This is a genomic window from Burkholderia ubonensis (assembly GCF_902833085.1).
GTDB lineage: Bacteria > Pseudomonadota > Gammaproteobacteria > Burkholderiales > Burkholderiaceae > Burkholderia > Burkholderia ubonensis.
In genome coordinates this window covers 1-89,866 of the sequence record NZ_CADFEB010000015.1, presented here as the reverse complement: position 1 = coordinate 89,866, position 89,866 = coordinate 1, and the positions used below count along the sequence as shown (strand labels likewise).

General features: G+C 66.7%; 85 protein-coding genes and 2 pseudogenes. 36 read left to right on the top strand and 51 right to left on the bottom strand.

From position 1 onward, the window contains the following. The 5 genes from HWX31_RS33895 to HWX31_RS33875 all read left to right on the top strand — a co-directional run. The coding region (locus tag HWX31_RS33895; RefSeq protein WP_175934014.1) for a fimbria/pilus outer membrane usher protein at positions 1 to 756 on the top strand (756 nt) is incomplete at its 5' end. Between the two features lie 282 nt (positions 757 to 1,038). Further along, on the top strand, positions 1,039 to 2,013 hold the full coding sequence (locus HWX31_RS33890; protein ID WP_208456100.1) for a fimbrial protein: 975 nt from the start codon (positions 1,039 to 1,041) through the stop codon (positions 2,011 to 2,013). A 41-nt stretch (positions 2,014 to 2,054) separates the two neighbouring features. Next, the gene (locus HWX31_RS33885) at positions 2,055 to 2,303 is read left to right on the top strand and encodes a FimD/PapC C-terminal domain-containing protein (RefSeq protein WP_174964362.1); all 249 of its coding nucleotides are present in this window, start codon (positions 2,055 to 2,057) and stop codon (positions 2,301 to 2,303) included. Between the two features lie 100 nt (positions 2,304 to 2,403). After that, positions 2,404 to 3,495, top strand: a complete 1,092-nt coding sequence (locus tag HWX31_RS33880) for a fimbrial protein (protein WP_174964361.1) — start codon at positions 2,404 to 2,406, stop codon at positions 3,493 to 3,495. Between the two features lie 50 nt (positions 3,496 to 3,545). Continuing rightward, complete coding sequence (locus HWX31_RS33875) at positions 3,546 to 4,286, top strand: fimbrial protein (protein ID WP_174964360.1); 741 nt, start codon at positions 3,546 to 3,548, stop codon at positions 4,284 to 4,286. A 67-nt stretch (positions 4,287 to 4,353) separates the two neighbouring features. Here the strand turns inward: HWX31_RS33875 and HWX31_RS33870 are convergent, their stop codons facing one another. The 5 genes from HWX31_RS33870 to HWX31_RS35450 form a co-directional block, all read right to left on the bottom strand. Beyond that, entirely contained in the window at positions 4,354 to 7,431 is a 3,078-nt protein-coding gene (locus tag HWX31_RS33870) for an ATP-binding protein (RefSeq protein ID WP_174964359.1), read from the bottom strand. Positions 7,432 to 7,600: 169 nt separating this feature from the next. Next, entirely contained in the window at positions 7,601 to 8,269 is a 669-nt protein-coding gene (locus tag HWX31_RS33865; RefSeq protein WP_059612308.1) for a response regulator, read from the bottom strand. Positions 8,270 to 8,597: 328 nt separating this feature from the next. Then, a complete protein-coding gene (locus tag HWX31_RS33860) occupies positions 8,598 to 8,795 on the bottom strand; it encodes a hypothetical protein (RefSeq protein WP_059709215.1) in 198 nt (65 codons plus the stop codon). A gap of 104 nt (positions 8,796 to 8,899) precedes the next feature. Then, positions 8,900 to 12,004: an ATP-binding protein gene (locus HWX31_RS33855; protein WP_174964358.1), complete on the bottom strand. Its 3,105-nt coding sequence runs from the start codon at positions 12,002 to 12,004 to the stop codon at positions 8,900 to 8,902. 488 nt (positions 12,005 to 12,492) lie between these two features. Continuing rightward, on the bottom strand, positions 12,493 to 12,759 hold the full coding sequence (locus HWX31_RS35450) for a hypothetical protein (RefSeq protein ID WP_174964357.1): 267 nt from the start codon (positions 12,757 to 12,759) through the stop codon (positions 12,493 to 12,495). A 293-nt stretch (positions 12,760 to 13,052) separates the two neighbouring features. Between HWX31_RS35450 and HWX31_RS33845 the strand changes: the two genes are divergently transcribed. From HWX31_RS33845 to HWX31_RS33825, 5 genes are all read left to right on the top strand, one after another. Next, on the top strand, positions 13,053 to 13,934 hold the full coding sequence (locus HWX31_RS33845) for a response regulator (protein WP_174964356.1): 882 nt from the start codon (positions 13,053 to 13,055) through the stop codon (positions 13,932 to 13,934). A 45-nt stretch (positions 13,935 to 13,979) separates the two neighbouring features. Then, positions 13,980 to 14,480, top strand: coding sequence for a putative pterin-binding protein (locus HWX31_RS33840; RefSeq protein ID WP_174964355.1), 501 nt, complete (start codon positions 13,980 to 13,982; stop codon positions 14,478 to 14,480). Continuing rightward, positions 14,477 to 16,288 (top strand): hybrid sensor histidine kinase/response regulator AtsR, encoded by a 1,812-nt coding sequence (atsR, locus tag HWX31_RS33835; protein ID WP_174964354.1) that lies wholly within the window; start codon positions 14,477 to 14,479, stop codon positions 16,286 to 16,288. The genes HWX31_RS33840 and atsR overlap by 4 nt, the downstream gene beginning before the upstream one ends. A 78-nt stretch (positions 16,289 to 16,366) precedes the next feature. After that, complete coding sequence (locus HWX31_RS33830) at positions 16,367 to 17,068, top strand: flavin reductase family protein (protein ID WP_174964353.1); 702 nt, start codon at positions 16,367 to 16,369, stop codon at positions 17,066 to 17,068. Positions 17,069 to 17,113: 45 nt separating this feature from the next. Then, a complete protein-coding gene (locus tag HWX31_RS33825; protein ID WP_174964352.1) occupies positions 17,114 to 17,446 on the top strand; it encodes a DUF2322 family protein in 333 nt (110 codons plus the stop codon). A 114-nt stretch (positions 17,447 to 17,560) separates the two neighbouring features. Here HWX31_RS33825 and HWX31_RS33820 read toward each other — a convergent pair whose 3' ends face one another. The 4 genes from HWX31_RS33820 to HWX31_RS33805 all read right to left on the bottom strand — a co-directional run bounded on the left by HWX31_RS33820 (position 17,561) and on the right by HWX31_RS33805 (position 21,801). Beyond that, positions 17,561 to 18,070 carry a P-loop NTPase family protein gene (locus HWX31_RS33820; RefSeq protein ID WP_174964351.1) on the bottom strand — a complete coding sequence of 170 codons (510 nt, stop codon included), beginning with the start codon at positions 18,068 to 18,070 and terminating at the stop codon, positions 17,561 to 17,563. Between the two features lie 116 nt (positions 18,071 to 18,186). Beyond that, positions 18,187 to 19,158 (bottom strand): PDR/VanB family oxidoreductase, encoded by a 972-nt coding sequence (locus tag HWX31_RS33815; RefSeq protein ID WP_174964350.1) that lies wholly within the window; start codon positions 19,156 to 19,158, stop codon positions 18,187 to 18,189. Between the two features lie 22 nt (positions 19,159 to 19,180). Beyond that, positions 19,181 to 20,578 (bottom strand): SLC13 family permease, encoded by a 1,398-nt coding sequence (locus tag HWX31_RS33810; RefSeq protein WP_080497654.1) that lies wholly within the window; start codon positions 20,576 to 20,578, stop codon positions 19,181 to 19,183. After that, positions 20,575 to 21,801, bottom strand: coding sequence for an aromatic ring-hydroxylating dioxygenase subunit alpha (locus HWX31_RS33805; protein ID WP_174964349.1), 1,227 nt, complete (start codon positions 21,799 to 21,801; stop codon positions 20,575 to 20,577). Before HWX31_RS33805 ends, HWX31_RS33810 begins: the two co-directional genes overlap by 4 nt. 274 nt (positions 21,802 to 22,075) lie before the next feature. On the opposite strand from HWX31_RS33805, the gene HWX31_RS33800 reads away from it, so the two are divergent. Continuing rightward, the gene (locus HWX31_RS33800; RefSeq protein ID WP_174964348.1) at positions 22,076 to 22,636 is read left to right on the top strand and encodes an SLOG cluster 4 domain-containing protein; all 561 of its coding nucleotides are present in this window, start codon (positions 22,076 to 22,078) and stop codon (positions 22,634 to 22,636) included. 45 nt (positions 22,637 to 22,681) lie between these two features. On the opposite strand, the gene HWX31_RS33795 is transcribed toward HWX31_RS33800, so the two are convergent. The 6 genes from HWX31_RS33795 to HWX31_RS33770 form a co-directional block, all read right to left on the bottom strand. Beyond that, on the bottom strand, positions 22,682 to 24,013 hold the full coding sequence (locus HWX31_RS33795; RefSeq protein WP_060306220.1) for a hydantoinase/carbamoylase family amidase: 1,332 nt from the start codon (positions 24,011 to 24,013) through the stop codon (positions 22,682 to 22,684). Next, positions 24,010 to 24,990: a dihydroorotate dehydrogenase gene (locus tag HWX31_RS33790; RefSeq protein ID WP_174964347.1), complete on the bottom strand. Its 981-nt coding sequence runs from the start codon at positions 24,988 to 24,990 to the stop codon at positions 24,010 to 24,012. The genes HWX31_RS33795 and HWX31_RS33790 overlap by 4 nt, the downstream gene beginning before the upstream one ends. After that, positions 24,983 to 25,843: a dihydroorotate dehydrogenase electron transfer subunit gene (locus tag HWX31_RS33785; protein WP_174964346.1), complete on the bottom strand. Its 861-nt coding sequence runs from the start codon at positions 25,841 to 25,843 to the stop codon at positions 24,983 to 24,985. The genes HWX31_RS33790 and HWX31_RS33785 overlap by 8 nt, the downstream gene beginning before the upstream one ends. A gap of 39 nt (positions 25,844 to 25,882) precedes the next feature. Beyond that, positions 25,883 to 27,130 (bottom strand): MFS transporter, encoded by a 1,248-nt coding sequence (locus HWX31_RS33780; protein ID WP_174964345.1) that lies wholly within the window; start codon positions 27,128 to 27,130, stop codon positions 25,883 to 25,885. Between the two features lie 109 nt (positions 27,131 to 27,239). Continuing rightward, the gene (locus HWX31_RS33775) at positions 27,240 to 27,563 is read right to left on the bottom strand and encodes a hypothetical protein (protein ID WP_174964344.1); all 324 of its coding nucleotides are present in this window, start codon (positions 27,561 to 27,563) and stop codon (positions 27,240 to 27,242) included. A gap of 127 nt (positions 27,564 to 27,690) precedes the next feature. Beyond that, positions 27,691 to 28,773, bottom strand: coding sequence for a porin (locus tag HWX31_RS33770; RefSeq protein WP_174964343.1), 1,083 nt, complete (start codon positions 28,771 to 28,773; stop codon positions 27,691 to 27,693). A 286-nt stretch (positions 28,774 to 29,059) separates the two neighbouring features. Here HWX31_RS33770 and HWX31_RS33765 point away from each other — a divergent pair, with 286 nt between their 5' ends. After that, positions 29,060 to 29,974 carry a helix-turn-helix domain-containing protein gene (locus tag HWX31_RS33765; RefSeq protein ID WP_059538197.1) on the top strand — a complete coding sequence of 305 codons (915 nt, stop codon included), beginning with the start codon at positions 29,060 to 29,062 and terminating at the stop codon, positions 29,972 to 29,974. A 100-nt stretch (positions 29,975 to 30,074) separates the two neighbouring features. Next, positions 30,075 to 30,707 (top strand): LysE family translocator, encoded by a 633-nt coding sequence (locus HWX31_RS33760; protein WP_059613842.1) that lies wholly within the window; start codon positions 30,075 to 30,077, stop codon positions 30,705 to 30,707. 52 nt (positions 30,708 to 30,759) lie between these two features. On the opposite strand, the gene HWX31_RS33755 is transcribed toward HWX31_RS33760, so the two are convergent. Continuing rightward, complete coding sequence (locus tag HWX31_RS33755; RefSeq protein ID WP_174964342.1) at positions 30,760 to 31,329, bottom strand: hypothetical protein; 570 nt, start codon at positions 31,327 to 31,329, stop codon at positions 30,760 to 30,762. A 104-nt stretch (positions 31,330 to 31,433) separates the two neighbouring features. Then, positions 31,434 to 31,892, bottom strand: coding sequence for an Lrp/AsnC family transcriptional regulator (locus tag HWX31_RS33750; protein ID WP_039322714.1), 459 nt, complete (start codon positions 31,890 to 31,892; stop codon positions 31,434 to 31,436). Between the two features lie 125 nt (positions 31,893 to 32,017). Between HWX31_RS33750 and HWX31_RS33745 the strand changes: the two genes are divergently transcribed. After that, entirely contained in the window at positions 32,018 to 32,755 is a 738-nt protein-coding gene (locus HWX31_RS33745) for an AzlC family ABC transporter permease (protein ID WP_059612286.1), read from the top strand. Beyond that, positions 32,748 to 33,047: an AzlD family protein gene (locus tag HWX31_RS33740; RefSeq protein ID WP_010097871.1), complete on the top strand. Its 300-nt coding sequence runs from the start codon at positions 32,748 to 32,750 to the stop codon at positions 33,045 to 33,047. The genes HWX31_RS33745 and HWX31_RS33740 overlap by 8 nt, the downstream gene beginning before the upstream one ends. 50 nt (positions 33,048 to 33,097) lie before the next feature. On the opposite strand, the gene HWX31_RS33735 is transcribed toward HWX31_RS33740, so the two are convergent. Then, the gene (locus HWX31_RS33735) at positions 33,098 to 33,841 is read right to left on the bottom strand and encodes an SDR family NAD(P)-dependent oxidoreductase (protein ID WP_244143922.1); all 744 of its coding nucleotides are present in this window, start codon (positions 33,839 to 33,841) and stop codon (positions 33,098 to 33,100) included. Between the two features lie 13 nt (positions 33,842 to 33,854). After that, complete coding sequence (locus HWX31_RS33730; protein ID WP_174964340.1) at positions 33,855 to 34,328, bottom strand: cupin domain-containing protein; 474 nt, start codon at positions 34,326 to 34,328, stop codon at positions 33,855 to 33,857. Positions 34,329 to 34,647: 319 nt separating this feature from the next. Between HWX31_RS33730 and HWX31_RS33725 the strand changes: the two genes are divergently transcribed. Continuing rightward, complete coding sequence (locus tag HWX31_RS33725; RefSeq protein WP_174964339.1) at positions 34,648 to 34,980, top strand: type II toxin-antitoxin system RelE/ParE family toxin; 333 nt, start codon at positions 34,648 to 34,650, stop codon at positions 34,978 to 34,980. Further along, positions 34,973 to 35,305: a helix-turn-helix domain-containing protein gene (locus HWX31_RS33720; protein WP_174964338.1), complete on the top strand. Its 333-nt coding sequence runs from the start codon at positions 34,973 to 34,975 to the stop codon at positions 35,303 to 35,305. The genes HWX31_RS33725 and HWX31_RS33720 overlap by 8 nt, the downstream gene beginning before the upstream one ends. A 108-nt stretch (positions 35,306 to 35,413) precedes the next feature. Here the strand turns inward: HWX31_RS33720 and HWX31_RS33715 are convergent, their stop codons facing one another. Further along, positions 35,414 to 36,766 carry a pyridoxal phosphate-dependent decarboxylase family protein gene (locus HWX31_RS33715; RefSeq protein WP_174964337.1) on the bottom strand — a complete coding sequence of 451 codons (1,353 nt, stop codon included), beginning with the start codon at positions 36,764 to 36,766 and terminating at the stop codon, positions 35,414 to 35,416. A gap of 10 nt (positions 36,767 to 36,776) precedes the next feature. Further along, positions 36,777 to 37,076 carry an ArsR/SmtB family transcription factor gene (locus HWX31_RS33710; RefSeq protein ID WP_010100493.1) on the bottom strand — a complete coding sequence of 100 codons (300 nt, stop codon included), beginning with the start codon at positions 37,074 to 37,076 and terminating at the stop codon, positions 36,777 to 36,779. A 294-nt stretch (positions 37,077 to 37,370) separates the two neighbouring features. On the opposite strand from HWX31_RS33710, the gene HWX31_RS33705 reads away from it, so the two are divergent. Then, positions 37,371 to 37,793, top strand: a complete 423-nt coding sequence (locus HWX31_RS33705; RefSeq protein WP_174964336.1) for an NUDIX hydrolase — start codon at positions 37,371 to 37,373, stop codon at positions 37,791 to 37,793. Positions 37,794 to 37,863: 70 nt separating this feature from the next. On the opposite strand, the gene pdxR is transcribed toward HWX31_RS33705, so the two are convergent. Further along, entirely contained in the window at positions 37,864 to 39,339 is a 1,476-nt protein-coding gene (gene pdxR / locus HWX31_RS33700) for a MocR-like pyridoxine biosynthesis transcription factor PdxR (RefSeq protein ID WP_174964335.1), read from the bottom strand. A 130-nt stretch (positions 39,340 to 39,469) separates the two neighbouring features. Between pdxR and HWX31_RS33695 the strand changes: the two genes are divergently transcribed. After that, entirely contained in the window at positions 39,470 to 39,946 is a 477-nt protein-coding gene (locus tag HWX31_RS33695) for a GNAT family N-acetyltransferase (RefSeq protein ID WP_174964376.1), read from the top strand. 16 nt (positions 39,947 to 39,962) lie between these two features. On the opposite strand, the gene HWX31_RS33690 is transcribed toward HWX31_RS33695, so the two are convergent. The 3 genes from HWX31_RS33690 to HWX31_RS33680 all read right to left on the bottom strand — a co-directional run bounded on the left by HWX31_RS33690 (position 39,963) and on the right by HWX31_RS33680 (position 43,323). Continuing rightward, a complete protein-coding gene (locus HWX31_RS33690; RefSeq protein ID WP_174964334.1) occupies positions 39,963 to 41,096 on the bottom strand; it encodes a branched-chain amino acid ABC transporter substrate-binding protein in 1,134 nt (377 codons plus the stop codon). A 42-nt stretch (positions 41,097 to 41,138) separates the two neighbouring features. After that, the gene (locus tag HWX31_RS33685; RefSeq protein WP_174964333.1) at positions 41,139 to 42,215 is read right to left on the bottom strand and encodes an ornithine cyclodeaminase; all 1,077 of its coding nucleotides are present in this window, start codon (positions 42,213 to 42,215) and stop codon (positions 41,139 to 41,141) included. Between the two features lie 64 nt (positions 42,216 to 42,279). Then, entirely contained in the window at positions 42,280 to 43,323 is a 1,044-nt protein-coding gene (locus tag HWX31_RS33680; protein WP_174964332.1) for a histone deacetylase family protein, read from the bottom strand. 116 nt (positions 43,324 to 43,439) lie between these two features. Here HWX31_RS33680 and HWX31_RS33675 point away from each other — a divergent pair, with 116 nt between their 5' ends. From HWX31_RS33675 to dbpA, 8 genes are all read left to right on the top strand, one after another. Next, positions 43,440 to 43,928, top strand: a complete 489-nt coding sequence (locus tag HWX31_RS33675; protein ID WP_010089756.1) for an Lrp/AsnC family transcriptional regulator — start codon at positions 43,440 to 43,442, stop codon at positions 43,926 to 43,928. Positions 43,929 to 43,974: 46 nt separating this feature from the next. Beyond that, complete coding sequence (locus tag HWX31_RS33670; RefSeq protein WP_174964331.1) at positions 43,975 to 44,244, top strand: hypothetical protein; 270 nt, start codon at positions 43,975 to 43,977, stop codon at positions 44,242 to 44,244. 427 nt (positions 44,245 to 44,671) lie between these two features. Next, entirely contained in the window at positions 44,672 to 48,547 is a 3,876-nt protein-coding gene (locus tag HWX31_RS33665; RefSeq protein WP_175934015.1) for a type VI secretion system Vgr family protein, read from the top strand. 1 nt (position 48,548) lies between these two features. Continuing rightward, entirely contained in the window at positions 48,549 to 49,418 is an 870-nt protein-coding gene (locus HWX31_RS33660) for a hypothetical protein (protein WP_174965517.1), read from the top strand. 155 nt (positions 49,419 to 49,573) lie between these two features. Beyond that, positions 49,574 to 50,386, top strand: a complete 813-nt coding sequence (locus HWX31_RS33655; protein ID WP_174965516.1) for a hypothetical protein — start codon at positions 49,574 to 49,576, stop codon at positions 50,384 to 50,386. 503 nt (positions 50,387 to 50,889) lie between these two features. Continuing rightward, positions 50,890 to 52,512, top strand: coding sequence for a malate dehydrogenase (quinone) (gene mqo / locus HWX31_RS33650; RefSeq protein ID WP_176727266.1), 1,623 nt, complete (start codon positions 50,890 to 50,892; stop codon positions 52,510 to 52,512). A 307-nt stretch (positions 52,513 to 52,819) separates the two neighbouring features. Then, positions 52,820 to 53,017, top strand: coding sequence for a hypothetical protein (locus HWX31_RS33645; protein WP_010089753.1), 198 nt, complete (start codon positions 52,820 to 52,822; stop codon positions 53,015 to 53,017). A gap of 1 nt (position 53,018) precedes the next feature. Next, positions 53,019 to 54,416: an ATP-dependent RNA helicase DbpA gene (dbpA, locus tag HWX31_RS33640; RefSeq protein ID WP_174965514.1), complete on the top strand. Its 1,398-nt coding sequence runs from the start codon at positions 53,019 to 53,021 to the stop codon at positions 54,414 to 54,416. A gap of 81 nt (positions 54,417 to 54,497) precedes the next feature. Here dbpA and HWX31_RS33635 read toward each other — a convergent pair whose 3' ends face one another. Further along, a complete protein-coding gene (locus HWX31_RS33635; protein WP_174965513.1) occupies positions 54,498 to 55,322 on the bottom strand; it encodes a phosphate/phosphite/phosphonate ABC transporter substrate-binding protein in 825 nt (274 codons plus the stop codon). A 97-nt stretch (positions 55,323 to 55,419) separates the two neighbouring features. Between HWX31_RS33635 and HWX31_RS33630 the strand changes: the two genes are divergently transcribed. Beyond that, on the top strand, positions 55,420 to 56,442 hold the full coding sequence (locus HWX31_RS33630; protein WP_174965512.1) for a fatty acid desaturase: 1,023 nt from the start codon (positions 55,420 to 55,422) through the stop codon (positions 56,440 to 56,442). Positions 56,443 to 56,461: 19 nt separating this feature from the next. On the opposite strand, the gene HWX31_RS33625 is transcribed toward HWX31_RS33630, so the two are convergent. Further along, positions 56,462 to 57,346, bottom strand: a complete 885-nt coding sequence (locus tag HWX31_RS33625) for an NmrA family NAD(P)-binding protein (protein WP_174965511.1) — start codon at positions 57,344 to 57,346, stop codon at positions 56,462 to 56,464. 185 nt (positions 57,347 to 57,531) lie between these two features. Here HWX31_RS33625 and HWX31_RS33620 point away from each other — a divergent pair, with 185 nt between their 5' ends. Beyond that, positions 57,532 to 58,740 carry an MFS transporter gene (locus tag HWX31_RS33620; protein WP_174965510.1) on the top strand — a complete coding sequence of 403 codons (1,209 nt, stop codon included), beginning with the start codon at positions 57,532 to 57,534 and terminating at the stop codon, positions 58,738 to 58,740. A 220-nt stretch (positions 58,741 to 58,960) separates the two neighbouring features. Here the strand turns inward: HWX31_RS33620 and HWX31_RS33615 are convergent, their stop codons facing one another. From HWX31_RS33615 to HWX31_RS33605, 3 genes are read right to left on the bottom strand one after another with little or no spacing between them, the layout of a single operon-like run. Beyond that, positions 58,961 to 59,884, bottom strand: coding sequence for an AraC family transcriptional regulator (locus HWX31_RS33615; RefSeq protein ID WP_174965509.1), 924 nt, complete (start codon positions 59,882 to 59,884; stop codon positions 58,961 to 58,963). Further along, entirely contained in the window at positions 59,881 to 60,276 is a 396-nt protein-coding gene (locus HWX31_RS33610) for a hypothetical protein (RefSeq protein WP_174965508.1), read from the bottom strand. The genes HWX31_RS33615 and HWX31_RS33610 overlap by 4 nt, the downstream gene beginning before the upstream one ends. Before the next feature lie 28 nt (positions 60,277 to 60,304). Next, complete coding sequence (locus HWX31_RS33605; protein WP_174965507.1) at positions 60,305 to 61,330, bottom strand: GlxA family transcriptional regulator; 1,026 nt, start codon at positions 61,328 to 61,330, stop codon at positions 60,305 to 60,307. Positions 61,331 to 61,432: 102 nt separating this feature from the next. On the opposite strand from HWX31_RS33605, the gene HWX31_RS33600 reads away from it, so the two are divergent. After that, positions 61,433 to 61,957 carry a tautomerase family protein gene (locus HWX31_RS33600; RefSeq protein WP_174965506.1) on the top strand — a complete coding sequence of 175 codons (525 nt, stop codon included), beginning with the start codon at positions 61,433 to 61,435 and terminating at the stop codon, positions 61,955 to 61,957. Between the two features lie 131 nt (positions 61,958 to 62,088). Here HWX31_RS33600 and HWX31_RS33595 read toward each other — a convergent pair whose 3' ends face one another. Continuing rightward, positions 62,089 to 62,565: a MerR family transcriptional regulator gene (locus HWX31_RS33595; RefSeq protein ID WP_174965505.1), complete on the bottom strand. Its 477-nt coding sequence runs from the start codon at positions 62,563 to 62,565 to the stop codon at positions 62,089 to 62,091. A gap of 70 nt (positions 62,566 to 62,635) precedes the next feature. On the opposite strand from HWX31_RS33595, the gene HWX31_RS33590 reads away from it, so the two are divergent. Beyond that, positions 62,636 to 63,871, top strand: a complete 1,236-nt coding sequence (locus HWX31_RS33590) for an NADH:flavin oxidoreductase/NADH oxidase family protein (RefSeq protein WP_174965504.1) — start codon at positions 62,636 to 62,638, stop codon at positions 63,869 to 63,871. Between the two features lie 12 nt (positions 63,872 to 63,883). On the opposite strand, the gene HWX31_RS33585 is transcribed toward HWX31_RS33590, so the two are convergent. From HWX31_RS33585 to HWX31_RS33575, 3 genes are all read right to left on the bottom strand, one after another. Then, on the bottom strand, positions 63,884 to 64,807 hold the full coding sequence (locus tag HWX31_RS33585) for a LysR family transcriptional regulator (protein WP_174965503.1): 924 nt from the start codon (positions 64,805 to 64,807) through the stop codon (positions 63,884 to 63,886). A 55-nt stretch (positions 64,808 to 64,862) separates the two neighbouring features. Next, positions 64,863 to 66,122 (bottom strand): MFS transporter, encoded by a 1,260-nt coding sequence (locus HWX31_RS33580; protein WP_059711843.1) that lies wholly within the window; start codon positions 66,120 to 66,122, stop codon positions 64,863 to 64,865. A gap of 112 nt (positions 66,123 to 66,234) precedes the next feature. Beyond that, positions 66,235 to 67,188 carry a LysR family transcriptional regulator gene (locus HWX31_RS33575; RefSeq protein ID WP_010099380.1) on the bottom strand — a complete coding sequence of 318 codons (954 nt, stop codon included), beginning with the start codon at positions 67,186 to 67,188 and terminating at the stop codon, positions 66,235 to 66,237. 100 nt (positions 67,189 to 67,288) lie between these two features. Between HWX31_RS33575 and HWX31_RS33570 the strand changes: the two genes are divergently transcribed. Together HWX31_RS33570 and HWX31_RS33565 are read left to right on the top strand one after the other, a co-directional pair. After that, positions 67,289 to 68,647, top strand: a complete 1,359-nt coding sequence (locus HWX31_RS33570) for an NAD(P)/FAD-dependent oxidoreductase (RefSeq protein WP_174965502.1) — start codon at positions 67,289 to 67,291, stop codon at positions 68,645 to 68,647. Between the two features lie 280 nt (positions 68,648 to 68,927). Next, positions 68,928 to 69,362, top strand: a complete 435-nt coding sequence (locus tag HWX31_RS33565; protein ID WP_174965520.1) for a phosphatase — start codon at positions 68,928 to 68,930, stop codon at positions 69,360 to 69,362. Positions 69,363 to 69,387: 25 nt separating this feature from the next. Here HWX31_RS33565 and HWX31_RS33560 read toward each other — a convergent pair whose 3' ends face one another. After that, positions 69,388 to 70,419, bottom strand: a complete 1,032-nt coding sequence (locus HWX31_RS33560; protein ID WP_232427384.1) for an NAD(P)H-quinone oxidoreductase — start codon at positions 70,417 to 70,419, stop codon at positions 69,388 to 69,390. Between the two features lie 165 nt (positions 70,420 to 70,584). Here HWX31_RS33560 and HWX31_RS33555 point away from each other — a divergent pair, with 165 nt between their 5' ends. Beyond that, positions 70,585 to 71,451 (top strand): LysR family transcriptional regulator, encoded by an 867-nt coding sequence (locus HWX31_RS33555; protein WP_174965501.1) that lies wholly within the window; start codon positions 70,585 to 70,587, stop codon positions 71,449 to 71,451. 13 nt (positions 71,452 to 71,464) lie between these two features. Here the strand turns inward: HWX31_RS33555 and HWX31_RS33550 are convergent, their stop codons facing one another. The 8 genes from HWX31_RS33550 to HWX31_RS33515 form a co-directional block, all read right to left on the bottom strand. Continuing rightward, positions 71,465 to 71,848 carry a DUF4377 domain-containing protein gene (locus HWX31_RS33550; protein ID WP_174965500.1) on the bottom strand — a complete coding sequence of 128 codons (384 nt, stop codon included), beginning with the start codon at positions 71,846 to 71,848 and terminating at the stop codon, positions 71,465 to 71,467. Between the two features lie 100 nt (positions 71,849 to 71,948). Next, positions 71,949 to 73,334 carry an NCS2 family permease gene (locus HWX31_RS33545; RefSeq protein WP_244143918.1) on the bottom strand — a complete coding sequence of 462 codons (1,386 nt, stop codon included), beginning with the start codon at positions 73,332 to 73,334 and terminating at the stop codon, positions 71,949 to 71,951. A gap of 345 nt (positions 73,335 to 73,679) precedes the next feature. Next, on the bottom strand, positions 73,680 to 75,098 hold the full coding sequence (locus HWX31_RS33540) for a UbiD family decarboxylase (RefSeq protein ID WP_174965499.1): 1,419 nt from the start codon (positions 75,096 to 75,098) through the stop codon (positions 73,680 to 73,682). Between the two features lie 13 nt (positions 75,099 to 75,111). Further along, a complete protein-coding gene (locus HWX31_RS33535; protein ID WP_244143917.1) occupies positions 75,112 to 76,365 on the bottom strand; it encodes an MFS transporter in 1,254 nt (417 codons plus the stop codon). 23 nt (positions 76,366 to 76,388) lie between these two features. Further along, positions 76,389 to 77,597: a phosphoribosylanthranilate isomerase gene (trpF, locus tag HWX31_RS33530; RefSeq protein WP_174965497.1), complete on the bottom strand. Its 1,209-nt coding sequence runs from the start codon at positions 77,595 to 77,597 to the stop codon at positions 76,389 to 76,391. Further along, positions 77,594 to 78,634 (bottom strand): anthranilate phosphoribosyltransferase, encoded by a 1,041-nt coding sequence (trpD, locus tag HWX31_RS33525; RefSeq protein ID WP_174965496.1) that lies wholly within the window; start codon positions 78,632 to 78,634, stop codon positions 77,594 to 77,596. The genes trpF and trpD overlap by 4 nt, the downstream gene beginning before the upstream one ends. Then, complete coding sequence (locus tag HWX31_RS33520; protein WP_059612214.1) at positions 78,627 to 79,247, bottom strand: isochorismatase family protein; 621 nt, start codon at positions 79,245 to 79,247, stop codon at positions 78,627 to 78,629. The genes trpD and HWX31_RS33520 overlap by 8 nt, the downstream gene beginning before the upstream one ends. Before the next feature lie 17 nt (positions 79,248 to 79,264). After that, entirely contained in the window at positions 79,265 to 80,341 is a 1,077-nt protein-coding gene (locus tag HWX31_RS33515; RefSeq protein WP_059612212.1) for an LLM class flavin-dependent oxidoreductase, read from the bottom strand. Between the two features lie 416 nt (positions 80,342 to 80,757). Between HWX31_RS33515 and HWX31_RS33510 the strand changes: the two genes are divergently transcribed. Beyond that, entirely contained in the window at positions 80,758 to 83,142 is a 2,385-nt protein-coding gene (locus HWX31_RS33510) for a DNA polymerase II (RefSeq protein WP_174965495.1), read from the top strand. A gap of 59 nt (positions 83,143 to 83,201) precedes the next feature. Here HWX31_RS33510 and HWX31_RS33505 read toward each other — a convergent pair. After that, positions 83,202 to 84,301 (bottom strand): IS3 family transposase gene (locus HWX31_RS33505; protein WP_174965494.1). Its coding sequence is split into 2 segments (ribosomal slippage): positions 83,202 to 84,049 and positions 84,049 to 84,301, totalling 1,101 coding nucleotides; the frame shifts between segments, so codons are not numbered across the junction. Positions 84,302 to 84,345: 44 nt separating this feature from the next. Here HWX31_RS33505 and HWX31_RS33500 point away from each other — a divergent pair. Beyond that, positions 84,346 to 84,519: a SymE family type I addiction module toxin gene (locus HWX31_RS33500; RefSeq protein ID WP_174965493.1), complete on the top strand. Its 174-nt coding sequence runs from the start codon at positions 84,346 to 84,348 to the stop codon at positions 84,517 to 84,519. Positions 84,520 to 84,587: 68 nt separating this feature from the next. On the opposite strand, the gene HWX31_RS33495 is transcribed toward HWX31_RS33500, so the two are convergent. The 7 genes and pseudogenes from HWX31_RS33495 to HWX31_RS33470 form a co-directional block, all read right to left on the bottom strand. After that, positions 84,588 to 84,851, bottom strand: coding sequence for a DUF7660 family protein (locus HWX31_RS33495; protein ID WP_042582972.1), 264 nt, complete (start codon positions 84,849 to 84,851; stop codon positions 84,588 to 84,590). Between the two features lies 1 nt (position 84,852). After that, positions 84,853 to 85,158, bottom strand: coding sequence for a hypothetical protein (locus tag HWX31_RS34790; RefSeq protein WP_208456099.1), 306 nt, complete (start codon positions 85,156 to 85,158; stop codon positions 84,853 to 84,855). Between the two features lie 45 nt (positions 85,159 to 85,203). Further along, positions 85,204 to 85,362, bottom strand: a pseudogene (locus HWX31_RS35225) (RHS repeat-associated core domain-containing protein); the annotation flags it as partial. Between the two features lie 308 nt (positions 85,363 to 85,670). Next, positions 85,671 to 85,976, bottom strand: a complete 306-nt coding sequence (locus HWX31_RS33485; RefSeq protein ID WP_157376024.1) for a hypothetical protein — start codon at positions 85,974 to 85,976, stop codon at positions 85,671 to 85,673. Between the two features lie 359 nt (positions 85,977 to 86,335). Beyond that, positions 86,336 to 86,488: pseudogene (locus HWX31_RS35445) on the bottom strand (RHS repeat-associated core domain-containing protein); the annotation flags it as partial. A gap of 360 nt (positions 86,489 to 86,848) precedes the next feature. Further along, complete coding sequence (locus HWX31_RS33475) at positions 86,849 to 87,313, bottom strand: hypothetical protein (protein WP_174965492.1); 465 nt, start codon at positions 87,311 to 87,313, stop codon at positions 86,849 to 86,851. Between the two features lie 2 nt (positions 87,314 to 87,315). Next, positions 87,316 to 89,866: RHS repeat-associated core domain-containing protein (locus HWX31_RS33470; protein ID WP_175934013.1), on the bottom strand; the 2,551-nt coding region annotated here is incomplete at its 5' end.

The following is an 89,866-nucleotide window of genomic DNA, read 5'->3' as shown; positions in this document are numbered from 1 at the left end:
TTCAACGTGCAGACCGGCGTGTCGGGTTACCTGAACGACAGCAACACCGTCAACTACGGCGTGCAGGCGGGCTACAGCCGCGACGGCGGCGGCTCGGGCGGCGTCAGCGCGGGCTGGGATACGGCGAAGGCGAAGCTGACCGGCAACTTCACGCAGGATCGTTCGGGCCGGCACTTCGACGCGGGCGCATCGGGCTCCGTCGTCGTGCACGGCGGCGGCATCACGCTCGGCCAGCCGGTCGGCGAGACGTTCGCGGTGGTCGAGGTGCCGAAGGTGCGCGACGTGACGTTCGGCGGATCGCCGACGGTGCGCACCGACCGGCGCGGCTATGCGGTCGTGCCGTATCTGCAGCCGTATCGTCAGAACTGGCTGAACATCGACCCGTCGAGCATCGGCACGCATACGGAGATTACCGACAACGCGAAGATGGTGGTGCCGACGCGCGGGGCCATCGTGAAGACCCGCTTCGAAGCGGAGTCAGGGCGGCGCGTGCAGTTCGAGCTGAGCCAGGACGACGGCGGCAAGGTGCCGTTCGGCGCGCAGGCGTACGACGCGAAGGGCAAGCTGCTCGGCATGGTGGACAACCAGTCGCGCCTGCTGGTGTTCGGCATCGAGGACAAGGGCAGCATCGACGTGCAGTGGGGCGACAAGCAATGCACGATCGGCTATGCGCTGAAGCCGCAGAACAAGGAACTGACGTATGAGCGGCAGGCAGCGAGCTGTGTCCGCAGCGCGATGGTCACCAGCGTCAGGTGATCGTCATCCGGCGCGCGTGCTGGATTGACGCCACGTTCTTCGCGGGATAACCGTTCGTACGGGCCGCGCATCGGGCGGCTCAGGCCGTGAGCCTGATGAAAAACCGTCCGGTCTGCTGGTGTTCGGTATCGAGCATCTGGGCCATATCGATGTGCGCTGGGGGCGACGGCGCCTGCACTCGAATTGAATGGTGGGCGCGAGACACGACGCTGCCTGCGCTCGCCGCGCCCTGCCGTCGCTGAATTGCGGCGCCGCGATTCTGACAACCATGGAGCCAACGCAATGATCCTCAATACCCTGCGCAAGCTGATGCTGTTCAGCCTGGCGCTCTCCGCCAGCCTGGCGTGGACCAGTGCCTTCGCCGCCTGCACGGCCAACTCGGGCGCGCTCGAGAGAACCATCACGCTGCCGGCCAATATCTCCATCAAGGCCGCCAAGATAGGAGAAGTGCTCGCAACGAATACGTATACGCTCTGGGCTTCAAACGAATCGTATAACTGCACGGCTAACACTACGATGACGGTTGCCTTCAATGGCGGACTGGAGCTCTCTAGCTACCCGAAGGTCTACAAGACCGCCATCAAGGGGATCGGGATAAAGGTCGGTTTTCGGTTGAATCCCACCGGCACCAACGTCTACTACGCCCCCTTTAGTTGGTCCACATCCAGCGGGTACGCTCCGCAAGCCGTAGTTGTCGAACTCGTCCGCATCGATACCGGCGTGGGCTCCGGAACCTTGTCCACCAACTTCAATGTGACGCTCTCGGGCGGTGGAATGACCTACACCGTCAAATCCACTGGCAGCACAACGGTGAAAAACGATGTGATGTTCAGCGGCTGCTCGGCGGTCGATGCAGTGGTCAATGTGAAGATGGGCCAGGAGACCACCGATCGACTCAGGCTGGGCCAGGTCGCGGAGCGGCCGTTCAACTTCGACGTGCGTTGCGAAGGTCTCAAAACTACCACCCTCCCGGTGAAGGTCTATTTCGCCGGCGATTCCAGCACCGACGGGCTGCTCGCGCTTTCGGGTGCGGGAGCGTCGGGCATGGCCAGTGGCATAGGTATTTCCCTGGTCAACGACAAGGGCGTGAAGCTGCCCTTTGACAGTTCGCGCTCGATCAAGATCGATCACTTCCGGTCGGATGTGGGAGGTGAGATCTACCGCTTCTCCGGCGTAGCCAAGTACGTGCTGACAACAGGCGAAGTCAAGTCGGGCAAGGCAGATGCCACCATGACCTATGTGATCGAATACAACTAGGTCGTGCGTCCTCCGGACGGCGCGTCCAGTTCGAACCGAGCATGGATAGGGCGGCCAAGATCTCGTTCGCCACTCAAGCCTACGACGAGCAGGACAAGGTCATCAGCATGGCGAACAACCTGTCCTGCCTGCTGGTGTTCGGCATCGAGGACAGGGGCAGCATCGACGTGCAGTGGGTCGACAAAAGCTGCAAGGTGTCCTATCAATTGCCGACGCAAAACAAGGAACTGGCCTACGAGCGGCAGGTGGCGATGTGCATGCGCGCGGGCACGGTGGTCGGCGCGCGCTGAAGTGCGTTTGGGCGGCGTTTCCCGATCCGGAGAGACGGGAAACGACGTTGCTTCATCGAACCATTCCCCAAACCTGTCTGCCGTTCCGCTTCGCGCGGCCATGCTGTCGCTCACCAACCGCCGGATGACGCGCATTACACGTTTGCACGTAATGGAATCTATCGAGAGGAAAGGAATGTTCGAGAAAAAACTGCGTTGGGTGCGGGCGGCAATTGTTGCCAGCTCGTTGATCTGGTCGGGGGCCGCGTTTGGCTCCTGCTCGTATTCGGGTCCTTGGAGCCAGGACCCTTACAACGTGACATTTCCGGCAACGATGAACGTCGCGGCTGCCCCGGTGGGCGGGGTGCTGGCGCGTTCCGAGGTTCAATTCACGACGTCCAACTCCCTCAAGACCGTCGCGTGTTGGTCGCCCGATCGGATCGATTTTACGATCACGGTGCCGGATGGCCAACTGGTGCCCGGGTACAACGGTGTCTACAAAACCAATGTGGACGGCATAGGCGTGAGATTCGTGTTTGTCGCCTCAGATCAAGACTATATCCCACCGTGGTCTGTCATGGGAGGGAACCCCAACTGGGGCGCTATCCTTTATACCGCCCCATACAAGGTAAGAGTGGAACTGATCAGAACGGCAACGAACGTGGCATCCGGCGGCAGCGTGTCGCTCGCGTTCAACGCAGTCTTCGGTGCCGTCGGGCCAACAATGGCCAAGCTTTATATCAGAGGGCAAGGCACGACGCAGGTGACGAACGACATCTACTTCGGCGGTTGCAAGACCACAACGCCCGTCACCAATGTCCGGATGGGCAAGGAGCCTATCGAACGGATCAAGAGCGGCCGGACGCCGGAATATTCGTTCTCGCTGGAAGTCGCTTGCGGGACCAACAAACCGGGCAAGCCGCTTCCGGTGAAGGTGTACTTCGAAGGCGACAACGAGGCAGCGGGCTTGTTGCGTCTGTCCGGACGCGGGACGCCTGGTGTCGCCGCCGGTGTCGGCATCGCGTTGACAAGCGACAAGGGTGCCAAGCTGCCGTTCACCCAGGCCGACGCGCTGACGATGGACTGGAACCGCTCCAGCCCGGATGGCGAGGTTTACCGCTTCACGGGCAAGGCGAAGTATGCGCCCACGACAGGCGCGATCACCGCCGGCAGCGGCAATGCCACGCTGAACTTCGTCGTGCAGTACAACTGAGCCGGGGCGGCAACGCAGCGTGTGGATCAAGCCGCCTCGCATCGTCGCTGATGTTCGGCATCGAGGACAAGGGCAGCATCGACGTGCGGTGGGGCGACAAGCAATGCACGATCGGCTATGCGCTGAAGGCGCAGAACAAGGAGCTGGCCTACGAGCGGCAGACGGTGAGTTGCACGCACGCGCGCACGGTTGTCGGCGCGCGCTGGCGCGTGGAATTCATCCGCACCGGGATAGCGGTCGGAAGCGGCAGCATCACGCCGTTCGATGTCAGTACGCTCTATTACATAGCCACGGTTCCGCAGACCCGCATACCCGTCACGGGCACCCAGTTGAAGACCACGCTGGTGAACAACATCTACTTCACCAGCTGCTACAACCCGGCGTCCGCGCCCACCGTGAATCTCGGGAGGCCTGCCATCGGCGAGCTCCGGCAGGGCAATACGCTTCAGAAGGATTTCTCGCTGGACATTCGCTGCGATGGCATGAACCCGACCATCAAGCCGCCGGTGTCGATCTACTTCGAGGGCAATTCTCCGCGCGACGGCCTGTTGCTGACGGACGGGCAAGGTCAGGCCGGCATGGCGCAGGGTGTCGGCGTGACGTTGACCAATGAAAAGGGGGTAGCTCTGCCGTTCTCGAAGGCAAACGCGATGCCGATGACGTGGACGAGCAGCGGCACCAACAGCGAGTTCTACCACTTCGCCGGCAAGGCGCGCTACATCGCCAGCGGCGGCGAAATCAAGGCGGGAAAGGCGGATGCGACACTGACCTACGTGCTGCAGTACAACTGAGACGGGGCGGCGAGGCGGCATGACGCAAAGTTGCCATCCGTCTCGAACCAACGACAAACACCCCGGCCTAGTGTTCCGCCCCACCATCCTCCCGCAGCCGTTCGAGCGCCCGCCGAACAGCATCCTCGGTCGAATTCCACACGCGTTGCAATGCTTCCGGCCCGCCATCCCGCATCGCGTGCTCCGCACCAGCGCACGCATCGCGCGCGTCGACATCGCCCGCCAGCGCGAAACCGCCGCGCATTGAATGCAGTTCGATACGCAGCGTATCGGCGTCGCCGTTCGCAAGCGCGTCGCGAATCGCCGCAAGCGACTGCCGCGTCGCGTCGTGAAGCGTGCGCCGCACCTCGTCGGTCATCGCGGGCACGACGGGTGGGCGCTCGAGCGCTGGCTCGGACGACACCGCGTCGCGCCCCGCATGCCGCCGCAACGCCGCGTCGAGCGTCTCGATCGACAGCGGCTTGAGCACGACCTCCACCGTGCCGGCTTGCGCGCAGCGCCGCCGGTCCTCGTCGGTCGCGTGTGCCGTCATCGCGATCACGGGCACGCGGGCGCCCTGCTCGCGCAGGAAGTTCGCGAGCGCGAAGCCGTCGAGCTCCGGCATGCCGAGATCGGTCAGCACGACGTCGTACGGCCGCTCGAAGAACGCGCGCATCGCCTCCATGCCGTTGGAAACGATCGTGGCGTCGTAGCCCAACGCGTCGAGCTGGTCGCGCAGCAGTGCGCGGCTCGCGGGATGATCCTCGGCAACGAGCACGCGCAGCGGTTCGTCCGCGTCAACCTCCGCGTCCGCTTCGGCCTCTTCATCCGCGTCGAATCGCTCCTCCGCGTCGTACCCACGCGCGGTATCCACGAACGTCTCGGGTTCCGGCACATCGTCTCGCCAGCCGGACGGCGCTTCGGGCAGCGGCAGTTCAGCCACGAATACCGTGCCTTCGCCGAGCCGGCTGTCGACACGCAACTCGCCGCCCATCAGCGTCACGATGCGCCGGCACAGCGGCAGCCCGAGCCCCGTGCCGCCGAAGCGCCGGTAAATCGATGCGTCGGTCTGGATATAGACGTCGAACAGCGTCGACATGCTGTCTTCGGGAATGCCGATGCCCGTGTCGCTGACGGCGATTTCGACGCCACGGCCGGCCGGACCCGCAGGCGCGAGCCGCACGTCGATCGTCACGCTGCCGCGCTTCGTAAACTTGATCGCATTGCTGACGAGATTCGACACCAGTTGCCGCAACCGTGTCGAATCGCCCACGTAGCCATCGGCGAGATCCGGGGCAATGCGGCACGCAAGCACCAGGTTTTTCGCATCCGCGAGCGGACGGAAGATTGCGGCGACATCGTTCACGACGCGGCGCAGGTCGAACGGAATGCTTTCGAGCGCCATCTGGTTCGACTCGGCCTTCGACAGGTCGAGCACGTCGTTGATCACACGCAGCAGCGAATCGGACGACGACATGATCGTGCCCAGCCGGCGGCGCAGCGGCGCCGCCATCTGCGCGCGCTCCATCAGCTCCAGGTTGCCGATGATCGCGTTGAGCGGCGTGCGGATCTCGTGGCTCATCGTCGCGAGGAACGTCGATTTCGCCTTGTTCGCCAGCTCGGCGGCTTCGCGCGCCTCGCGCAGCTTCTCCTCCGCCTGCTTGCGCACCGTGATGTCGAGCAGCGTGCACAGCAGCACGTCGATCCCGCGGTACTTGGTGCGCACGATGTGCGCACCGAAATAGGCGGTGCCGTGTCCGGCGCGCTCGACGGTCAGCTCTCGCGTCACGCGCTTGCGTGCGTTGCCGGCGGGCGCACCGTCACGGTACGCTTGCCACAGCCGCTTGCCGAGCGGCTCGCCCGCCACGTCCCGCTCATACGCGATCATCGCGTCGTTGCGCACGAGCGCCTCGCCGTCGGTGAACGACAGCAGCACGAGCCCGGCCGGCGCCGTGCGGATCAGCGTCCGGTTGAGCGCCTCGCTTTCGATCAGGCGAATCGCACGCCGATTCGCCGGACGCAGCGCGCGCCTGTCGAACATCAAGATTGCGATCCACAGCAACGCGATTGCGAAGACTGCGGGCGCGACCGTCAAGCTCGCGCGCAAGGCAATGTCGCTCAGAACGGCACGCCATGAGATGGTCGCCATCACGACCTCGTCCGATCTCGGTACCCGGTCGCTGACGACGAAGGTCGTGCCCACGCGATGTGCGACCGCCCGCTCGCCGGCCGCGCTGCGCGCATGCTCGAGCGCACGCGCCACCAATGTGCTGTCGGGTTGCCCGCCGAGCAGGAGATTTCCGCCGGAATCGACGAGCGCGTATTCCCTGCCGGCGCCCGGCGAGCGCAGTATCCCCTCTATCAGCGGCAGGCTGTTGATGACGAACCAGACGACTGGCTTTCCGTTCGCGCCGCGCACCCATTGCACCATCCGCAGCACGGAGCGCCCGAGCACCGGATCGAATCGCCGCTCCAGCACGATCGCATTTCGACGAACGGCGGGCACCGTCGATACGGCCGGGTCATTCGCTGTCGGCCGCAGTTGCTGGGCCAGTGCCCTCACGTCGAACCCGGCCGGCAGCGCAAGCGCTCGCTTCACCAGCGGATGCCCCGCCGCAACGATGAAATCGCCGTTCGGATCGATCAGATATGCGGAACCGCCCGGATCGGTCGGTTGCGGCGGCGGCAGGACGCCCGTCACCTCGACCCCGTCGAGATAGCGCGCGAGGTAAGGCAAGTGACTGTTCGCCGAGGCGGCCGGCGGGATGTCGGCGAATGCGGCGATCGCAATTCGCCCTTTACGCCCGACGAACCTCTGCTCGCCGTGCTTGCCGGCCAGCAACCCGGGCAGGCCCGGCGGATTTTCAGCGACGCTGGCCCATTGCAGTTCCATGTCCTCGACATAGCGATTCCGCAGCGCACGCATGATCTCCACCTCGGCGACGAGTTCGGCCCTGCGTCCCGTGAACTCGACGCGGAAACGCTCGAGCGACTCCTGCACGTCGAGCAGCAAGACAAGCGTCATGCACACCAGAATGAACACCGAGATCGCCGCGCCGCTGCCGTACAGCAGAAACTGCTGCTGCCGCCGGACGCGCCCCGGGTCGAACGGCTTGCGAACGGCCGCCGTGGCGTGAGAAACAAGTCTTTTCAGCTTGGCTGGCATGTCGTATCGATCTCGTCGCTCCCGCCCCGGAATACCGCACCGTTCACCGATGCCGGCGCATCCGGCTCCAGGAAATCCTGTTCTTCATTCCGCTTGGCGCCCCGCTGCGCCGCTGGCGGCCGCATCCGCTCCGAAGCCGCGCCGGAGCGGCTGCGGGCCCATGCACGCGCTACGTCGACGATGTATCGCCGGCCGGCGCGCTGTCGAGCTTTTGCTCATCGGCATAGCGGATCAGGTCCGCGTCTCGAACGATCCCGAGCTTCTTCATCGCGCTCGACTTCTGCGAGCTGATGGTCTGCTTGCTGCGATGGAGCTGCGCGGCGATCTCTCCCACCGTGTAGCCCGCGCTGAATAATCGGACCACCTCGATCTCGCGCGTCGTCAGCGCGCGCGTGGCGGACTCGGATTCGGCGTCCTGCAGCAGCTGCTTGATGTGCGGCGACATGTAGTTCGCACCGACGTACGCGGCATGCACGGCGCCGATCAGGTGCGAGATCGCGTCCGACTTGCTGAGGATGCAACTCACGCCCTGCTTGTGGATCGCGCGCAGCACGCTCGGATTGTCGATCATCGTGATCGTCACGATATGCAGCGCCGGATAGCGGCGCTGCAGGAACGACAGCAGCACGAGGCCGTCGCCGTACTTGCCGCCCGGCATGACGTAGTCGAGCACGAGCACGTCGCTCTGCTGCGCGTCAAGCGCCGCGACCAGGTCCGTCGAGTTCGAAACGGTGCCCACGAGCTTGATCGTGCTATTGCCTTGCAGTGACTGCGACATGCCGAGCGCGGACGCCGGATGATCGTCGGCTACCATCACGCGCACAAAGAATTCGTCCATGTTCCTGTTTCCCCGAGGCTTTCAGTCACGCGTCCGGTCCCCGCCACGACGGGGAGCACGCTCGCGCCATCGCGCCGATGGCTGGCCGGATTCGGCGCACCGGACAAAATATGACTCGATTTTAAGATAAATCCCGGTTCGCCCGCGCAATCAGTGCCTGACCGCGCGGCGGACGATGCGTGCCAACGCCTGCGGCGCGCACGACATGTCCGCACGGCCGCACCGCGCAGACTTGCCGACGCGCGCGACGGCTCGAAGCTGTTACGGGATGCCACAACGTCGCCCGGCCGCGCTCCCGCGTATTGCGGCCGGACCGCGACACGACGCGCTATCGATGGCTCGAATCGCCGGGCAGGTCATGTGAGTTGCCATCCACCCTATTTTTCCACTCGATCAGCGCACGTCGCCGCTGAACCGGCGACATCAGCAGAAACTCGTTCATCATCGTCAGGAATTCCCTGCGAGACTTCTCAGAGAGTGCGGCAAAATCGAGCAACAGTGCGAATATTTTCCCTACATGACGCACGATGTTCCCCTCCAGTATTGATTTGAAGTCTGCCGCGCAATGTGCGTCGGCACCCTGCCTTTGTTATCTCGAATACGCGTTGAGGCGTTCGCTGTTTTTGTAGGTTATTTGTCATGCAATGCCGTTTCATGTTGGGTTGAGCCCGATGGGCAAGCGGCCCCGCATCGCGCCTTCTCCGAAGTCGCGGCACGCCGCTGCCACGCCTGCGCAAGCGCGCCGCGCAGATGCCCGAGCGTCACGGGTTTCGTCAATACGCGCCGCACACCGGCTGTCGTGCAGCGGCGCATGCCTTCGGGTGTCAAATGCGACGTCACGACCAGTACGTCGCACGCGGCATCGACGCCGCGTGCCGCCTCGGCCAGCTGATGCGCACGCATGTCGGGCAGACCGTCACCGATCAGCAGCACGTCCCAGTCGCCGCCGGCCAGCGATTCGAGCGCCGCACGCCCCGATCCAACCTTGGCTACCGTGCAGCCGAGCGCGTACAGTTGCTCGCTGAAAATCGAGCCGTTGATGGTTTCGTCGTCGGCGACGAGCACGCGCAATCCGCGACTGCCCTGCGCGGCAGTGCCGCTCGACAGTTCGGCCGTCACGCTCTCGCGAACGGGAGAACCATCGTCCCGCGGGTCTTCGCCTGATACATCACCGATCCCGCTTTTATCGCCCATCGGGCCGCCGAGCGCCAGCGCGGCGCGCAAGCCGCTGAGCGAATAACTCGACACGCGCACCGTGTCGCCCGCGCGATACGGTTCGAGCGGGCCATCGGGTATCGCGAGTATCAGCGGCGCGCAATCGCTCAGCTTGTTCAGATCCGCGTGCGACCATGCGTCGGAATCGCCGAACAGCACGACCGCGCCGCGGCGCGCGATGCCGCCCGGGAAACTCGACGGGCCGTCGTACACGCTGACGTCGAATCCCCATGCATGCAGATGCGGCAACGCAAAATCACGCCACCCGGGATGCGCGGCGATCAGCGTCAGCGTGCGTGCATGGGCCGTGCGCAGCCGGTCGAGCGCGGCGACGTCCATGCCGAGCGGCAGAAGCACCGTGAAACGGCTGCCGACGCCCGGTTCGCTCGCCACTTCGATGCGGCCGCCCATCGCCGTGACGAGCCGGTCGCACAACACGAGCCCGAGCCCCGTGCCGCCGTAACGACGTGTGATCGACGCGTCGACCTGCGAAAACGCGTTGAACAGCTTGCGCCGATGCTCGGCGGCGATGCCGATGCCCGTATCCTCGACCTCGATCGACAGTTCCGGCGCGTCGTGCCCTTCGGCGACGACGGCAACGCGCACGATCACGTGGCCCACGTCGGTAAACTTGAGCGCGTTGTTCAGCAGATTGCGGAGCACTTGCGCGAACCGCGTCGGATCGCCGCGCATCTGTTGCGTACTGCTTGCATGGATCTCGCAGAACAACTGCAACTCCTTCGCCTTCGCGATCGTCGCGAACGCGTTCAGCTCGCGTTCGACCGTCGCGATCACGTCGAACTCGATCGATTCGACCGACATCGCCCCGGCCTCGATCTTCGAGAAATCGAGAATATCGCTGACGAGCGCGAGCAAGCTCATCGCCGACGTGCGCAACGTGTGCACGCGGCCGTGCTGGATCGCGTCGAGCGCCGAACGCTCCAGCAGTTCGAGGTTGCCGAGAATCACGTTCAGCGGCGTGCGGATCTCATGGCTCATCGCCGCGAGGAACGACGATTTCGCGGCGTTGGCCGAATCGGCCGCGCGGACGGCTTCTTCGAGCTGCTGCACGAGTTGCCGCTTCACGGTCATGTCGGCGACCGCGGCAATCAATACGTCCGTGCCCTGGTAGCGTGCGCCGCATGCGAGGAATTCGAGGTGCAGCCGCGCGGCTTGCTCGCCGCCCAGCACGAGGTCGTCGTGCAGCACGCCGCCGACGTCGCCGCGCGCCTGCCATGCGTCGGCCACCTGGCTCGACAGCGCGTGATAGTCGCCGCCGATCCGCCCGACCATGTCGTTCAGCGCGGGGCTCACGAGCATGAAACGCCCGTCGTCGCGCGCGATCAGCCCGAGTCCGATCGGCGCCATCTCGATCACGCTGCGGCACAGCGCTTCGCTGTCGAACACGCGCTGCGAGTGCGCATAGAGCGGCACGAACTCCCGGCGATGAAAGCGCAGCAGCAGCCCCCACATGACCATGAGCGCGAGCAGCGTCGCGGCGCCGAGCGTACCGGCCGAACGCGCGACGCCGGCCGCGATGTCGGTCCACGACAGCGCATACGCAAGGGTCCAGCCCGTCGATTCGAGCTTGCCGTGAAACAACAGGAAACCGTCGCGGAACACGGGCGCGCCCGTCGACGCCGCGCCGCCTCGCCACGGGTTCAGGTTCAACAGGCTTTCCACGCGGCCTGCATCGCCTGCCGAAGGATCCATCGTGATGAGCCGCCCATCGGCCGTCGTGATGTAGAACGCGCCTTCGGGACGATAGTCGGCCAGCCACGACAGAAGGTAATCGGTCGGGTATTCGGTGACGAGCACCGCGAACGGCTTGCCGTTGTCGCGCGCCTCGGCCGCGAGCCGGATGCGCGGCTGCCCCGATATGGGGTCGGTGAACGGCGCCAGCCAGTGCACGTGCGGACGCGCATCGACGATGCCCGGATACTCGCGCCCGAAATCGACGCGCAGCGCCTCCAGCACGCGCGCGCGGCTGTCAAGCGAAACCAGCGCGGGATCATCGCGGCTCCGTTTGGAAATCAGCCCGAACACGCCCGTACGCGTGCTGTAATGGTAGCCTTCCAGCTTGCGCCCGCGATTGATCGAGCTCGCCGCGCAGATGCGCGACAGCAGCACCGACAACGACAGATAGCGCGCCACCTCGGCCCGGTCGCCGGTTTGCCCGGGCACGCCGACCACCAGCGACGGATATGGCCGGGTCGCGACGCGCTGGTCGTTGCGGAAAAAATCGTCGACGACCGCCGCCGACGCATCGCTCGCCTCCTGCCAGATCAACTGCGCGTTCGCGACGCCGTTGCGGAACGAGGTTTCGCTCACCTGGATTTCGTTGAGCGTCTGCTCCACGCCGTTCAGGTAGTTGCGCCGTGCCCCCTCGACATAGCCCGAGACGATCGACACCATCCCGAGACCGCAGGCGATCAGGACAAGGACGGTGACGACGATTCCGCCGCCGAACACAGAAATACTCTGGTAACGGCGAAGGGATTGAAGCGGGCTCTGCGACATGGCATGCGGCGACGATCGCGAACGCGGCTGGAACGATGCCGTTCCTGCGCCCGTGATCGTCTCGGAAAACACCTGTAAAAAAGGGATTTCCGATCATGCCAAAGGCACGCACGAGTGTCCTCATCGCGTGAACCATTTCGTACAGATCAAATTAGATGGCGAAGAATTTTCGGACTTGACTGAAACCCGACGCGGGCAAATAGCCGTCGCTCGTTTCGCATCGTGTTGTCGGCGCGTTCAACGGGCTAGCCGCTCAGGCAACGCATTTTGTTAAATTCTTTTAAATGCGCTTCCGGTCGCGCGACCAAAAGAAAGGGTTCTTCACGCCGATCCGTGAAGAACCCTTGCAAAGTACCGTTCCGGCGAACACCGAACCGGCCAACCCGTCCGGCACGCATGCCGGACGAGCGTCGGATCGAAGTCGCGACAGCGCGACATGCTCGGGAAACGAGTGCCGCTGCAGCGCGCGCCTCCCGGAACGGCGCCGATCAGTCCTGGATTTCGCGGAAATCGAGGCCCGCGAGCGGCACCGCCGCGGCGCTTCCGGTCATGCTGTTGCCGCTCATCCAGCCGAAATTCGGGCCGGCCAACCCGCCGTGGAACTGGTCGTAGCCGGCCGTGCAGGCAATACGATGGTGGTCTCCCCGCGGCTGCCCCGTTGCTTTCGGATGCGGGTCAATAGCCGTACCAGTACGTCTGCTTCCAGACGCCGCAATACGGATAGCCCGAATTCCCGTAGCCGTAATAGACGTCACGCCGTTGCGTGCGCTACTTGTAGTCTTCGTTGTTATCGCGCACCCGGTCGGGCGCGCGGCGCAGTGGATATCCACCGCGCCGGCGCTCGGCCCAAGGCTCTCTCAGGTTCCCTGCTTTACTCGTTTGTCACGTTTTGCCGCGCCCTCCAAACATGACGCAAAAAACAATAGTGACGCGGTGAGCAATAATAGCGGAGAAAAATGGCATGTCAAGCCGATTCTTATTTTGAAGTTTGCACGGCGCGTCAGCTTTGCTATGCTTCGACGCGCACACCACCGGAGACCTCACCGAGATGCCCAACAACGAGCAGGCCAACGCCGACCTCATCACCGCCACCAAGGTGCGCGACCTCCTGACCCGGAACGGCATTCCGCCGCGCAGCCACAACACGACGATCGCGAACGTGCTCGGCCTGAGCTTTTCCGTCGTCACCCGCAAGATGAAAGGCCTGATCCCGTGGAACCTGTCGCAGCTGCGGGACATCGCGACGCATTTCGGCGTGCCGCCCGCGATCCTGCTCGACGACCAGGGCGCGCACGCGGGCGCGGGCGCGGCCCCCGAGATGCTCGACGCGACGCTCGTCATCGAATCGAGGCGCCTGCGCTGCCGGGCCGCGATCTCGACGAAGGCCAGCAGCCACGCCGAAACGGATTTCGTCGCGATCCAGTCGCAAGGCGAATGGATCGTCATGGAACGCCACCACGCGCATGAAGGCCGCACCTATCCCGTCGACGTGATCGAGCTGCGCTCCGCCCGGCAGCATGCATACGCGGCGCGCATCGCCGTGGTCGACGATTCGGCGGACGTGGCCGAGACGGTATGCGAGTATTTCGTCGAGAAAGGCGTGAACGCGATCCCGTACTACGACGGCGACTCGTTCAGGAAGGCGCTGGAGCTCGAGGATTTCGACGGCTACATCCTCGACTGGATGCTCGGCGACCAGACGGCCGCCGATCTCGTGCGCAGCATCCGTTCGAGCGAAAATGGCGATGCGCCGATCTTCCTGCTGACGGGCAAGATCTCCACCGGCGAGGCAAGCGAGGACGAGATCGCGCGCGTGATGTCTCAGTTCAACGCGCGCTGCGAGGAGAAGCCGGTCCGCCTGCCGATCCTGTTCGCCGAGGTGGCGCGCGAGCTGAAGATCGCCCAGCCGTTCAACGCGCCCGCGGGCTGAACCCGGTTGGGCCCACGGCACATCGACAACACGCAAGAGGAAACCATGCGAAATCCGAGAATCTGGTTGCACGGCCTGCTGCTGGCCTGCCTGCTGGGCGCCGCCGCCGCGTCCTGGGCCGCGCCGTTCAAGTTCACCGTCGACGGCAACATCGCGAAATCGAATCAGCCCGGCAAAGCCGTGTACGTGTTCTCCGAACAGGCGCTGATGGCGCTGCCGCAGCACACGATCACGACGTCGACGAGCTGGACGCCGGTGGCGACCTTCAGCGGCCCGCGCCTCGCCGACGTGCTGAAGCTCGTCGGCGCGAAAGGCACGCAGATCGAGCTTCACTGCATCGACGAATACACGTTCACGATCCCCTTGTCGGACGCCGACAAGTACGGCGTGATCCTCGCCCGCAAGATGAACGGCAAGGTGCTCGACAACGCGAGCTACGGCCCGCTGTGGGTCATGTATCCGCGCGACCAGTTCGCGGACGAGCTGAAGACGCCGCTCGGCGAAGCGAAGTTCGCGTGGCAGGTCGTCGGCCTCACCGTGAAATGACGGCCAGGCGATGGAAAAAGCGCAAGATCATCGTCGCCCTCGGCTCGCTGTGGATCCTGGGCTTCGCCGCGTGGGCGTTCCTGCTGCATGACCTGCTCGCGACGTCGGTCAACGAAGGCGTGCTCGAAGGCCCGCGCGAAGGAGTGTTCTGGACGGCCGCGCAGTATCGCAACGCGTACAGCCGGTTCGACCGGCAACTGATCCTCTACGCGACGCGCCAGGACGACGACTTCGATCGCGTCGAGACGCAGCTCGACGCGCTGTCGGCGTCGTTCGGCTTCCTGCGGCGGCCGTCCGAAGTGTCCGAATACTGGCTGCGCATCCCGAAGGCGCGCGACGACATCGCGACGCTCGGCGCATTCATGGCCCGGCTGCAGCGCGAAGTGCCGGCGCTGCGCGAGGCACGCGGCGATGCGCGGCGCATGGCGGCCGACGTCGACGCGTACTGGCCCAAAGTGAACGCCCTCGCCAACTACTTCCGCGCGCTGGAGATGGCGCAGCGGGACTTCACGTTCCACCAGCTGAAGGAAAAGCAGCAGGCGATCCTGATCCTCGGCAGCATCCTCGGCGTCATCCTCGGCGCGCTGTTCCTGCTGCTGTTCTACACGGTGCGCACGCGCGACGACCTGCTCGAGCGGCAGCACGCGGCGCTCGTCGCGGAGAAGCAGGCATCGGACCGCGCGTTCGAGATGGTCGACGCGAAGAACGCGTTCCTCGGGATGGTCAGCCACGAGCTGCGCACGCCGCTGCAGGCGATCAGCGGGTCGATCGAGATCCTGCTCGCGCGGCCGCAGTCGGACGCGAACCTGAAGACGATCAGGCGGCTGCAGAACTCCGCATCGTCGCTCGAAGCGCTGGTGAGGGAGCTCACCGACTACATCAAGCTGCGCTCCACCCGGCGCCGCGCCGAGCCGGCAATCGTCGGCATCGCGCCGCTGCTGGCCGACACGATGGAGCCGTTTCGCGAGCGGATCTCGGCCAAGCGCATCCACGCGTCGCAGCGCGTCGAGCCGCCCGGTCTGGCCGTGTGCTCGGATCGCCAGCTGCTGCAGCAGGTGCTGTCCAACCTGATCGAGAACTCGGTCAAGTACACGAACGGCGGCACGATCGACGTGAGCGCGACGCTGCTCGACGCGCCCGCCGGCCCGAAGCTGAGGATCGCCGTGCGCGACACCGGCGCCGGCATCGCGAAGCCGCATCTGTCGAAGATCTTCGAGCCGTTCTACCGCGCGAACGACGCGCAGGGCCTGCATGTGGACGGCATCGGCATGGGCCTCGCCGTCGTGCGGCAGATCGTGACGACGCTGCGCGGGCACATCGACGTGCACAGCGCCGTCGGCGAAGGCAGCGAATTCGTCGTGACGCTGCCGGTCGAGGTGCCCGACAGCGGCGAACCGGCGGGCGACACGCCAGCATCGCCGCACGCGGCGCCGCATCGCGACCGGCGCGCGCTCGTCGTCGACGACAACGACAACGCGCGCGAAACGCTCGGCTCGATGCTGGCGGCGCTGGGCATCCACGCCGACCTGTGCGGCACCGGCAGCGAAGGCGTCGCGCGTTTCGCCGAGTACCGGTACGACATCGTGCTGCTGGATCTCGAGCTGCCCGACCTGAACGGTGTCGAGGTCGCGAAGCGGATTCGCGCGGCGATGCCGGCGGACGGCACGCGGCGCGCGGCGATCCTGGGCGTCAGCGCGTACGAATCGGCCGCGCTGGAGGCGCACAAGACCGTCTTCGACGCGTTCCTGCCGAAGCCCGTGCATCTGGGCGAGCTCGGCGCGCTGGTGGAGAAGTTGATCGCCGAATGACATCACAAGAAGCGGAGCGTCAGCCGGCGGCGGACGGATCAGCATGAAGCCTGATCCCGTCACCCGAAGGCCCCTACCATGAATGCTCCGCATCGCATCTGCGAACCGAACATCCTCTACTTCGGCACGCCCGTCGTGCTGATCGGCACACGCAACGACGACGGCACGGCCAATCTCGCGCCGATGTCGTCCGCGTTCTGGCTCGGCTGGCGCGGCGTGCTCGGCCTCGCGGCCAGCTCCCGAACCACGCAGAACCTGATACGCACCGGCGAATGCGTGCTGAACCTGCCGTCGGCCGCGCAGGCGGATGCGGTGGACCGCATCGCGCGCACGACGGGTTCCAGCCCGGTGCCGGCGTCCAAAACGGCGCGCGGCTATGTGTACGAGCCCGACAAGTTCGGCCGGGCCGGGCTCACCGAAACCGCGTCCGACACGGTGTCGGCGCCGCGCGCGCTCGAATGCCCGGTGCACCTGGAGGCCGTCGTGGCGGCCCGGCACGGGCTCGCCGAGGATTCTGCCGAAGGGCGCGGGCGCATCTGCGTGTTCGAGGTGCGGATCCAGCGCGTGCATGTCCATCCGGACCTGCTGATGGACGGCGATCCGGACCGGATCGATCCCGACAAGTGGTCGCCGCTGATCATGAGCTTTCAGAAGTTCTACGACCTCGCGCCGCGGCAGGTTCACGCGTCGCGACTCGCGGAGATTCCCGAACGCCTGTATCGCAGCCCGGACGTCGACCGCGCGCGAGCGGCCGCCGACTCGCCGCACCCGATCGGATAAGATACGGCCCGCGATGCCCTTTACCGAACCGACGGAGCGTTTCCAGTGATTCAACCGACCAGCGTATTCAAGGACAACCTCGCGCAACTGCCGTCCATCGACGGCATCGAGCGCATCGACCTCGTCAGCGGAAACGGCGACGTGGTTGCGAACATCGAGAACAAGCCGGGCAAGCAGGGCTCGCTCGCGGTGTATCACTATCTGCGGCAGACGTTCGGCACGCTGGACGCGAAGGCGGCCGAGCACGGCCTTGCCGTGTTCGCCGAACATACGGCCGATGCGCGCAACCGTCCGGGCGCGCATCCGAACGTCGACCACCTGCTCGCGATCACGGCCGGCGGCGAACCGCTGCGCATCGAGGTCATTCCGCGGGCCTGAGGAGCGCACGGACATTGCTCCGTGCCACCCGGCGCGCCCGAAACGGCGCGCGCCGACATGGCGCCGGCATCAATGATGTCGAACGGCCAGCGCCGATCGCACTCGCCGGGGCCGTCATTCCGGCAGCGCAGCCCCCAGCGACGCCGCAAACGCCGTGACTTCGTCACGGCTCGACAGGCACAAGCAATCGCGCCGAAAGTCGTTGAAGATCCGCTCATGCGCGGCGTACGAACTCGAGCCGTCACGGCTTCGATACGTCGCGGCCCATTGCAGCAGCGCGGCCAGCGACGCTTCGCTGCCGCCGCGCCGAATCCCGCGCTCCCGGATGGCGGCGACGCAGTCGGCCGGATCGACGCGCAGCCACACGAGCGCCGTCGCATCCGCGAGTATCCCTTCGACCAGCCAGCCGTAGATGCCTTCGATCACCCAGCGCTCGTGCTCGGCCGCACGCTTGACCGCGCGCATCGCGTCGTCGCGGTCGCGCGGCACGTCGTAACCGCCGGGCAGCCAGTGAATCTGGTCGAGATCCACGAGCGTCGCCGCGTGCGACCGGGCGATGCGTTGCGCCAGCCAGCTCTTTCCCGAGCCGGAATTGCCGATGACGATCGTTCTGGTCAGATCCATGGGGCGCGCGGGCGGGTTGGGCAGGAGAGCGTCAGTCTAACCGGACGGACGGGCCTAACAGCCGAACCCGCCGATTCCGCCGATTCCGCGCGTCGAAGCGGAACGGCGTCTACAGCTCACAGATCCAGCACCAACCGTTCGCCGCGGCAGCGCGACACGCACGGCATCATGCAGTCGTTGCGGGCCTTGTCCGCCGCGCTCAGGAACGCGTCCCGATGATCGGGCGTGCCGTCGAGCACGGTCGTCCGGCATGCGCCGCACACGCCCGCCTCGCATGACGTGGCGACCTCGATGCCATGGTCGTACAGCACATCGGTGATCGACTGCTCCGGCGGCACGCGCAGCGTGCGCCGCGAGCGCGCGAGTTCGATCTCGAACCCGCCGTCCTCATCCGCGGCAGTACCCGCGGCCGGCGCGGAAAAATGCTCGTGATGCAGCCGCGCATCGCCGAGCGCCGGGCGCGCGATCGCGTCGACGGCCGCCATGAACGGCGCCGGCCCGCAGAAATACAGATGCGCGCACGGGTCCATCGCGCCGACGATCGCCGCGATCGCGTCGCCGGTCGCGTCGGGCGTCAGCCCCGTGTGCACCGTCGCGACGCTCGCGAGTTGCGACGCGAGCGTCGCCCCGTACGCGGCCGCGTCGGCCGAACGCACGAAGTAGTGGAACGCGAGCGGCCGCCCCGCGCGCAACAGGCTATGCGCCATCGCGAGCAACGGCGTCACGCCGATCCCGGCGGCGAGCAGCACGGCCGGGCTGTCGTCCGGCGCGAGCGGGAAGTAATTCAGCGGCGCGCCGATCCGCAGCACGTCGCCGACCCGGATCGCGTCGTGCACGTGCGCGGAGCCGCCGCGCGACGCCGGCTCGCGCTTGATCGCAATCTCGTACACGCCGCGCTCGAACGGGTCGTTGCACAGCGAGTACTTGCGCGTGAGCCCGTCGCGCAGATGCAGGTCGATATGCGCGCCTGCGTCGAACGCGGGCAGCGCGAAATCCGGCGCGTCGCTGACGAGCCGCAGCGAAATCACGTCGCATGCGACGCGCTCGCGCGCGATCACGCGCGCGGCAATCAGGTCGTTTTCGGTCATTGGATTCCCCGTTCAGGAACACTCACAGCAGCCCGATCAGCCGCCACCACAACGCATTGACCGGGATCACGAACACCACGCCCAGCAGCGCCGTCGCGATGCAGTACCGCAGCACCGCGCCCCGGTCGAGCTGCGCGAGCGCGTTGCCGAACACGATCGGCGGCGACTGGTACGGCAGGACCGTGGTCGCATAGCCCATCACCTGCGCGAGCAGGCCGGCCTTCAGGTGCAGCCCCTGCGCGAGCAGGCGCGACACGATCGGCACGTACAGCGCAGGTTCCGCGTTCGACGTGACCGCGAAGCAGACGACGATCGACAGCGCGGTCAGCGCGAAGTACGCGAGCATCGGGCTGTCGCGCAGCGCATCGAGCGCGAGCGCGTCCGGCACGCGCACGCCGAGATGGTTGACGAGCGCGGTCAGCCCGATGATCGCCGCGATGAACCACAGCAGGTCCATCTTCAGCGTCGCGGTGAAGCGTTCGAGCTGCGCGGGCGGCGACGTGGCGAAATAGACGAGCGTGAAGCCGAGCCCGACCCAGCCGGGCGCGACGTGATGCACGGCATCGGTGAACCACAGCGCGAGCGTGATCGCGAGCAGCACGATCGCGTGCCATTCGCGGCGGCCGAGCGCGACGCGCGCCGCCGGTATCTCGACTTCGCCGACCGTATCCGCGAACAGCCAGTAGGACGCGAGCACCAGCACCGCGCCGCGCACGATCACGCCGGCCGGAAAGAACAGCAGCAGATACTCGGAGAAGCGCAGATGCAGCCCGTGCGACTGCTCGAGAATCCCCGCCATGATCACGTTCGGCAGGTTCGCTGGCAGCACCGCGGCGGCCAGCTCGTACGAGCCGACGATCACGAGCAGCAGGATGCCGCGCCGCCCGTTCGCATGCGCGCCGAGCTTCACGACGTCGCAGTAGCCGATCGCGATCGGAATCAGGATCGCGATCCGCCCGAACGTCGACGGCATCACGAGCGACAGCAGGAAGCTCAGGATCGCGAACGCGAGCAGCGCCTTCAGGTACGAGCCGCCGATCCGGCGCGCGAGCGCGATGCCGATCCGCTCGCTCAGGCCGCTCTCCTTCAGCGCGAAGCCGATCGCCGCGCCGCTGAACACGAGCCAGAACGCGCTCGACCCGAAGCCCGAGAAGATCTCGGCGGTGGGCACCGACGTGCAGGTCGCCGCGAGGAAGAAGAACAGCAGCGACACCCAGAGGCTCGCGACCGCGCCGGTCGCCCACAGCACGATGCAGGTGAACACGATCGCGATGATCCGCGCGTCGCCGGCCGCCAGCGTGCCGCGCGCGCCGAGCGCGGCGACGGTCGCGAGCCCCGCCGCGAGCAGCGCGGCCGTGACGCGCCCGCCCGTCAGCATGCCGGCCCCGCGGCCCGGCCCGCCGATCGCAGCGCCGCTCAAGCGCGCATCACCGGCGAGTTCGCCGGGATCTCGTATTCGACGTGCGACTCGTCGAAGATGTCGCCGAATTCGCGCTGCTGGCGGAACGTCGGGTCCGGCGCGCAGCTCATCGGCAGATAGCCGCCCATCCATTCGCGCAGGTCGGTCACGTCCGGCGCGCCGCCGTACGCGTTCGCGACCGGCCGCTCGCCGCGCGCGACCGCGTCGATCTGCTCCTGCAGCATCTGGCGGAACATCACGATCCCGCGATCGGACGCGCCGAGGTTCTCGCGCGAACGGTCGAAGATCGGGCCCTGCGTCTCCACCGCCATCGCATCCTGGCTCATGAACGTGTTCATCAGGTAGCGGCCCGATGCGTCGGTGCGCGCCGGCTGGCGGATGATCTTCGGCGCCGCGTCGGGTTGCGGCTGCGCGCCGTCCGCGTTCGGCGTGAACGACACCCAGACGATCCGCGTCGTCGTATCGTCGACCGGCACACGCCAGTGCATCTCGGTCATGATCCGGAGCATGTTCGGGAACACCATCAGGTTGCCCCAGCCGCGGCCCTCGCCTTCGTACTCCCAGCTCTTCACGATGCCCCAGTCGAAGCGCTGGAAGCCGAACCGCTTGAACGGCTTGCCGAACCCGGACGCGTCGCGCATGCCGAGGTGCTCGAAGTATTTCGAGTGCGTGTAGAACGTGTGCGTGACGTCGACCGCGTTTTCCTGCACCTGGAACCAGTTGCACGCGAGATCGTCCTGCACCTCGAAATGGCGCACGCCGTCGTTGCGCACGAGGATGTCCCAGTTCGGAAACGCGGGCTTGTGTTCCGCCGGCCCCATGTACGCGAAGATCAGCCCGCCGCATTCGTGCGTCGCATAGCTGTCGATCAGCTTCTTGCAGACGCGGCTCGCCTTCGCCGATTCGAACGGCCGCTCCACGCATTCGCCGGCCGCGTTGTACAGCCAGCCGTGATACGCGCAGCGGATCGTCTCCTCCTCGACGAAGCCGTACAGCAGCGACGCGCCGCGATGCGGGCAACGCTCCTGCACGAGCAGCACGCCGCCGTTGCCGGTGCGCGCGAGCACCAGATCCTCGCCGAGAATCCGCACGCGCTTCGTCTGGCCGGCTTCAGCCAGCTCCGACGAATAACCGACCGGATGCCAGTAGCGACGCAGCAAGTCGCCGCACGGCGTGCCCGGCCCCACGCGGGTCAGCACTTCGTTGGTGGCGTGGTCAAGCATGAATACACCTCTCTCTCAGGTTGTAGCGGGCTGTATCGCCCCGGAGACGTCTGCGTACCGGCCAACCTTCAGGCCGCGATGCGCTCGTCAATAAATCTATTTTTTTAGACTAAATAAAGTGAAGGAAAAATGCAAGGCGGGAAAATCCACAATTTTCAGGCCGTCATCGGCTCCTCACTCACGAAAATCGGTCGATGTGTATAATTAAAAAGACGGACGGTGCGAACGATCGCCGGGATCGGCGCGCCGCGCGTCGGCCAACCAGGAGGACAAGATGGCGATCATTGGCGTGATGGGCTCGGGCAAGAACGAATGGCCGGAGTTGGCGGCGCCGCTCGGTGCGTGGATCGCCGCGCAAGGATTCGACCTGCTGACGGGCGCCGGCCGCGGCGTGATGCTGTCGGCCGCGCGCGCGTTCGCGACGACGCCGGGGCGCCGCGGCCGCTCGATCGGCATCGTGCCGAGCGAACCGCACCCGCTGTTCGGCTTCGTGCCGATCGCCGGCTATCCGAATCCGTTCATCGACCTGCCCATCGTCACGCCGCTGCCGCGCAAGGAAGCCGACGCGCCGGACGACGCATTGAGCCGCAACTACGTGAACGTGCTGACGAGCGACGTGGTCGTCGCGCTGCCGGGAAGCAAGGGCACGCTCGACGAGATCCGCCTCGCGACGCGCTTCGCGAAACCGCTGATCTGCGTGGGGCCTGCGGGCGCGTTCGACGGCGTTGCGGCCGGTACGCGCATCGTGTCGGCGCTCGACGACGTCTACGCGTTCGTGCTCGCGCAGGTGCGGCGTGCGGACGGCGGCACAGGCGCGGACGTCCCGCCTGCGTGAGCGGCAGCGCATCGTCCACAGTCGCCTCGCCTCCTGCAGCACCGCTCAGAGCCGCGCAATCGTATCGGCGAGCACCCGCACGCCCAGCATGAAATCGTCGATCGACATCGCCTCGTGCGGGTTGTGCGACCCGTGCTCGTTGCGCACGAACAGCATCCCGCTCGGCACGCCCGCGTTCGCGAACAGCGCCGCGTCGTGGCCCGCGCCGCTCGGCAGCGTCGCGAACGGCACGTCGAGCCGCGCGCACGCGTCGGCGAGCGCGGCGCGCAGGGCGGCATCCATCCGCGCCGGCGCGCTCGACAGCCGCCGGTCGAAATCGAACCGCACGCCGCGCTCGCGCGCAATCGAATTGCATTCGGCGAGCAGCAGCTCATGGAAGACGTCGAGCGTCTCCGTGCTCTCGCTGCGCGCCTCGAAGCTGAAATGCACCTGGCCGGGAATCCGCGAGATCGAATGCTCGTCCTGGTCGGTCGACACGATGCCGGTCGTCACGACGAGATCGATGTTGCGTTCGAGCAGCCGGCGCCAGTGCTCGTCGAGCCGCGTGATCAGCTCGGCGACCGCGAAGATCGCGTCGTGCCGCAGGCTGCGCGGCACCGCGCCGGAATGGCCGGCCTCGCCGATGCAGCTGATGGAGTTGTGCCGCACGTTGCCGCGAATGCCGGACACGACCGCGACCGGCAGCCCGCGCGCGACCATCACGGGCCCCTGTTCGATGTGCAGCTCCAGATACGCATGGGCGCGCCGCACGTCGAACAGCGGCTTGCCCGCGCGCACCGCGTCGACGTCGACGCCCGCCGCCGCCATGCAGTCGGCGAGCGACCGGCCGGTGCTGCGATGCTTCATCGCGAGATCGTCCGGCTTCAGCCGGCCGAACAGCGCGCTCGATCCCATGTAGGCCTTGCCGAACCACGCGCTCTCTTCGCCGCGCAGCGCGATCACGTTCAGCGGGCGCGGCGACGCGCGTCCGGTGCGCCGTTGCGCGACGAGGCACAGCAGCCCCGCGACGATGCCCGCGAGTCCGTCGTAGTTGCCGCCGTGCGGCACCGAGTCGAGATGCGAGCCGACCCAGATCGCGCTCGCCTGCTGATCCGCATCGGGCAGGCTGAAGACCAGGTTGGCCGCGCGGTCGGTGCGCACCGCGAGGCCCTCGCGTTCCGCGTGCTCCGCGAGCCGCTGCGCGGCCGCCGTTTCGCTCGCGCCGTAGCTCTCGCGCGTGACGCCCGCGCCGTCGGCCGACAGTGCGCGGATCTCGTCGAACCACTGCCCGGCCAGCGCCGTCAGTTCGGCAAGCGGCTGCGCCGCCGCGTCGTGCGTCGCGAGCCCGAGCGCGTCGCCGTCCGCCGGCGCGCCCGGCCAGTCAGCATGCGCGTTCATCGCGCCTCCGCCGGCGTGCCGCCCGCGCGTGCCGGCGCCTCGCAAAAGCGCCGCCACCGCTCGCCGAGATCGGCGTCGAGCCTGACCTGCCCGGTCAGCGACGCGATCGCGCCGATGCCCTCGTCCGCGCAAAACCGCTCGAGCCCGTCGATGATCGTGCGCATCACGCCCGGATCGCGGAACGACGCGGTGCCCACCTGCACCGCGCTCGCGCCGGCGAGCAGAAACTCGATGGCGTCGGCGGCGCTCCGGATGCCGCCGCAGCCGATCACCGGGATCGACACGGCGCGGTAGCACTGGTGGACGAGCCGCAGCGCGATCGGCTTGATCGACGGCCCGGACAGGCCGCCCATCACGTTGCCGAGCGACGGCCGGCGCGTGCGCACGTCGATCGACATGCCGAGCACCGTGTTGCCCATCACGACCGCATCGGCGCCGGCGTCTTCGGCCGCTTTCGCGACCGTCGCGATGTTGCCCGCGTTCGGCGTCAGCTTCACCCACAGCGGATGCCCGGTGCGCCTGCGGATCGCAGCGACGACCTGCCGGGTCGTGCCCGCGTCCATCCCGAACGCCATGCCGTCGGCCTCGAGATTCGGGCACGAGATGTTCGCCTCGATCGCCGCGACGTCCGGCCGCGACAGCGCCTCGCACGCGCTCGCGAATGCATCCGCCGTATCGGCGGACACCGACGCGACGACCGGCGTGCCGTGGCCGGTGTACGCGGGCAGCACGTGCTCGACGTAGTCGTCGATGCCGCGGCTCGGAATGCCGATCGAGTTCAGCATGCCGTCACCCGCGTCGGCGACGCGCGGCGTCGGGTTGCCCGGACGGCTGACGGGCGACACGCTCTTGATCACGAGCGCGCCGAGCCCGCCCAGGTCGAGCGCATCGCGATACTCGATCGCGAAACAGCCGGACGCCGGCATCACGGGATTGCGCAGGCGCAGTTCGCCCACGCGTACGGTCAGGTCAGCCAAATTCCACCTCCGCCACCACGTCGCGAATCGCGAACACCGGGCCTTCGCGGCACACACGCCGGAACGCGCGGGTTTCGCCGTCGTCGAACATCCGCACGCACGACAGGCACACGCCCATCCCGCACGCCATCCGCTGCTCGAGCGCGACCTCGCCGCGCATCGACGGATGGTCGGCGAGCACGCGCTGCAGCAGCGCGAGCAGCCGCTGCGAGCCGCACGTATAGACCGCGTCCGGCCGATCGCGCGCGATCGCGTCGCGCAGCAGCGCGCCGACGTTCGCGACCGCCGACGTGCCGTCGCTGTCGAACACCGCATGCACGTCGGCCGGCGCGCCGCGCAGGAATTCCGCAGTCATCAGGTCGTCCGGCGTGCGCGCCGACATCACGACCGTCAGCGCGATGCCCGAGCGTGCGGCACGCTGCACGAGCGGCGCCATCGTCGCGAGCCCGACGCCGCGCGCGACGAGCAGCAGCCGCCGCGCGCCGGGGTCGAGCGTGAACGGGCGGCCGAGCGGCCCGACGATCGGCAGCCGGTCGCCCGCGCCGAGCCGCGCGAGCGCGCGCGTGCCTTCGCCGGTCACGTTGTACAGGAACTCGATTTCGCCGGCGCCGGGGCCGACGCCGTACACGCTCATCGGGCGCGGCAGGAAGGGCCGGTGCCGATCGGTGACGGGGCAGACCAGCTGATAGAACTGGCCGGCCTGCGTGACGCTCGCGAGCGGCGCGTCGGCGCGCACGCGCAGATAGCGATAGCGCCGGTTCACCGCATGATGCGCGACCACGTCGCACGCGTGCGTGGCGACGCTGGCCGCCCACGGCTGCGCGCAAGTGCGCGCCGCATCGATCACGTCCATGGTTTTCTCCTCGTTGCGATTGGCCGGACGGCGGGCGCGTCAGTCGAGCGCGCGGTCCTTCAGCTCCGGAATCAGCGTGACCGTGACGATCATGTCCAGCACGTACAGCGCGGCCAGCATCGCGATCGCGATCTGAAACGAGTAGCGCGCGGCGAGCGCGCCGACGACGAGCGGCCCGAGGCCGCCGATCGCGCGGCCGACGTTCCACAGCACGTTCTGCGCGGTCGCACGGACGGCCGTCGGGTACGCCTCGGACATCAGCGTGCCGTAGCCGCCGACCATGCCGTTCACGAACATGCCCATCAGCGCGCCGGCCCACAGCATCGTGGCCGGGTCCGTCAGCCGCGAATACGCGAACACCATCGCCACCGAGCCGACCTGGTACAGCAGGAACGTCGGTTTGCGGCCGATCCGGTCGGCCAGGTGTCCGAACACCCAGACGCCGGCCATCATCCCGAGCACGGTCGCCGCGGTCCACAGCCCGGATTTCGTCAGCGAGAAGCCGAGCTGCTTCGACAGGAACGTCGGCATCCAGATCATGATCCCGTAGTAGCCGAAGTTCTGCACCGCGCACAGCACGACGATGCCGATGCTCGTGCGGGCCGTGCGCGCATCGGCGAACAGCAGCCGGAAACGCGCGCCCGTGCGCGCCGGCTGCTTGCTGCGGACGAACACTTCCGGCTCGTGCAGCTTGTTGCGCAGCACCCAGGCGACGATCGCGGGCAGCACGCCGATCGCGAACATGCCGCGCCAGCCGACCGTCTGCAGCAGCAGCGGCGTCAGCAGCGACGCCGCGAGCACGCCGCTCTGCCAGCCGAGCGCCACGTACGACGACACGCGAGCCCGCTTGCTGGCCGGCCACGCTTCGGCCGCGAGCGCCATGCCGATGCCGAATTCGCCGCCGAGGCCGATGCCGGCGATGGTCCGGTACGCGAGCAGATCCCAGAAGCCCTGCGCGAACGCGCACAGCCCGGTGAACACCGCGAACAGCAGGATCGTCCACGTCAGCACGCGCACGCGGCCGTAGCGGTCGCTGAGCGCGCCGAAGATCACGCCGCCCGCGACCGCGCCGACCAGCGTCCACGTGACGAGCGCTCCCGCCTGCTGCGCGCCGAGCTGCAGCGACGCCGAAATCGCCGGCAGCATGAAGCCGAGGATCAGCAGGTCGAAGCCGTCCATCGCATAGCCGATGGCCGAGCCGGCCAGCACTTTCCATGCGTAGCGCGACACCCGCTCGGGCGGTGCGCCGGCGGGCGCGGCCGCGGTGGATCGAAGGTTCGCTTCCATGATTGTCCGTATCGTGAGGAGAGGAGATCGATGCCGGCGCTCCGCATCGCGGCCGCTCGTCGTTTTTTTTAGACAAACGACGCGAGCGGATCGGCGCCGGCGCCGCGCGTCAGACGACCAGTTCCTTCGACACCTGCGCGGCGAAGCCGTTGAGCGCCGAGAGCAACGCGTCGTCCGAGTGCTGGCTCGCGTCGCTCAGGCGTCGCGCGTGCTCGCGCAGCTCGGCGAGGAACGCCTGCACCGTCTCCGTGCAGACCGCCACGCCCTCCTGCCGCTCGGCGAACGTCGCGGCCGCCTGCGCGAGCAGCACCAGCGCCGCCGATTCGCGCCCGTGCGGCGCCGCCGCGTCCCGGCAGCGCGTGGCGAACCGGTGAATGTCGGAAAAGCCGACGATGTCCTGTGCCAGCCACTGCGTGGCGTCCAAAAGATTCATGCTCGCCTCCTCGTCTAAATATTTAGACTACCTGCATCAAAAATGGAATGCAAGCGTCCGATGTATCGGGGTAAACCGGGAAACTGCGCGGGAAACCGCGCGGGAAGCCTCGCATCGCGCGCCTCCGTCAGAAACGCGTGCGCAGGCCCGCGCCGTACGTGATGCCGGTCGACAGCCCGCCGACGTGATCGACCTTGATCGCCGAATAGACGTCGGTGCGCTTCGACAGCAGATAGTCGTAGCCGAGCGCGCCGGTGCTGCGATGCTGGCCGTCGGCACTCGATCCGCTCGCCCCGCTCGAATGCGTATACGCGTAGCTCGCCAGCAGCGAACCGGTGCCGATCGGCACGCTGACGCCCGCCTGCACCGTATCGCCGTGGAAGTTGCCGCGCGGCGCGCGGTTCGCGACGTTCATGTACTGCGCGAACAGCTTCACGACACGCCAGTCGTACGACGCGCCGATCTGCACCGTGCGCTGGCTCGACAGGCCGGGCGCCGCGGCGAGCGCGCCGCCGAGATCGCCGGGCGTCGCGCTGAAATTCACGTACTGGAACACCGCGGCGGCCGCGAACGCCCCGCGCGCGTAGTTCGCGTTGACGCTCCATTTCTTCGCGCCGTTGCGGCCGGCCGTATTGCCGAGGGCATACAGCAGCCCCGCATTGAATCCGCCGAACGTCGGGCTCGTATAGGCGAGCGCGTTGTTCCACGCCGAATCGCCGACCACGCCCTCGGCGCCCGCGCCTTTGAACGTATGGAAGATCATCGGCGAGAACGTGTACGAATTGAACAGCGGGTTGAACTGGATCGTCGCGAGATACAGCGGCGTCGTGATGCGGCCGACGCGAAGCTGGCCGAACCGCGTCTGCAGTCCTATGTATGCGTTGCGCGAAAACGCGCTGTCCCCGGCGTAGCGGCCGTACGCGCCGCTTTGCGGCTGAAAGTAGCTCTCGAGCACGAAGATGGCCTTGTTGCCGTTGCCGAGATCCTCGGTGCCGCCGATTCCCCAGAACGACGTCGTCATCCCGCCGCCCGACTGCACTATCGCCGTGCGGCCGCCGGGCGCCTTCACCGAGCCGACGAAGGCGTCGGCGACGCCGTACAGCGTCACGCTCGACTGCGCGTGCACGAGCGGCGCGGCGCAAAGGGCGCCTGTCGCGCCGGCCATCAGGAATCCTGCCCGAAAACGGGTCCGCGGGGCTTGCGATGTCATGCTTTCTCCTCCCGGCGCAACGGGCCGGCATGTGGGAATGGTTGGAATGCGCGATGTCTCCATCGCCGATCGTCCAAATATTTAGACGGCACGAGCGTGCGCGAACACGAGCCGATTGCCGGCCGCTCCCGCGCACAGGACGACCGCGAGCCGCGGGTGCGCGTGCATCCGCCGTCGTCTACGTTAAAATACCCGATACAAAAAAATAGACAAATACCGGTCTTCGCGGCGCCTTCGCGCAACAGGTGTTTGTCGGTTTTTTTCACCTGTCACCCAGAGGTACTTCATGCCCACAGCCGGGTCCCGAAAAACGCGCCTGCGCGGCGCGCGCTTCGATTTCAACAGCATCGGCGAGCGCTTGCGCGCGTACCGGATGGCCGCCGAGCTGCGCAGCGAGGATGTCGCCGAGCGGCTGAACATCTCGCGCGCGGCGGTCTACAAGCTCGAACGCGGCGAGATCGTGAAGATCGACACGCTCGAGCGGCTCGCCGCCCTGTTCGGCGTGTCGCTCGCAAACCTGATGGGTGTCGAGGTCGAGTATCACGATTCGGCGATCAGCTATTTCGAGCGCATGCGGCAGCTCGAGAGCCGCTCGCAGCGCATCGTCGCGCATTTCGATCCGTTCTCGTTCCTGCTGACGTCCGACGATTACGAAGGCTGGCTGCGCCAGATGCTCGAGGAAAGCATCCCGCCGTCGCTGACCGATGCCGCGTGGCGGCAGACGCTGTCGAAAGTGATGGCGATCCTCGCGGACCGCAAGGCCGCGTTCCGGCGCGCCCCGCTGAACGTGACGAGCCTGATCGGGCTGCGCCAGATCGAGCAGTTCCTGCACCACGGCCTGGTCGGCCGCCTCGGGCTGCCGCCCGGCGTGCAGCTCGAGCGCAAGCTCGCCGCGCGCCGCGAGGTGATGCGGATCGTCGGGATGCTCGAGGACGATGCCAAGGGCGTGCGGATCGGCATCGTCAGCGACAACCTGCCGAACGAGACCTTCCAGATCTTCGAGGACGACGACAGCGCGCATATCGCGGTGTCGCCGTTCCGGCTCGGCGAGCTGCCGAACATTCGCACCGGCATCGCGACGATCACCACGTCGGCCGATGCCGTCGCCATGTATCGGAAGATGATCGACCGGCTGTGGACCGATTCCACGAAAGGGGCCGACGGCGCGAAGCTGCTCGTCGACTTGCTCGACCGGGTGTAGCGCGGCGTCGCATCGCCCACGCGCCATCCCGGTTGACCGGCATCGCGCGCATTCCTACACTGTTCCTCCTTTTGCGCCGAACCGGCGCGGAGGAACGCCCATGATCGACTTCTCCACGCTCGCGCTGTTTTCCGGCGCGTGTCTCGCGCTGACCGCCACGCCCGGCCCCGACATGCTGCTGATCGCGTCGCGCAGCGTCAGCCAGGGCCGGCGCGCCGGGTTCGCCACGCTGGCGGGCATCCAGGCCGGCACCTACTGTCACGCGCTGGCCGCCGCGCTCGGCCTGTCGCAGCTGTTCCTGGCCGTGCCGATCGCGTACGACGCCGTGCGCTTCGCCGGCGCCGCTTACCTGCTCTATCTCGCGTGGAAAACGTTCCGCTCGGACGCGACGTCGCTCGCGCCGGACGCGTCGGCCCCGCGCCGCTCCACCGCGACGATCTTTCGCCAGGGCCTGACGACGAACCTCCTCAACCCGAAGATGGCGCTGTTCGTGCTGGCGCTGTTCCCGCAATTCATCCGGCCGGAGAACGGCTCGATCGCCGTGCAGATTCTCGTGCTCGCGACCGTGCTCAACCTGATCGGCCTCGTGGTCAACGGCGCGGTGATCGTGTCCGCGAGCCGGCTGAGCCGCCGGATCGGCGCGCGCCGGCGTCCGTCGAAACTGCCGCAGTACCTGCTCGGCACCGTGTTCGTCGGGCTCGCCGCGCGGCTCGCGGCCGCCGGCCGGAGCTGACGCGCGCGGCGCGTACACGTCGCGCCGGCCGCCGATTCATCGTTTCACCGGTTCACCGGTTCGCGCCCAGCGACATGCGCAGCACCTCCATCAGCCGGGTGTAGTGCGCGCGCACTTCGGCGCCGTCCACGACGTTCGCGGTCGCGAACCGCCCGTACCACGCCGGGTTCCATGCGTACGTGCCGTGCTTCGTGCGATCGCCGTTCGGCGCCTCGATGAGCGAGCGGATCCGCGCATCCTGGCCCGCGCCCGTGTGCGTCTCGAACAGCGCATGGATGTACGTGTGGTACGCGTCGTACACGTCGTCGCCGAACAGGTAGCGGTAGATGTGGAACGTGCGGTCCAGCTCGCGCTTGGCCCGGATCACGTCGTCCGGCGAAATGTCCTTCCAGTGGCCGATCCACGTGTAGAAGCACAGCAGCTGGTTGAGCAGCGGCGCGACCGCGTCGTAGAGCGCGAGCCGTTTCTCGATCAGCTTCTGGTTGGTCCACTGCACGAGCTCCAGCCGCTTCAGCCGGCGCGCGACGAGCCAGCCGAGGCAGGCCACCGACAACGGCGTCAGCACGCCGAGCACGAGCTTGACGATTTCCAGCGAATTCCACGGATTGTTGAGTGGCGGCATGAAGGGCTCGACAAGAAGTAGCGCATCTGTCCCGGCGCATGACCGGGCGCGCGGCGAAGCGGCCCGGCCCGCCAGTTTATCCGGCGATCGTGACCGGCGCGGCGCTACGTCGGCAGCGCCGACGTGAGCTTGACCTTCTGCATCGGAATGTCGGTCTTCACGCTCAGCACGCCCGGAATGCGCGTCAGGTATTCCATCTGGAAACGCCGGTAGTCGTCGATGTCGGCCGCGACGACGCGCAGCAGGAAATCGCAGTCGCCCGCCATCAGATGGCACTCGACGACTTCCGGCATCTGCTGGACGGCCTCGGCGAAGCGGTTCACGGATTCCGCGTCCTGCCCCTTCAGCCATACGCGCGTGAAGATCGTCAGCCCCTTGCCGACCTTCGCGGGGTTCAGCACGGCCACGTATTTCTCGATCACACCCGCTTCCTCGAGCAGCCGCACGCGCCGCAGGCACGGCGACGGCGACAGCCCGACTTCTTGCGCGAGCTCCACGTTCTGCATGCGGCCGTCGCGCTGGAGCGCGCTCAGGATCCGTCGGTCAATGGCATCAAGCTTCATTTGGCATCCGATTCCAAGAAATTCACGTATCGCGTATTCGATGCCAAATTCTCCGAAAGAACTGGCCACAACGCAACCCGATTCGAGTCAAAAAAGCAGACAATCCTCCTCCCGAAGGAGGTGTGATGAGCAGTAGTGTTTCAACGTCGACCGGGCTGCGCCAGCAGTCCGCGTTCTTGCTGGAGATGAGCCGCGGCCTGCGTGCGTCGCTGCCCATGATGCTGGGTTTCGTTCCGTTTGCGCTGGTGCTGGGCGCGCAGGCTGCGCAGAAGGGCTTGAGCCTGCTCGAAGTGCCGATGCTGACCGGCCTCAATTTCGGCGGCGGCTCCGAATTCGCGGCCATCCGGCTGTGGACCTCGCCGCCGCACATCGCGCTGATCGTCGCGATGTCGTTCCTGGTCAATTCGCGGCACATCCTGATGGGCGCCGCGTTCGCGCCGTATATCCGGCGCCTGCCGCGCAGGCGCGCGTTCGCGGCGCTGTTCTTCATGTGCGACGAGAGCTGGGCGATGTCGCTCGCCGACGCGCGGCAGCGCTCGGCCGACCACATTAGCGTCCCGTATTACGCGGGCGTGGCCGCCGGCCTCTACATGACGTGGCTGTCGATGACGACGCTCGGCGCCGCGCTCGGCCCGACGATCGGCGACGTCGAGCAGTACGGCTTCGACATGGCGTTCACGGCGGTTTTCCTGGTGCTGCTCCGAGGCATGTGGAAGGGCATGCGCGCGAGCCGGCCGTGGTTCGTCAGTCTCGTCGTCGCGGCCGCCACGCACCTGGCCGTTCCGGGCGCATGGTACGTCGCGGCCGGCGCGTGCGCGGGGCTGATCGCCGCCGTGCTGTGGGAGCCGCGCGATGATGCCTGATTTCCATACCGTCGCGACCATCGTGCTGATGGCGTCGACGACGTACCTGTCGCGCATCCTCGGCTACGTGATGCTGCGCAACCGCACGCTCAGCCCGCGCATGACGGCGGTGATGGAGAACGTGCCCGGCTGCGTGCTGATCTCGGTGATCGCGCCGGCCTTCGTGTCGAGCCGGCCCGCGGACCTGCTCGCGCTGGCCGTCACGCTGCTGGCCGCGACCCGCCTGTCGATCCTGCCGACCGTGGCGATCGGCATCGTGTCGGCGGGCGTGCTGCGGCATTTGCTGGGGTAGGCGGACGCGGCGCTTGGTGCCGCGCCCGCCTACCTTGCGGCATTCGATCCCTACGTCAGGTTCAGCCCGCCGTCGAGCAGCACGACTTCGCCGGTGACATAGTCCGATGCGGCCAGCATCGCGACCGTCTGCGCGACGTCGTCCGGCTGCGCCGCACGGCGCATCGGCGCGTGCTCGCGCCAGCGCTGCCGCGCATCCGTCCAGCCGGCGGTCAGCGGCGTGTCGACGAGGCCCGGCGCGACCGCATTGACGCGAATGTCCGGCGCGAGCGACAGCGCGAGCAGACGCGTCATGTGGTTGAGCGCCGCCTTCGTCGCCGCATACGGAATCGACGCGCCCTTCGGCCGCACGCCCGCATGCGAACTGACGTTCACGACGCAACCGGGCCGCCCCCGCGACGCGGCTTCGCGCAGCGCCGGCTCCGCTTCGGCGACCAGCCGGAACGGCGCGATCACGTTGACTTCATGCAGTTCCTGCCAGATCGCCGGTGTGGCCGCGGCAAGATCGTCGTGCGGAATCACGCGGCTGATCCCCGCGTTGTTGACCAGCAGGTCGAGCCTGCCCCACACGGCGAGCGCGTCGCGGACCAGCCGCACCCGCTCGGCGTCGTCGGCCAGATCGGCCTGCACGTAGGCCGCCGCGCCCAGCGCGCGTGCCATCGCCTGCCCCGTTTCGACGGAGCGTCTCGAATGCAGGATCACCGCGTAGCCGTCCGCCGACAGACGCCGCGCGATCGCGGCGCCGATGCCCGACGTGGAGCCGGTGACGAGTGCGACAGGCCGCGTGTCGTTCATGGTCATGACCCGATCATGCCTGTTCCTCGTCATCGGGCAGATCGATCATCGCCTCGCGCTTGCCGGCCACGTACAGGCGCTTGCCGCTTCTCGGGTAATCGCACACGTCGTGCTCGAGCCGCTGCCCGCCGACGAAAATCACCAGCGGCTCGTCGCCCGTGTTCACCAGCGTATGCGCGTCGCCGCCGCGCGCGAAGCCGAGGAAATCGCCCGGCCCGACTGCGTGGTCCTGCTCGCCGATCGTCGCCGTCCCGCTCCCGGACAGCACATAGACGAACTCCTCTTCGTACCAGTGCCGGTGATATTCGGCGGACGCGTGTCCGGGCATCAGCGTGATCAGGTGCACGCCGAGCTGCGTGAGCCCGGTCAGGTCGCCGATCGATTTCCGCAGGCGCACCGCGTTGCCGTTCAGCGCATGCACCGCGCGCTCCGGCTCCATGTTCGCGATATCGGCGGCCTTCAGCAGTTCATGGGGTTGTGTGGGCATGGTTGTTCTCGCAACGAGGCTTGCAACGTTTTGGGGGGCGCTGCGTGTACGGCAATGCGTCGAACAGCGGATCGTGACGGCTCAGCGTGAGCGCTATTTTGCGGTATTTCGGGATGGCCCGGCAAAGGGGTGTCGCGTGCTGGCCGAACGGAATCTTGACCCAGGCCGTCGAGGACGTCGAAATTGACGAACCGTGGTTGCGGCAATGGCATGTGAACGCCGAGGCGCAACGGATCTATCCACCGACGACTGCGATACAGGGGCCTCTGTCGCTTGAGCATGACAGGTCGGATTGCCGAAATATCGCAAATTTGCTAACATGAAACCTGATTGGACGATCGTCTACTACAACGAACGCGTGAAACGTGACGTTTTCGCGTTCCCCGCCGGGATTCTTGCGAACTACCTCCGGCTGCTGGACCTGATTCAGGAATTCGGCGCAGATCTACGAATGCCGCACTCACGCGCAATGGGTAACGGGTTGTTCGAGTTGCGTCCAAACGGTAGGGAAGGTATCGGGCGAGTGTTCTATTGCACACATGTCGGGCGGCAAGTCGTTGTGCTGCACTCCTTCGTCAAGAAGACTCAGGAGACGCCGCAGCAAGAATTGCGCATCGCCCATGCACGTTTGAGAGAGGTGCGTAATGGCTAAGGGAGCAACGAAGCGTAGTCGCGCTGACGGATTCAATCCGGTTTCGCATACGGCTAACGATACGGCCCGTCTGCTCGCAGATGGCAAGGTCAAGGCGGCCTATGATGCGCTGGAAGATGAATACACCGCGCTGCGCGCACTATTGGCTGCTCGGCAAGAGGCTGGGCTGACTCAAGCACAGGTCGCTGAGCGTATGGGTACGACGGCGTCGGCCGTGTCGCGCCTCGAAGCATCGCTCACTAGCGAAAAACATTCGCCCTCGTTTGCGACATTGCGAAAATATGCGGCCGCATGTGGCAAGAGGCTCGTGATTTCGTTTGCTTAGGCACGTGAATCCAGGATCTGCGGAACGGTCCATGCTCGTTAGGCAGGCATCGACTGCCCGCAGCGCAGCGGACGGACGTTCGGCCCGCCCGCCATGCACCCGCTCACCTTACCCCGCGTGCCGCTTGTACAACCCCGCCAGCAAATCAACAAGCCGATCCACGTGCGCTTCCTCCGTGCGCCACGACGACACGCTGATCCGGAACGCCGGCCGCCCCTGCCACACGGTCGGGCCGAACCACACGTCGCCCGACGCCTGCGCGGCCTCGCGGATCGCGACGGTCTGCGCGTCCGTAGCGGCGCGCACCAGCACCTGGTTGAGCACGACGCGGCTCAGCACGTCGTAGCCGGCCGCACGCAGGCCCGTCGCGACGCGCGACGCCAGCGCGCAATGCCGGTCGATCATCGCGGCAACGCCGTCGCGGCCGAGCGAGCGTAACGCGGCCCAGATCGGGATGCCGCGCGCCCGTCGCGAGAACTCGAGGTTGAGATTCATCTGCGCGTCCCGTTCGGCGCTCGAATACGCGGCGGCGGCGTTCATCGCAATGGCAAGCGCGTCGGCATCCCGGCAGATCACCATCGCGCCGTCGTACGGCGTGTTGAGCCACTTGTGGCCGTCGGTCGTCCAGCTGTCCGCGCCGTCGATGCCGTCGGTCAGCGCCGCCTTCGACGACGCGCGCGCCCACAGGCCGAACGCGCCGTCGACGTGCACCCACGCGCCCGCCGCCTTCGCGCGCGGAATCAGCGCGGCGAACGGATCGAATTCGCCGGTGTTCACTTCGCCGGCCTGCATGCAGAAGATCGTCATGTCGTCGAGCGTCGGCAGGCGATCGGGGTCGATGCGCCCGTGGGCATCCACCGGCGCGACGACGATGCGCTTCATCCCGAAGCCGAGCACCCGCAGCGCCTTCTTGACCGTGATGTGTGCAAGCTCCGAAATCACCACCTTGACCTCCGGCGCGCCGATCAGGCCGTCGCCTTCGAAGTCCCACCCCTTGCGCGCGAGCAGCGCGCGCCGTGCGGCGGCGATCGCGACGAGCGTGCACGCAGTCGCGCTGGTGCCGAAGCCGACCGCGCTGTCGCGCGGCAGATCGAGCGCGTCGACGACCCAGCGCGCCGCCTGCCGTTCGATCGTCGCGGCCACCGGCGAGTTGTCGAACGACGACGCGCACTGGTCCCACGCGAGCATCAGACGCTCGGCCGCCGCGGCGGCCGGCAACGCGGCGCCGATCACGAAGCCGAAGTAGTTCGGGCCGTTCGACGCGACGGTCGCGGGCGAACCGGCGCCGTCGAGCAGCCGGAGCACGTCGTCGGCCGGCTTCCCATGTGCGGGCAGCGGCTCGTCGAAGGCGGCCAGATTCGCCAGCGCGGCGGCATCCGGAAACACGCGGCGCGTGTCCACCGACGTCAGATAGGCGTGCGCGCGTCGGTCCGCGTCCGCCAGCAGGGCAAGTTCATCCATGTGGGTTCTCTCAGAGTTGCGACAGATCGCGGCTCAGCCGCTTCAGCTCGGCATCGATCCGCTTGTAATAGGTGAATTTCCCGAGCCGGGTCGCGCGCACCAGGCCGGCATCCGCAAGGATCTGCATGTGACGGGTGGTCGTCGCCGGCGCAATGCCGAGCTTCTCGGTGATGAACGTGCAGCACACGCCGACTTCGTCGATGTCGGCATGTACCTGCGGCGGGAAATGCTTGCTCGGGTTCTTGAGCCAGCGCATGACGGCAAGCCGGCTTTCGTTGGCAAGGGCGCTGATGCGGGTCACGTCGTCCATGGATGCTCGATCGGCTGCGTTGAACGTTTTGAATATTAGCTAAATGACAAAATGTTTGCAATCGACGACGGGCAGAGCGGCATGCGCATCCGGGAGTCGCATCAGTCCAGCGGCCGCGCCTTGATCCACAGGAACAGCGGCACGATCGCCAGCCCCGCCGGGCTTCACCACGCGGCGATTCTTTCTTTCCGGTAACGGATCCGGCACCGTCATTTCGTCACCACACGACGCCAAGGCGTGTCATGATTGCCGCTGTCGTCCATCGCAGTCCGCATCGATCGCCCCGCAGTCATCATGAGCTTCCGTCCCGACGCCGCCGCCATCATCCGGGAACGCGCGACCATCGTGTGCCGGCAAGGCTCGCGCATCCTGCTCGTCGCGCGCAGGCCGTCCCGCTGGTCGTTGCCGGGCGGCATGGTCAAGCGCCGCGAATCGCCGCTGGCCGCCGCGCATCGCGAATTGTGGGAGGAAACGGGACTGGTGAACCTGCCGGTCGCCTACGCGTTCCAGTTCGGCGGGCTGGCGAAGCTGCACCACGTGTTCGTCACCGACGTCGCGCCCGACGTCATGCCCCGTGCGCGCAACGAAATCGCGCATTGCAGCTGGTTCGAGCCGTCCGCCGTCGCGTCGCTGCCGACGAGCGTGTCGACGCAAACCATCGTCGAACTGATGAGCGGCCACACGTTCGCTCGCCCGGCGAACGTCGCGGCCTTCTGATCTCCCCGTCTGCACGTCGCGCGCGACGCCGGCCCGGAAAGGGCGCGGCATGCAAGCGCGACCGGTGTCGTCAGCCGGCCGCCGCGAGCGCGATCATGTCGCCGATCCGCCGCGCGAGCCGGTCCATCTGCGCGGCCGGCACGCCGCCGTACCCGAGCACGAGACCGTTGTAGCCCTGCTCCGTGCCCGGCATGCAGAACGTCGACAGCGGGCGCAGGACCAGCCCGTGCCGCTGCGCGACGCGGCTGAGCTCGATGTCCGCCACCGGCACGTCGAGCCGCGCGGACAGATGCATGCCGCCGGCCCCGCCCGACACCGTCAGCTGCGTGCCCAGATGCCGCTCGAGCGCATCCTGCAGCGCGGCGCGCCGCTCCTCATACAGCCTGCGCATGCGCCGCAGGTGGCGCGTGAAGTGCCCGGCCTCGATGAAGTCCGCCAGCGTCCGCTGCTCGACCGCGCGCCCGTGCAGCATCAGCGCGCCGGCCGTTTCGCGCAGCGCACGCGCGAGCGCCGGCGGCGCGACCAGGAAGCCGATCCGCAGCGCCGGAAACATCACCTTGCTGAAGGTGCCGAGATAGACCACCGGCGCGTCGTCGGCGAGGCCCTGCACCGCGGCGAGCGGCGCGCCGTGATGACGGAACTCGCTGTCGTAGTCGTCCTCGACGATCCATGCGCCGGCCGCGCGCGCCTGCGCGACCAGCGCGAGCCGCCGCTCGAGGCTCATCACCGCGCCGAGCGGATACTGATGCGACGGCGTGATGTAGATCAGCTTCGGCGGGCGATCGCGCCAGTCCGCCGCGCGCGGCGCCAGCCCTTCGCCATCGACGTCGATCGGCGCGACGCGCAGGTCGGCAGCCAGGAACGCATTGCGCGCGCCGTGATAGCCGGGGTTCTCGATCCACGCGGTGTCGCCGGCATCGGCCAGTGCGCGCGCGCACAGGTCCAGCCCGTTTTGCGTGCCGTCGGTGACGACGATCTGCTCCGCGTCGCAGCGCACGCCGCGCGACACGCGCAGGTAGCCGGCGATCGCCTCGCGCAGCGAGGCGTCGCCCGCCGGGGACTGGTAGCCGAGCTGCACGGGCCCGGCCTCGCGCCATGCACGCTCGACGCAGCGCCGCCATTGCGCGAGCGGGAATTCGTCGAGCGCGGGCGTGCCGGGCACGAACGGCAGCGATTCGTCGATGCCGTCGGCCGCGCGCACGACGTGCGCGACGCGCCGCGACAACCGCACGGCATCGCCGCCCGCGCCGGCCGTCTCGACCGGCGGACGACGCAGCCCCACGCGCGCGACCACCGTGCCCTGCCGCGTGCCGATCACGAAGCCTTCCGCAGCCAGCCGCTCATACGCGTACAGCACCGAATTGCGCGCGATGCCGAGTTCGTCCGCCAGCGTGCGCGACGGCGCGAGGCGCGCGCCTTCCGCGATCCTGCCGTCGAGAATCGCGGTGCGCAGGCATGCGTACAGCCGATGCTGCTGCGACATCCGCGCGGGGCCGTGCCGCCCGCCTTCGCGTTCGAACATCGACAGCAATACGCCGTAGTCCATCGTGGCTCCAGGATTCGTGTTAGACATGGGTCTACACATGGTGCCACGAATTTTCTATCGTAAACGCCTGCGCCGCTTCCCGTCACGCCGGAGGCGGCGACATTTCCACGCCAACGAGAGGTCGATGCAAATGAACGCTGCCGATGCGAGCCTGACTGTACGCCCTGTCCGCGAGGACGACTACGAGTGCTGGCTGCCCCTGTGGGACGGCTACAACCGCTTCTACGGCCGCTTCGGCGAGACGGCGCTGCCGATCGAAGTGACGAAGCTCACGTGGTCCCGCTTCTTCGACGGCTACGAGCCCGTGCATGCGCTGGTCGCGGAACGCGGCGGCGCACTCGTCGGGCTCGTGCACTTCCTGTATCACCGCAGCACGACGCTGATCGGCCCGACCTGCTACCTGCAGGACCTGTTCACGCTCGACCGCGAGCGCGGCAAGGGCGTGGGGCGCGCGCTGATCGAGGCCGTGTATGCGGCCGCGCGCAGCGCGCGGGCGGAACGCGTCTACTGGCAGACGCATGAGACGAACCACGCCGCGATGCGGCTCTACAACACCGTCGCGGAAAAATCCGGCTTCGTGATCTACCGGAAGGCGCTGGCCCGATAAGCGGCGGAAAGCCGCGTCACATCCGGACGATGTCGAGCAGCACCTTCTTGCCGGCCTGGTACGAATACACGGAAATCGCGCCGTGCTTCAGGTCGCCTTGCGGCGTGAAGCTGGTCTCGCCGATCACGCCGCGATAGTCGGTGGCCGGCATCGCGGCCAGCACCTTCGCGGCAGACGTCGAGTTCGCGCGCTTCATCGCATCGACGATGATGTACACGGCGTCATACGAGAACGGCGCGTAGACCTGCAGCGGCTGGTGATAGCGCGCCTCGTAGCGCTTCGCGAACGCCGCGCCGCCCGGCATCTTCTCGAGCGCGATGCCGGCTTCGGAGCACACGACGTTGTCGGACGCGGCGCCCGCGAGCTTCGGCAGGTCCGTCGAGCACACGCCGTCGCCGCCGAGGATCTTCGCGCGCAGCCCGAGCTGGCGCGCCTGCTTCGCGAGCGGGCCGCCCGTCGCGTCCATGCCGCCGTACATGACCGCGTCGGGATTCTCGCCCTTGATCTTCGTGAGGATCGCGCGGAAATCGATCGCCTTGTCGTTCGTCGCGTCGCGCGACACGACTTTCAGGCCGGCCGCCTTCGCCGCCTTCTCGAACTCGGTCGCGAGCCCCTGCCCGTATGCGGTCGCATCGTCGATCACCGCGACGGTGCGGATGCCCATGCGCTTCGCCGCATAGGCCGCGAGCGCCGGCCCCTGCTGCGCGTCGGTCGCGACGACCCGGTACGTGGTCTTGAAACCCTGCTGCGTGTACATCGGATTGGTCGCCGCCTGCGAGATCTGCACGATGCCGCCGTCGCGGTACACGCGCGACGCCGGGATCGACGTGCCGGAGTTGTGATGGCCGACGACGCCCGCCACCTTGTCGTCGACGAGCCGCTGCGCGACCTGCGTCGCGGTGCGCGGGTCGCCGGCATCGTCCTGCGGATCGAGCTGCAGCGTCACCTTCTTGCCGCCGATCACGAGCCCTTTCGCGTTGATCTCCTCGACGGCCAGCCGCGCGCCGTTCTCGCTGTCCTTGCCGAGGTGCGCGATCGCGCCGGTCAGCGGCGCCACGTGGCCGATGCGCACGATTTCGTCCGCGTGCGCGGACAGTGCGCAAGTCATGGCGACGGCCGCGGCCAGTGCATTCTTGTGATGTCGGGTCATCTTTGTCTCCTGTTGGGTAAGTTGTTCGTGTGGTGCGCGCCGTCAATGCCGGAGGGCCGCGAGCATCACGCGCCCCGCTGCGTCCGGCACCATGCGCTCCTCGCTGCCGAGCGCGACGCCGAACAGGTTCTTCGGATCGCGCGGCGTCGGAATGAGGTCGAGCTCGACGCCGATGTCGCGCTCGCGCGCCGCCGCGTTCAGATAGCGCAGCGCCGAGAAATCCTCGAGCGCGAAGCCGACCGAGTCGAACACCGTCACCTGCGCGTCCGACTCGCGGCCGCGCTCTACGCCGGACACGATCCGCGCGAACTCGACCACCGGAGAATCCGCCGGCAACTGCTGGATGTCGCCTTCGATGCGCGTCTGCGGCTCGTACTCGACGACGACGCGCGCGCGCCGCAGGATGTCCGCATGCAGTTCGGTCTTGCCGGGGCAGTCGCCGCCGACGGCATTCACATGCATGCCGGCATCGATCATGTCCGGCGTCAGGATCGTCGCATTGGTCTTGTCGGCGGTGACCGTCGTCACGATGTCCGCGCCGCGCACCGCGTCGGCCGCCGACGCGCAGCGGATCACGCGCAGGCCCGCGAACGGCGCGAGGTTGCGCGCCAGCTTGTCGGTCGCCGCGGGATCGATGTCGAACACGCGCAGCTCGTCGATGCCGAGCATCTCGTGAAACGCGATCGCCTGGAACTCGCTCTGCGCGCCGTTGCCGATCAGCGCCATCGAACGCGCGTCGCTGCGCGCGAGGAAGCGCGCGACCAGCGCGGAGGTCGCGGCGGTGCGGATCGCCGTCGTCAGCGTCATTTCGCTGAGCAGCAGCGGATAGCCGGTATCGACGTCGGCCAGCACGCCGAACGCCATCACCGTCAGCAGGTCGGCCTTCGTGTTCTTCGGGTGTCCGTTCACGTATTTGAACGCATACAGCCGCGCGTCGGTGGTCGGCATCAGCTCGATCACGCCGTCGGGCGAATGACTGGCGACGCGCGCCGTCTTCTCGAACGTCTCCCAGCGGCGGTAGTCCTGCTCGATGTAGGAAGCCATCGTCGTCAGGACCTGCGGAATCCCCACTTCCGTCACGAGCTTCGACACGCTCGTCACATCCAGATATCGCGTCATGCTTGTTGCTCCATCGATTTGCGGCGGCCGGCGGGCCGCCATTGAAACGGGCCACGCGGCGCGCTCATGCTCGGCCTTCGAATCCCAGCAGCACGTTGACCGCGTTGATGCCGATCTCGTCGACCATATAGCCGCCTTCCATCACGAACAGCGTCGGCAGGTTCAGGCGCGCAAGCGCCTCGCCGATCCGCAGGTAGTCCTGCGAGCGCAGGCGGAAATGGCTGATCGGATCGTGCTCGAACGTGTCGACGCCGAGCGATACGACGAGCATGTCGGGCGCATGTGCCGCGATCGCCGTCGCGGCGCGGCCGAGCGCTTCGCCATACGTGCTCCAGAGCGTGCCCTTCGGCAGCGGCAGGTTCAGGTTGAAACCGACGCCGGCGCCCGTGCCGCGCTCGTCCGCGTAGCCGGAGAAGTACGGGTACGACACCGACGGCTCGCCGTGAATCGACACGAACAGCACGTCCGACCGGTCGTAGAAGATGTCCTGCGTGCCGTTGCCGTGGTGGAAATCGACGTCGAGCACGGCGACGCGCGCCGCGCCGCGCGCGATCGCGTGCTGGGCCGCGATCGCCGCGTTGTTCAGGTAGCAGTAGCCGCCCATGTATTCGCGGCCCGCATGGTGGCCGGGCGGACGGCACAGCGCGAACGCCGCGCGTGCGCCGCGCGCACCATTGGACAGCAGGTCGGCGCCCGTCAGCGCGCAGTTCGCGCTTGCGCTCACCGCGCTCCACGTGCCGGCGTTGATCGGCGCGCCCGCGTCCATCGCGTAGAAGCCGAGCTTGCCGTCGATGAACGCGGGCGGCGTCGCGGCGGCCGGCATCGCACGCACCGGCCACACGAGCGGCAGCGCCTGGCAGGTGCGGCCGGTCGCGCGCCATTCGTCCCACGCACCCGCGAGGAAATCGACGTAGCGCCGGCTGTGCGCGCCCGCATAGCTCGCGCGGTCGAACGGCTTCGGCGCGATCACGTCGCCGAGGCCGGCGGCCCTGACTTGCGCGAGCACCGTTTCGGCGCGTTGCGGGTTTTCGAACGAATCGGTGATCGCGCCGTCCTTCAGTTCGACGCCGCGATGCAGTTGATGATCGCTGCTGTAGATCGTGAGCATGGTTGACCGTTGCGATGAGGGTGAGCAACAGTTTATTGACGGCGCACGGCAATAGCTTTGCTTTTCGCTTGCGCCTTTCGTACACTTTTGAGAAAACCGCCTACGGAATCTCGAAAATGAGCAAAAATCGCGCTTCGGCTGAACTGGACGGCGTCGACCGCGCGATGCTGCGCCTGCTGCAGGAAGACGGCGCGCTGTCGAACGCGACGCTCGGCGAGAAGCTGTCGTTGAGCGTCACGCCCTGCTGGCGGCGGCGCAAGCGGCTCGAGGACGAAGGCGTGATCACCGGCTACCAGGCGAACCTCGACCGACGCGCGCTCGGCATGAACGTGTTCGCGTTCGTGCTCGTCACGTTCAACATGCACTCGGACAAGGATTCCGATCACTTCGAGAACGTGATGCGGCGTCACGACGAAGTGCTGTCGTGCCACAAGATCACGGGCGCGGCCGACTACATCCTGCAGGTCGTCGCGACGGATCTCGACGCGTACGCGGAATTCGTCGAACACGTGCTCAGGAAGCAGGCCGGCGTCTCGTCGATCCAGTCGAGCCTCGCGTTGCGCGAGGTGAAGTTCTCGTCGCGCGTGCCGGTGCCGGAGGAATGAGCGGCGGCGTCACGACACCTATCCTCATTTCACGGAGCACAACCCTATGAAGCGTTTCATCCCGTCAGTCTCGCTGGCCGCAGCAATCGCGTTCGCATTGAGCGCGTGTGCTGCACAACCGACTCCGCCTGCGCAGGCGTCCGCACCGATCGTCGGCGGCGACCGCGACGCGCACGGCTGCATCGGCTCGGCCGGCTATGCATGGTGCGAACAGACCACGCAGTGCGAGCGGCCGTGGGAGCTCGCGAAGCAGAAGGGCTTCGCGAATTCGGCGGAGGCGTTCGCGCAATACTGCCGCAACGGCTCCGCCAACTGAGCCTGACGCGAGTCGCCGCGATCGTTTCGCGGCACTCGTGCAAGAACCGCGCGCGATCCGGTCGACGATCGCGCCGACGTCCCCTCCGGCAACCTCTCGGTCACACCGAATCCCCCCGCTGCACACGTCGCGCGCGACGCCGATCCGAAGGTTTTCTATGGATTGGTTTTCAAGACTCGTACACGTACCGGGACGCATGCCCTACTTCGACTCTAGCTACTGAATAAATGAATGAAACAGAGTGCGAATAATCCCAATTAGCTTTTAAAAAATTCTGATAAGTTCGAAATTCTCATAGCACAACTGACCATATTCATCACAGACCGTCAATTCTCATCTCGAAAATTGCACAGTGTTTCGTTGCGAGGTAAAAGAACGCTTTCATTCCTTGCACGAGTCGTTGATGAAAAGCGAACAAGACCATGACATGGTCGGTTTGGGCGACACCATCGACCCCGGTGGCAACGTCAGGTTGACGCTCCCCCGGTCGCATACGCTGTCGATTTCCGGCGCGGCGCTGCCGACTTATGGCGTCGACAGGCTGCCGGTATTCGTTCCGGTGCGATTGCAGGGGAAAGAAACGATCGGTCGCATCGACGAATGTCGTTATCTGGTGACGCTGCGAACCGACGACGCCTATGCGTTCTCGCCGAGCGGAACGGCCGACCTCAAACTCGACACGATGGTGGGCACCGAAGCGACCGTATTGATCGAGCTCGAAGGCAAACCGGGCCTTGTGAGCCATGCCGGACTCGGCAACATTGGTGCGGACACACGCGAAATCACGGGGCTGATCGAGGCGGCACGGCTTGCCGGTCAGGATCGTCACTCGATCCTGTATGAGCTGGAACTACGTCCGTGGCTCTATCGTGCGACGCTGACGCAAGACTGCCGCCTGTTTCAGGACATGAGCGTGGTCGAGATCACCGACGCGGTTCTCGCCAAATATCCGTACCGGGTCGACAAGCGTCTGGCCGGTGTGTCGCGCGGCATCTACCCGAAGCGGGACGTGCAGCGTCAGGCGTATGAGACGGACTGGGCATTCCTGCAACGCCTATGGGAAGAATGGGGGATCTGGTGGTGGTTCGAGCACGACGATGGTCATCATCGCCTCGTGCTGTGCGACACGATGGGCGGTCACCTGCCGCATGACGACGCCTACGAAACGCTGCGCTATCTGCCGCCGGACGGCAAGCGCATCGACGAGGAACACATTCATGCGTTGTCGGTGACAAGCCGGCTCACGTCCGGACGTGTCACCGTGACGGACTACGACTACACGCGTCCGCATGCGAATCTGACCGTCACCGCGGAGGCCCTGCGCGACACCGCGAGCGCGGACGGCGAGATCTACGATTGGGGCGATTACAGCCAGCCGCTGGCTGGGGCGCAGGGTCTCGCGGGCCAGCCGAACGACACCGATGTGGAAGCGCGCCATTTCGCACGCGTGCAGCTCGAGGCGAAGCGTTGTGCGGGACTACGCGCCAATGGTCGCGGCAACCTGCGCGGGCTGACGGTGGGCCGCACCTTCACCCTGACGGGCTACCCGCAGCGGGCGGCCAATCGCGAATACGTGGTGGTGTCGTGCGCGCTCGACATCGAGGAAATCGGTGACCGCACCGGAACCGGGCAGACCTATCGCGCCGAGGCGCAGTTTGAACTGCTGCCGGCAAACGAGCCGTTCCGGCTCGCGCGAAGCGTGCGGAAACCGCGCCTGTCCGGCCCGGAGAAGGCCATCGTCGTCGGCCCGGCCGGACAGGAGGTCTGGACGGACCAATACGGCCGGGTCAAGGTGCAGTTCGGGTGGGATCGTCACGGCAAGCTGGACGAGCATTCCGGAATCTGGCTGCGCGTGCTGTCGCCGTGGCAGGGCATTGAGATGGGGGCGACGTTCCTCCCGCGCGTCGGTCATGAGGTCGCCGTGGAGCACTACTACGGCGACCCGGATTTGCCCGTGATCGTCGGCAGCGCCGTGAATGCGTTCCACCAACCGGCGCTGGACCTGCCGGACAACCAGGCGGTAACGGTGCTGCGCGGCCGGGAGTTTCAAGGCACGGCGTCCGGCCATCTGGCGATCGACGATACGCAGGGACAAATCCAGACGCAGATTGCGAGCGATGCGGGTGCGTCCCAACTCAGTCTCGGGAATCTCCGGCGCATCGTGCGGAAGAAAGGCCGCGCCGATGCGCGCGGCAAGGGCTTCGAGCTGCGCACGGATTTTTGGGGCGTGGTGCGGGCGTTGAGGGGCCTGCTCGTCACGACGGACGGCCGAGCCGGCGGCCCCGGCCACGCGAAGGATGCGCGCGAGGCGGTCGGCCGGCTCACGCAAGCGCGCGAGTTGCAGGAGAGCCTGTCCGGACTGGCGCAACGGCATGAGGCACAGCAGCTTGACGCCGACCAGAGCGACGTTGCGAAGGCCATCAAGGCGCGCAACGATGCGATTCGAGGGAAGCCGTCCGGCGGCGAACACGATTTTCCGGAGCTGGCGGAAGCCGACATGGTGCTGTCGGCGGCGGCGGGAATCAGCGTCGCGGCGGAACGCAGCGCCCATATCGCGAGCAACGAGGATGTCGCCGTGACGAGCGGCCGGCATGTGGGTCTGGCGGTCGGCCGGTCGCTGTTCGCGAGCGTGGCGAACCGGTTTTCGTTGTTCGTGCACAAGGCCGGGATGAAGCTGATAGCCGCCGCCGGCAAGGTGCGCATCGAGGCGCAGACCAATGGCATCGACATGACGGCCAAGCAGGCGGTCACGATCACGAGCACGACCGATCGCATTCATCTCCATGCAGCGAAGGAGATCGTGCTGCACGCGGGCAGTACGGAAGTGCGCATCAGCGAACGGGGCTACGTGGTGCGCACGGCCGGCGAACACACGGTCCATGCAGGCAGTCATCAGGCCGACGTTCCCCAGACGCGGCCGATGCGCTTGCCGGTCACGCCGGACAATCCGGGGCAGTTTGCCGCGCACTTTGTGTTGATGGAGCACGCCAGCGGCTTCGCGCTGCCGCAGCAGCCTTACCGGATCACGCTCGACAACGGACGCGTGATCGAGGGGGTGAGTAACGAGCGGGGCGAAACGGCGCTGGTTACCGACCATGACATCACGTTCGGGACGGTGGAGCTGCTGGCGGCAAGCGACCCGGACAAGGTGATTGCGGTCAATCATGCGGCGATCGTGCGCGACATCGCGACGCCGTATACCGCCACGGCACCGAATGCCGACAAGCGGACCGCGAAGATCAGGGGCAAGACGGCGAGCACGCCTGAGCAGGGGGCAACGTCCGAGAATCAACAACCTATGTTCGCGACCTGCGACCCGCTCAACTTCGGGCTGCGCTTCCATCACTTCATCAACGGGGCCAAGCAAAGCGATGTGCGAGCGAATCGGCCGCGTAACGATGTCGTGTATCCGGTGACGAAGGCCTATACGGCGGCGATCAAGGACATTCTTCGTCGCATCCAATGGGGGAAGTACAAGACGCTGGATGGTTCGGTGCCGCTTGAATTGAAGGCTGGTATTGCAAAGGTGGTCGGCCGAGTTCTTTCGGACGCCTTGGGCGAGGGACCATTTGGTTTGCCGAAGGGTAGCGCTGACCAGTTAGAGGGGGCAATGCCACGCATTGATATTGTTAATGCTGAGCAAGGACAAACCCAATACAACATGCGCCCCGATGTCAGCGCATCGTTTGTTCAGAAAAACTGGGTCATAGCCATTCAGGAGAAAGAGGTCGCAAAAATTATTGTGGCTGCGGATGATTCGGCTGTGTTGGATGGTCGACTGAAAGCATTTGCTGACCTGCTTTACCACGAAGCGCGACACTGCCAGCAGGCTTTCTGGATGATGGCGTTGCTGCGCCAACACGATGGCGACTATGCCATGTTGTCACAAATCCATACCGTTTATCAGCGCTACACCAAGGAAGAAGTTTATGGTGCAACCGAACAAATTAATCTTCCAAACGATAGTCGTATTTTAGTGGGATTGCATCGAATGCTAGTGTTTCACTACTACTGGACAATTTCGCATTTGCATAGTCAGATAGGTGGAACCTATGTGACACCGGATATTCCGGTCGCGCAAGCCGAGGTGTGCAAATTGCTCAACGTGTCGCCCGAGACGGCGGCGAAAATGGTGAGTTTCGAAGAAGGCTACCGGAGCCAGTTACATGAAGAAGATGCCTATGCGTGTGCGGACGTGGTGCAGGCCTATTGGGACCGTGGTGATCGCGCTCTTGTGTTCAACCCTGGTACATGCACAGACAAGTATGACGCTGCCCTCAGAGCCGTTGGCGCAAGGAGTTGAGATGCAACATCAAGCGGAAGAACAGCGTGTGATGGTACACAATATCCTGAAGACTGCAATGGAGATTCTGCGCGATGATAAGCCATTTGATCCATCAAATACCGTCTTTGGTCGCATCATCGATACGGAGCCTCACTATCGATCGAAAGGGCTGCGCTATCTTTACGCCACTCTGGTATCGCCCTCAACTACAGTTGCCTTTTCGACATTCGACGACCCCGAAAATTACAGCGCCGATCGTTCGAAGGTGAAGATCGTCCCAACTGGATTGGTCATGCGGTTAAGTCCAATGCTTGCCGGTATGCCGCACACGGAAATTGAATTGCTGCTACAACTGGATAACTACTGGGTCGATTCAAACGGAAAGCGACATTATGAAAATGAGATACCGGGCCGCTATCCTCAAACTCCAAATTTGCAGAATTTTCGTTACCGTGCGAAAGATATTCCCGGTAGTAAATTTTCCGTCAATGTCGAACTCTTTTACGCAAATCCGGTGGACGGCTCCTTTCCTCCGAAACTGTCCGAAATCACGATAACGCGCGCCTATAAGATTTTGACGCCCGAGGAACGCAAACAACGTCGCCTTGAAGAGCGGCAGGCAAAGCGGCAGAAATACGGGGAGATGAACCTGTGCACGGGCATGCTCTGCCCTGAAACCGGGTTATGGCAGGGATACACCAAGATCTCTAGCCCGAATCGCTTGGTGATTCGGAAAGGGCAAAGATTTCCCATGGTCCGCACGTTGACGCATCAGGAGGAACACGAACAACGGCGACACAGCGAGCTGGTAGCAGGCCAGTGGATGTGGTTGAGGGAGGAATCCGAGCATCCAATATGGTGGATGATTGACCCGGAATCGGCGGCATGAGCTGCAACGTAGCCTAAATTCAATTTCGAAATGAGCGTATCCATGTGAAATCCCACCTGTCGATTTTGCATGCCTAGGTATACGGGCTGTTTGAGTTTCGCCCGAGACGGCGGCAAAGATGGTGAGTTTCGAAGAAGGCTACCGGAGCCAGTTACATGAAGAAGATGCCTATGCGTGTGCGGATGTGGTGCAGGCCTATTGGGACCGTGGTGATCGCGCTCTTGTGTTCAACCCAGGTACATGCACAGACAAGTATGTCGATGCCCTTAGAGCCGTTGGCGCAAAGAGTTGAGATGCAACATCGAGCGGAAGAACAGCGAGCCAGAGTGCTTAGCACCCTGAAGACGGCGATGGCGATTCTGCGCGATGACAAGCCATTTGATCCATCAGATATCGTCTTTGGTCGCATCCTCGATGCCGAAACACATCATCGATCGGGAGGGCGGCGCTATCTTTATGCGAGCCCGATATCACGTTCAACGACAATTGCATTTTCGACATTCGACGACCCAGAAGATTACAGCGCTGATCGTTCGAAGGTGAAAATCGTTCCGACGGGAATGGTCATGCGACTACGCCCAATGCTTGCCGGCATCTTACATACGGAAATCGAGTCGCTACTGCAACTAGACGACTACTGGATTGGCCCTGATAATGAACGCATATCAGGCAATGAAGTAATACCTCGGTCACCTCAAATTCCAAATCAACAAGAATTTCACTATCGCGCGAAAACCATTTCCAGCAGCAAGTTTCCCGTCGATGTCGAACTCTTTTATGCAAATCCAGTGGACGGTTCGTTTCCTCCGGAACTCGCTGAAATCCAAATACGGCGCGCCTACAAGATTTTGCCCCCCGAGGAACGCAAGCAACGCCGACTCGAACAACAGCAGGCAAATCGCCAGAAATACGGCAAGATGCCACGCGTCCCCGAGACGACAACGCAGCCCACATCTCCGCCGATGTAGCAGCACCTTTGACGCGTGATCGACGCTCCATCCCCCTGGACAACACCCCGACTTCCCTGGTTTTTTCCGTCGCCGCCGCCCCCCGTTCCGGAAACCCGGACACGCAAAAAACCCCACAAAAACAAGGCTATTTTCCGCTTGCGACACGGCAATCGACTTCGGTTATATTACGCGCCCCTTGCCACCCCGCCCCCGGCGAAAGCGTCGCGTGCGGCCCTTTCCGCCGCAGCCTGAAACCCCAACCGCTCAGGCTTGCCGCAAGGGCCTCGGCGCATTGCGCGCCCACGCGACGCAGGTGATTGCGTGCCTGCCGCAAGTCGCTCCGAAGACGTCCTTCGCACCGGCTTCGCGTGCGCAAATGCAACGTCCGCCCGCGTCAATCCGGAATCCCGGATTCGCGATCCGGATATCCGGATGCGCGCGTCGCCCCCGGCCGGACGGCGTGGCAAACCGATGCATCCAAGTTGAAAAAGGGATCTGCTGTGATCAAAACGTTACGGGTAATGCTGTCAGGGCTCGCGCTGTGCGTAGCCGCGTCGTCCGCGCATGCGGCGGACACGAAGAAGGTCGACGTCCTGCTGGTGGGCGGCGGCATCATGAGCTCGACGCTCGGCGTCTGGCTGCACGAGCTTCAGCCGGACTGGTCGATGATGATGGTCGAGCGTCTCGACGGCGTCGCGCAGGAAAGCTCGAACGGCTGGAACAACGCGGGCACCGGGCACTCCGCGCTCGCCGAGCTCAACTACACGCCGGAGAAGCCGGACGGCAAGATCGACATCTCGAAGGCCGTCCAGATCAACGAGTCGTTCCAGATCTCGCGCCAGTTCTGGGCATGGCAAGTGAAGCAGGGCGTGCTGAAGAACCCGCGCTCGTTCATCAACTCGACGCCGCACATGAGCTTCGTGTGGGGCGACGACAACGTCCGCTACCTGAAGAAGCGCTATGAAGCGCTGCAGGCGAGCCCGCTGTTCCGCGGGATGCAGTACTCGGAAGACTACGACCAGATCAAGCAGTGGGTGCCGCTGATGATGGAAGGCCGTGACCGCAAGCAGAAGGTCGCGGCCACCTGGACGCCGATCGGCACCGACGTGAACTTCGGCGAGATCACCCGCCAGTTCGTCGGCTACCTGCAGCGCCAGCCGAACTTCTCGCTGTCGCTGTCGAGCGAAGTGCGCGAGATCAAGCGCAACGCCGACGGCACGTGGCACGTGTCGTGGGTCAAGCTGCACTCGAACGAAGCGCCGCAGGACGTCGACGCGAAGTTCGTGTTCATCGGCGCGGGCGGCGGCGCGCTGCACCTGCTGCAGGCGTCGGGCATTCCGGAAGCGAAGGACTACGGCGCATTCCCGGTCGGCGGCTCGTTCCTCGTGACGGACAACCCGGAAGTCGTGAAGCAGCACCTCGCGAAGGCATACGGCAAGGCATCGGTCGGCTCGCCGCCGATGTCGGTGCCGCACCTCGACACGCGGATCATCGACGGCAAGAAGATCATCCTGTTCGGACCGTTCGCGACGTTCTCGACCAAGTTCCTGAAGAACGGCTCGTACTTCGACCTGCTGACCAGCACCAACACGCACAACGTGATGCCGATGATGCGCGTGGGCGTCGACGAATTCCCGCTCGTCGAATACCTGGCCGGCCAGCTGATGCTGTCCGACGACGACCGCTTCAACGCGCTGAAGGAATACTTCCCGAACGCGAAGAAGGAAGACTGGCGCCTGTGGCAGGCCGGCCAGCGCGTGCAGATCATCAAGCGCGACCCGGTGAAGGGCGGCGTGCTGAAGCTCGGCACCGAGATCGTCAGCGCGCAGGACGGCAGCATCGCGGGCCTGCTCGGCGCATCGCCGGGCGCGTCGACCGCCGCGCCGATCATGCTGAGCCTGCTCGAGAAGGTGTTCAAGGACAAGGTCGCGACGCCCGCATGGCAGCAGAAGATCCGCCAGATCGTGCCGAGCTACGGCACGAAGCTGAACGGCAACCCGGCGAAGGTCGCTGAAGAGTGGGCCTACACGAGCGACGTGCTGCAGCTGTCGCCGCCGCCGAAGATCGACGTCACCGCGCCGGCGCACCCGGCGCCGGACGCACCGGCGCGGCCCGCGAAAGCCGCGAACGACATGGCACTCTGATGCGCTGAGCGGCAACGCGTGATTCGAACGGCCATCCGCGAGGATGGCCGTTTTTACGTGCGCGGGCCGCGCCTTGCGCCGCCTCGCCTCGCGCGCGTTCGCGGCACGCGCGGTATCCGCTAGAATTGCGCCACGCGCGTTCCTGCGATCGCGCCCCGATCCATCATCCACCCCGACGAACCATCACGCGAACGGCCGCACCGCGCCCCCGCCCTTTCACGCGGACGCCGCGCGCCACGACCGCGCAATACCGGCGCCCTCACCCGACACGCCGGGGCGCCCAACCGAATTCAGCTGGAGAATGACCGTGTTTACCTGCCGAAACCAGAGCTGCGGCACGCAGTGGGAAGAATCCGACGTCGTCATCAAGGACGAAGGCCAGGGGCTGCTGTTCCGCTGCCCGCTGTGCGGCGCGCGCAACTATCTCGAGCGCTTCGAAGCCGAAGACGGCACCGTCGTCTACGAACAGATGGAAGGCCGCCCTTACCTCGGAGACCTGTCCTGACATGAGCCAACCGACCGCCACGCCGTTCAGCACGCTGCCGCTGACGCCCGCCACGCTCGCCAACCTCGCGCAGCTCGGCTATGCCGACATGACGCCGATCCAGGCCGCGAGCCTGCCGATCGCGCTGGCCGGCCACGACCTGATCGCGCAGGCGAAGACCGGCAGCGGCAAGACCGCCGCGTTCTCGCTCGCGCTGCTGGCACGCCTCGACGCGCGCCGCTTCGACGTGCAGGCGATGGTGCTGTGCCCGACGCGCGAGCTCGCCGACCAGGTCGCGCAGGAAGTGCGCCGCCTCGCGCGCGCCGAGGAAAACGTGAAGGTGCTGACGCTGTGCGGCGGCACGCCGATGCGCCCGCAGACGCAGAGCCTCGAACACGGCGCGCACATCATCGTCGGCACGCCGGGCCGCATCATGGACCACCTCGACCGCGGCACCCTGGCGCTCGACGCGCTGAACACGCTCGTGCTCGACGAGGCGGACCGGATGCTCGACATGGGCTTCTTCGACGACATCGCGAAGGTCGCGCGGCAATGCCCGCCGACGCGCCAGACGCTGCTGTTCTCCGCCACGTACCCGGACGGCATCGCGAAGCTGAGCCAGCAGTTCCTGCGCAATCCGAAGGAAGTGAAGCTCGCGGAACGGCACGACGACAGCAAGATCCGCCAGCGCTTCTACGAAGTGACGGAAGACGAGCGGCTGCATGCGGTCGGCCTGCTGCTGAACCACTATCGCCCGGTCAGCACGATCGCGTTCTGCAACACGAAGCAGCAATGCCGCGACCTGCTCGACGTGCTGCACGCGCAGGGCTTCCACGCGCTCGCGCTGCACGGCGAGCTCGAGCAGCGCGAACGCGACCAGGTGCTGATCCAGTTCGCGAACCGGAGCTGCTCGGTGCTGGTCGCGACCGACGTCGCCGCGCGCGGCCTCGACATCGCGCAGCTCGAGGCGGTGATCAACGTCGACGTGACGCCCGATCCCGAAGTGCACGTGCACCGCATCGGCCGCACGGGCCGCGCGGACCAGGACGGCTGGGCGCTGAGCCTCGCGAGCATGGACGAGATGGGCCGCGTCGGCGGCATCGAGCAGGCGCTGAAGCGCGAAGTCGAATGGCATCCGCTCGCCGAGCTGAAGGCCGACGCCAACGAACCGCTGCTGCCGCCGATGGAAACGCTGCAGATCCTCGGCGGCCGCAAGGACAAGATCCGTCCCGGCGACGTGCTGGGCGCGCTGACGGGCGACGCGGGCTTCAGCGGCGCGCAGATCGGCAAGATCAACGTGACCGAGTTCTCGACGTATGTCGCAGTCGAGCGCGGGGTCGCGCGCGACGCGCTGCGCAAGCTCAACGCGGGCAAGATCAAGGGCAAGCGCGTGAAGGTCCGGCTGATGGACGACGAATGACGGTGCCATGCATCGGCGGGCGGGCGAAGCTCGCCCGTCGATGCCCCCGCCCTTTCCGGCGGCGCGGCGCGGCGCAACGCGTCAGGCCAGCACCGGATAGCCGTATGCAGCGGCCTCGGCCGCAAATCGTTCGATGACCGCGTAGTCATCCGGCATGAGCCGCTCGAACCCGCACAACCTGAGCGCGTGCGCGCGGGCGGCATCCGCTGCAACCGCCGTATCGAGCGCATCGCGCAACATCGCTGCCTGCGCATCGCCGAGCGCGCGCGACGCGATCAGCGGCAGGCCCGGCGCCGGCGAGGTCATGCCGATCGCGCGCACGCCGCGCAGCAGGTCGGGCAGCGCATCGCGCACGTAGGCGAACGTCACGCAATCGATCGCCGCGCAGTCCGCTTCATTCTCGTCCAGCGCGCGCAGCACGTTCAGATGCGAACCGAACGGCGCCGCCGACGCAAAGAAGCGCCCGTCGCGCGCATACGGCGCGACCGCATGCCGGAACGCGTTCATCCCGCTGTGCGAATCGTCGCCGTTGTATGCGGCACGCAAGCCGCGGCACGCGGCGAGCGTCGTCGCGCCGCCCGCGTGCGCGCGCGCCGACACGACGAGCACGCTGCGATACTGCGCGCCTTCACAGCCTTCCACGTCGAAGGCGGGCGTCGCGATCAGGCGCACGGCATCGCCGAGCCCGAGCATCCGGAACGGATACCCGCAGGTCTGCGACAGCAGCAGATCGTCGCGGTGCCAGAACGGCAGCAGCTCGCCGAACGGTTCGTCGCGCAGCGCGACGCCGGCCGGCCCCCCCGCGTGCGCAAACGCGTCGAGCGCGTCGCGCAGCAGCGCGCACCACAATGCGGCGTGGCGCGGCGTCACGTTGTACATCGGCAGTCCGGCGATCCAGCGGCTCATGCGCGCATTCTACGCAGGATCGCGTGTCCCGGCGTTCGAGATAAGCAAATGCGAATCCATTGATTGGCCGGCCGGCTTCGCGTGGTTAAAGTGAAGCATGTCTGAATACTTCGACGTCGATCATGCGCGCGCGATCGCGGCGCTCGACGCCCGTTTCACCGCGCGCACCGAATGGCCGACCTGGCTTCTGATCGCCGTCATCTACGGCGGCTGGCTCGGCGTACTGCTGCTCGTGCGCGCGGGCGCGTTGCCGCTCGCCGCCGCAACGCCGCCGCTGATCCTGCTGTGCGCGTGGCACCTGTCACTGCAGCATGAGCTGCTGCACGGCCATCCGACGCGCTCGGCGCGCGTGAACCAGCTGCTCGGCTATCCGCCGCTGTCGGTCTGGTATCCGTACACGCTGTATCGCGACACGCATCTCGACCATCATCGCGACGAAGACCTCACCGTGCCCGGCGTCGATCCGGAAACGAACTACCTGTCGCCCCGGCAATGGGCAGCGCTACCGCGCTGGCGCCGCACGCTGTGGGTCGCGCGCAAGACCTTCGTCGGGCGGCTCGTGGTCGGCCCGCCGGCGAGCGTCGCCGCGATGTTCGCCGCGTCGTTCGCGGCGTTCCGGCGCGGCGACCTGCGCTATCTGCCGATGTGGACCGCGCACGTCGCGTGCGTCGTCGCGCTGCTCGCGTGGCTGCAGTTTTCGATCGGCGTGCCGTGGTGGTACTACCTGCTCGCGGTCACGTGGCCCGCGCACGCGCTCGCGATGATCCGCTCGCTGTACGAGCATCGCGCCGCCCGCGATCCGAAGGCGCGCATCGCGATCAACGAGGCGGGCTTCGCAATGCGGCTCCTGTACCTGAACAACAACTACCACCTCGTGCATCACGACCTGCCGAAGCTGCCGTGGTACGACCTGCCGCGCGCGTACCGGATGCGGCGCGACGCGTATGCGGACAAGTGCGGCGGCTTCGTGATCCGCGGCGGCTACCGGGCATTGCTGGCGCGCCATGCATGGCGGCCCACCGATGCGCCGGTGCATCCGTTTCCGGAAGGCACGGCGTCGCTGTCTGGCGGCGGCGTGCGCATCGCGGTCGTCGACGGACATCCGCAGGTCAGCACCTGACGGGCTTCGTGCGCGTCGCTCAGCGCGCGGCGCTGGCCGCCAGCGCCGCGAGCGCATCGCCCGGCTCGGTCCCGCCGAAACGCTGTTCGGTCGCGCCATGCTCGACGTCGATCAGCCCGGCGTTGTGCACGTCGTAGAGATCGGTGATCAGGCGCGCATGACGCTCACTGAGGCCCGCGCGCAGCAGCGTCGCGGCCCATGCGTCGCGCGGCAGTTCGCGCGCGACGATCGTCCGGCCGGCCGCCTGGCCGAGCGCATCGGCGACGTCGCGCGCGCTGATGCGCCGCGGCCCTTCGACGCTGACGACGCGCGGTCCGCCGGCCCTCGGATCATCGAGCAGCAGTTCCGCCGCGACGGCGCCGACGTCCGGCGCTGAGACGGCCGGAAACAGCTTGTCGACCGGATGGTGCAGGCTCGGCAGGACGCCGGTCGCCAGCGCGACCGGCATGACCCGCGCCCAGTTCTGCAGGTGCTCCGCGGAACGCAGCAGCGTCAGGCGCGTGGCGATCGGCTTCATCCGTTCCTCGAGTTCATGGAACAGGCTCGTGATGCCGGTGTCGATGTCCAGTTCCGCGCCGTAGTCCGACAGCGCCAGCAGCACCGGCGGCGGATTCGCGGCGAGCGCCGCGGCCGCGACGTCGATCATCCGCCGCATCGTCGCCGCGGTGTCTGCGTCGGCGTTGGGCACCGGGCACAGCATCTGCACGCCGTGCGCGCCGTCGAGCGTCGCGGCGACCGATCGCTCGTCGGTCAGGTCGGCGAGCACGACGTCGCAGCCGATGCGCGCGAGCCGCTCGCGATGACGCGCGTCGCGCACGACCGCACGCACGGGATGGCCCGCGTGGCGCAGCGCCGTGGCGGTGGCATGGCCGACGTTGCCTGATGCGCCGAAGATCACGAACACGATTCGCTCCTGTTGGGGGGATGTGCGGCGATTATCGGCACGCGCGGCCGCGCCGGCGCGCATGCGCGGATGAAACGAGCACGAATGGATGACGGCGTCGGCGTGCAGTAGAAAACCGCTCGCTGTTCATTCCCGTTGCATTCTGATTAAATGACCCGCTTCCGACCCGCAGCACAAAAACAACGATGAGCGAACTGACCAACGGCCACTCTCTAGGCGCACCTGACGCGGGCGACGCATCCACGCGCCGCCGCTCGCTATGGGCCGCATGCGGCGCGCACGCGGTGCACGACGGGCTCACGGACGTCATCTATGTGCTGCTGCCGATCTGGCAGGCGCAATTCGGCATCAACTATGCGCAGGTCGGCCTGTTGCGCGGCGCCTATTCCGGCATGATGGCCGGCTTCCAGCTGCTCGCGAGCCGCGCGGCCGGCCGCTGGGGACGCAAGCGCCTGCTGGTCGGCGGCACCGCGCTCGCCGGCCTCGCGTACCTGGTCGCCGGCCAGGCCGGCGGGCTCGCGGTGCTGCTGATCGCGCTCGTGCTGGGCGGGCTCGGCGCGAGCACCCAGCACCCGCTCGCGTCGTCGATGGTCACCGATGCATACGAGGCCGGCGGCGGCGTCAAGGAGGCGCTGTCGCAATACAACTTCTCGGGCGACATCGGCAAGACGCTGATTCCGGGGCTGATCGGCCTGCTGCTGACGGTCGTGACCTGGCGCACCAGCGCGACGCTGATCGGCCTGCTCGGCGTGGTGTCGGCGCTGCTGATGGCATGGCTGATTCCGTCGCAACACCCCGCACGTGCCGCCCGCAAGACGGCGCCCGGCGCGGCGGCCAGCGCCGGCTCGCGCGCCGGCCTGCGGGCGCTGCTGGCCACCGGCACCCTCGACAGCGCGGTGCGCATGGGGTTTCTCACGTTCCTGCCGTTCCTGCTGAAGAGCAAGGGCGCCGGCACCGCCGGCATCGGCCTCGCGCTGACGCTGCTGTTCGTCGGCGGCGCATTCGGCAAGCTGCTCTGCGGCTATCTGGGCGCGCGCATCGGCATGATGAAGACGGTGTGGCTGACCGAATCCGCGACGTCGCTGCTGATCCTCTTCGCGGTGTTCGCGCCGCTCGTCGCGATGATGGCGATGCTGCCGCTGCTCGGGCTCGCGCTGAACGGCACGTCGTCGGTGCTGTACGGCGTGGTGCCGGAACTGGCGGGCGCCGGCCGGCGCGACCAGGCGTTCGCGCTGTTCTATACGGGCACCATCGGCGGCGGCGCGCTGGCGCCCGTGGTGTTCGGGCGATTGGGCGACGTCGCCGGCGTTCCCGCCGCGCTGATCGCGCTGGCGGCGCTCCTGCTGCTGACGCTGCCGCTGTCGTGGTACGTGCAGAAGGGGCTCGCGCGCTGATGCGTGTCTCGGGCCGCGCGACCTCGCGCTCGCGGCCGCGGGGCTCGCGATCGACGGCGATCGGCCTCGCCCCGTCCTTCCATCAATTCGGCGGCAGTCTCGGCTCGATCCTGCCGGTGCCCGGCTGGCATCGCTGGGGCTCGCGGACGATGCCCTCGGCCGGTTTCGAGGCCCGGACCGACGGCAGGGCAACGCGCCGGACAGCGACCCGTACGCGGATTCAGTGCGGCGCGGGCTGATCGTCCCGGACGCTGCCGGCGGCGCGCGTCACGGCCTGCGCCGCCGCCGAGCGGGCGATCTCGCGCGGCGTCGCGCCGAGCAGGCGGTTCATCCAGTTCGCCATGTGGCTCTGGTGCGCGAATCCCGCTTCGAGCGCGATCTGGCTGATGCTGAGCCGGCCTTCGAGCAGCAGCGCCTTCGCGCGCTCGACGCGGCGCTGCACGACGTACTGATGCACGGGCATGCCGAGCGTCTCGCGAAACAGCACCTTGAAATGCGGCACGCTGATCGCCGCCAGCGCGGCGAGTTCGGTCAGCGTCAGCCGCCGCTCGAGGTTGCCCTCGATGTAGTCGATCACGCGCGCGGCAGCCTTCGGCGCGAGCGCGCGCCGCCTGCCGCGAAACGCCGGCGCGGCGTCGACGAGCCGCGCGACCAGCGCCGTGCACAGGCTTTCCGCGTAGAGCGGGTCCGATGCGTCGTCCGCTTCCAGCTCGGCGGCCAGCGCCCACGCGATGTGCTGCAGGCGCGGGTCGCGCACCTGCATGCGCCGGCGGATCTGCGCCTGCGACGGCTTGAGTTCGAGCTGGTCGAAGGTCGCGCGCGCGAACGCGTCGCTGATCGAAATGCGCAGGATCCGGCAGTCGCCGTCGTCGGTCCACTGGCCGGGCAGCCCGGCCGGGATCACGTCGGCGTCGCCGTGCGCCTGGATGCGCGCGGACCGGCTCCCGTCGCACACGCAGTGCGCGCGCACGGGCGCGCCGACGTGCACGCCGACCCGGTGGTAGTCGGCCGCCGGAATCCGGTGGGTGCCCGCGCGGATGCCCAGCAGCGCCGCGCCGAAGCCTTGCCAGCCGCGTTCGGCGCTGGAACGCAGGATGACCGGCACGTTGTGGTCCGGGTGCGCGGCCGGAATCGCATTGCTCATCGCATCCTCACCTCAAGTCGCGAATCGAATGCGCATTGTGACGCCGTTTCGGCCGGCGCGCTTGCCGTCGGCCGCGCCGCGTCGAATGCGGGCGTCGACGCGAAAACGATCATCCGTTTCTGTTCGCGCCGATCCTTGCATGCGCGCGGGCTCGCGATCGGCTCGCTACGATCGGGGCATTCGATCCTTCCGGAGACCGCCATGCAATCCTGCTGCTCGCGGCGAACGGCGTTCGCCGGCCCGCTGTCGCCCGCATCATTGCGGAAGGAACCGCGCAACGGTTCCCGTTCCCGTGCCGTCCGCTCGGCATTCGCCGCAGCCGGCGCATTCGCGCTCGGCATCGTCGGCTGGCGATGGTTCGAATCGTTGCTGAATTCGATTCCGGACAGCAACGACGACTTCGGGATCGGTTGAAGTTCGTTACCGTCCCGCCGGACGATCGACGGAATCGTCCTCCACATCGGGCTCCAGCGATTGCGCGAACCGGCGCTGGTACTCGCGCGGCGACAGCCCCGTCTTGCGCTTGAACAGCTGCCGGAACGTGCTCAGGTCGCCATAGCCGACCTGCTCGCCGATCGCGTCGAGGCTGACGTTGCCCGCCTCCAGCAAGCGCTTGGCGACCTCGACGCGCAACGTCTGCAGATACCCCAGCGGCGCATCGCCCACCGCCTGCCGGAAACGCCGGTTGAGCGTGCGCTCGCTCACGGCCAGCTCGGCGGCGAGGTCGGCCAGCCGGAACCGTTGCCGCAGCGTCGCCTCCATCCGGCGCTGGGCGCGCGCGACGAGCGGGTCGGTATGCCCGTGGTCGTCGAGCAGCGTCGCGTACGACGCTTGCGACGCGCGATTGACGTCGATCAGCAACAGCTTCGCGACGCGCGCCGCCAGCCGCGCATCGGCGAGCCGTTCGACGACGCGCAGCGCCAGGTTGAGATAGGACGTCACCGCGCCGCTGCACACGATGCCGGCCTGCTCCGTCAGGACTTCATGCGCGCGCAGTTCGACCTTCGGGTAGCGCCGCAGGAAATCCGTCGCCCTCGCCCAGTGAGTCGTCGCGATCCGGCCGTCGAGCAGCCCGGCCTCGGCCAGCAGATAACTGCCCGTGCAATACGACGCGAGCAACGCGCCGGCCTGATGCTGACGGCGCAGCGCGGACGACAGCGCGCGCACCCGGTCGTCGCGGGCGAGGAACGTGTCCATGTCGGCGACGAACGGCGCGGTCACGAGGATCGCGTCGGCGCGCTTGCGGGCGTCGATGCGCCCGTCCACCGCGATGGCCTGCCCGGAGGCGGCGCGCACGGGCTGGCCGTCGAGCGACTCGACGCGCCAGACGAGTTTCGGCGACGACGTGCTCGCGCCCAGGCTGTTCGCGGCGTTGAACACGTCGATCGGGCCGGCGACGCCGGACGCCAGGATCCCGTCGTAGACCCAGATGCGGACGATGGCCATGCTGTCTGAATTTCCTTGAACAATGGCGATCCTGCCACTCGCCGCAACGTGGCGCAAGCGCGATGATGGTCCCGTCCCAACCACCGACGAAGGACGATCGACATGCCGATGATCGACGCACTGATTCCGCAGGACGCGCTGACGCCCGAAGCCGAGGCGCGCCTGCTCAAGGAGATGACCGACATCCTGCTGCGGGCCGAAGGCTTCGAGCCGGACAACGCGAACGCGCAAAGCGTATCCGTGCTGTTTCTGCACCGCCCCGCCGCGACATACGTGGGCGGCGTGCCGTCGACGCGGCCGCGCTACCGGATCGTGCCGACGGTGCCGGAGGGGCAATACACGGATGCCGCGCGGGAAACGCTCGTCAGGGAGATCACCGCGGCCGTCGTGCGCGCCGAAGGCGGCACGCACGAGGATGTCGCGCCGCGCGTATGGGTCTTTCCGAAGGAGATGCCGGACGGCCAGTGGGGCTCGCGCGGCACGATCCGCAGGCTCCCCGACATCCAGGCATTCATCGCCGGCGAGCACGAACGGCAGACGGGCGCGGAGCGGCTCGCGCGGCGGCGGCGCGACAAGGCGCGCGCGGTGCTGGCAAGCGCCGTCGACGCGATCGACCGGAACGACTGACCCGCGCCGCCGCAAACCGAACGCACAGAGGGGCCGCGTCGACCATCATCGCGCGGCTCGCTCGCCCGAAGCGATCGCTCACTTGCGCGTCGCAACAGGCCGCTCACGCCGCGCGGCCCGGGCGCGGCGCGCTACGGATTGCCGGCCGCTTTCCTGCGCCCGCCGAAATCCTGCGCAGGGGCGACCCGCCGGGCGCGCCGGCCCGTCGCGGCCGCCGCCGGCGCTTGCGCCTGCAGCGCGTCCACCTTGAGGCACCGCCCCGCCTCCCATTCGGCCTGAAGCGTGTCGCGGATCTGCTGCAACTCCCCGCGCTGCGAGTCCAGCTTGACGCGCAGCGCGTCGATCTCGCGCAACCGCTCGTCGATGCGCGCGAGCAGGCCCTCCTTCGCGAACGCGTCCATGTCCTCGGCGACGCCGCGCATTTCATCGAGCGAGAAACCGAGCCGCTGCGCGAGCTGGATCTGCCGCAGCCGCTCCGCCGCGGCCTCGTCGTAGATCCGGTAGCCGTTCGCGCCGCGGCCGGCCGGCGGCAACAGGCCGCTCTGCTCGTAGAAGCGGATGGCGGACGTCGTCATGCCGGTCCGTGCGGCCAATTCCCCGATCTTCATAGCGCTCTTGACCTTCAAGTTGGCTTGAAACTTAGTATAGGCGCATCAAGCCTATCGAACAGGTCTTCCGATGACGACACCGCTCTTTGCCCCGCTGACGCTGCCCAACGGCGCCACCCTGCCCAACCGCATCGCGAAGGCCGCGATGGAGGAAAACATGGCCGACCCGGGCCAGTTGCCCGGCGAAGCGCTGCGACGCCTGTATGCCGCTTGGGGCGCCGGCGGCGCAGGCCTGCTGATCACCGGCAACGTGATGATCGACGCGCGCGCGCTGACCGGCCCGGGCGGCGTCGTGCTGGAACGCAACACGCCGCTCGAGCCGTTCCGCGCGTGGGCAGCCGCCGCGCGCCGGCACGGCGCGCGCGTGTGGATGCAGATCAACCACCCCGGGCGGCAGGTGCTGGCGGCGATGGGCCGCGACGGCTGGGCTCCGTCCGCCGTGCCGGTCGACCTCGGCCGGCACAGCAAGCTGATCGCGACGCCCCGCGAGATGACCGAAGCCGAGATCCACGAGGTGATCGAGCGCTTTGCCGACACCGCGGCGGCGGCCGAGGCGGCCGGATTCGACGGCGTGCAGATCCATGCGGCGCACGGCTACCTGATCTCGCAGTTCCTGTCGCCGCTGACCAACCGGCGCCAGGACGACTGGGGCGGCTCGCCGGAAAACCGCGCGCGGCTGCTGATGTCGGTCGTGCGCGCGGTGCGCGCGCGGGTCGGCGCGGCGTTCAGCGTCGCGGTCAAGCTCAATTCCGCGGACTTCCAGCGCGGCGGGTTTTCCGAGGACGACGCGAAGCAGATCGTGCTGCAGCTCAACGCATTGCCCGTCGATCTCGTCGAACTGTCCGGCGGCAGCTATGAAAGCCCGGCGATGCAGGGCCGCACCGCGGACGGCCGCACGCTCGCGCGCGAAGCCTATTTCCTGACGTTCGCGCGCGACATCGCCGCGATCGCCCGGATGCCGGTGATGACGACCGGCGGGATTCGCCGGCAGCCCGTGGCGGAAGCGGTGCTCGAGCAAGGCGTCGCGGTGGTCGGCATGGCGACCGCGCTGGCGTCCGTCCCGGACCTGCCGAAGCGCTGGCGCGACGGTCAGGCGATCGACGCGCCCGTCGTGCAGGTCGATTGGCGCGACAAGGGCGCCGCCGGCCTGGCCACGATGGCGCTCGTCAAGCGCAGCCTGCGCGCGATCGGCGCCGGACGGCATCCGCCGCGTCGTTACTCGGCGGTCCTGAGCCTCGTGCTCGACCAGCTCCGCACGCGCAGGCTGACGCAGCGGTATCGCCGGTGGAACCCTGCGGGGGCGTGACGCGGCGCGCGCTCATGCTTCGCGCAACCGCGCCGCGTCCGTCGCGAACGCCGGACGCAGCTGCGCCTCCAGGATCTTCATCACGGCCTGCGTTTTCGCCGGCGCCGGCCGCGCGGCCGGATACAGCGCATGCAGCTCGAAGCCCGGCACCGTATGGCCGGGCAGCAGCTCGACGAGCCGGCCGCTCGCCAGGGCATCACCGCAGACGGGTTCCTGCAGCACGCCGATGCCCGCACCGCCGACCAGCATCTCGTATGCGGGCCGCCAATGGCTCGTGCTGACGACGATATCGATCGGCGTCGGCCGCGGCGCCTCCGATGCGCGCGCCAGCCGCAGCTGACCGTCGGCAAACAGTCCCGCCACGCGGATGAACGGATGCGCGGCGAGATCGGCCGGCTGCTGCGGCCGGCCGTGCGCATCCACATACGCGCGCGCCGCGACCAGCACGCGGCGCACGTGGCCGAGCCGGCGCGCGACGAAGTTGCCGTTCCCGAGCGCGCCGAGCCGCAGCGAGATGTCCACGCCCTCGGTCACCGGGTCGGTGACGGCGTCGTTCAGCACGAGATCGATCAGCAGCTTCGGATGCCGTTCGCGAATCGCCGCCATCACGCCGGGCAGCACGACCTCGCCGATCCCGTGCGGCGCGGCGATCCGGATGCGTCCGCGCACGGCGTCGTCGCCGGGCGTCACCGCGGCCTGCGCTTCGTCCGCCGCGTCGAGGACGACCTTGCTCTTCTGGTAGAACAGCGCGCCCTCGTCCGTGCACGACACCGCGCGCGTGCTGCGCAGGAGCAGCCGGACCCCGAGATGCCGTTCGAGCCGCTCGATGCGATCGCTGACGGCGGGCTGGCCGAGGCCGAGATCCCGCGCGGCGCGCGACAGGTTGCCGCGCTCGACCACCCGTACGAAGATGCGCATCGCGGACAGCAAATCCATAGGTTCCCCGGAATGGTAATGAACGGACCCGCACGGCATGCGCCGTGTCCGCGCACTATACGCGCTGCGCGCCGACCCGCACCGCCGGCGCGGCCCAGCGCCGGCCATACGCCGTCATCACCGCGAAGCTCAGCACGAAGCTCAGGCCGCCGGCCGCCAGCAGGCCGAGCTCGCCCAGCACGGGCAGCAGGTTCGTGAGGAAGCCCGTCACGACCCACGCGATCGCCATCACCGAGCCGGCGACGCCGAGCGCCCAGCCCTGCCGGTCCTCGGCGACGGCGTCCGAGTACGCGGTGTACATCGTCGTATAGGCGACCATGTCGAAGCAGCCGACCACCATCCCGAGCACCCACAGCGCGCCTTCATGCGGGAACAGCGCCGACAGCAGCTGGCCGGCGCCGGCGACGAGCAGCCCCGTCCTCGCGATCTCGACGACGCCCCACACCTTCAGCATCAGCCGGACGACGACCACCAGCCCGAACACGAAGCAGATGCCGATCAGGCCGCTGAACAGGCCGAGCTGCGCGCTCGTGTACTGGAAGCGCGTCTGCAGCGCGAGCATGATGGTCTGCAGATACAGGCCGTAGCCGACCTGCATCAGGAAGAACACGACCGACAGGCACGCGACGCGGCCATGCGCGCCGGCCTCGCAGATGATCCGCACGGGCAGCAGCAGATCGACGCGTGCTGCGCCGGCCGGCGCGACGGCGTCGCGATAGCAGCGCGCCGTCCACAGCCCGCAGGCGACGCTGAGCGCGGCGACCAGCAGGAACGGCGTGCCGTAGTTGAAGAACGGCGCGATCGTGCGGTCCGATGTCAGGCCGCCGAGCACGGGGCCGACGATCACGCCCGCGCTGAACGCGACGGACATGATGCTCATGTTGTACGCCTTGTTCTCCGGCGTGCTGAGATCCGCGATCGCGGCCTGCGCGATGCCCTGGCAGCCGGCCATCAGGCCCGTGAGGCCGCGCCCGGCCAGCAGCAGCGCGATGCTCGGCAGCAGCGCGCCGAGCGCCATCAGCAGGTAGCCGAGCGCAAGGCCGAACACGCACAGCAGCATGATCCGGCGGCGGCCGTAGCCGTCGGACAGCTCGCCCATCAGCGACGAGCCGAAGAACATGAAGAACGGATACACGCCGTATCCGAGACCCAGGTAAAAGTTGCGCAGGTGCGCCGGCGTATCGGCGCCGATCACGCCCGAGCGGGGATCGGAAAAGATCGCCGCCATGATCGGGTACACGAGCCCGAAGCCCATCGCGTCGATCGCGATCGCGAGCAGGCACGGACCCAACAGTTTCAGGTTCAGCTTGGACATGTGTGGCCTCGGCAGTAACGGGATCGTCACGGTAGCCGGCGGCCGTGCGCGCGAGTAGTGTCGTCGCGGCGATCTCAGTCATCGGAAAAACCGATGAGCGGCGCTGCGCCCCTTACTTGCGGCGCCGCTCGTGCGGCGCCACCGTCGCGCCGTCGATGACGGGCGCGCCCTGCTTGATCAGGAAATCGCGGAACAGCCCGGTCACCTGCGAGATCCGCCGGTCGGCCAGCGTCACCACGACCCATTCGCGCTCGATCGGGTTGCCGGGATACGGCAGCTGGCCCAACAGCCCCGTGCGCAATTCGAGCGCGCACGCATGCAGCGACAGGAACGCGACGCCGAGCCCGGCCTCGGCCATCTGCTTGATCGCCTCGTTGCTCGACAGTTCGGAGCCCACATGAAACTTGAACCCTGACGACTTGAACAGGCTCTCCACGGTCGTGCGGGTGCCGGCGCCGCGCTCGCGCACCAGCAGGTGCGCCGATTCGAGATCCTTCAGCGACACGCGCTTGCGCTGCATCAGCGGATGGCCCGGCGCCGCGACGAACACCATCGGATGCTTCGCGAACTCGACGGCGTGGGTGCGCAGCTCCTTCGGCGGGCTCCCCATCACCGCGAGATCGATTTCATGCGTGGCGAGCATGCGGATGATGTCGTCGCGGTTGCCGACCTTGAAATACGTCTTCACGTGCGGGCGTGTCGCCGTGAACTTGACGAGCAGCGGCGGGATCAGGTACTCGGCCGTCGTGATCGCGCCGATCCGCAGCGTGCCGCCGAGCTCGCCGGTCAGCGCCGCCACCTCGTCGCCCGCCTCGCTCCACAGATGCAGGATCTCGCGCGCATAGCGCGCGACGATCTCGCCCGCCGCGGTCAGCTGCACGCCGCGCCCCACCCGCTGCAGCACCGACGCGCCGACCGCCTCCTCCAGCAGCCGGATCTGCAGCGACACGGCCGGCTGCGTCAGGTTCAGCTCCTGCGCGGCGCGGGACACGCTGCCCAGCCGCGCGATCATGTCCAGCGCCTTCAGCTGCCGGAACGTCGCGGTCTTTCCTATAAGTGAATACATATGGGTCGGCGATAAACATTAAATTGTCTGAGCGGATGTCGAACTATATCTTCGTATCTCGAAATCTGTCACCCGTATCGACAACAACGAGGAGCCTCTCATGGCCACGCCCCTCTTCCCCCCAGCAACGGATCGCGCGACGCGCGTTCCGCGCATCGTGATCGTCGGCGGCGGCGCCGGCGGCCTGCAACTGGCGACGCGCCTCGGCGACGCCGTCGGGCAGCGCGGCCTGGCGGACGTCGTGCTCGTCGATCGTTCTCCGACGCATTTCTGGAAGCCGCTGCTGCATGAAGCGGCCTCCGGGCATCGCGATCCGGCGAGCCACACGATCGAATACGCGGCGCAAGCGAAGCGGCACGGCTTTCAATTCGTGCAGGGCGAGCTGCAGCGCGTGGACCGGGTGCGGCGCGTCGCGACGATCGGCGCCGTGCTCGACGGCGACGGCTCGGAGATCCTGCCGCCGCGCGACGTGCACTACGACGACCTGGTGCTCGCGGTCGGCAGCGTGACGAACTTCTTCAACGTGCCGGGCGCGTCCCGCCATGCGCTTCCGCTCGAAAACGTCGAGCAGGCCGAGGATTTTCGCCGAAAGTTCCTCGCCGCGTGCGCGAAGGCCAACCATCTGGCGGAACGGCAGCCGGACCGGCGCGCGCCGCCCGTGTGCATCAACGTGATCGGCGCGGGCGCGACCGGCGTGGAGCTCGCCGCCGCGCTCACGCACGCGATCGATCAGCTCGCGGCCTATCGCTTCAAGGCGCTGAGCCCGGAAAGCGACGTCCGCATCCGGCTGATCGAAGGCGGCCCGCGCGTGCTGCCGGTGCTCGACGAACGCCTCTCCGCACGCATGCACGCGCAGCTCGTCGCGCTGCACGTCGACGTGCTGACGAACACGCGCGTGGCGGAAGTCGGCGCGGACGCGATCGTGACCGCGACCGGCGAGCGGCTCGCGAGCGACATCACGATCTGGGCCGCCGGCGTGGCCGGCCCCGCAATGCTGCGCACGATTGGCGACCTTGCGCTCAACAATGCGAACCAGGTGATCGTGACCGACACGCTGCAGACGCCGGACGATCCGCACGTGTTCGCGTTCGGCGATTGCGCGGCCTGCCCGTCCGCCGGCGCGCACGGCTTCCTGCCGCCGCGCGCGCAGGTCGCGCACCAGCAGGCCGTGTACCTGAGCCAGGCGTTCGCGCGGCGGCTGTCCGGCAAGCCGGTAGCCGGCTTCACGTTCCGCGACGCCGGCACCGTCGTATCGCTCGGCCACGCCGGCGCGGTCTATCAGGCGGAGCTCGGCATGCGCTCGCGCTCACTGATCGTCGATGGTCTCGCCGCGACCGGGCTGTACCGGTTTCTGTATCGCAAGCACCTGTTCAGCGTGCACGGCGTGACGCGCGCATTGCTCCAGGCGTTCGGCCATTGGCTGCAGCGTCGCAACCAGCCGTCGATCAAGCTGCATTGAATCGACGGCAGCCGGAAGAAGTGCACCGGTTCCGTGCGAATCGGCGCACTTTTCCTGTGCACGTCGCGCACGTCGAATGAAGCAATGCCGCGCATCGTTGCGAGCCGTGCCGGCAATGCGTCAGGATGCAAAATTGCACGCGGAATCGCAAAATTGAGATATCAGCCGAACCTTATGAGTCGAACAAAAAGATTAATTGGTGCTGTATTCCGGTTCGACGATAAGGTCGTGGCATTCCCGTCAGCGAGCGGACCATCACGTCTCTGAAGAGGAAACACCCGTGGTCATCGAAGCTATCGTCACCCGACTCGACGCAGCGTTTGAACAGATCGAAGCGACCCCCGACTCGCGCGAATCGCAGCAGCAGCGCGAGACCATCCTGCAGTGGATCGATCATGCTTCGGCGGAAGGCTATCGCCTGGGCCTCGTGACGACCTTGCCGGCGGCGCGGTTCAGCGCGCTGTTCGAAGGGCAGTTCGGCACGGCGAGCCTCGACCGCTTCTCGGTCGTCGTCGCGGATGCCGGCCAGCCGTCCATGGAAGCGAGCCAGCATCCGTACGACGTCGCACTGCAGGCGCTCGGCGTGCCGCGGGAATGTGCGGCGGCGGTCGCCAGCAGCGAGCGCGAACGCCGCGAGGCCGAAATTTACGGCATGTCCCGCTGCGTGCGGATCGCCGACGTCGCGCGCTCCGCCGCGCCGCTCGGCCACTGCTGAACGCACACGCGGGCGGCGCGGCCGTTCACGCGGCGCGCGCCGCCGCCGTCGTCAGCACGACCTTGCCGATGTGCGCGCTCGCCTCCATCAGTGCATGAGCGGCGCGCGCATCGTCGAGGTCGAAGGTCCGATCGATCAGCGGCTTCACCGTGCCGCGACGGATGTGCGGCCAGACCGCCCGCTCGAGATCCTCGATCAGCGCCGCCTTTTCCGCCGGCGTGCGTGAACGCAGCGTCGAGCCGAGGTGCGTGAGGCGCTTCGTCAGCATCGGGAACAGGTCGAGCGCCTGCGCCGGCCCCTTGATCACGCCGATCTGCACGATGCGGCCGTTCATCGCGGCCGCCGCGTAATTCCGCGCGACGTAATCGCCGGCGACGATGTCGACGACCACGTCGACACCGCGCCCGTGCGTCGCGCGCATCACCGCGTCGACGAAATCCTCGTTCCGGTAATCGACCACGACGTCGGCGCCGAGCGCGCGGCTCGCATCGCGCTGCACGTCGGAGCTGACCGTCGTGATGATCGTCGACGCGCCGAACGCCTTCGCGAGCATCGTCGCCGTGGTGCCGATGCCGGACGCGCCGCCGTGAATCAGCACGCTGTCGCCCGCCGCGAACCGGCCGCGCTGGAACAGGTTCAGCCACACCGTCAGGAAGGTCTCGGGCAGCGCGGCCGCTTCGACCATCGACAGGCCGTCGGGAATCGCCAGCGCGTTGCTTTCGTGCGCCACCGCGTACTCCGCATAGCCGCCGCCCGTGATCAACGCGCAGACGCGCTCGCCGATCGCGAACCGGGTCACGTCGCGCCCGACGGCGACGATCTCGCCCGCGATTTCCAGGCCCGGAATGTCCGACGCGCCCGGAGGCGGATCGTACAGCCCCTTGCGCTGCAGCAGGTCGGGGCCGTTCACGCCGGCCGCATGCACGCGGATCAGCACCTCATCGGCGGCCGGCGCGGGCACCGGCCGCTGTACGGGCGCCAGCACGTCGGGAGCCCCCGGCCGCGTGATCTCGATCGCGGTCATCGCCGCGGGAAGGGTTTGCGTTACGTTCGACATGACTTCACCTTTTCAAGAGTCCGCAAGAGTCCGGATATGCGGCGGATTCGATCCGCATGCCGAATCGCCGCATCGGTCGAGAAAAAGTGTAGTGACGCGCCGCGCGCTTGACACGCAGCGAATTGCCGATCGTATGATGCAAATTTGCATCACGCCGGAGGCATCATGAACTGGGACGACGCGCGCATTTTCGTCGCGCTCCATCGGGAACGGACCTTGCGCGCCGCGGCGCGCGCGCTCGATATCGACCAGGCGACGGTCGGCCGCCGGCTTGCCGCGCTCGAGCATGCGCTCGGCGCGACGCTGTTCCTGCGCACGTCGAACGGCTATGAATTGACGCCGGTCGGCCGGATCGCGATCCGCGCGGCCGAGGCGATGGAACAGTCCGCGCACGATCTCGTGCGCCACACGCAAGGCGTCGACAAGCGCCTGGCCGGCGAGGTGAAGCTGTCGACCACGGACGCGCTCGCGCAGGAATACGTGATGCCGGCGATCGAGCGCCTGCATGCGAAGCATCCGGACGTGTCGGTGCTGCTCGACACGACGACGCAGGTTCTCAATCTCGCGAAGCGCGAAGCCGACATCGCGATCCGGACCGTCAAGCCGCGCAATCCGGACCTGCTCGCGCGCCGGCTCGCGAGCTGGGAAGTCGGGCTGTTCGCGTCACCCGACTATGTGCGGCGCCACGGCGAACCGGTGCCGGGCGAGCGGTTCGCCGGGCACGACCTGGTCGTCTACCAGCCGCATTTCGCGAAGGCGCGCGTGCCGTCGTTCGTCGGGGAACCACTGGCGGACGGCCGCATCGTCGCGCAGCTCAACACGAACCTGACGCTGCGCGCGGCGTTGAAGGCCGGGCTCGGCCTCTGCGAGATACCGGTGCCGATGGGCGAGCGCGACGGCCTCGTGCGCGTCTGGCCCGATCGCTCGAACGATGCGCAGTACGAAATCTGGCTCGTCACGCATCAGGACCTGCGGCACACCGCGCGCATCCGCGTGACGATCGACGAGATCGTCGCCGCGTTCGGCGGATAGCCGCACGCTCGCGTCACTCGCTCGCCGGCGTGCGCGACACGACGCGCTTCAGCACCCAGCGGATCGACGAGCGGTCGGCCGGCGGCTGCGCGACCTTGTATTCGTCGATCTCGAGTTCGTAACGGAAGCCCGGCTTGAAGTCGAATCCTTCGATGCCCGCGTACCACAGGCTCCATTCGCCGTCGGGCCGGTCGCGCACCTGCAGGCACTCCATCGGCGCAACGCCCACGCAGCGCCTGGTCTGCGGCGCGACGTAGACGGTTTTCGCGACCGGCCGGCCATCCGCCGGCCGTGCGGCGGATGCCTGCACGCTGCCTGCGCTGGTTTCGCATGCGGCGAGTGCTGCCACCCCGGCCAGTGCCGCCGTCAACGTCAATCCACGAAAAATCCGATTCATCCGATCCTCGACCTTGCAGTTTGAAAAAGCCATCATACTGCGCGCTTGCACACAGGTTCCGGATGCCGTCGTCGCCCGCGACGCGGCGCTTAGCCGTGCGTCAGATCGCCCAGCCGCCGAGATAGAACACGACGAGCACGGCCGCGATGCTCACCGTGCCGACGTTGAGCTTGCGGAACTCGCCGCTCGCGATGCGTCCGATCACGAGCGTCGAGAAGCCGAGCATGATGCCCGTCACGATGTTCGCGGTCAGCACGATGAAGACCGCGCACACGAGGCCGGACATCGCGTCGACCATGTCGTCCATGTGCAGCTTGCTGACGCTGCCGAGCATCAGCAGGCCGACGTACATCAGCGCGGGCGCGGTCGCATACGACGGCACGAGCGCCGCGATCGGCGAGAGGAACATCACGGCCAGGAACAGCAGCCCGACCACCGCGGCCGCGAGGCCCGTCTTCGCGCCGGCGGCCACGCCGACGCTCGATTCGATGTAGGCCGCCGCCGGCGCGCCGCCGAGGAAGCCGGAGAAGATCGAGCTCAACGAGTCCGCGGTCAGTGCGCGGCCGCCGTTGATGATGCGGCCGCTCTCGTCGAGCAGGCCGGCCTGCCCCGCGACCGCGCGGATCGTGCCGGTCGCGTCGAACACGGCGGTCATCACGAGCGCCAGCACGCTCGGCAGCACCGCGAGCGACAGCGCGCCCTTGACGTCCATCGCGCCGATTAGCGACGCGTGGCCCGGCGCGCTCAGCGAAGGCAGTGCGAACACGCCGCGGAACTTCACGGCCGGATCGAACGCGAGGCCGAACGCCGAGATCGCGATCACGACGAGCAGGATCCCGCCCGGCACGCGGCGCTTTTCCAGCCCGAAGATCGCGGCGAGACCGATCACCGACATGATCACCGGCAGCGCGGTGACGTGGCCGAGCGACACCGGCAGGCCGGCGCCCGGGTTCTTGACGACGAGGCCGACGTCGTTCGACGCGATCAGCAGCAGGAACAGGCCGATGCCGATCCCCGTGCCGTGCGCGACGCCCGCGGGCAGGTTGCGCAGGATCCACGAGCGCACGCCGGTAACGGAAATGCCGGTGAACACGAGCCCCATCAGGAACACGGCGCCGAGCGCGACCGTCGGCGGCAGGCCCTTGCCGAGCACGAGGCCGAACGCGGTGAAGGCGGTCAGCGAGATCGCGCAGCCGATCGCGATCGGCAGCTTCGCCCACAGGCCCATCAGCAGCGAGCCGAACGCCGTCGTCACGCACACGGCGACGAACACGGCGCTCGCGTCGAAGCCGGCCTTGCCGAACATGCCGGGCACGACGAACACCGAATAGACCATCGCCAGGAAGGTGGTGATGCCCGCGACGATTTCGCGGCGCCGCGTGCTGCCGCGCGCGGAAATCCCGAAGTATCGGTCGATGGCGCCGTTCGCGCCGAACGCCGCTTGCGCGCCGACGCCGGCGGCCGGCTGCACCGGGGTATCGCTCATGAGCTTGCTCCTTTATCAGCATGCTGAAACGGTCGACGTGGACCGTCGTCAGGTTTGTCTCGTATCTAGTGTTGGGGCGGCAACGTCGTCCGCACTTTGCCGTAGCGAAGGGTAGGTGAACAGAACATCACGTCCCATTGGGCGACGAGCATGCAGCGCATGTCGAAGCGCTTATATCGGCGTGAAACCGGGCTTTCCCGCCGCGGAACGCGTGTATACGCCTAGTGGGAATCCGTTAAGGGGAGTATTTGAGTGCGAGACCTGAAACGGGGGACGGACCCGGTGGCAAGCGGCGCGCCATTGCGGCATTGCGTGTGCTCGCCTGGACGGGCATGGATGCGCCGTTCAGGTGTACGCCCGCCGAAACCGCTCCCGCAATCCGAACGGAACCAGGCAGTCGATCACGCACTTGTTGGTGAAGCCCTTCCGCCCGCCGGACACATAGCTTTCCGACTGAGTGGGGTCCAGCGACGTGCCGCGCAGGCTCGGGGTCTGCAGCACGTCACGCTCGAGCCGGCTGCGCGTCGCGATCGCCCACAGCACGTCGTCGGCCGAGTGAGGGTTCACGTCGTCGTCGACCAGCACCAGGTTCTTCGTCGTGGCGACCCGCTCCAGCAATCGCATCGCCGCATGCATCAGCGGCGCGTCGTCGTCGCGCGTGCGCCTCGCGACCTGCAGCACGGTGAACAGATGCCCGCCGCCCGCGGGCAGCGCGACGGCGTCACGAAACAGCGGCGCGGCGCCCTCGTCGTGCAGCACCCGCCAGATCGCCGCCTCCTGCCCGACGCCGAGCAATTCCGACTGCTCCCGCCCCGGGCCCGTCAACGCCGGATAGATCGCGCCGGGCCGCCAGGACAGCGCGCTGACGGCCAGCGTGGTCACCGCGCCGGCGGCCGAGAAATAGCCGAGATACTCCGGCATCGAGTGCCCGTGGCCCGGCGGGCCGGCCGACGCGCCATCGTGCTCGGCCTCCTTGTCCGCGCCGAGGCTGCCTTCGATGACGATCTCCGCGTGGTCGACATACCACCCGCCGCCGGACGCGCACGGCGCCAGCGCAACCGGCCTGCCGCGCAACGCGCCGGCCACCGCGAGCTCGTCGTCGCCGAACCCGACGGCCGGACTGCTGAGCGCGGCCGCATAGTAAAGCGCCGGGTCGAGCCCGATATTGACCGACACCGGAAGCCGCTCGCCCCGCGCGACGTGCCGATCGACGAGCTGCTGCAGATGCCCCTTCGACGAGATCGCCACCACGGTCGAGTTCGGCTTGAGCGTAATCCGGTGTACCGAGCAATTCGCGATGCCGGTAATGGCGTCGCGCGCATAGACGAGGCCGAGCGTCACCGTCGGCCCCGGGTCGCCGGCCGTGCAGGTCAGCGCCGGCAGCCATTGCCGCAGGTCGGGCGCCGTGACCCATTCGCGCGGCGTCGCTCGTGCCGACAGCGTCGGCGCGAGCGGCGAGCGGATGGCGCGGACGATGCGCTCGCCCGGCCGATCGTCGCCGAGCAGCACGCCGGTGCGCGCGCGGCTGCCGAACAGGCCCATGAGCACCGGAAAGCGGCCGCGCGCAGGCCGGCGATACAGCCGCAGCGGCTGCTCCGCCGCGAACCACGACGCAGCGCTCGCTCGATAGGACGCGAGGTAATCGTCGATCAGCCCGACGTGCGGATCAAGCGGCGCATCGATTTCGACCGGCCGTTCACCCGCGCGGGCCAGCGCATCGAGCGCGCTGCGCAGATCGTGGATGTCGCTCGCCGTGCACGCCATGCCTGCCCTCCGCTCAGCGCGCCGTCGTCGGGCGCGCGCCCCGCACGGCGCGCGACGGCGACGCGGCAACCGCGATCAGCGCGACCGACGCCAGCGCGCACAGCGCACTGAACGCGATCGACGCGACGTAGCTGCCGTAGACGTCGAACAGCAGCCCGCCGATGCTGCCGCCCGCCACCGCCGCGACGCCGACCGACACGTAAAGCGCGCCCAGGATCGCGCCCAGATTCGTGGTGCCGAACCAGCTGGCCGCAACCGACGGATAAAGCGAAATGCAGCCGCCGTTCGCGACGCCGAACAACACGGCGAATACGGCAAGCGCGACGAAGCCGTGCGCGGCGAGCCAGAAGCCGTTCAGCAGCGCCAGCGCGAAGGTCAGCGCCATCAGCAGCGAACGTGCGCCGATCCGGTCGGCAAGGCTGCCGAGCAACAGCCGGCCGGCCACGTTGCCCACGCCGATCAGCCCGATCAGCAGGTTGGCCTCGACGGCCGAGAGGCCGAGCTGTCGCGCATACGGATTGATGTGGACGAGCGCGAGGAACAGCCCGACCGAACCGAGGAAGATCGCGGCGAAATACCACCAGAAGCGCGCGCCGCGAAGCGCCGACGCGAGCGTCGCGTCGGCGGCCGCCGGATGCGCGCCGTTCGTCGTGCGAGCCGGCGCGGCGTCGCCGTCCGCGCGCAGCCCCAGTTCCTCCGGCCGCCCCCGCACCACGGCCGCGGCGACGCAGCCGAGCACCGCGATTCCCACCGCGAACACGCGCATCGTCGTTTCCCACGACAGGTGCTGCATCAGCAGGCCGGCGAGGCTCGGTCCGACGAAGGTGCCGAGCCCGGTGCCCGCGAGCGCCAGGCCGGAGGCCTTGCTGCGGTTCCTGACGAACCAGCGCTGCACCGCGGTCACCGTCGGCACGTACACGAGGCCGACCCCGAGCCCGACGAGCGAGCAGAATGCCACGAGGAAATGCGCCATCGACCGCCCGGCCAGGCTGCTGACGAAGAAGCCGAGCGCCAGCAGCACCACGCCGGCGCCGACCACCTTGCGCGTCGACGTACGGTCGGCGATCGAGCCGGCAAACACGCCGACCGCGTAATAGATGAATGCGGTCAGCGAGAAAATCGACGCGACCGAGAATCGCCCGACGCCGAAACTCGACTGCAGTTGCCCGAAGAACGCGCCGAACGAATAGGCCGCCCCGAAAATCAGCGCCAGCAGCAGGTGCGCCGCGATCACGACATACCAGCCTCGAAAGATTCTTTCATTCATCAAGCCATCCTCCCTGCGATTCGTCAGTAGTTGACATCCAGCACGCGCGACATGTCGCCCGCGACGCTGACGCGAACGAGCGTCGTGACGTCCAGCCCGGTTGCGTCCCGTACTCGCTCGACGCCCGCGTAGTCGGCCTTCTCGGCGACGCAGACGATCTGCTCGACGTGCGCGCCCGCCCGCCTGACGGCCTCGACGAGACCGATCAGCGTGCCGCCCGTGCTGATCAGGTCGTCGACGATGACGACGCGGTCCCCGGGCTCGACGCCGTTCAGGTACAGCGCGCCCGCCGTGTATTCGCAGCCGAACTCGACCTTCACCTGCCCTTCGAGCCCGGACGGATACCAGCGCGCGATGCCGTACGGCAGCCCCGACAGCAGCGACACCGCGGCGAGCAGCGCGCCGCCCTTGTCCTCCTCGCCGACGAGCTTCAGCCCGGGTGCAACCGACATCACGTCGCATACCCGTTGCGCCGCCATGCGCAGCAGCGGCGCGGGGGTCGCCGGCACCTGCTCGGTCAGCGAATTGACCAGGAAACGCTTGCCGTTGATGCTGACGAGCGGCCGGCCGTCGAACGACGCGCGCAGGATGTCCGCGTCGACCGGTTCGTGCGCCGCGCGTTGCGCGCCCCTGACCGCCGCGACGAACGCGCGCATCATCGCGGGGTCCTTGCGGGTCGCACTCGCGCCGACTCCCGAGCTGACGTCGACGCCGGACGGCCCGAGCAGGTCGAGCATGCGGCGCACGTTGCCGGCGTTCAAGCCGCCCGCCACGATGATCGGCCGCGCGAACCGCAACCCGTGCAGCCGCGCCCAATCGAAACGCTCGCCGGTGCCGCCGTCGCGGCCGGCCACCGCCGCGTCGAACAGGTACGCGCTGACGTCGTACGTTTCGACGACCGCGGGATCAAAGCGCTCGCCGACCCGAAATCCCTTGATCACCGGCCACCCGACCTGCCGGCAATACGCGGGGCTCTCGCTGCCCTGAAGCTGCACGCTCGACACGCCCGAGTGCGCCACGACGTCCTGCAGCCGTTCGAGCGGCTCGTCGACGAATACGCCCACCGTGCTGACGAACGGCGGCAGCCGGTCGACGATCGCCCGCACGTCGCCCGCCGCCATCCTGCGCGGACCGTCGGAGAACACGAAACCGAGCGCGTCGGCGCCGGCGTTCACGGCGTCGAGGGCATCGTCGAGGTTCGTCAGGCCGCAAATCTTGATGCCGGTCTTCATGAGTTGCTTGCTCCGCATAGAAAGTTGTCGAGCACCTTGCGCGCCGCGCCGCTGTCGATCGCGTGACGCGCGAGCTGCGCGCCGTCGGCGAAAGTCCGTGCGCGTCCGTCGAGAACGAGTGACATGCCGGCCGCCGCCGTCACGGTGTCGGCGCGCGGCCCGCGCTCGCCGTCGAGAATCGCGCGGCAGATCGCCGCGTTGGTCTGCGGGTCGCCGCCGCGCAGGTCGTCGACGCGGCACGGCGACAGCCCGAAATCGTGCGCGGTGACGCTGAACGACGCGGTCGCGCCGCGCTCGACGCGCATGACGAGCGTTTCACCGGCACAGCTCACTTCGTCGAGTCCCGCCACGCCGTGCACGACGAATGCCGCGTCCCGCTCCAGCCTCGCCAGCGCGGCAGCGATCGGCGCCTGCTGCTCGGGCCGCGCGACGCCGACGATCTGGCGGCCGATCCGCGCCGGGTGCACGAGCGGTCCCGCGAGATTGAACAGGCTGCGCATGCCGAGTGCGCGGCGCAGCTCGCCGAGCTTCGGCGGAAAGCGGTGATGGCTCGCGGTCGAGACGAACGCGAAGCCGCACGCGGCAAGGCTTGCCGCGATCCGCTCGGGCGCGCTGCAGCGCAGCGCGTCGGCGCCGAGCGCGTCGATCAGGTCGGCGCTGCCGCACGCGCTCGTCACGCTCCGGTTGCCGTGCTTGATCACGCGCGCGCCCGCCCCGGCAGCGACGAACGCCGCGGTCGTGGAAATGTTGAACGTGCCCGCACGATCGCCGCCCGTCCCGCCGATGTCGAGCGCGTCTTGCGCCGGCAGCGGCAGCGGCGTGCTGCGCGCGTTGATCGCGTCGACTGCGCCCGCGATCTCGTCCGCCGTCTCGCCTTTCCTCGCGAGCGCCGCGAGCGTCGCCGCGATCTCGACGTCGCTGAATCGCAAATCGAGCATCGCGGACACGGCCTCGGCCGCCTCGGCGCGGTCGAGATCGGCGCGCGCGTCGATCAGCCGGCTCATCACCGCGCGATAGTGCGCATCGGCGTCACGCATGTACGGCTCCGGCCGACGGTGCAAGCCGCGCGATAGGCGCGATCAGCGCATCGAGCGAGACGACCCGCCCGAGCACGTAGCCGATGTGTTCGAGCGCCGCGTCGTGCCGCGCGGCCGTCGTGCCCGCCACGCACTCGCGCGGCACGAACACGCGGTAGTCGAGCTGCAGCGCGTCCTGCGCGGTCGCGCGCACGCAGACGTCGGTGGCCACGCCGGTCAGCACCAGCGTGTCGACGCGCAGCCCCTTCAGCAGCAGGTCGAGATCGGTCGCGAAAAAGCCGCTGTAGCGGCGCTTGACGAGCACATAGTCGGACGCGGCGGGCGCGAGCGCGTCGACGATCTCGACGCCCGGCGTGCCCTCGACGCAATGCTCGGTCTCGCCGTACTCGAGCTCGAGACCGAAGTCGACCTTCTGCCGGCGATGCGCTTCCTGCGTGTAGATGACGGGCATGCCGGCCGCGCGCGCGGACTGCGCGAGCCGCGTGATCGCCGGCACGACGTCGGGCGCGCCCGCACAGGCGATCGGCGCGCCGGGATCGACGAAGTCACGCTGCATGTCGATGATCAGGAGCGCCGCGCGGCGCGGGTCGAACGTGTCGCCCAAGGCATTCATCGATTGGCTCCTCCCGGTCAGTCGCGCAGGTTCGCGACGATTTCCGCGAGCGCCGCATGGCTGTCGCGGATCGCGCTCATTTCGTCGAGATGGTCGAACCCCATCACGTGCAGCACGCCGAAGCCGCCCGACAGCGCCTGCATGGCCTCGATGCGCTCGCGCACCGTGTCCGGCGAGCCGACGATCCAGCAATGCCTGGCGACGTACTCGACGGTGACGTCGCTGTCCGGCATGCCGGGATCTTCCTTCAGCAGGCCCAGCGCGTTGTTGCCCGCGAGCATCGGCAGATAATCGTCGCGGAAATAGCGGCCCATCTCGCCGTCGACCGCGCGGCGCCACGCCTCGCGATCCGTATCGGCGACCAGGATCGGCCGGCTGACCCGCCATTCGCTGCGATCGGGCGCCGGCCGGCCCGCTGCGCGCGCGCCCGCCTCGACGACGTCCCAATGCGTATGCAGGTATTGCGGCGTGAAGCAGAAGCTGATCGGAATCCAGCCGTTCGCGCCGGCGAGCCGCAGCGTCGGCGACGACGCGGACAGGCCGGTCACGCCGATCGGCGGATACGGCGCCTGGAACGGCTTCAGGTGATAGGTGCTGCGCTTGTCGGGCAGATCCGCGGGACGCCGCGCCGTCCAGTACTTGCCGCGATATTCGAACGGCCCGTCGCTCTCCCAGAAGCGCGTCATGATCGCGATCGACTCGGCCGTCATCTCCCGATGCGCGCCGGACTGGTAGTCGATGTCGAACATCTCGAGATCGAGATTCGTGCCGCTCGCGCCGATGCCGACCATCAGGCGCCCCTGCGAAATGTGATCGAGCATGCAGATCCGGTGCGCGAGCTCCGCCGGGTGATGGAACGGCAGCATGAACGCGCCCGGCGCGAGGCGGATGCGCTTCGTGCGCAGGAAGGCTTGGGCGAGCAGCAGGTCCGGCGACGGGCACGGCTCCGCCGGCATCATGTAGTGCTCGCCGATCCACGCTTCGGCAAAGCCGATGCGATCGAAAAACTCGAGTGTGTCGAGGTCGTGGTAGTGACCGTCGTGAAGCGAACGATGCTGCGGATGCGCCGGCATCATGAACGCGCCGAGTTTCATGGCGGATAGTCCTCGGAATGGCCGTGCATTGCCGCCCCAGGTGCGGCCGGCATGCGACGTTGGTTCGTTGTGGTTCCGAACTGGCGCCCCGGCGAGCTGCCGCGACGACGATCGGGGAGTCTTTCTCTCAGGTTCCGGGTGAACCGGCGGAGTTGTACCGCCGGCTCGGGCGACGAGGTTCAGTCGCCTGACGCATCATCTCGATGCATCCGGACGCGTGAATCCGGGTTGCCGAACGCATCTGGTTGTCTAGACAACAACAGAAGCCGCGCCAGTCTATGCCTGAATTTCACCCGCTGCGATGCGCGTAAACCCCGAAGTACTCTGCACGATTCGGGACGACCGGGACGCGTCCGGCAGCCACCCCGCCCAGGCGTTAAAATCCGCCGCCTGGGCACCAATGAAGAGCGCGCGTCTTGACGGAATTCGAGCAGGGTTTCATCCTCACCCGCCACTGGCGGGACACCGCAACCGGCGTCGAAATCGAGTTCTGGCTGGCAACCGAACACGGTCCGCGCCAGGTGCGGCTGCGCCCGCAGGAAGCCGTCGCGTTCATCCCGGCCGAACAGCAGGAGCCGGCCGCGCGCGTGCTGGCCGGCGAAACCGGCGCCGAACTGCGCCCGCTCGCGCTGCGCGACTTCCGGCAGCGTCCGGTCGTCGGCCTCTATTGCCGCCGCTATCGCCGCCATCTCGCCGGCCTGCAGAAGCGGCTGGCGCAGGCCGGCGTCGACGTCTACGAAGCGGACGTGCTGCCGCCCGAGCGCTACATGATGGAGCGGTTCATCACCGCGCCGGTCCGGTTCCGCGGCACGCCGGCCGGCGACGGCGCGCTGTCCGACGGCGAGCTGAAGGCCGCGGACGACTATCGTCCCGCGCTGCGCTGCGTGTCGCTCGACATCGAGACCAGCGCGCACGGCGAACTCTATTCGATTGCGCTGGAAGGCTGCGGACAGCGGCAGGTTTTCATGCTCGGCCCGCCCAACGGTGATGCGGGCAATCCGGGCGATCTCGACTTCCGGCTCGACTACTGCGACGACCGGCCCGCGCTGCTCGCGCGGCTGAACGACTGGTTCGCGCAGCACGACCCCGACGTGATCATCGGCTGGAACCTGATCCAGTTCGACCTGCGCGTGCTGCATGCGCACGCCGGGCAGTATCGCGTGCCGCTGCGGCTCGGCCGCGGCGGCGGCGTGCTCGACTGGCGCGCACACAGCCAGCAGCCCGATCATTTCTTCGCGGCGGCGGCCGGGCGACTGCTGATCGACGGCATCGACGCGCTGAAATCCGCCACCTGGACCTTCCCGTCGTTCAGCCTCGAATACGTCGCGCAAGCGCTGCTCGGCGAAGGCAAGGCGATCGACAACCCGTATCAGCGGATGGATGAGATCCAGCGCCGCTTCGATCACGACAAGCCCGCGCTCGCGCGCTACAACCTGAAGGATTGCGAGCTCGTCACGCGCATCTTCGAGAAGGCGGACCTGCTGTCGTTCATGCTCGAGCGCGCGACCGTCACCGGCCTCGCCGCCGATCGCACCGGCGGCTCGGTCGCGGCCTTCACGCACCTGTACATGCCGCGCATGCACCGGCTCGGCTACGTCGCGCCGAACCTCGGCGACGTGACGGGACAGACGAGCCCCGGCGGCTTCGTGATGGATTCGCGGCCGGGCCTCTACGATTCGGTGCTCGTGCTCGACTACAAGAGCCTGTATCCGTCGATCATCCGCACGTTCCTGATCGATCCAGTCGGGCTGATCGAGGGCCTCGCCCGGCCCGGCGACGACGCGTCCGTGCCCGGCTTTCTCGGCGCGCGCTTCTCGCGCACGCGGCATTGCCTGCCGGACATCGTGCGGCGGGTGTGGGAAGGCCGCGACGTCGCGAAGCGCCAGCGCAACGCGCCGCTGTCGCAGGCGCTGAAGATCATCATGAACGCGTTCTACGGCGTGCTCGGCTCCACCGGCTGCCGGTTCTTCGATCCGCGTCTCGCGTCGTCGATCACGATGCGCGGCCACGAAATCATGCACCGCACGCGCGAGCTGATCGAAGCTCAGGGCTACGAAGTGATCTATGGCGATACCGATTCGACGTTCGTCTGGCTCGGCCAGCCGCACGACGACGACGCGGCCGCACGCACCGGGCGCGCGATCGTCGAGCACGTGAATCGCTGGTGGACGACGCACCTGCGCGAGCGCTTCGGGCTGGAGAGCGCGCTGGAGCTGCAGTACGAGCGGCACTACCGCCGCTTCCTGATGCCGACCGTGCGGGGCGCGGAGGAAGGCAGCAAGAAGCGCTATGCCGGTCTCGCGGTCGCGCCGGACGGCGGCGAGGACGTCGTGTTCAAGGGCCTCGAGACGGTGCGGACCGACTGGACGCCGCTCGCGCAACAGTTCCAGCGGGAACTGTACCGGCTCGTGTTCAGGCGGGAGCCGTATCAGGACTTCATTCGCGACTACGTCCGCCGCACGCTGGCCGGCGAGCTCGACGAACTGCTGGTCTATCGCAAGCGCGTGCGCCGGCCGCTGCGCGAGTACCAGCGCAACGTGCCGCCGCATGTGCGCGCGGCGCGCATCGCCGACGCGTTCAACGACGCGCATGGCCGGCCGCTGCAATACCAGCGCGGCGGCTGGATCAGCTACGTGATGACGACGGCGGGCCCGGAGCCGCTCGAGACGATGCGCTCGCCGATCGACTACGCGTTCTATCTGGGCCGCCAGCTGCAGCCGGTCGCCGATGCGATCCTGCCGTTCCTGCGCGACGATTTCGAGTCGGTGATCTCGGGGCAGGGGCGGTTGTTTCCGGGTTAGTACCGCAGCCTAAATTCATCCCGGCGGTTCGGTGACCTGAGGCGGAATTTTGTGACCAATCAGGCAGTGAGTCTCGCGTCGATATTATCGGAGTCCAGCCAGGCTCGACGGACCGTGGCGGGAGGTTGATAGCGGTGCGCGCTATGAGGCCGGCGTTCGTTGTAGAACTGCCGCCAGCGTTCGATGAGCACCTTGGCCTCGGCGCGGCTGCGGAACCATTCCCGGTTCAGCAATTCGTCACGTAGCTTGCCGTTGAAGCTCTCGACGAATCCGTTTTGCCACGGACTGCCGGGCGCGATGAAGGCCGGACCGATTGCAGCGTCTCGCAGCCAGCGCATGACCTTGGCCGCAGTGAATTTCGCGCCGTTGTCGGACCGAACGAACGCGGGCTTGCCGTACAGCCGCATCAGTCGCGACAGCGTCAAGATCACATCCTGCGACCGCAAACTGGCGCCGACTTCGATCGCCAGGCACTCGCGGGTGTATTCATCGATCACGCAAAGCATCTTCAACGCCCGCCCGTCCACCAACTGATCGTGCACAAAGTCGTAGCTCCATACCGAATTGGGTTGTGTCGCACCCGGCAGACGAATGTCGTTGTCACAACGACGACGGCGAGGCCGCCGCCGCGGAATGTTGAGCTGCAAGGCTCGCCACATTCGCCGCACGCGCGACTCGCTCAGCGCCAGCCAAGCCGACATACGTCGGTAACCGAAGCGCGGCACTTCCTGAGCAGCAGCAATCAGTCGCTCGCCCAGGCTCCGATCCTTCTCCGGTTGCTTGAGCGTATAGGTTGCCACCCGGCGACTCAGCCCCAGATAGCAACATGCCTTGCGTTGCGATAGCCCCCGCCGAGTCAGGACTTCCAGCGCGTCGCGCCGGCCCGTTGGGGTGCTCATTTTTTTCGGCTGAATTCCTTCAGGCCGTCGATGACCAGCAATTGCTCGGCGATCAAACGCTTGAGCCGCTCGTTCTCCGATTCCAGATCCTTGAGCCGGCGGGCGTCGGCCACATCCATGCCGCCGAACTTGTTGCGCCAACGATAGAACGTCTGTTCCGAGATGTTGTGGCGCTTGCACAGATCCTTCACCGGCTCGTCCCGGCTCTCGGCCTCGCGCAAGATTCGGATGATCTGCTCGTCGGTAAATCGCTTCTTCATCGAGTTCTCCTTGCCTCTAGGATAAAAGAGAACTCACTTGCCACATGGCTACAAGAAACGTCTCAGGTCAGGCCCTCTACGACGAGAGCCACTGCGAGCCGCTGTACCTGTGGCTCAGGATCGTGGGCCAATGGCTTGCCCACGATGCAGGTTTTCACGCCGGCCAGAAGCTCCGCGTTCACGTTGAACACGGCAAGCTCACCATCACCGCTACCTGAACACCGAGCTTCGACTCATCACACCGACAACAAGGGCCGCTCGCGCGGCCCTTGGCTCTTACTTCAGTCTATTCATACATTGTTGCGGCAACCACAATATCCGCGAGAACCCTCCAATTCATCGTATCCAGCTTCACCTCATTAGCTATACCCATATTCTCGTAATAGCCATCCATATCTTCAACCCAGGAAGCCATTGCCTCAAGATACGAATCAACAGTGTTGTTCTCGATCGGCTCCCCGCTTCTTATTGATTTCACAAAGGCAACCATAAAATCAACAAAGTCTTCCCTTGTCTTGATTTCCGCCACTCTCTTTCTGTCAATCGTCATTTCACTCAACGGTCATTGACTGACCATCCTCCATCTTCAAGCGGATAGATGTCCCACCATTCTTGGCACTCATCTTCCATATCTGCTTATCAATCTCTTTTTGTGACGCCATTTGATATGGCATGCACTTGCGTGCCAATTTGAATGCCGCGAGCCGCCTGTGATCGAGCGTCCACAGCTTCCCAGTACCATCCTTCCAAATCTTGGTCTTCTTCAATTTATTAGGATCCAGTGTTCCATCCCGCAAACCTTGTGCGTTCCCGAGAACCGTGTAGTCACCTGTGACATTCTTTGCGCTGCTTTGCATAAAATGCACCTGAGAGGGATCTATTGTTCCTGCTGGGCAATCACAGGGACAACGCTTCGACAAACCTAACGGATCGACCCACTGCACTGGATTGGGCGCGTACTGGTAGACATTGATCCCACCCGCCAGCCCGATCGGATCCTTGCTGATGAATCTGCCAGAGTTCGGATCATAGTACCGATGCCGGTTGTAATGCAGCCCCGTCTACTTGCCGCTACAGCCAACCTTTCAGCTTTCGCAATCTCCTGCAGCGATGCGCGTCACATTCATCGTCGTAGTGTTATCGCGCAGTAAATGACATGTCGTTGAGCCTTGCGCAACAAGGCATCTCGACATCGCACGACGGTTGGCCAGAGCAGATCAAATAGTGGGGCGTACGCACACCGAACTTGGCGTTTCACCTTCTCCGCCACACAGAATCGCCGGCCCCGTCGCCCGGACCAGCGGCGTGAATCTTCGCGGCTCGTACATGTATTGCGACGCCAAAGGTCGCCATCGCTGCCCTTCAATCGTTAGAGTGGTTCAATGGGGGTATTGAGTTTCATATCTTTTTTCGAACCTATCACATATTTATCCAATTTTAGCGCCTTGATTTCTTCAAGTGTCGCCGCTCGCCACTGCCACCCTTCATCCCAGCCAAACCATTTTGCGCAAGAGGCACTTTCTGCCACACATGCATCGGCTATATCAGTCGTACAGCTATCAAACTCCGATGAATACCCTATAAGGCGACCATCGGATAACGCAATCAAATGCAATTCATCACCATGACCAAATCCGGCGTCATAAGCGGCAACCACGTAATATCTTCCTTCCATCAAATCCTCACTTAGGAAACGACGTGACTACTTTATTCGCGCCACCAGGACTAGTCACGATCCGAACGCTATCCAGTATTGGATTTCCTGCTACAGCCCCTGCCCCCCTGCAACCCTGCTTCCGAATAAGGAATGTCGTAAGCCAAGTTACCATTTGGGCCCACGGTTGGAGAAATTCTTTGGTGAACTGCTTTATCCCATGCTGCATTTGTTGTTGCAATCGGATCATCAGCAAAAACGCCGTGCGGGACTTTCCTATCAGGTATGTCCTCTCCATGTCGCATCACATGCTCAGGTGCGGTTTCTCCTGTTTTTGGATTGATCCTCGACCAATCCAAGCATCCACAAGCCGGAGGTGTTTTAGACGTCAGACCCAGCGGATCAATCCAATGAATCGGATTCGGTACGTACTGGTAGACGTTCAATCCACCCTGCTGCCCGATCGGATCCTTGCTAACGAAGCGTCCCGACGTTGGATCGTAGTACCGATGCCGGTTGTAATGCAGCCCCGTCTACTTGCCGCTACGACCGACCTTTCAGCTTTCGCAATCTCCTGCAGCGATGCACCTCGCATTCATCGTCATAGTGGTATCGTGCGATAAATGACATGTCGTTGAGCCTTGTGTAGCAAGGCATCTCGACATCACACAACAGTTGGATAGAGTCGATCGGGTAGCACGTCATAGCCGTATCGCCGTCGGTTCATGTGAACTGGCACTCATTGCCTCATTTCCCGGCACGGATCTCGGCCTCGATCAGCCACTCGACCGGATAGTAGATTCCGCCCGCGCGGCTATCCTCGATGCGCGACAGTTGCCACGCCGCATTGAAGCGATATCGCTGCCCATCTGAACTGCTCGACCTCGATCAGATTAGCGGGACAGAAAATCTGCACCTGCATCCTTGATGTCTTCGTCAGAACTATCCAGAGCACGTTTCGCAAATTTAATCATCAACCCTCGATCCAGCTCACAACACAACTCTAGCAAACAGCGATACTCTTCATACCCCCCATTAACCAGCACCTCATCAACTTCTGCCTCGATATTTTTCATCACCCAATCACGCGGCAACTCCAATATCAAATTTCTGCACTCCTCCGTGAAACCATTTACATAGCTTGACATTGAGATCAATTGTTTAAAAAAAACAACCCTCTCTGACTCAGGGTAGCTCAACACCAAATCGATAGCCATAGCCCTTTCCTCAGGCACGGAAAAGGCTCTCTGAACAAAAGAAACAGAAGATGTTTTTTTTACAAACCCATCTCTCAACTTCACGTAGATCTGGTAAGCCTCCTTAAGATCTTTCCACGAGTCATTTTCTTTATCTTTCATGATTACTTCTTCCCAGCCTTAATCCAAGGCATATTTTTGAATTTCTCGACAAATGTCTGTCCCGACATTCGCTTAGACGGACAAACTGTATGATGAGTTGCGGCATGCGACCCGCCAACGTCCTTGCCATCCGCAACGACCTCTATCCCGTCTGGGAGTTCCGATCCAGCTGGAAGCTTGTGATAGGTGCCACTGATAGGTGCCTTATTGACATCACCGAATGTCGACGCTCCTCCTTCAGTAGTCGGCCCCACCATTCCAGCTGCGTCGGCAATCAAGTCTGCGTTTTGTCCCGGTTTTGTGTTAACGCCCTGGATTCTAGGTTCGCGCGGACCACTGGCATTACCAAATGCATATAAGTCGCATGTTGTCTTAGCCAAGCCCAGCGGATCAATCCACCCGGCCGGGTTCGGCGCGTACTGGAACGCGTTCAACCCTCCCGCCAACCCGATCGGATCTTTCGACACGAAGCGTCCTGATTGCGGATCATAGTACCGATGCCGGTTGTAATGCAGCCCCGTCTCGTCATCATGGTACTGCCCCTGGAACCGGATCGGATTCCCCGCTTCATGGCGTTCCGGCTGAGGCTGCCAGACCGTTTTCTCCGCGCCCCACGCCCGGTACCGACCCAGCCAGACGACTTTTCCCGACTCGTCCAGCAGTTCCTGCGGCGTCCCCAGATGATCGTTCTGATAAAACAGCGTCGCATGCCGCGTCTTCGCCGGCACCTGCACGAACCGGCCATCCGTCCCCGTCGCAATGAACGCCGCTTCCACCAGCGTCTCGTCTAGCCGCGCCAGCGGCACGAACGTGCCGGGTTCGTGCAGATACAGCGACGCCCCTTGCCACTGATGCCGCTCGCTTAGCGTATGCATCCGCTGCGCCACCGGCAGCGCGTACGGGTCGTCCGGATCCTCGCGTACGATCTGCACGGGGCGGAAGGTCAGCGGCTCACGTTCGCCCGGCTGCCGCGGCGGCAGGTGGAAGCGCTCTTCCATCAGCAGCACGTCGCCGTCCCACGTGAACACCGTCCGGTCGATGCTGCCGTCCGGCCGGCCCGCCTCCTTCAGCGTGCGCCGTCCGAACGCGTCGTATTCGAAGCTCACCTGCAAGGCCGGCCGCACCGTGCCCGGGATGAACGCGGTGCCGTCCGGCGTCCGCTCGAGCCGGTCGATCTCGTTCGCCGCCGGCGGTTTCGCGTAGCGATCGGCCCGCTTCAGCCGGTTCGCCGCATCGTATGCGTACAGCCACGTCGCGCCGCCCGGCTCGGTTTGGCGGATCAGGTTGCCGTGCGCGTCATGGTCGTAGCGCGTGCGGTTCAGCGCCTTCAGCACGTTGCCCACGCACTTCGGCAGCGCACGTTCCCACTCGATCAGCCTCCAGTATTCCGCCGCCTCCTGCTTGCGTCGCTCGAAGTGGGCCCGCGGCTCTTCCTGGCCCGGATGCGCGTGCCGCCATTCCACATCTCGCGCGGCGGCCCGGCCATGCCGCGCCGTCATCTCGTCCAGCGTTTCCTCGGTCGGGCGCGGCGGAAGCTGCTCCGGATCAATCGGATTGCCGGCCGGATCGAACGCAAAGACTTCCTTCAGGTCCGGCGTCACCGCCTTCAGCAGCCGTCCGACCGGATCGTACGTGTAGTCCGTCGCCCCCCGCGTGCGATCCTCGATGCGCGTCAGCTGGCCCGCCGCGTCGTACCGGTACTGCCGCGCGGCGATCCAGTCCGTCGGCAGCGCGTGTGCATCGCGGCGCACGATCATCCGCTGCAGCCGCCCGGCCGGGTTGTATTCGCGCCGCTGCTCGAAACTGCGGTGACGTCGAACAGTTTCGCGATGCAGCTTGTCGCGCTCGAAGTCGACCAGCGGCTGGCCGTCCAGCAGCACCCCGTGCACATGGCCCGAGCCGTAGCGCAGCCAGTCGATCGTGCGCGTATTCGGCAACTGCGTGCGGATCCGGTTGCCGAGCGCATCGTATTCGTGCCGCGTCACCGCCGTGTAGGCGACGCCCGTGTCCGGGCTGTGGGTCTGCTCCTCGGCGATCAGGTTGTCGGCATCGTCGTAATGGAGCCGGACCTTGCTGCCATGGCCCTGCGCGGTCGTCAGCCGGCCTCGCGCGTCGTAATAGAAGTGCTCGGAGAACCCGCCTCGGCCATCCGGTCCTTCGATCTCGCGCCGCGTGAGCCGCCCGAGCGGGTCGCGCGTGTAGGTCGTGTTGACGTCGCCTTCGGTCGAACCGGCCAGCCGGCCCGCCTCGTCCCACCGGTAGCGGGTCGTGCTGCCGTCGAAGTCCGTCTGTTCGATCAGCTGCCCCAGCGGGTCGTAGCGGAACCGGGTCTGCTCCCGGTTCTCGTTGGTCAGCGCGGTCAGCCGCCACTGCCGGTCGTACGCATACGTCAGTTGCCGGCCCGCCGCATCCTTGCGCCAGGTCGGCTGCCGACGGGCGTTGAACGCGTATTCCGTCACCTGGCCCGCGCCGTCCCGGTAGGTGCGCAGGTTGCCTTCGCCGTCCCACGTGAAGTGCTCCTCGACGCCGTCCGGATGCGTGACGCCGATGACT

Coding starts and splice junctions, on each gene's coding strand:
- HWX31_RS33800 (WP_174964348.1), top strand. CDS start 22,076: ATGGCGATCATTGGCGTGATGGGCTCGGGCAAGAACGAATGGCCGGAG.
- HWX31_RS33795 (WP_060306220.1), bottom strand. CDS start 24,013: ATGAACGCGCATGCTGACTGGCCGGGCGCGCCGGCGGACGGCGACGCG.
- HWX31_RS33855 (WP_174964358.1), bottom strand. CDS start 12,004: ATGTCGCAGAGCCCGCTTCAATCCCTTCGCCGTTACCAGAGTATTTCT.
- HWX31_RS33630 (WP_174965512.1), top strand. CDS start 55,420: ATGTCTGAATACTTCGACGTCGATCATGCGCGCGCGATCGCGGCGCTC.
- HWX31_RS33555 (WP_174965501.1), top strand. CDS start 70,585: ATGAACTGGGACGACGCGCGCATTTTCGTCGCGCTCCATCGGGAACGG.
- HWX31_RS33665 (WP_175934015.1), top strand. CDS start 44,672: ATGGTCGGTTTGGGCGACACCATCGACCCCGGTGGCAACGTCAGGTTG.
- HWX31_RS33715 (WP_174964337.1), bottom strand. CDS start 36,766: ATGGATGAACTTGCCCTGCTGGCGGACGCGGACCGACGCGCGCACGCC.
- HWX31_RS33535 (WP_244143917.1), bottom strand. CDS start 76,365: ATGAATGAAAGAATCTTTCGAGGCTGGTATGTCGTGATCGCGGCGCAC.
- HWX31_RS33575 (WP_010099380.1), bottom strand. CDS start 67,188: ATGTATTCACTTATAGGAAAGACCGCGACGTTCCGGCAGCTGAAGGCG.
- HWX31_RS33740 (WP_010097871.1), top strand. CDS start 32,748: ATGCCTGATTTCCATACCGTCGCGACCATCGTGCTGATGGCGTCGACG.
- HWX31_RS33755 (WP_174964342.1), bottom strand. CDS start 31,329: ATGCCGCCACTCAACAATCCGTGGAATTCGCTGGAAATCGTCAAGCTC.
- HWX31_RS33600 (WP_174965506.1), top strand. CDS start 61,433: ATGCCGATGATCGACGCACTGATTCCGCAGGACGCGCTGACGCCCGAA.
- dbpA (WP_174965514.1), top strand. CDS start 53,019: ATGAGCCAACCGACCGCCACGCCGTTCAGCACGCTGCCGCTGACGCCC.
- HWX31_RS33765 (WP_059538197.1), top strand. CDS start 29,060: ATGCCCACAGCCGGGTCCCGAAAAACGCGCCTGCGCGGCGCGCGCTTC.
- HWX31_RS33515 (WP_059612212.1), bottom strand. CDS start 80,341: ATGAAACTCGGCGCGTTCATGATGCCGGCGCATCCGCAGCATCGTTCG.
- HWX31_RS33685 (WP_174964333.1), bottom strand. CDS start 42,215: ATGACGCGATATCTGGATGTGACGAGCGTGTCGAAGCTCGTGACGGAA.
- HWX31_RS33675 (WP_010089756.1), top strand. CDS start 43,440: ATGAGCAAAAATCGCGCTTCGGCTGAACTGGACGGCGTCGACCGCGCG.
- HWX31_RS33845 (WP_174964356.1), top strand. CDS start 13,053: ATGCCCAACAACGAGCAGGCCAACGCCGACCTCATCACCGCCACCAAG.
- HWX31_RS33670 (WP_174964331.1), top strand. CDS start 43,975: ATGAAGCGTTTCATCCCGTCAGTCTCGCTGGCCGCAGCAATCGCGTTC.
- HWX31_RS33605 (WP_174965507.1), bottom strand. CDS start 61,330: ATGGCCATCGTCCGCATCTGGGTCTACGACGGGATCCTGGCGTCCGGC.
- HWX31_RS33780 (WP_174964345.1), bottom strand. CDS start 27,130: ATGGAAGCGAACCTTCGATCCACCGCGGCCGCGCCCGCCGGCGCACCG.
- HWX31_RS33885 (WP_174964362.1), top strand. CDS start 2,055: ATGGATAGGGCGGCCAAGATCTCGTTCGCCACTCAAGCCTACGACGAG.
- HWX31_RS33770 (WP_174964343.1), bottom strand. CDS start 28,773: ATGACATCGCAAGCCCCGCGGACCCGTTTTCGGGCAGGATTCCTGATG.
- HWX31_RS34790 (WP_208456099.1), bottom strand. CDS start 85,158: ATGCAAAGCAGCGCAAAGAATGTCACAGGTGACTACACGGTTCTCGGG.
- HWX31_RS33875 (WP_174964360.1), top strand. CDS start 3,546: ATGTTCGGCATCGAGGACAAGGGCAGCATCGACGTGCGGTGGGGCGAC.
- HWX31_RS33590 (WP_174965504.1), top strand. CDS start 62,636: ATGACGACACCGCTCTTTGCCCCGCTGACGCTGCCCAACGGCGCCACC.
- HWX31_RS33820 (WP_174964351.1), bottom strand. CDS start 18,070: ATGGATCTGACCAGAACGATCGTCATCGGCAATTCCGGCTCGGGAAAG.
- HWX31_RS33620 (WP_174965510.1), top strand. CDS start 57,532: ATGAGCGAACTGACCAACGGCCACTCTCTAGGCGCACCTGACGCGGGC.
- HWX31_RS33705 (WP_174964336.1), top strand. CDS start 37,371: ATGAGCTTCCGTCCCGACGCCGCCGCCATCATCCGGGAACGCGCGACC.
- mqo (WP_176727266.1), top strand. CDS start 50,890: ATGCTGTCAGGGCTCGCGCTGTGCGTAGCCGCGTCGTCCGCGCATGCG.
- HWX31_RS33785 (WP_174964346.1), bottom strand. CDS start 25,843: ATGGACGTGATCGATGCGGCGCGCACTTGCGCGCAGCCGTGGGCGGCC.
- HWX31_RS33725 (WP_174964339.1), top strand. CDS start 34,648: ATGAAACCTGATTGGACGATCGTCTACTACAACGAACGCGTGAAACGT.
- HWX31_RS33745 (WP_059612286.1), top strand. CDS start 32,018: ATGAGCAGTAGTGTTTCAACGTCGACCGGGCTGCGCCAGCAGTCCGCG.
- HWX31_RS33550 (WP_174965500.1), bottom strand. CDS start 71,848: ATGAATCGGATTTTTCGTGGATTGACGTTGACGGCGGCACTGGCCGGG.
- HWX31_RS33560 (WP_232427384.1), bottom strand. CDS start 70,419: ATGTCGAACGTAACGCAAACCCTTCCCGCGGCGATGACCGCGATCGAG.
- HWX31_RS33720 (WP_174964338.1), top strand. CDS start 34,973: ATGGCTAAGGGAGCAACGAAGCGTAGTCGCGCTGACGGATTCAATCCG.
- atsR (WP_174964354.1), top strand. CDS start 14,477: ATGACGGCCAGGCGATGGAAAAAGCGCAAGATCATCGTCGCCCTCGGC.
- HWX31_RS33880 (WP_174964361.1), top strand. CDS start 2,404: ATGCTGTCGCTCACCAACCGCCGGATGACGCGCATTACACGTTTGCAC.
- HWX31_RS33585 (WP_174965503.1), bottom strand. CDS start 64,807: ATGGATTTGCTGTCCGCGATGCGCATCTTCGTACGGGTGGTCGAGCGC.
- HWX31_RS33870 (WP_174964359.1), bottom strand. CDS start 7,431: ATGCCAGCCAAGCTGAAAAGACTTGTTTCTCACGCCACGGCGGCCGTT.
- HWX31_RS33840 (WP_174964355.1), top strand. CDS start 13,980: ATGCGAAATCCGAGAATCTGGTTGCACGGCCTGCTGCTGGCCTGCCTG.
- HWX31_RS33485 (WP_157376024.1), bottom strand. CDS start 85,976: ATGGAAGGAAGATATTACGTGGTTGCCGCTTATGACGCCGGATTTGGT.
- trpD (WP_174965496.1), bottom strand. CDS start 78,634: ATGCGTGACGCCGATGCGCACTATCGCGCGGTGATGAGCCGGCTGATC.
- pdxR (WP_174964335.1), bottom strand. CDS start 39,339: ATGGACTACGGCGTATTGCTGTCGATGTTCGAACGCGAAGGCGGGCGG.
- HWX31_RS33660 (WP_174965517.1), top strand. CDS start 48,549: ATGCAACATCAAGCGGAAGAACAGCGTGTGATGGTACACAATATCCTG.
- HWX31_RS33690 (WP_174964334.1), bottom strand. CDS start 41,096: ATGACCCGACATCACAAGAATGCACTGGCCGCGGCCGTCGCCATGACT.
- HWX31_RS33580 (WP_059711843.1), bottom strand. CDS start 66,122: ATGTCCAAGCTGAACCTGAAACTGTTGGGTCCGTGCCTGCTCGCGATC.
- HWX31_RS33540 (WP_174965499.1), bottom strand. CDS start 75,098: ATGGCGTGCACGGCGAGCGACATCCACGATCTGCGCAGCGCGCTCGAT.
- HWX31_RS33615 (WP_174965509.1), bottom strand. CDS start 59,884: ATGAGCAATGCGATTCCGGCCGCGCACCCGGACCACAACGTGCCGGTC.
- HWX31_RS33890 (WP_208456100.1), top strand. CDS start 1,039: ATGATCCTCAATACCCTGCGCAAGCTGATGCTGTTCAGCCTGGCGCTC.
- HWX31_RS33680 (WP_174964332.1), bottom strand. CDS start 43,323: ATGCTCACGATCTACAGCAGCGATCATCAACTGCATCGCGGCGTCGAA.
- HWX31_RS33545 (WP_244143918.1), bottom strand. CDS start 73,334: ATGAGCGATACCCCGGTGCAGCCGGCCGCCGGCGTCGGCGCGCAAGCG.
- HWX31_RS33475 (WP_174965492.1), bottom strand. CDS start 87,313: ATGAAAGATAAAGAAAATGACTCGTGGAAAGATCTTAAGGAGGCTTAC.
- trpF (WP_174965497.1), bottom strand. CDS start 77,597: ATGAAGACCGGCATCAAGATTTGCGGCCTGACGAACCTCGACGATGCC.
- HWX31_RS33760 (WP_059613842.1), top strand. CDS start 30,075: ATGATCGACTTCTCCACGCTCGCGCTGTTTTCCGGCGCGTGTCTCGCG.
- HWX31_RS33805 (WP_174964349.1), bottom strand. CDS start 21,801: ATGCTTGACCACGCCACCAACGAAGTGCTGACCCGCGTGGGGCCGGGC.
- HWX31_RS33570 (WP_174965502.1), top strand. CDS start 67,289: ATGGCCACGCCCCTCTTCCCCCCAGCAACGGATCGCGCGACGCGCGTT.
- HWX31_RS33815 (WP_174964350.1), bottom strand. CDS start 19,158: ATGACCGAAAACGACCTGATTGCCGCGCGCGTGATCGCGCGCGAGCGC.
- HWX31_RS33710 (WP_010100493.1), bottom strand. CDS start 37,076: ATGGACGACGTGACCCGCATCAGCGCCCTTGCCAACGAAAGCCGGCTT.
- HWX31_RS33775 (WP_174964344.1), bottom strand. CDS start 27,563: ATGAATCTTTTGGACGCCACGCAGTGGCTGGCACAGGACATCGTCGGC.
- HWX31_RS33520 (WP_059612214.1), bottom strand. CDS start 79,247: ATGAATGCCTTGGGCGACACGTTCGACCCGCGCCGCGCGGCGCTCCTG.
- HWX31_RS33635 (WP_174965513.1), bottom strand. CDS start 55,322: ATGAGCCGCTGGATCGCCGGACTGCCGATGTACAACGTGACGCCGCGC.
- HWX31_RS33830 (WP_174964353.1), top strand. CDS start 16,367: ATGAATGCTCCGCATCGCATCTGCGAACCGAACATCCTCTACTTCGGC.
- HWX31_RS33865 (WP_059612308.1), bottom strand. CDS start 8,269: ATGGACGAATTCTTTGTGCGCGTGATGGTAGCCGACGATCATCCGGCG.
- HWX31_RS33495 (WP_042582972.1), bottom strand. CDS start 84,851: ATGACGATTGACAGAAAGAGAGTGGCGGAAATCAAGACAAGGGAAGAC.
- HWX31_RS33500 (WP_174965493.1), top strand. CDS start 84,346: ATGGCTACAAGAAACGTCTCAGGTCAGGCCCTCTACGACGAGAGCCAC.
- HWX31_RS33730 (WP_174964340.1), bottom strand. CDS start 34,328: ATGCCCACACAACCCCATGAACTGCTGAAGGCCGCCGATATCGCGAAC.
- HWX31_RS33735 (WP_244143922.1), bottom strand. CDS start 33,841: ATGAACGACACGCGGCCTGTCGCACTCGTCACCGGCTCCACGTCGGGC.
- HWX31_RS33695 (WP_174964376.1), top strand. CDS start 39,470: ATGAACGCTGCCGATGCGAGCCTGACTGTACGCCCTGTCCGCGAGGAC.
- HWX31_RS33655 (WP_174965516.1), top strand. CDS start 49,574: ATGAAGAAGATGCCTATGCGTGTGCGGATGTGGTGCAGGCCTATTGGG.
- HWX31_RS33750 (WP_039322714.1), bottom strand. CDS start 31,892: ATGAAGCTTGATGCCATTGACCGACGGATCCTGAGCGCGCTCCAGCGC.
- HWX31_RS33595 (WP_174965505.1), bottom strand. CDS start 62,565: ATGAAGATCGGGGAATTGGCCGCACGGACCGGCATGACGACGTCCGCC.